This is a genomic window from Ornithinimicrobium cerasi (assembly GCF_003702705.1).
GTDB lineage: Bacteria > Actinomycetota > Actinomycetes > Actinomycetales > Dermatophilaceae > Ornithinicoccus > Ornithinicoccus cerasi.
In genome coordinates this window covers 169045-281749 of record NZ_QZMN01000001.1, presented here as the reverse complement: position 1 = coordinate 281749, position 112705 = coordinate 169045, and the positions used below count along the sequence as shown (strand labels likewise).

General features: G+C 73.3%; 106 protein-coding genes and 2 pseudogenes (2 of these 108 running past the window's edge). 42 read left to right on the top strand and 66 right to left on the bottom strand.

The genetic code is table 11. The annotated features are described in order from the left end of the window. On the bottom strand, positions 1–1693 hold the 5' portion of the coding sequence (locus D4B81_RS01330; RefSeq protein ID WP_122260722.1) for a helix-turn-helix domain-containing protein. The gene continues 206 nt to the left of window position 1, outside the view; only the first 1693 of its 1899 coding nucleotides appear in the window; it begins with the start codon at positions 1691–1693; its stop codon lies off the left edge, out of view. Continuing rightward, positions 1690–2607, bottom strand: coding sequence for a bifunctional Delta(1)-pyrroline-2-carboxylate/Delta(1)-piperideine-2-carboxylate reductase (lhpI, locus tag D4B81_RS01325; RefSeq protein ID WP_161964950.1), 918 nt, complete (start codon positions 2605–2607; stop codon positions 1690–1692). Before lhpI ends, D4B81_RS01330 begins: the two co-directional genes overlap by 4 nt. Positions 2608–2731: 124 nt before the next feature. Between lhpI and D4B81_RS01320 the strand changes: the two genes are divergently transcribed. From D4B81_RS01320 to D4B81_RS01295, 6 genes are all read left to right on the top strand, one after another. After that, a complete protein-coding gene (locus D4B81_RS01320) occupies positions 2732–4462 on the top strand; it encodes a cell wall-binding repeat-containing protein (RefSeq protein ID WP_122260720.1) in 1731 nt (576 codons plus the stop codon). A gap of 216 nt (positions 4463–4678) precedes the next feature. Next, positions 4679–7150 carry a DNA gyrase/topoisomerase IV subunit A gene (locus D4B81_RS01315; protein WP_122260719.1) on the top strand — a complete coding sequence of 824 codons (2472 nt, stop codon included), beginning with the start codon at positions 4679–4681 and terminating at the stop codon, positions 7148–7150. An 84-nt stretch (positions 7151–7234) separates the two neighbouring features. Further along, positions 7235–7690 carry a hypothetical protein gene (locus D4B81_RS01310; RefSeq protein WP_122260718.1) on the top strand — a complete coding sequence of 152 codons (456 nt, stop codon included), beginning with the start codon at positions 7235–7237 and terminating at the stop codon, positions 7688–7690. Positions 7691–7701: 11 nt separating this feature from the next. Then, positions 7702–9468, top strand: coding sequence for a DUF5671 domain-containing protein (locus D4B81_RS01305; RefSeq protein ID WP_161964949.1), 1767 nt, complete (start codon positions 7702–7704; stop codon positions 9466–9468). Positions 9469–9548: 80 nt separating this feature from the next. Further along, the gene (locus D4B81_RS01300) at positions 9549–9809 is read left to right on the top strand and encodes a hypothetical protein (RefSeq protein ID WP_122260716.1); all 261 of its coding nucleotides are present in this window, start codon (positions 9549–9551) and stop codon (positions 9807–9809) included. 5 nt (positions 9810–9814) lie between these two features. Continuing rightward, complete coding sequence (locus D4B81_RS01295) at positions 9815–10696, top strand: FHA domain-containing protein (protein WP_122260715.1); 882 nt, start codon at positions 9815–9817, stop codon at positions 10694–10696. On the opposite strand, the gene D4B81_RS19095 is transcribed toward D4B81_RS01295, so the two are convergent. Further along, a complete protein-coding gene (locus tag D4B81_RS19095) occupies positions 10684–11247 on the bottom strand; it encodes a 2'-5' RNA ligase family protein (RefSeq protein ID WP_122260714.1) in 564 nt (187 codons plus the stop codon). The genes D4B81_RS01295 and D4B81_RS19095 overlap by 13 nt on opposite strands. A 23-nt stretch (positions 11248–11270) precedes the next feature. On the opposite strand from D4B81_RS19095, the gene D4B81_RS01285 reads away from it, so the two are divergent. The 3 genes from D4B81_RS01285 to D4B81_RS01275 all read left to right on the top strand — a co-directional run bounded on the left by D4B81_RS01285 (position 11271) and on the right by D4B81_RS01275 (position 14458). Next, on the top strand, positions 11271–11975 hold the full coding sequence (locus tag D4B81_RS01285; RefSeq protein WP_122260713.1) for an SDR family NAD(P)-dependent oxidoreductase: 705 nt from the start codon (positions 11271–11273) through the stop codon (positions 11973–11975). 130 nt (positions 11976–12105) lie between these two features. Then, a complete protein-coding gene (gene ctlX / locus D4B81_RS01280; RefSeq protein ID WP_122260712.1) occupies positions 12106–13134 on the top strand; it encodes a citrulline utilization hydrolase CtlX in 1029 nt (342 codons plus the stop codon). 82 nt (positions 13135–13216) lie between these two features. Then, positions 13217–14458: a T3SS (YopN, CesT) and YbjN peptide-binding chaperone 1 gene (locus D4B81_RS01275; RefSeq protein ID WP_122260711.1), complete on the top strand. Its 1242-nt coding sequence runs from the start codon at positions 13217–13219 to the stop codon at positions 14456–14458. A gap of 33 nt (positions 14459–14491) precedes the next feature. Here the strand turns inward: D4B81_RS01275 and D4B81_RS01270 are convergent, their stop codons facing one another. From D4B81_RS01270 to D4B81_RS01255, 4 genes are read right to left on the bottom strand one after another with little or no spacing between them, the layout of a single operon-like run. After that, on the bottom strand, positions 14492–14692 hold the full coding sequence (locus D4B81_RS01270) for a hypothetical protein (RefSeq protein WP_122260710.1): 201 nt from the start codon (positions 14690–14692) through the stop codon (positions 14492–14494). A gap of 9 nt (positions 14693–14701) precedes the next feature. Then, complete coding sequence (locus D4B81_RS01265) at positions 14702–15253, bottom strand: metallophosphoesterase family protein (protein WP_237565738.1); 552 nt, start codon at positions 15251–15253, stop codon at positions 14702–14704. Then, entirely contained in the window at positions 15250–15489 is a 240-nt protein-coding gene (locus tag D4B81_RS01260; RefSeq protein ID WP_122260709.1) for a hypothetical protein, read from the bottom strand. The genes D4B81_RS01265 and D4B81_RS01260 overlap by 4 nt, the downstream gene beginning before the upstream one ends. 4 nt (positions 15490–15493) lie before the next feature. Continuing rightward, positions 15494–16270: a hypothetical protein gene (locus D4B81_RS01255; protein ID WP_122260708.1), complete on the bottom strand. Its 777-nt coding sequence runs from the start codon at positions 16268–16270 to the stop codon at positions 15494–15496. A 65-nt stretch (positions 16271–16335) separates the two neighbouring features. On the opposite strand from D4B81_RS01255, the gene D4B81_RS01250 reads away from it, so the two are divergent. Beyond that, positions 16336–17187 carry a DUF72 domain-containing protein gene (locus D4B81_RS01250; protein WP_202613517.1) on the top strand — a complete coding sequence of 284 codons (852 nt, stop codon included), beginning with the start codon at positions 16336–16338 and terminating at the stop codon, positions 17185–17187. Here D4B81_RS01250 and D4B81_RS01245 read toward each other — a convergent pair. Continuing rightward, complete coding sequence (locus tag D4B81_RS01245; protein ID WP_202613516.1) at positions 17139–17723, bottom strand: DUF2231 domain-containing protein; 585 nt, start codon at positions 17721–17723, stop codon at positions 17139–17141. The genes D4B81_RS01250 and D4B81_RS01245 overlap by 49 nt on opposite strands. On the opposite strand from D4B81_RS01245, the pseudogene D4B81_RS19270 reads away from it, so the two are divergent. Both D4B81_RS19270 and D4B81_RS19090 read left to right on the top strand, forming a co-directional pair. Continuing rightward, positions 17623–18030, top strand: a pseudogene (locus D4B81_RS19270) (SDR family NAD(P)-dependent oxidoreductase); the annotation flags it as partial. The gene D4B81_RS01245 and the pseudogene D4B81_RS19270 overlap by 101 nt on opposite strands. Positions 18031–18059: 29 nt before the next feature. After that, positions 18060–18185, top strand: coding sequence for a hypothetical protein (locus D4B81_RS19090; RefSeq protein WP_272914048.1), 126 nt, complete (start codon positions 18060–18062; stop codon positions 18183–18185). Here D4B81_RS19090 and D4B81_RS01235 read toward each other — a convergent pair. The 7 genes from D4B81_RS01235 to D4B81_RS01205 all read right to left on the bottom strand — a co-directional run bounded on the left by D4B81_RS01235 (position 18182) and on the right by D4B81_RS01205 (position 24509). Then, positions 18182–18622, bottom strand: a complete 441-nt coding sequence (locus D4B81_RS01235; protein WP_122260706.1) for an SRPBCC family protein — start codon at positions 18620–18622, stop codon at positions 18182–18184. The two genes, D4B81_RS19090 and D4B81_RS01235, sit on opposite strands and share 4 nt — an antisense overlap. Before the next feature lie 45 nt (positions 18623–18667). Then, complete coding sequence (locus D4B81_RS01230; RefSeq protein ID WP_122260705.1) at positions 18668–20116, bottom strand: phytoene desaturase family protein; 1449 nt, start codon at positions 20114–20116, stop codon at positions 18668–18670. Between the two features lie 88 nt (positions 20117–20204). Next, complete coding sequence (locus D4B81_RS01225) at positions 20205–20486, bottom strand: muconolactone Delta-isomerase family protein (protein ID WP_237565751.1); 282 nt, start codon at positions 20484–20486, stop codon at positions 20205–20207. Between the two features lie 37 nt (positions 20487–20523). Beyond that, positions 20524–21396: a catechol 1,2-dioxygenase gene (gene catA / locus D4B81_RS01220; RefSeq protein WP_122260703.1), complete on the bottom strand. Its 873-nt coding sequence runs from the start codon at positions 21394–21396 to the stop codon at positions 20524–20526. Positions 21397–21481: 85 nt separating this feature from the next. Further along, a complete protein-coding gene (locus D4B81_RS01215; protein ID WP_337189853.1) occupies positions 21482–22594 on the bottom strand; it encodes a mandelate racemase/muconate lactonizing enzyme family protein in 1113 nt (370 codons plus the stop codon). Then, positions 22591–23529 (bottom strand): LysR family transcriptional regulator, encoded by a 939-nt coding sequence (locus tag D4B81_RS01210; protein ID WP_122260702.1) that lies wholly within the window; start codon positions 23527–23529, stop codon positions 22591–22593. The genes D4B81_RS01215 and D4B81_RS01210 overlap by 4 nt, the downstream gene beginning before the upstream one ends. A gap of 140 nt (positions 23530–23669) precedes the next feature. Further along, positions 23670–24509: an alpha/beta fold hydrolase gene (locus D4B81_RS01205; RefSeq protein WP_122260701.1), complete on the bottom strand. Its 840-nt coding sequence runs from the start codon at positions 24507–24509 to the stop codon at positions 23670–23672. 69 nt (positions 24510–24578) lie between these two features. Here D4B81_RS01205 and D4B81_RS01200 point away from each other — a divergent pair, with 69 nt between their 5' ends. From D4B81_RS01200 to D4B81_RS01190, 3 genes are read left to right on the top strand one after another with little or no spacing between them, the layout of a single operon-like run. Beyond that, positions 24579–25523, top strand: coding sequence for an aldo/keto reductase (locus D4B81_RS01200; RefSeq protein ID WP_122260700.1), 945 nt, complete (start codon positions 24579–24581; stop codon positions 25521–25523). A 25-nt stretch (positions 25524–25548) separates the two neighbouring features. Continuing rightward, positions 25549–26874, top strand: coding sequence for a glycoside hydrolase family 32 protein (locus tag D4B81_RS01195; RefSeq protein WP_122260699.1), 1326 nt, complete (start codon positions 25549–25551; stop codon positions 26872–26874). After that, complete coding sequence (locus tag D4B81_RS01190; RefSeq protein WP_161964948.1) at positions 26871–27560, top strand: enoyl-CoA hydratase/isomerase family protein; 690 nt, start codon at positions 26871–26873, stop codon at positions 27558–27560. The genes D4B81_RS01195 and D4B81_RS01190 overlap by 4 nt, the downstream gene beginning before the upstream one ends. A gap of 40 nt (positions 27561–27600) precedes the next feature. Here the strand turns inward: D4B81_RS01190 and D4B81_RS01185 are convergent, their stop codons facing one another. Beyond that, the gene (locus D4B81_RS01185) at positions 27601–28572 is read right to left on the bottom strand and encodes a quinone oxidoreductase family protein (RefSeq protein WP_122260697.1); all 972 of its coding nucleotides are present in this window, start codon (positions 28570–28572) and stop codon (positions 27601–27603) included. A gap of 104 nt (positions 28573–28676) precedes the next feature. On the opposite strand from D4B81_RS01185, the gene D4B81_RS01180 reads away from it, so the two are divergent. The 4 genes from D4B81_RS01180 (at position 28677) to D4B81_RS01165 (ending at position 31874) form a co-directional block, all read left to right on the top strand. Then, positions 28677–28970, top strand: a complete 294-nt coding sequence (locus tag D4B81_RS01180) for a WhiB family transcriptional regulator (RefSeq protein ID WP_202613514.1) — start codon at positions 28677–28679, stop codon at positions 28968–28970. A gap of 78 nt (positions 28971–29048) precedes the next feature. Beyond that, complete coding sequence (locus D4B81_RS01175; protein ID WP_122260695.1) at positions 29049–29360, top strand: hypothetical protein; 312 nt, start codon at positions 29049–29051, stop codon at positions 29358–29360. Positions 29361–29367: 7 nt separating this feature from the next. Continuing rightward, positions 29368–31341 (top strand): hypothetical protein, encoded by a 1974-nt coding sequence (locus D4B81_RS01170; protein WP_122260694.1) that lies wholly within the window; start codon positions 29368–29370, stop codon positions 31339–31341. 8 nt (positions 31342–31349) lie between these two features. Further along, positions 31350–31874, top strand: a complete 525-nt coding sequence (locus D4B81_RS01165; protein WP_122260693.1) for a hypothetical protein — start codon at positions 31350–31352, stop codon at positions 31872–31874. Positions 31875–31886: 12 nt separating this feature from the next. Here the strand turns inward: D4B81_RS01165 and D4B81_RS01160 are convergent, their stop codons facing one another. Continuing rightward, positions 31887–32792, bottom strand: coding sequence for a DUF429 domain-containing protein (locus tag D4B81_RS01160; RefSeq protein ID WP_161964947.1), 906 nt, complete (start codon positions 32790–32792; stop codon positions 31887–31889). Positions 32793–33028: 236 nt separating this feature from the next. On the opposite strand from D4B81_RS01160, the gene D4B81_RS01155 reads away from it, so the two are divergent. After that, positions 33029–34537, top strand: a complete 1509-nt coding sequence (locus D4B81_RS01155; RefSeq protein ID WP_272914047.1) for a DHA2 family efflux MFS transporter permease subunit — start codon at positions 33029–33031, stop codon at positions 34535–34537. A 107-nt stretch (positions 34538–34644) separates the two neighbouring features. Here D4B81_RS01155 and D4B81_RS01150 read toward each other — a convergent pair. The 5 genes and pseudogenes from D4B81_RS01150 to D4B81_RS01130 all read right to left on the bottom strand — a co-directional run. Then, positions 34645–34950: pseudogene (locus D4B81_RS01150) on the bottom strand (VOC family protein); the annotation flags it as partial. Positions 34951–34987: 37 nt separating this feature from the next. Next, positions 34988–36364, bottom strand: a complete 1377-nt coding sequence (locus D4B81_RS01145; RefSeq protein WP_122260691.1) for an FAD-dependent oxidoreductase — start codon at positions 36362–36364, stop codon at positions 34988–34990. A gap of 118 nt (positions 36365–36482) precedes the next feature. After that, positions 36483–38033: an L-piperidine-6-carboxylate dehydrogenase gene (amaB, locus tag D4B81_RS01140; RefSeq protein WP_122260690.1), complete on the bottom strand. Its 1551-nt coding sequence runs from the start codon at positions 38031–38033 to the stop codon at positions 36483–36485. A gap of 24 nt (positions 38034–38057) precedes the next feature. Next, the gene (locus tag D4B81_RS01135; RefSeq protein WP_237565737.1) at positions 38058–39236 is read right to left on the bottom strand and encodes an NAD(P)/FAD-dependent oxidoreductase; all 1179 of its coding nucleotides are present in this window, start codon (positions 39234–39236) and stop codon (positions 38058–38060) included. A 392-nt stretch (positions 39237–39628) separates the two neighbouring features. Continuing rightward, complete coding sequence (locus tag D4B81_RS01130) at positions 39629–40432, bottom strand: SDR family NAD(P)-dependent oxidoreductase (protein ID WP_122260689.1); 804 nt, start codon at positions 40430–40432, stop codon at positions 39629–39631. Positions 40433–40532: 100 nt separating this feature from the next. Here D4B81_RS01130 and D4B81_RS01125 point away from each other — a divergent pair, with 100 nt between their 5' ends. Further along, a complete protein-coding gene (locus tag D4B81_RS01125) occupies positions 40533–41570 on the top strand; it encodes an NYN domain-containing protein (protein ID WP_337189852.1) in 1038 nt (345 codons plus the stop codon). A gap of 60 nt (positions 41571–41630) precedes the next feature. On the opposite strand, the gene D4B81_RS01120 is transcribed toward D4B81_RS01125, so the two are convergent. Then, on the bottom strand, positions 41631–42317 hold the full coding sequence (locus D4B81_RS01120) for a YwaF family protein (protein ID WP_161964946.1): 687 nt from the start codon (positions 42315–42317) through the stop codon (positions 41631–41633). A 49-nt stretch (positions 42318–42366) separates the two neighbouring features. After that, positions 42367–43209: a L,D-transpeptidase family protein gene (locus tag D4B81_RS01115; RefSeq protein ID WP_237565736.1), complete on the bottom strand. Its 843-nt coding sequence runs from the start codon at positions 43207–43209 to the stop codon at positions 42367–42369. 160 nt (positions 43210–43369) lie between these two features. Between D4B81_RS01115 and lgt the strand changes: the two genes are divergently transcribed. Then, positions 43370–44233, top strand: coding sequence for a prolipoprotein diacylglyceryl transferase (gene lgt / locus D4B81_RS01110; protein WP_237565735.1), 864 nt, complete (start codon positions 43370–43372; stop codon positions 44231–44233). On the opposite strand, the gene D4B81_RS01105 is transcribed toward lgt, so the two are convergent. Continuing rightward, positions 44140–44928 (bottom strand): tetratricopeptide repeat protein, encoded by a 789-nt coding sequence (locus D4B81_RS01105; protein WP_122260686.1) that lies wholly within the window; start codon positions 44926–44928, stop codon positions 44140–44142. The genes lgt and D4B81_RS01105 overlap by 94 nt on opposite strands. A 101-nt stretch (positions 44929–45029) precedes the next feature. Between D4B81_RS01105 and D4B81_RS01100 the strand changes: the two genes are divergently transcribed. Then, positions 45030–45593, top strand: coding sequence for an HNH endonuclease signature motif containing protein (locus D4B81_RS01100; RefSeq protein ID WP_122260685.1), 564 nt, complete (start codon positions 45030–45032; stop codon positions 45591–45593). 123 nt (positions 45594–45716) lie between these two features. On the opposite strand, the gene D4B81_RS01095 is transcribed toward D4B81_RS01100, so the two are convergent. Both D4B81_RS01095 and D4B81_RS01090 read right to left on the bottom strand, forming a co-directional pair. Then, entirely contained in the window at positions 45717–46376 is a 660-nt protein-coding gene (locus tag D4B81_RS01095) for a VOC family protein (RefSeq protein WP_122260684.1), read from the bottom strand. Between the two features lie 90 nt (positions 46377–46466). Continuing rightward, positions 46467–49778 carry a DEAD/DEAH box helicase gene (locus D4B81_RS01090; protein ID WP_237565734.1) on the bottom strand — a complete coding sequence of 1104 codons (3312 nt, stop codon included), beginning with the start codon at positions 49776–49778 and terminating at the stop codon, positions 46467–46469. A gap of 101 nt (positions 49779–49879) precedes the next feature. On the opposite strand from D4B81_RS01090, the gene D4B81_RS01085 reads away from it, so the two are divergent. Then, positions 49880–50644 carry a helix-turn-helix transcriptional regulator gene (locus D4B81_RS01085; RefSeq protein WP_122260683.1) on the top strand — a complete coding sequence of 255 codons (765 nt, stop codon included), beginning with the start codon at positions 49880–49882 and terminating at the stop codon, positions 50642–50644. A gap of 70 nt (positions 50645–50714) precedes the next feature. Here the strand turns inward: D4B81_RS01085 and icmF are convergent, their stop codons facing one another. Both icmF and D4B81_RS01075 read right to left on the bottom strand, forming a co-directional pair. Beyond that, positions 50715–54044, bottom strand: a complete 3330-nt coding sequence (icmF, locus tag D4B81_RS01080) for a fused isobutyryl-CoA mutase/GTPase IcmF (protein WP_202613513.1) — start codon at positions 54042–54044, stop codon at positions 50715–50717. Between the two features lie 89 nt (positions 54045–54133). Further along, positions 54134–54889 carry an SDR family NAD(P)-dependent oxidoreductase gene (locus D4B81_RS01075; protein ID WP_122260682.1) on the bottom strand — a complete coding sequence of 252 codons (756 nt, stop codon included), beginning with the start codon at positions 54887–54889 and terminating at the stop codon, positions 54134–54136. Positions 54890–55005: 116 nt separating this feature from the next. On the opposite strand from D4B81_RS01075, the gene D4B81_RS01070 reads away from it, so the two are divergent. The 3 genes from D4B81_RS01070 to D4B81_RS01060 are packed head-to-tail and all read left to right on the top strand — an operon-like array spanning position 55006 to position 57622. Further along, complete coding sequence (locus D4B81_RS01070; protein WP_161964944.1) at positions 55006–56421, top strand: UTP--glucose-1-phosphate uridylyltransferase; 1416 nt, start codon at positions 55006–55008, stop codon at positions 56419–56421. Then, positions 56418–57200: a helical backbone metal receptor gene (locus tag D4B81_RS01065; RefSeq protein WP_122260680.1), complete on the top strand. Its 783-nt coding sequence runs from the start codon at positions 56418–56420 to the stop codon at positions 57198–57200. Before D4B81_RS01070 ends, D4B81_RS01065 begins: the two co-directional genes overlap by 4 nt. A 20-nt stretch (positions 57201–57220) precedes the next feature. Further along, entirely contained in the window at positions 57221–57622 is a 402-nt protein-coding gene (locus D4B81_RS01060) for a hypothetical protein (protein ID WP_122260679.1), read from the top strand. Positions 57623–57685: 63 nt separating this feature from the next. On the opposite strand, the gene D4B81_RS01055 is transcribed toward D4B81_RS01060, so the two are convergent. Further along, a complete protein-coding gene (locus D4B81_RS01055; protein WP_122260678.1) occupies positions 57686–58555 on the bottom strand; it encodes a DUF429 domain-containing protein in 870 nt (289 codons plus the stop codon). Between the two features lie 86 nt (positions 58556–58641). Between D4B81_RS01055 and aroQ the strand changes: the two genes are divergently transcribed. The 3 genes from aroQ (at position 58642) to D4B81_RS01040 (ending at position 60891) form a co-directional block, all read left to right on the top strand. Next, positions 58642–59085: a type II 3-dehydroquinate dehydratase gene (gene aroQ / locus D4B81_RS01050; RefSeq protein WP_122260677.1), complete on the top strand. Its 444-nt coding sequence runs from the start codon at positions 58642–58644 to the stop codon at positions 59083–59085. 73 nt (positions 59086–59158) lie between these two features. Continuing rightward, a complete protein-coding gene (locus tag D4B81_RS01045) occupies positions 59159–60712 on the top strand; it encodes a sodium-dependent transporter (protein ID WP_122260676.1) in 1554 nt (517 codons plus the stop codon). After that, on the top strand, positions 60709–60891 hold the full coding sequence (locus tag D4B81_RS01040) for a methionine/alanine import family NSS transporter small subunit (protein ID WP_097186460.1): 183 nt from the start codon (positions 60709–60711) through the stop codon (positions 60889–60891). The genes D4B81_RS01045 and D4B81_RS01040 overlap by 4 nt, the downstream gene beginning before the upstream one ends. A 111-nt stretch (positions 60892–61002) precedes the next feature. Here D4B81_RS01040 and D4B81_RS01035 read toward each other — a convergent pair whose 3' ends face one another. From D4B81_RS01035 to D4B81_RS01020, 4 genes are all read right to left on the bottom strand, one after another. Then, the gene (locus D4B81_RS01035) at positions 61003–62556 is read right to left on the bottom strand and encodes a phytoene desaturase family protein (RefSeq protein WP_122260675.1); all 1554 of its coding nucleotides are present in this window, start codon (positions 62554–62556) and stop codon (positions 61003–61005) included. A gap of 23 nt (positions 62557–62579) precedes the next feature. Continuing rightward, on the bottom strand, positions 62580–63956 hold the full coding sequence (gene gdhA, locus D4B81_RS01030; protein ID WP_097186995.1) for an NADP-specific glutamate dehydrogenase: 1377 nt from the start codon (positions 63954–63956) through the stop codon (positions 62580–62582). Positions 63957–64038: 82 nt separating this feature from the next. After that, complete coding sequence (locus tag D4B81_RS19085) at positions 64039–66441, bottom strand: DEAD/DEAH box helicase (protein ID WP_122260674.1); 2403 nt, start codon at positions 66439–66441, stop codon at positions 64039–64041. 213 nt (positions 66442–66654) lie between these two features. Then, positions 66655–68754 carry a DNA gyrase/topoisomerase IV subunit B gene (locus D4B81_RS01020; protein WP_122260673.1) on the bottom strand — a complete coding sequence of 700 codons (2100 nt, stop codon included), beginning with the start codon at positions 68752–68754 and terminating at the stop codon, positions 66655–66657. Positions 68755–69030: 276 nt separating this feature from the next. Here D4B81_RS01020 and D4B81_RS01015 point away from each other — a divergent pair, with 276 nt between their 5' ends. Next, the gene (locus D4B81_RS01015; RefSeq protein WP_097186464.1) at positions 69031–69246 is read left to right on the top strand and encodes a DUF7455 domain-containing protein; all 216 of its coding nucleotides are present in this window, start codon (positions 69031–69033) and stop codon (positions 69244–69246) included. A gap of 94 nt (positions 69247–69340) precedes the next feature. Next, on the top strand, positions 69341–69829 hold the full coding sequence (locus D4B81_RS01010) for a DUF456 domain-containing protein (RefSeq protein ID WP_122260672.1): 489 nt from the start codon (positions 69341–69343) through the stop codon (positions 69827–69829). Positions 69830–70225: 396 nt separating this feature from the next. Here the strand turns inward: D4B81_RS01010 and D4B81_RS01005 are convergent, their stop codons facing one another. From D4B81_RS01005 to D4B81_RS00975, 7 genes are all read right to left on the bottom strand, one after another. After that, positions 70226–70975 carry an anti-sigma factor gene (locus D4B81_RS01005; protein ID WP_122260671.1) on the bottom strand — a complete coding sequence of 250 codons (750 nt, stop codon included), beginning with the start codon at positions 70973–70975 and terminating at the stop codon, positions 70226–70228. After that, positions 70972–71571, bottom strand: a complete 600-nt coding sequence (gene sigK / locus D4B81_RS01000) for an ECF RNA polymerase sigma factor SigK (protein ID WP_122260670.1) — start codon at positions 71569–71571, stop codon at positions 70972–70974. Before sigK ends, D4B81_RS01005 begins: the two co-directional genes overlap by 4 nt. Next, positions 71538–71999, bottom strand: a complete 462-nt coding sequence (locus tag D4B81_RS00995) for a DUF3040 domain-containing protein (RefSeq protein WP_122260669.1) — start codon at positions 71997–71999, stop codon at positions 71538–71540. The genes sigK and D4B81_RS00995 overlap by 34 nt, the downstream gene beginning before the upstream one ends. A 154-nt stretch (positions 72000–72153) precedes the next feature. Beyond that, positions 72154–73443, bottom strand: a complete 1290-nt coding sequence (gene dinB, locus D4B81_RS00990) for a DNA polymerase IV (protein WP_237565733.1) — start codon at positions 73441–73443, stop codon at positions 72154–72156. Further along, positions 73410–77366 (bottom strand): DNA polymerase III subunit alpha, encoded by a 3957-nt coding sequence (locus D4B81_RS00985; protein ID WP_272914046.1) that lies wholly within the window; start codon positions 77364–77366, stop codon positions 73410–73412. Before D4B81_RS00985 ends, dinB begins: the two co-directional genes overlap by 34 nt. A 1-nt stretch (position 77367) precedes the next feature. Beyond that, the gene (locus D4B81_RS00980) at positions 77368–77820 is read right to left on the bottom strand and encodes an SAV_6107 family HEPN domain-containing protein (protein ID WP_122260668.1); all 453 of its coding nucleotides are present in this window, start codon (positions 77818–77820) and stop codon (positions 77368–77370) included. Positions 77821–77896: 76 nt separating this feature from the next. Beyond that, positions 77897–78235, bottom strand: coding sequence for a DUF6504 family protein (locus tag D4B81_RS00975; RefSeq protein ID WP_122260667.1), 339 nt, complete (start codon positions 78233–78235; stop codon positions 77897–77899). Positions 78236–78536: 301 nt separating this feature from the next. On the opposite strand from D4B81_RS00975, the gene D4B81_RS00970 reads away from it, so the two are divergent. After that, positions 78537–79628, top strand: coding sequence for a polyprenyl synthetase family protein (locus D4B81_RS00970; protein WP_122260666.1), 1092 nt, complete (start codon positions 78537–78539; stop codon positions 79626–79628). Between the two features lie 34 nt (positions 79629–79662). Here the strand turns inward: D4B81_RS00970 and D4B81_RS00965 are convergent, their stop codons facing one another. Further along, positions 79663–80025 (bottom strand): Rv2175c family DNA-binding protein, encoded by a 363-nt coding sequence (locus D4B81_RS00965; protein WP_202613512.1) that lies wholly within the window; start codon positions 80023–80025, stop codon positions 79663–79665. A gap of 188 nt (positions 80026–80213) precedes the next feature. Here D4B81_RS00965 and D4B81_RS00960 point away from each other — a divergent pair, with 188 nt between their 5' ends. Further along, positions 80214–81485 carry a lytic transglycosylase domain-containing protein gene (locus D4B81_RS00960; RefSeq protein ID WP_122260665.1) on the top strand — a complete coding sequence of 424 codons (1272 nt, stop codon included), beginning with the start codon at positions 80214–80216 and terminating at the stop codon, positions 81483–81485. Between the two features lie 71 nt (positions 81486–81556). Continuing rightward, positions 81557–83578: a Stk1 family PASTA domain-containing Ser/Thr kinase gene (gene pknB / locus D4B81_RS00955; protein ID WP_122260664.1), complete on the top strand. Its 2022-nt coding sequence runs from the start codon at positions 81557–81559 to the stop codon at positions 83576–83578. On the opposite strand, the gene D4B81_RS00950 is transcribed toward pknB, so the two are convergent. The 4 genes from D4B81_RS00950 to D4B81_RS00935 are packed head-to-tail and all read right to left on the bottom strand — an operon-like array spanning position 83579 to position 87404. Beyond that, positions 83579–84169, bottom strand: coding sequence for a molybdopterin-dependent oxidoreductase (locus tag D4B81_RS00950; protein ID WP_122260663.1), 591 nt, complete (start codon positions 84167–84169; stop codon positions 83579–83581). 14 nt (positions 84170–84183) lie between these two features. Beyond that, positions 84184–85230, bottom strand: coding sequence for a threonine aldolase family protein (locus D4B81_RS00945; RefSeq protein ID WP_122260662.1), 1047 nt, complete (start codon positions 85228–85230; stop codon positions 84184–84186). Further along, on the bottom strand, positions 85231–86601 hold the full coding sequence (locus D4B81_RS00940; protein ID WP_122260661.1) for a class II 3-deoxy-7-phosphoheptulonate synthase: 1371 nt from the start codon (positions 86599–86601) through the stop codon (positions 85231–85233). It lies immediately after the preceding gene. Between the two features lie 5 nt (positions 86602–86606). Next, entirely contained in the window at positions 86607–87404 is a 798-nt protein-coding gene (locus D4B81_RS00935; RefSeq protein WP_122260660.1) for a lysophospholipid acyltransferase family protein, read from the bottom strand. 97 nt (positions 87405–87501) lie between these two features. Here D4B81_RS00935 and D4B81_RS00930 point away from each other — a divergent pair, with 97 nt between their 5' ends. Continuing rightward, positions 87502–87993 carry a hypothetical protein gene (locus D4B81_RS00930; protein ID WP_122260659.1) on the top strand — a complete coding sequence of 164 codons (492 nt, stop codon included), beginning with the start codon at positions 87502–87504 and terminating at the stop codon, positions 87991–87993. A 44-nt stretch (positions 87994–88037) separates the two neighbouring features. Here the strand turns inward: D4B81_RS00930 and D4B81_RS00925 are convergent, their stop codons facing one another. The 3 genes from D4B81_RS00925 to D4B81_RS00915 are packed head-to-tail and all read right to left on the bottom strand — an operon-like array spanning position 88038 to position 90738. Then, complete coding sequence (locus D4B81_RS00925; RefSeq protein ID WP_161964943.1) at positions 88038–88745, bottom strand: endonuclease/exonuclease/phosphatase family protein; 708 nt, start codon at positions 88743–88745, stop codon at positions 88038–88040. 11 nt (positions 88746–88756) lie between these two features. Then, positions 88757–89758 carry an ROK family glucokinase gene (locus D4B81_RS00920; RefSeq protein WP_122260657.1) on the bottom strand — a complete coding sequence of 334 codons (1002 nt, stop codon included), beginning with the start codon at positions 89756–89758 and terminating at the stop codon, positions 88757–88759. Continuing rightward, the gene (locus tag D4B81_RS00915) at positions 89755–90738 is read right to left on the bottom strand and encodes an ROK family glucokinase (protein ID WP_122260656.1); all 984 of its coding nucleotides are present in this window, start codon (positions 90736–90738) and stop codon (positions 89755–89757) included. The genes D4B81_RS00920 and D4B81_RS00915 overlap by 4 nt, the downstream gene beginning before the upstream one ends. Positions 90739–90890: 152 nt before the next feature. Here D4B81_RS00915 and D4B81_RS00910 point away from each other — a divergent pair, with 152 nt between their 5' ends. Further along, positions 90891–92729, top strand: a complete 1839-nt coding sequence (locus tag D4B81_RS00910; RefSeq protein ID WP_237565732.1) for an AMP-dependent synthetase/ligase — start codon at positions 90891–90893, stop codon at positions 92727–92729. Positions 92730–92789: 60 nt separating this feature from the next. Here the strand turns inward: D4B81_RS00910 and D4B81_RS00905 are convergent, their stop codons facing one another. Continuing rightward, on the bottom strand, positions 92790–93098 hold the full coding sequence (locus D4B81_RS00905; protein ID WP_122260655.1) for a hypothetical protein: 309 nt from the start codon (positions 93096–93098) through the stop codon (positions 92790–92792). A gap of 114 nt (positions 93099–93212) precedes the next feature. On the opposite strand from D4B81_RS00905, the gene D4B81_RS00900 reads away from it, so the two are divergent. Continuing rightward, positions 93213–94985, top strand: coding sequence for a DEDD exonuclease domain-containing protein (locus D4B81_RS00900; RefSeq protein ID WP_122260654.1), 1773 nt, complete (start codon positions 93213–93215; stop codon positions 94983–94985). Between the two features lie 3 nt (positions 94986–94988). Here D4B81_RS00900 and D4B81_RS00895 read toward each other — a convergent pair whose 3' ends face one another. The 6 genes from D4B81_RS00895 to ctaE form a co-directional block, all read right to left on the bottom strand. After that, positions 94989–95270: an Lrp/AsnC family transcriptional regulator gene (locus D4B81_RS00895; protein WP_097186481.1), complete on the bottom strand. Its 282-nt coding sequence runs from the start codon at positions 95268–95270 to the stop codon at positions 94989–94991. A gap of 18 nt (positions 95271–95288) precedes the next feature. Continuing rightward, entirely contained in the window at positions 95289–95636 is a 348-nt protein-coding gene (locus D4B81_RS00890) for a metallopeptidase family protein (protein ID WP_237565749.1), read from the bottom strand. A gap of 67 nt (positions 95637–95703) precedes the next feature. Further along, positions 95704–97533, bottom strand: a complete 1830-nt coding sequence (qcrB, locus tag D4B81_RS00885) for a cytochrome bc1 complex cytochrome b subunit (protein ID WP_122260652.1) — start codon at positions 97531–97533, stop codon at positions 95704–95706. Then, a complete protein-coding gene (gene qcrA, locus D4B81_RS00880; RefSeq protein WP_122260651.1) occupies positions 97530–98603 on the bottom strand; it encodes a cytochrome bc1 complex Rieske iron-sulfur subunit in 1074 nt (357 codons plus the stop codon). The genes qcrB and qcrA overlap by 4 nt, the downstream gene beginning before the upstream one ends. Position 98604: 1 nt before the next feature. Beyond that, positions 98605–99462 carry a cytochrome bc1 complex diheme cytochrome c subunit gene (gene qcrC, locus D4B81_RS00875; protein WP_337189850.1) on the bottom strand — a complete coding sequence of 286 codons (858 nt, stop codon included), beginning with the start codon at positions 99460–99462 and terminating at the stop codon, positions 98605–98607. A gap of 5 nt (positions 99463–99467) precedes the next feature. Then, entirely contained in the window at positions 99468–100121 is a 654-nt protein-coding gene (gene ctaE / locus D4B81_RS00870) for an aa3-type cytochrome oxidase subunit III (protein ID WP_237565731.1), read from the bottom strand. Between the two features lie 139 nt (positions 100122–100260). Between ctaE and D4B81_RS00865 the strand changes: the two genes are divergently transcribed. Together D4B81_RS00865 and trpD are read left to right on the top strand one after the other, a co-directional pair. Further along, positions 100261–100707 (top strand): DNA-binding transcriptional response regulator, encoded by a 447-nt coding sequence (locus tag D4B81_RS00865; RefSeq protein WP_237565730.1) that lies wholly within the window; start codon positions 100261–100263, stop codon positions 100705–100707. Continuing rightward, positions 100704–101798 (top strand): anthranilate phosphoribosyltransferase, encoded by a 1095-nt coding sequence (gene trpD / locus D4B81_RS00860; protein ID WP_122260649.1) that lies wholly within the window; start codon positions 100704–100706, stop codon positions 101796–101798. Before D4B81_RS00865 ends, trpD begins: the two co-directional genes overlap by 4 nt. 120 nt (positions 101799–101918) lie before the next feature. Here the strand turns inward: trpD and D4B81_RS00855 are convergent, their stop codons facing one another. The 7 genes from D4B81_RS00855 to trpS all read right to left on the bottom strand — a co-directional run bounded on the left by D4B81_RS00855 (position 101919) and on the right by trpS (position 108503). After that, positions 101919–102320: a cytochrome c oxidase subunit 4 gene (locus D4B81_RS00855; protein ID WP_097186487.1), complete on the bottom strand. Its 402-nt coding sequence runs from the start codon at positions 102318–102320 to the stop codon at positions 101919–101921. A gap of 3 nt (positions 102321–102323) precedes the next feature. After that, the gene (gene ctaD / locus D4B81_RS00850; RefSeq protein ID WP_122260648.1) at positions 102324–104093 is read right to left on the bottom strand and encodes an aa3-type cytochrome oxidase subunit I; all 1770 of its coding nucleotides are present in this window, start codon (positions 104091–104093) and stop codon (positions 102324–102326) included. A gap of 17 nt (positions 104094–104110) precedes the next feature. After that, entirely contained in the window at positions 104111–105004 is an 894-nt protein-coding gene (gene ctaC, locus D4B81_RS00845; RefSeq protein WP_237565729.1) for an aa3-type cytochrome oxidase subunit II, read from the bottom strand. 53 nt (positions 105005–105057) lie between these two features. Next, positions 105058–105807, bottom strand: coding sequence for a leucyl/phenylalanyl-tRNA--protein transferase (gene aat / locus D4B81_RS00840; protein WP_122260647.1), 750 nt, complete (start codon positions 105805–105807; stop codon positions 105058–105060). A 16-nt stretch (positions 105808–105823) separates the two neighbouring features. After that, positions 105824–106177: a HesB/IscA family protein gene (locus tag D4B81_RS00835; protein WP_097186489.1), complete on the bottom strand. Its 354-nt coding sequence runs from the start codon at positions 106175–106177 to the stop codon at positions 105824–105826. An 81-nt stretch (positions 106178–106258) separates the two neighbouring features. Beyond that, the gene (locus tag D4B81_RS00830) at positions 106259–107356 is read right to left on the bottom strand and encodes a glycerate kinase (protein WP_122260646.1); all 1098 of its coding nucleotides are present in this window, start codon (positions 107354–107356) and stop codon (positions 106259–106261) included. A gap of 16 nt (positions 107357–107372) precedes the next feature. Continuing rightward, positions 107373–108503, bottom strand: a complete 1131-nt coding sequence (gene trpS / locus D4B81_RS00825) for a tryptophan--tRNA ligase (protein ID WP_237565728.1) — start codon at positions 108501–108503, stop codon at positions 107373–107375. Between the two features lie 217 nt (positions 108504–108720). On the opposite strand from trpS, the gene D4B81_RS00820 reads away from it, so the two are divergent. Next, positions 108721–109281: a hypothetical protein gene (locus D4B81_RS00820; protein WP_122260645.1), complete on the top strand. Its 561-nt coding sequence runs from the start codon at positions 108721–108723 to the stop codon at positions 109279–109281. Between the two features lie 68 nt (positions 109282–109349). Here D4B81_RS00820 and D4B81_RS00815 read toward each other — a convergent pair whose 3' ends face one another. Together D4B81_RS00815 and D4B81_RS00810 are read right to left on the bottom strand one after the other, a co-directional pair. Then, complete coding sequence (locus D4B81_RS00815) at positions 109350–110303, bottom strand: glutathione S-transferase family protein (protein ID WP_122260644.1); 954 nt, start codon at positions 110301–110303, stop codon at positions 109350–109352. Next, positions 110296–111693, bottom strand: a complete 1398-nt coding sequence (locus tag D4B81_RS00810) for a dipeptidase (protein ID WP_419866223.1) — start codon at positions 111691–111693, stop codon at positions 110296–110298. Before D4B81_RS00810 ends, D4B81_RS00815 begins: the two co-directional genes overlap by 8 nt. Positions 111694–111947: 254 nt before the next feature. On the opposite strand from D4B81_RS00810, the gene D4B81_RS00805 reads away from it, so the two are divergent. Beyond that, positions 111948–112547 carry a DUF3043 domain-containing protein gene (locus D4B81_RS00805; RefSeq protein ID WP_122260643.1) on the top strand — a complete coding sequence of 200 codons (600 nt, stop codon included), beginning with the start codon at positions 111948–111950 and terminating at the stop codon, positions 112545–112547. Positions 112548–112611: 64 nt separating this feature from the next. Here the strand turns inward: D4B81_RS00805 and D4B81_RS18385 are convergent, their stop codons facing one another. Then, positions 112612–112705, bottom strand: partial view of a hypothetical protein gene (locus D4B81_RS18385; protein WP_122260642.1) — the end only. Its footprint extends 122 nt past the window's final position; 94 of the gene's 216 nt are visible here — the last part of the coding sequence; its start codon lies beyond the right edge, outside the window — the gene reads right to left on this strand; it ends in the stop codon at positions 112612–112614.

Genomic DNA, 112705 nt, shown 5'->3' with positions numbered 1-112705 from the left:
GCTCGGTGTCGTAGTCGATCACCGGGCCGAGGCGGGCCCGGACGTGCTCGGCGGGGTCGCCGCGGCCCAGCAGCAGCCCGACGAAACCCAGGGTCGCGGCATCGGCGACGTCCCCGCGCCGGCCGAGGGCGAGCAGGGCCTCCAGGCATCTCGTCGCCTCGACGTAGGCGGACCGCACGCCGTCCGCCCCGCTCGCCGGCCCGGCGACGCCGACCGTCGGCAGGTCGCGTCCCACGGTGCGTCGTGGGGGGGCGCCCGACCCGCGGGCCCGCTCCACGACATGCCTGCCGGTGCCGAGAGGGTCGCGGTCCGGCAGGACGAGCACGAGGCGGTCGTCGACCTCGGCGCACAGTCCCCCGGCACCCGCCGCCTGGTCGGTCGCCCACTGCACGGCGACGGGGTCGGCCCCGGCGGCGACGAGCACAGCGTGGGGGCGGGAGAGGTCGGCGCCGAGCAGGCTGGCCCGGGCCGTGAGGGCACCGGCCCCGGTCCGCCCCAGCAGCAGGTCCACGAGCAGGTCGCCGCGGCGGCGCGACGCGGTCTCCGCGACGCTGCGCTGGACCACCATGATGAGGGCCGCCGTGCCCGCGGCCCGCTCGAGGATGCGGCGGTTGAGGTCGTCCACCTCGCCGCGGACGAGGACGGCCGCCAGGGGCGCGCCGCCCGCCCACACGGTCGCCACGCTCAGGCCGCCCTCCACGTGGGTGCGGTTGTCCTCCAGCGAGCGCCGCACGAGCTCCATGACGTCCTCGTCCGGGGCCCACCCCGGGTCGCTGGTGGCCAGGGTGGTGCCCTGGGCGTCCACCACGTGCACGGGCTCGCCGAGCACCTGCTGCAGCTCCCCGGCGACATCACCGAGGTCGCCCCCCTGCAGGACCACGTTGGCGAGGCGGTCGTGGGCGTCCGCGGCGCGCTGGGAGCCCTCCGCGGCCTGCCTCAGCAGCTCACCCGTGCGGCGCAGGTCGGCGAACGCGGCGGCGTTCTCCTCGGTGCGGCGCGCGTTGTCGAGGGCGACCGCCGCGTGCCCGGCGAAGCTGGTCAGCAGGTCCACGTCCTCCCGGCTGAAGGGCCGCGGGTCGTGGTTGGCGGCGTAGAGCACCCCGATGACCGTGCGGCCCAGCAGGAGCGGCACGCCCAGGATCGCCGTGAGCTCCTCGCTGCCGACGGCGCTGTCGATCGTCCGGGTGTGCTCGAACCGTTCGTCGGAGAAGTAGTCGGCGGTCGCGTAGGGCCTCGCGGTCTGGGCGACGAGGCCACCGAGGCCCTCGCCGAACCCCAGACGGACCCGGCGGAACTCCTCGGAGTGGATGCCCTGGGTGATCCGCATGTAGGTCTCCCCCGCCTCGTCGTCGTTGAGGGACAGGTAGGAGACGTCGCAGGCCAGGAGCGTGCGGGCGCGCCGGACGATAGCCTCCAGCACGTCGTCGAGATCCTTGAGCGCGGCGAGGTCGGCCACCGTGTCGAAGAGGGCCGCGAGCTCGGACTCGCGACGTCGACCCACCTCGCGCAGGCCCCGGGCCCGCAGCGCGAGCTGGTGCAGCCGCCCCACGATCTCGGCGTCGGCGCCCGCCGCCCGGGCCTCCTGGAGGAGGACGGCGTAGTCCTCCGCGGGGCGGTCGTCGGCGAGCAGAGCGAGGTAGCGCTCCCCCGCCGCGAGCCCGTCGACGGCCCGGTCCGCGGCCCGCTCGCTCACCCCCGGCCCCCGTCGCCGGCCCTCGTGCGGGCCTCCCAGACGACGGTCGCGGCGACGAGGTCCTCGAGGGCGGTGCCCACGGACTTGAAGACCGTCACCTCCTCCGGACCGGCACGCCCGGTATGCCGCCCCGCGGCCAGGTCCGCCAGGTCCCCCAGGACGTCCTCGGGTCGCAGGGTGCCCCGCCCGAGGGGTCCGACGAGGTCGCCCGGCTCGTGCAGAGCCGCCCCGACGTCGACGAACAGGCTGGCGGAGGTGACCAGCTGCTCGTCTCCCTCGACCATCTGCGGCGTGAAGGCGCCGACGAGGTCGACGTGGGTGCCCGGCCCGACGTCGGCGCCGTGGACCAAGGGCTCGGTCGCGGAGGTCGCGCAGGTGATGACGTCCGCGCGCCGGACCCCCGCGCGCAGCCGGTCGACGAGGGAGGCCGCCCGCGCGGGCGAGCGGGCCCAGACCCGGGTCAGGTGCACGTCGCGGACGGCGGCGTAGCAGTGCGGCACCGCGGCGGCCACGTTTCCGGCGCCGACCAGCAGGTGCTCGCGGACGACCTCCGGGGCGAGGTGGTCCGCGGCGAGGGCGCTGGCCGCGGCGGTGCGCCACCGGGTGAGCTCGGTGCCGTCGAGCACGGCGAGCGGCTCCCCGGTCGCGGCGTCGCCGAGGACGTACGTCCCGTGGATGGCCGGACGGCCGTGCTCGCCGTTGCGGGGGTGGTGGGTGACGATCTTGACGCCGAGCAACCGGCCCGTCCGCCAGGCGGGCATGAGCAGCAGGGTCGCGTCGCGCTCGTCGTCGAGGCGGTGGTGGCTCCGCTCGGGGACGGTCACGTCCGGGGCGGCGAACGCGACCCGCAGCGCCTCGACCAGGTCCCGCGGTGCCAGCAGGGCGCGCACCCGGGCCGCGTCGAGCATCTGCATGAGCGACACCCAACCACACGCCCGCCACCAGGACCGGCCGGCATGAACCATCCGGGCCCGCTCTGCGACATACAGGGTGACGGGGCCCGTCCGAGGGCGCCGCGTGCGAGCAAGGGAGCACGCCATGAGGATCCGACACCTGATCATCGCCGCCAGCTGCGCGCTGGCGACGGTCCTGGCCCCCTCGCTGGGGGCGAGCGGGGCACCCGTCCCGGCCGGGGTGGGAGGTTCCGTCGTCACGGCGCCGACGCTGCAGGACGGCGACCTGGACTTCTCGGTCGTGCGGCTCTCCGGTGCGGACCGCTACGGCACCGCGGCCAGCATCACCGGGCGGTTCTTCGCCCCGGGGGTCCCGGTCGTCTACGTCGCGAGCGGTGCCGCCTTCCCCGACGCGCTGAGCGCGGGCCCGGCCGCCGGTCGGGCCTCCAGCCCGGTGCTCTTCGTGCGTCCGGACGGCATCCCGACGGCGACGAGGATGGAGCTGACCAGGCTGCGGCCCGCCCGGATCGTCGTGGTCGGCGGCGCGGGAGCGGTCGGCGGGACCGTGCTCGAGGCCCTGCGTGCGTACACCTCCGGCACCGTGACCCGGGTGGCCGGGAACACCCGGTTCGACACCTCGGCCGCGGTGAGCCGCAACGCCTTCCCCAGCGCGGACATCGTCTACGTCTCCACGGGGCGCAACTGGCCGGACGCCCTGTCCGCCGGCGCCGCCGCGGTGGTCCAGGGAGCGCCGGTGCTGCTCAGCGACACGACCTCCGTGCCCGCCGTCGTGCTCGCCGAGATCGACCGGCTCAACCCCTCGCGCATCGTCCTGGTGGGCGGGGCGTCCGCGGTGTCGGACACGGCGGCCGCCCAGCTAGGCACCATCGCCACCACCGAGCGGGTGTCCGGCACGGACCGCTACCGGACGGCCCTGGCCGTCTCGACCCGGGTCTTCGGCCCCGACCGGCCGGGCGTGGCCATCGCCACCGGCCTCTCCTTCCCCGACGCGCTCGCGGGGGTGCCCGCGACCAGGCACACCCGTGGCCCGATCCTGCTGGCGCGGCCCACCGGCATCCCCGGGAGCGGCGAGCTGGACCGCCTGACCCCCACCACGGCATACCTGCTGGGTGGCAAGCTCTCCCTGCCCGTCGACGTGGCGCGCGCCGCGCAGCGTGAGCGGGGCGTCTGCTGGGCCGGCCCCACCCTGCTCGGCGGGTCGCAGCAGGTGCTCACCACGGTGCCCGGCACCGACAGCAGGAAGCTGGCGTTCACGCTCGACATGGGTGGCAACCTCACCGGTGCCACCGGCATCGTGGACTTCCTGGTGGCGAACCAGGTGTGCACGACGTTCTTCCCGACGAGCATCATGGCCGACACCGCCGAGGGGCGGCGGGTGATGGCGAAGATCGCCGCGCACCCCGAGCTGTTCGAGGTCGGCAACCACACCGTCCACCACTGCGACCTCGTCAACGGCGGTGGCGGCTCACCCTCCTCCGCGCCCTGCGCGCGGGCGATGACGCAGACCTTCGTGCGCTCCGAGCTGACCCTGGCCGAGCCGGTGCTGGAGCGCCTGTCCGGGACGGAGAGCCGGCCGCTGTGGCGCCCGCCCTACGGTGCCCAGAACGCGTGGGTGCGACCAGGCGGCGGCCGTCGGCTACCCGGTGACGGTCATGTGGGCCCGCGACACCATCGACTGGGACCCGGCGACGACGACCGCGCAGATCGTCTCGCGCACGACCAGCCCGCTGCCCCCGTCCGGGGCGATCGTGCTGGCGCACCTGGGCGGGTTCAGGACCGCCGACGCCCTGCCGCAGATCGTGAACGTCCTGCGGGCCAACGGTTACACGATGACGACGGTGTCCGACCTGCGTGACGGCTGAGCGTCACGGGGTGCGGGAGGGGACGAGCGACGCACCCGTCCCTGCCGCCCTGTCTCTCGCGGCGGAGGTCGGACCGGCACCGGCGGGGGCACCGGCGCCGGCACCGGCACCGGCACAACGGTTCGTCCGTGCCTCCGCCGGAGCCGCGCGGGCACGGCATACCCTGAAGCGCCACACCGGACCACCGACCGCAGGAGCGCCCGTCCCCCATGCCCCGCCGCAAGCCGACGCAGAGCGAGGACCTGTTCGACGTCGAGGAGAAGATCGTCGAGATCGACGTCCAGGAGGAGATGGAGGGCGCCTTCCTCGAGTACGCGTATTCGGTCATCTACTCCCGGGCGCTGCCCGACGCGCGCGACGGCCTCAAGCCGGTGCAGCGTCGCATCCTCTACGCGATGCACGAGCTCGGCCTGCGTCCGGACCGCGGGCACGTCAAGTGCTCGCGGGTGGTGGGCGAGGTGATGGGCAAGTACCACCCCCACGGGGACACCGCGATCTACGACGCGATGGTGAGGATGGCCCAGCCGTTCACCATGCGCCTGCCGCTCGTCGACGGGCACGGCAACTTCGGCTCGCTCGACGACGGCCCGGCGGCCAGCCGCTACACCGAGGCGCGGATGGCGTCGGCGGCGCTGCTGATGACCGCCAGCCTCGACGAGGACACCGTCGACTTCGTCCCCAACTACGACGAGCAGCTGACCCAGCCCGAGGTGCTGCCGGCCGCCTTCCCCAACCTGCTCGTCAACGGCGCCTCGGGCATCGCCGTCGGGATGGCCACCAACATGGCCCCCCACAACCTCGTCGAGGTGATCGGCGCGGCCCGGCACCTCATCGCCAACCCCGAGGCCGACCTGGAGGCCTTGATGCGCTTCGTGCCGGGGCCCGACCTGCCGCTGGGCGGGCGGATCGTCGGGCTGGACGGCATCCGGGAGGCCTACGAGTCCGGCCGCGGGTCGTTCCGCACCCGCGCCACCGCGCGCATCGAGAACGTCACGCCGCGCCGCAAGGGCATCGTCGTCACCGACCTGCCCTACCTCGTGGGCCCGGAGAAGGTGATCGATAAGGTCAAGCAGCTGGTGCAGTCCAAGAAGCTGCAGGGGATCTCGGACATCATCGACCTCACCGACCGCACCAAGGGACTGCACCTCGTCATCGAGATCAAGACCGGGTTCAACCCCGAGGCGGTCCTGGAGCAGCTCTACAAGCTCACGCCGATGGAGGAGTCCTTCGGGATCAACAACGTCGCGCTCGTCGAGGGGCAGCCCCGCACGCTGGGGCTGCGCCAGCTGCTCCAGGTCTACGTCGACTTCCGCACCGACGTGGTGCGGCGGCGCACGGCACACCGGCTGGGGCGCAAGAAGGACCGGCTGCACCTGGTCGAGGGCCTGCTGATCGCCGTCCTCGACATCGACGAGGTGATCCAGCTCATCCGCGCGGCCGACGACGTCGCCACCGCCCGCACCCGGCTCATGCAGGTCTTCGACCTCTCCGAGATCCAGGCCAACCACATCCTCGACCTCCAGCTGCGCCGGTTGACGAAGTTCTCCCGCCTGGAGCTGGAGGCCGAGCGCGACGACCTGCGGCGCGAGATCGAGCGGCTCCAGATCCTCCTCGACGACCCGCAGCAGCTGCTCGCGCTGGTCAGCGAGGAGCTCGCCGAGGTGGCCCTGCGGCACGGCACCCCGCGCCGCACCGTGCTCCTGGAGAGCGACGGAGCCTCCGGTATGACGAGTGCCGCCGGCGCCCCGGCCGTCCGGGGCGGCGCCGCCCCCCTCGAGGTCGCCGACGACCCCTGCTGGGTGCTGCTGTCCTCGACCGGCCTGCTCGCCCGGGCCGCTGCCGACGGCGAGCTGGGCACGGGGGGCCGGCGCAGCAAGCACGACGTCCTGACCTCGCGGGTGCCCGCCACCGCCCGTGGCCACGTCGGCCTCCTCACCTCGGCAGGGCGGCTGGTGCGGCTCTCGGTCGTCGAGCTGCCCAGCCTGCCTCCGACCGCCGGTGCGCCATCGTTGTCGGGCGGGGCGCCGCTGTCGGCGTTCGTCGACCTGCCGCCCGGTGAGCAGGCCCTGGCGCTGTGCACCCTCGACCCCGAGGGGCCGGGCCTGGCGCTGGGCACCCGGCAGGGGGTCGTCAAGCGGGTCCACCCGGACTACCCCGGCAACAAGGAGTCGTTCGAGGTCATCGCGCTGAAGGAGGGTGACGGCGTGGTCGGTGCCGTGCAGCTGTCCACCGGCGAGGAGACGTTGGTCTTCGTCACCAGTGACGCCCAGCTCCTCCACTTCCCGGCGTCCGCGGTGCGGGCGCAGGGCCGTGCCGGGGGCGGCATGGCCGGGGTCAAGCTGTCCACGGGCGCGACGGTCGTCGGCTTCTGCGCCGTGGACCCCAGCGCGGAGAACGTCGTCGTCACCGTGTCCGGCCCCCCCGGGGCGGCGCGGGGCACCGACGCCGGCTCGGTCAAGGTGACCGACATGTGGGCCTACCCGGCCAAGGGCCGCGCCACCGGCGGGGTGCGCTGTCACCGGTTCCTGCGCGGCGAGGCCGTGCTCACCCTCGGCTGGGCCGGCGCCGCACCTCCCCTGGCGGCCTCGGCCAACGGCGTGCCGGTGGACCTCCCGGAGACCAACGACAAGCGGGACGGCTCCGGGGTGCCCGCGCAGGGCCCGATCGCCGCGGTCGGCTGACCGAGGGGACCGGCCCGCGCCAGGGTGCCCCAGATCACATCCGCGGCGCTGTACCGCAGGTCAGGGCGGTGGGACGCTGGGCCCATGAACAGCCCACCGGGCAGGGTGCTCGCCGTCGTCGTCGGGATCCTCGTGCTGCTGGCGGTGGTCGCGGGCGTCCTGTCCGCCACGCGCGGCGAGGGTGACCTGCCGGCCGGTTCCCCCGAGGCTGCCGTGCAGGACTACGTGTCCCGGGTCTACGACCGCGACCTCGAGGGGGCCGCGGCGGTCCTCGACCCCGAGGGTGGGTGCACGGTGGAGGACCTGGAGCGCAACGTCCACGAGCCCGACGCGCGGGTGGTGCTGCGCTCCTCCGAGGTGGACGGGGACACGGCCCGTGTCCGGGTCGAGCTGGTCTACGGGGAGGAGGGTCCCCTGGGGTCGGGCGAGTGGGCCCAGGAAGAGTCCTTCAGCCTGGTGCGTGCTCAGGAGCGCTGGGTGATCACCGGGGAGCCGTGGCCGATGTTCACCTGCGTCGCACCGACGGGTGGGAAGCCGTGATCCTCCCGCTGGTGAGCAGCCTGCTCACGCTCGCCGTCATCGTCGGTCTGGTCGTCCTCGTCGTCGTCGCGGTCCGGCGCCGCGGCAGCGGGGCGGGCCCGACGTCTGCGCCCGTCGGCGGCGGGCAGTCGGTGCGCCGTTTCTTCCAGTACCTCCTCCTCGTCGGGCTGCTCCTGGCGGCCGCCTCCGGCGTGACCGGGCTGCTGGCCCGCCTCCTCGACACCGGTCGCACCCTCGTCTCCGACGACGCCACGCTCGCCCTGCAGCTGGCGCTCGCCCTCGTCGCGCTGCCGCTGTGGGGGCTGCTCGCGTGGTGGACCGCGAGGCGAGCGGCTGCGGACCCGCGCGAGCTCCGCTCCGGGGGCTGGACGGCATACCTCACCATCGTCGGTCTCGTCTCGCTCCTCACCGCCATGGTCGGCTGGTACCAGACCCTGACCATGCTCGTGGGCGCGCGGACCTTCCGCTCCAGCGGCGTGGCGCTGGCCGTGGTGTGGACCCTCGTCTGGGCCGGGCAACGCTGGTGGGCCGGGCGGGGGACCCCGGCGGAGCAGCTGCGCCCGCTCGTGCTCCTGGGTGCGCTGGTGGGCCTGGTCACCGCGGCGCTGGGGCTGGCCGACCTCGTGGCCGCGACGACGGAGGAGCTCACCGGCCTGGCGGGCGACCCGATCGTGGGCGGCGGTGCCGACCCCCTGCTACGCGCAGCTGCCCTGGCCGCGGTCGGCGCAGCGGTGTGGGCGGTCTACTGGCTGTACGACGCCTCGCGCGGACCGCGTGGCACGGGCTGGCTCACCCTCGTGCTGCTCGTGGGGGTCGGTGGGGGGCTCCTCGCCGCGATCAGCGCGCTGAGCGTCCTCGGGTATGACGTGCTCGTCTGGTTGGTCGGGGAGCCCCGGGCGGCGACCGCCGCGGAGCACTTCGCCGACGCGCCCGGCGAGCTCGGCATCGTCGTCGTCGGGCTGCTGGTGTGGTGGTACCACCAGGCCGTGCTCGACGCCGGGCGACGGGTACCGGGTGGCCGCACCGAGGTCCGGCGGGTCTACGAGTACGTCATGGCCGCCGTGGGACTGCTCGCAGCCTCCTCCGGGCTGGTCATGATCCTCGTCACCCTCGTCGAGGCCATCGCCGCCCGGGGTGACCTCGTCGTCGGCGCCAGCGCCCTCAACGCCCTGCTCGCGGCCCTGGTGCTCCTGGCGGTGGGGATCCCGGTGTGGCTGTGGCACTGGCGGCTCGCCCAGGGGGCCCGCCGCTCCGACCCCGCCCCCGAGCTGCGCTCGGTGACGAGGCGGACCTACCTGCTGGTCCTCTTCGGGGTGGCCTTCTTGGCCGCCGTCGTCGCGCTCATCACCCTGGCCTACCTCGTGCTCGAGGACGCGCTGGCCGGCAGCCTGGACACCGAGACGATGCGCAGGATCCGCTTCGCCCTCGGCATCCTCGTCACCACCTCGCTGCTGTCGGCCTACCACTGGACGGTCTTCCGGTCCGACCGGCAGGACCTGGCGGCGGTCGAGCCCGGGACGGGGACGGGGGCCGCGCCGCAGCCGGTGCGACGCACCGTGGTGGTCGTCGGTGAGCTCGACGCCGCCGGTCGCGCCGAGCTGGCCGCCCGGGCGGGGGCGTTCGTGCAGGTGTGGCGGTCCGACGCCGGCCCCGCCGGTGCGGCCACCGTCGACCAGCTCGCCGCCGCGGTGGAAGGGGCGCCCGAGGGTGACGTCCTGGTCCTCGCGGTGGACGGGCAGCCGCGCGCCCTGGCCGTCCACCCACCGGATCGTCGCTAGGGGTTGCCGTCCGGCCGCCGGGGTGCAACACTGGACAAACGTTGAACAAACGTTCTTCAGCACTCCTGGAAGGCACGACCATGACGATCAACCCCAGCCCCAGCACCGACGGCACCGTCACCGGCTCCTCCGGGGAGGCGGTCTCCTGGACCGACCTCGGCAAGGAGATGTGGAACTACCTCACCGGCCAGGGCGCAGCGATCAACTACACGTTCGTGGACATGAAGGTCGAGGTCCCCCGCGACACCGGCGCCGACGCCCCCCGCGCGACCTGGAAGCTCGACGGCACGCTGCGCATCACCACCGAGGACGACACCCACTCCCCCGGCGCCGGCGGCTGAGCACCGTGGCCCGCGCGCTCCGTCTCGAGGCCGACCTGACCCTCAGCGTGGACACCGGCCAGGCGGACGACGACCTCGGTCGTCGTCTCTCCGGCCGCCTCACCGGCAGCGGCCGCACCCTGACCCTGTCGTTGACCGGGCTGGGGGACGTGCCGCTCGGCGCTCCCGCGCGGGCGGTCGCCGACCCCGTCCGCGACCTCGCGCGGCTGCTCGCCGACGACGACGTCACGCTGGTCGTGGCCGCCGACGACCGGCCGGTGGTCTCGTTGGGCCGGGTCAAGCAGTCCTTCGGGGAGCGCGCGGTGCTCCGGTCGCCCCACATCCACGTCCACGACCGCCGTGCTGCGCTGCGGATGCTGCGCTCCCGCGGGGACTCCGGCGGCCCGGCCCTGACCCGCCTGGTGCCCCCCCTCACCCCCCTGCCCGTCGCCCCGACGCTCACGCCACCGCGCCGGCGCCGTGTCACCACCACCCACGACCCGCTGGGCGGGGGGACGCCGCGCCTCGTCTATTACCTGGTCCCCCCAGAGGAGGGTGGCGAGCGGCAGGTCCTGCCCCTGCGCCGCGGCACCACCCGCATCGGGTCCTCCGCCGAGGACGACCTGCGCCTGTCGGACCTCTCCCCCGGCCACGTCGAGATCCGCCGCAACCCCGCGACGGACGAGTACGAGGCCGTGCCTGTGGCCGGCGTCGTCACCACCGTCGGCGGCGCGGAGGTGAGCGCACCGGTGCTGCTCCGGACGGGCGCCGTGGTGCGAGCAGGTGGGCGGGCCTTCACCTACGTCCGGGACGAGTACGCCGACCACGGCCGGCCCTACGGCGGTCGTGAGGGCGGCGAGTTCGCCCGCCAGCGCCCTCAGCCGCCGCGGCCGCGCTACGACGGCTGAGGGGACAGCTCGTGCACGACACCCTCGTCCGGGTCCCACCACCGCAGACCGCTCGCGACCCGCACGGGTATGCCGTCGCGCGCCGGAGGGCGGGCCGCCCCGTCCTGCAGCGCGGCGAGCGCGGAGGTCAGCTCCTCCGGGCGGAGCCGCGGGGCGAGGGTGAGGTGCGGGACCCACGGGCGGGCGTCCGCGCCCGACCAGAGCATCTGCACCTGTCCGCGGGCCGCGACGGTGGCCGGGTCGGCGACGAGGAGCTCGGCCAGCGCCGGTCTCGTCCCGCCCAGCAGGACCAGTCCCGCTGCCGAGAGCTGCGTCGGGAGCAGGTCGTGCCACAGCTCGGCCGCGAGCTCGACCACCACTTCGCTCGGGCGCGGGCCCGACAGGACGGTCACGTGCGGCCGGTGGGTGGGGCCGCGGTGGCGGGCCGAGGAGCGGACCCCCGCCCGTTCCAGGACGTCCCACAGCGTCCGCACCGCGGTGTCGTCCGCGGGCGCCAGGACGAGCTCCAGGGCGTGCTGGCGGGCACCGGGTCCCTGCGGCGTCTCGTTCATCCCCCCACCGTAGGAGCCTGCCCATGACCGGACGTCCGGAGCGCGACCTGGCCGGCGCCCACGTCGCCGTTCTCGGGGCGACGGGTGCCCTGGGGTCACGGGTGGTCAGGGAGCTGTCCGGGGCCGGTGCCGTCGTGACGGTGGTCGGCCGCGACCGGGACCGGCTCACCGCGCTGGGGGCCGGTGGCTCGGTCCTCACCGGTGACGTCTCCGACGCCAGGCTCGGCGACGAGCTGGTGGCCGTCGTCGACCGGGATCACGACGGACGCCTGGACGGCCTGGTCAACGCCGCCGGCGTCGTCGCCTTCGGGTCGCTGGTCGACACCGACGACACGGTGCTCGAGCAGCTGTTCCTCACCAACGTCGTGGGGCCGCTGTTCCTCCTCCGACGCGTCATCCCGGCGCTCGGGCGGTCCCACGGCTTCATCGCCCAGATCTCCGGTCTGGTGGCGGAGCGGCCCACCGCGGGCATGGCGTCCTACTCCGCCAGCAAGGCCGCGCTGGCCGCCCTCGACACCGCCCTCGCCGTGGAGCTGCGCCGGTCGGGGGTGGACGTCATCGACGTGCGGCCCCCGCACACCGAGACGGGGCTGGCCTCGCGCCCGCTCTCGGGGACGGCGCCGCGGCTGCCGCAGGGCCTCGACCCCGACGAGGTCGCGCGCCGCGTGGTCGCGGCGGTCAGGGCGCGCGAGCGCGTCGTGCCCGCGGAGGCGTTCTCGCTGCGCTAGCCCACCTGCCCGACACCTCCGGCTACGCCACGGGCACCAGACGGGCGGGGCACCGCACACCCGGTGCCCCGCCCCTGGGTCGTCGCCCGAGGATGCGGTGAAGTCTCCGGGCATGCTCTAGATTCCGTCCGTGAGTGCACAGGCCCCGTCCGCGGTCATCCTCGTCCGCGCCGAGAAGTTCGTCCCCAACCCTGCGACCGCCGCCGACAACGCGTTCCAGCGGGACCTCCCCGACGGCCAGTCCGACGAGGCCACGTCGGCCCAGGCCCTGGCAGAGATGGACGCCGTCGCGGACGCGCTGCTCGCGGCCGGCGTCACCGTCCACGTCTTCCCCGACGAGGACCACACCCGCCCGGACAGCGTGTTCCCCAACAACTGGCTGTCCACGCACGCGGGCGGCTACGTGGCCGTCTACCCGATGTATGCCTCGAACCGCCGCCACGAGCGCCGCGCCGACGTGCTGGAGATGCTCAAGTCCAGCTACCGCGTGCAGACGATCATCGACTACTCCGGCCTGGAGCCGGACGGGATCTTCCTGGAGGGCACCGGGGCGATGGTGCTGGACCACGTGTCCCGGGTCGCCTACGCCGCGGTCAGCCACCGGGCCGACACCCACGTGCTGGAGCGCTTCTGCGCCGACTTCAGCTACGAGCCGATGGCGTTCGAGGCCGTCGACTCCGACGGGGTGCCCGTCTACCACACCAACGTCATCGCCTGCATCGGCACCGACGTCGCTCTCGTCGCGCTGGGGATGATCCGCGACGCGGACCGTCGGGAGCAGGTGCGCGAACGCCTGTCGGTCAACGGCCGCGAGGTCGTCGACCTCACCGAGGAGCAGGTCCGGGAGTTCGCGGGCAACGCCGTCGAGCTGTGCGGTCGCACGGCGCAGGGGCGCAAGCGCTACGTCATGGCCATGTCCGGACGCGCCCGCCGCAGCCTGCGCCCGGAGCAGGTGGAGGCGATCGAGCGCTCCTGCGAGATCGTCGCGGTGGACATCCCCACCATCGAGCTGGCCGGCGGCTCCGTGCGGTGCATGATCGCCGGGATCCACCTCGACCCGCGCCCGGTCGTCGACCCCGAGCCCACCGCCACCGCCGAGGCCATCGACGACGACCCGCACACCGCGGACGGCCAGGACGTCGCGCAGGGGCTCGGGTAACCGCTCAGCGACCGACGACGCGGCACGACGCGCGCCCCGTCACCGGGGGGAGGAGCCGGGGCCGGGGGCTAGAGTCGATGCCGTGGACGAGTTCGACCTGGACCGCGCGACGGAGGTCGGCTGGGCCGGCTTCCTGACGCGGCTGGCCGGCCACCTCGGCGAGTCCGCCGAGCCGTTGCGGATCACCGCCTACGGCGCCGACCCCGGGTCGTTCCCGGTCCTGGAGGTCGAGCCCTCGGACGACGTCCTGCGCGGCGAGCTGCGCGCGCCGCAGGGCCAGGCCTGGCAGCACGACGACCGTCAGAGGCACCTGCTGGACATGGGGTGGCAGGAGGACCCGGACGGGACGGCATACCGGATCGAGCTGCCGCGCAGCCATGCCCACCTGCTGGCCTCGATCCTCACCGACACGCTGCGCGAGGTGGTCGGCGCCCCGCACCCCGCCTTCCTCGACGCGGGCACGCTGACGATCTCCGCACCCCAGGGTCCGGACCAGGTGGACGCCGAGCCGCCCGTCGTCGACCTGGACCGCGCCATCAGGGTCGTGACGCCGGCCGAGCTCCGCGCAGCCGTCGAGCAGACCCTGCACGCCGCGATGGGGCACCCACCGCGCAAGGACGCGGACGGTGACATCCCGATCATCTACGGCACGACGCTCGTCTACGTGCGCACCGCGGACTCGCAACCGGTCGTCAGCGTCTTCGCGATCGTCGTGCAGGACGTGGCCGACCTCGACGCCGCCCAGCGCGAGGTGGGCATCCTCAACCGTCAGTCGGTGTTCGCGAAGTTCCACCTCGTCGGACGGCAGGTGGTGGCCAGCGTCGCGATCCCCTCGCTGCCGTTCGTCCCCCGCCACCTGGTCGGGATCGTCGAGCTCATGGGCAAGGAGATCGACGAGCTCGACGACGCCCTGGCCCTGCGGGTCAAGGGGCGCCGGTGGATCGACATGATCACCAGCACCGACGACCCGGTCGAGGTCGCGGACGCTCCTGCGCAGGACGAGGAGTACGGCGACGAGGACGAGGACGACCTGCCCGAGGAGCTCCTGACGCTCCTGCAGCTCGACGCCGAGGGCACCGGACCGCTGGAGCCCGCGCTCGTCGCCGACGTGTGCCACCGTGACCGGGCGCTGATCCTGCGGCTCATCCGCATCGCCGAGGAGCAGACGATCAGCTGGCGCGAGTCGGTCGACGAGGCCCGGGCTGCCGGTGACGTCGAGGAGGCGCGGGTGGCCACCGGTGAGCTGCGCGGCTGGCAGTCGACGGTCAAGGACCTGCGGGCGGCGCTGCGCCACGTGGTGACGTTCCGGGGCGAGGACGGGTGACCGGCCCGCCGGGCCGGCTGCCTCCCCGGCGGGTCAGCGGGGTCCGTCCCCCTGACCCTGCTCCGAGGTGTCGACCCCGTCACCCTCACCGGTGTCGTTGATGTCCGGCGTGTCCGGCACGGCGTCGGCGCCGCCGAGGGCCGTGTCGGCGTTGAGGGCGCCCGACCCGCCCTCGGACACGGTGGTGCCGTCCCCCTCGTGCTCGTGCTGCTGCCCGTCGTCGTGGTGGTTCATAGGCCCAACCTAGGGCCGGGGGACCCTCGGGGCGCGTCGAGCGGGTGCGCCGGTCCGTGGCGGGAGCCGGTGCAGCCGCACGTCGTCCAGGACCCCGTCGAGGACGCTGAGGGTGAGGTAGGTGCAGCGCGGCTGGCGTCGCCGGTCGGTCGGCCAGCCGGGGTTGAGCAGGCGCAGCCCGTCGTGCTCGGTGTCCCAGGGGATGTGGCTGTGCCCGAACACGAGCACGTCCAGGTCGGGGTAGGCGGCACGCGCCCGTTCCTCGCGACCCGCCTTGCCGCCGGTCTCGTGCACCACCCCCCACCGCAGGCCGCCGAGGTCGACCCGGGCCACCTCGGGCAGCCGCCGCCGCAGCTCCGCGCCGTCGTTGTTGCCGTGCACCCCGACCAACTCGCGCGCCCTCGCCGCGAGCCGGTCCAGCAGGTCGGTCTCGACCCAGTCGCCGGCGTGCACGACGACGTCCGCGACCTCGACCGCCGCCCACAGCTCTGCCGGCAGGTCCCTGGCCCGCACCGGGACGTGGGTGTCTGCCAGGAGCAGGACGCGCACCGCACGGGTCACCCGACGTCGGGGTTCCCGGTCCGGCCGTCGTCGTGGATCTCCTCGGCCATCCGGTCCAGCTCGGCGTCGCCGACCTCGACCTGGGCCTGCGCCATACCCTCCTCGAGGTCCTTGCGGATGGTCCCCGGCTCCGCCCCCTCGTCCCAGCTCTCGACCCGCTCGACGACGTGCTCCGCCGCCTCCTGACGGGCGTCGGCGACCTCTGCGGCGTCCTGGGTGCTGTCCATCTCGCTCATGACCTCACCGTAACGACGACGCCCCGACCCCGCCCGTCGAGCGGTCCACGCCGGCGGGTTCCTCGGTCCGCGCCCGCACCTGCTGGGACGCCTCGTAGGAGGGGTCGCGGAGCCGGGCCCACAGCGGGTGGGTCCACGCACCGACGGGTGGGGCGCCGACGGGGTCGTGCCGCCGCGGGCAGTCCTCCCCCGACCAGGTCACCGTGAGCCGTCCCCGCTCGTGCCAGGGCCGCCCGGGGGCGGCGACGAGCATCCGGTATGCCGTGGGCGGGCTCTCCCCGCCGCCGTCCGGGTCCAGCCGCACGAGCAGGGAGCCCCGCCGGGTCTGCAGGGGCAGGAGGGTGGTCAGCGTGCCGTGCCGGCCGGTCCGCCGGACGGTGAGGAGGTGCCGACCCAGCACCCCGGTGCCCGTGGAGGCCAGGAGCAGGTCGCCCGCCGCCGCGCCGTCGAGCCGGACCGCGAGGCCCTCCACGTCCCGGCCCCGCCGCCGGCCGGTCGCCCGCGACCAGCGGACCGCGCACGGGTGCGGCCCGGCGTCGTCGAGCACCCGGACGCCGCTCCTCGGCCCCGGTCGAACGCTCAGCACCCCCCTCCCGCAGACCCCCACGGCGTGCAGCGCCCGGGTGTGGCGCAGGCGGGCCGTCAGCCCGAACGCGGCGGCGAGAAGTGCGCCGACCCCCCGCGCGAGAGCCTCGACGCCGGGACGGTCCCCGACCGGCGAGGCCTCGGGGTGCGCGGCGGACCCGTCGGGACGCGCGACGTCCGTGCTCGTGGTGCCCATGCGGCCCACGGTAGGGCGGGTCGCTCCCGCGGGCGAGGGGGACGGCCGCGGCATACCGTCCAGTCGTGAGCACCCACCCCGTGCGGATCGGCATCTCCGGCTGGCGCTACCGGCCCTGGCGCGGGGTCTTCTACCCGCCCGGCCTGGTGCAGCGGCGCGAGCTCGAGTATGCCGCGAGCCGTCTGCGCACCGTCGAGGTCAACGGGTCGTTCTACAGCCTGCAGCGCCCCGCGAGCTACGAGCGGTGGGCCGCCGCGACACCCGAGGACTTCGTGTTCTCGGTCAAGGGCCCGCGGTTCATCACGCACATGCTGCGGCTGCGCCGCGCCCGGGTGCCGCTCGCCAACTTCTTCGCCTCCGGGGTGCTCGCGCTCGGGGACCGGCTGGGCCCGGTCCTGTGGCAGCTGCCCCGGCGCCACGGCTACGACGCCGCGCAGCTGGCGGAGTTCTTCGCGCTCCTGCCCCGCTCCACCGGCGCGGCGCTGGAGCTGGCCCGCGAGCACGACGACAAGGTCGAGGGGCGCACCTGGCTCGAGCCGGTCCAGGACCGACCCCTCGAGCACGTCCTCGAGGTCCGTGGCGAGGGTTTCGAGGGCAACCCCGAGTACGAGGACCTGCTGCGCGACAACGGGATCGGCAACGTGGTGGCGGACACCGCCGGCCTGTGGCCCTCTCTCGACGTGGTCACCTCCGGCGTCGTCTACGTGCGCCTGCACGGGGACACCGAGCTCTACGTCAGCGGCTACTCCGACGAGGCGCTCGAGGTCTGGGCCGAGCGTGTCCGGACCTGGAGCAGGGTGGCCGACGTCTACGTCTACTTCGACAACGACGTCAAGGTGCACGCGCCCTTCGACGCGATGCGGCTGGCTCAGATGCTCGGCGTGGGCTCCTCGACCGAGCCGTGCGCATCCGGGTGAACGCTGCCCACCTTCATCGCGATCGACAGGTGCCCGCCGAGGAAGGCTCCGAGACCACCGGTCGCGAGCGCGGCCCCGGTGAGGACACGGCCCGTCGCGTGGTGGCCGCCGCGCCGGGCGATCCAGGACCAGGTGCTCAGGCCGAGGGCGAGCGCGTTCGCGGCCGCGTGCGCGCTCCCGACCCGTCGGGCCTGCTGGTCCAGGCCGGAGTACTCCGCGAGCCCGGTCAGCGCCGTCGGCAGGGACGCGAGGTTGCCCACCAGCACCAGCCGTCGGCTGGCGTCGGCCATCCGGTCGCCCGAGAGGTCGAGGATCATCGCGCTCATCCAGGTGCCGATCGGCACGTCGGTGAGGACGGGGTGCAGGGCGTGGCCCAGCGGGGCGGCGCGCAGCAGGTCCCGGCGCCACGGCCTGGACACGAGGGCGTCGGCGATCGTGCGCAGCCGGTCGGCCGGGGCGTCGAGGCCGCTGGCCGACTCCACCATCCGGCCCAGCAGCGCGCCGGGCGAGGTCGTCGAGGACTGGGGCTGCGTCATACCTCCCGAGCGTAGGACGCGCAGCGCCCGGCCGCCCCCTGGAGCCGCCGCGCACCGCGCCCGCGGTGACCTGGTGGTGGTGGCCGACCTGCACCCGACCGGCCCTGACCAGGTGCGTCTGGACGTGCGCGACCGCGAGGCCTTCGACCGGGTCGCGGACGAGGTGGTCGCCCGCCACGGCCGCATCGACGTCTTCCACGCCAACGCCGGCATCGACGTGGACCTGCGACGGGTGGTCCACGGCGGCGAGGCGGTCTACCCGCACCTGCGCCGTCAGGGCGAGGGGCACATCGTCGTCATGGGCTCGCTCGCCGCCAGGTGGTGCAAGGCCCGCCGATGGACCCCGACCGGCTCCCGGAGCGGGTGGTGCGCACCCGGCACCGCAACCCGGAGACGATCCTGGCGCCGCGACCGCTCGCGCACCTCGCGGTGCTGGGCGAGCGCCTGGCGCCGGCCCCCTAGCTCGCGCGCCCCTCGGCGAGGAAGGCCAGGCGGCGCAGCGTCTCGTTGTTGCGCACCGTGATGGGGATCTCCGCGAGCGGGTCGGGGACCCAGGCCATCGGTCCGCTGGACGGTTCCTCGGTGATCGTCACCTCGCACCCGCCGCTGCCGTGCGGTGCCACGTCCAGCTGGACCGTGGCCTCGCCGATCGGCCACAGCCGCGCCCGCATCACCGCGCGTCGCGGGGGGTCCCACTCGAGCAAGGAGGTGGAGTCGTCGATGAGGGCGGGCCAGGCGCCGACGGAGTGGTGCATGCGGGCACCGACGGCGGGCCAGTGGGCGTCGACCCCGCGCATGCGCGAGGCCCCCACCACCCAGCTGGGGAAGAGCCAGCCGTTGGCGAGGACGTCGAAGACGGCCTCGGGGGGTGCGGCGATGACGCGGCGGTTGACGGACATGGCGCTCCTTGGTCGTGCGGCAGGGCTGCGGACGGGGACCCCTGGTCAGGGGGACAGGTCGGGGGGTGCGGTGATGCCGTACTCGTGGCGCAGCACCGACAGCGCGGCGCGCCAGCCGCAGATGCCGTGGACGCCCGGCCCCGGTGGCGTGGCGGAGGAGCACAGGTAGAGCCCGTCCACGGGCGTGCGCCACGGGTCGAGGGACAGGACCGGACGGGCCAGGATCTGCCGTGCCTGGACGTTCCCGACCGCGATGTCGCCGCCGACGTAGTTGGGGTTGTAGCGCTCGAGGTCGCTGGCGGACCGGGCGGTGGAGGAGAGCACGACGTCCCGGAACCCCGGCGCGAACTCCTCGATCCGCCGGGTCACCGCCTCGGTGGGGTCGACGGTGGAGCCGGCCGGGACGTGGGTGTAGGCCCACAGCACGTGCCGTCCGGCGGGCGCCCGGGAGGGGTCGAAGGTGGTGGGCTGGGAGGCGATGACGTAGGGCTTGCCGGGGTGCCGCCCGCGCGCGATCGCAGCCTCCGCGGCCGCCATCTGCGACCGGGGACCTCCCAGGTGGACGGTGCCGGCCAGGGCCAGGTCGGGGTCCGCCCAGGGCACCCGACCGGACAGGGCGTAGTCGACCTTGGCCGCCCCGTCGCCGTAGCGGTAGCGCCGCAGGAGGCGCGCGTAGCGGTCCGGCACCCGGTCGCCGGCGATCGCCAGCAGGGCGCGGGGGCTGGTGTCCAGCACGACGGCCCGGGCGTCGGAGAGCTCGTCGAGGCTGCGCACGTCGTGGCCGGTGACGATCTCGGCGCCGTGGGCGCGGGCGTCCGCGGCGAGCGCCTCGACGATCGCCTGGCTGCCGCCGACCGGGATCGGCCAGCCGTCGACGTGCGCCATCGCCGCCAGCACGAGACCCGCGGCCGCGGTGCCCAGGCCGGGCATCGGCTGGATGGGGTGGGCGAGCACCCCTGTCAGCAGGGCCGGCGCCTCCTCGGTCTGCCAGCGCCGGTTCCACAGCTGGGTGCCCTGGTCCAGGACCCGCAGCCCGACACGCCCCAGGCCGAGCGGGCGCAGCGGCGGGCGCAGCGGGGAGTCCGAGAGCAGGCCCCGGGTCAGTGCGGGGCTGTCGACGAAGGGGGCGAAGAGCGTGCGCCACGCCGGCCCGTCCGGTCCCAGCCCGTCGGCGGTGCGGGCGACGTCGCGCCAGGCGAGCACCACCCGGTCGGCGTCGAGGCCGTGGGCGTAGGCCACGTCGGGGTCGACGAAGGGGATCCGCTGCCGCAGCCCGAAGCGGGTGAAGAACTCCGAGGCGTAGGCGCTGGGGTGGACGGCGGAGCAGACGTCGTGCAGGTAGCCGGGAAGGGTGTCCTGGGCCGTGCGGGCACCGCCCCCGATGGTGGCGGCCCGTTCCAGGACGCGCACCGGGACCCCGGCCCGGGCCAGCGTGACCGCGGCGGCCAGGCCGTTGGGCCCGGCCCCCACGACGACGACGCCTGCGCTGCTCACCTGCCGAGTATGGCAACCGCCGCAGAGGGGTTCCCGGCGAAGCGGCCCGCCCCCGCCCGGGGGCACCGGCGGCGGGCCGCCCACGGCGTCACGACCCCGTCGTCCCCAGGGCGTTGGGGTGGCGGCTGAGCGCCTCCACGGTGGTGCTGATGTAGGGGAACATCGGCAGCCCCGACACGCACTCGTGCAGCTCCTCGTTGTCCGCGACGTCGAAGAGGCAGTAGTTGGCGAACTGCCCCGACACGCGCCAGATCGCCGCGATCCGTCCCGAGCGCTGCAGGCCCTGGGAGTAGTCCCGCTCCGCGGCGACCAGCCGCTCGCGCACGGTCGGCTCGAGGTCGGGCGGCAGGTTGACCTCCATGCGCACCATGTAGAGCACGTCGTCCTCCTTCCGCTCCCCCGCCGGCTCAGCGGGTCGTCGGGGAGTCGGCCGTGGCGGGGTCGAGCACGAAGCCGTAGTCGACGCTCACCGTGCCGTCGCCGGCGTCCTGAGGGTCGAGGACCAGCTCGGGCTTGACCGCGGAGGCGATGTCGTCCTCGTTGTGCGGGTCGCCCGGGAAGTACAGCTGCGCCGTGAGCAGCTCGTGACCGGGCGCCGACACCTTCACGTGCAGGTGGGCCGGCCGCCAGGCGTGCCAGTCGGCCGCCGCGATCAGCCTGCCGCAGGCCCCGTCGGTCGGGATCTGGTAGGGCGCCGGCTGGACGGTCCGGATGGTGAACCGGCCCTGCTCGTCGGCGAGGAAGGTGCCGCGCAGGTTCCACTCGGGGAGCCCGGGCGCGTACTGGCTGTAGAAGCCGTTGGCGTCCGCGTGCCACAGCTCGACCGTGGCCCCGCCGAGGGGGGCGCCCTCGGTGGAGGTGACCTGACCGGTCCACGTCAGCGGGGTGCCCGGCTCGTCCTCCCGCATCGGGATCACGCCGTCCTCCGGCTGCGGCGCGTCCGGCACGTAGTACGGGCCCTCGATCGAGCCCTTGGAGCCGGACCGGTGCGAGGTGTTGACGTCCTCGACCACGTGCTCGACCCAGACGTCCAGGAAGAGCGGCCACTCGCCGTCCTCCCCCACCCGGATGAGCCACGTCTTCAGCGCGTCGTACTCCTCGTAGGTCATCTGGTGCTTGCGGATGACGTCGTGGATCGCCTCGAGGGCGTCCCTGGCCATCGCGCTGACGCGCTCGGCGGGCACGGCCGCGCCGCCCCTCTGCTTCTTGCGGAACGCCTCGGTGGCGCCGGCGCCGGACTCGGCGGCCCTGGCCTCGAACTCGGTGCGGGTCTCGGTCATGATCTGCTCCTTCGCAGGTGATGGTGCGGTGGTGGTGGGTGGTGGGGTGCCGGGGGTCCGGACGGGTATGGAGCGCAGGTCCGCCTCAGCGGTCCTGGCGGTAGCGGGTGAGCTTGTCCTCGTCGAGGACGACGCCCGTGCCCGGGACGGACCGGGGGGCCAGCCGCCCGTCGGTGATCTGCAGTGGCTCGGCGAGGAGGTCGTCGCTCATGTCGAGGAAGTTGGACAGCTCGCCGGCCCGCCGCGTGGTCGTGGCGTGCGCGGCCCCGAAGGTGACGCTGCACAGGGTGCCGACCTGACCGTCGATCTGGTTGCCGAGGACCACCTCGACGCCCAGCCCCTCCGCGAGGTGCAGGACGCGCTGGGACTCCGAGAAGCCGGTGCGCGCGGTCTTGAGCGACACGGCCGTGGCCGAGCCGCCGAGGATCTCCCGGGTGACCTCGGCCGGGTTCGTGGCGCTCTCGTCCGCGACGAAGGGCACCGGGCAGCGCTCGACGAGCCACCGGCGCCCAAGGACGTCGTCGGCCGGGTTCAGCTCCTCGGCGAGGGTGAGGCCGAGGTCGGCCATCTCGGCCAGGGCCCGGGCCGACTCGGAGGCGGTCCAGCCCCGGTTGCCGTCGACGTAGAGCTCGATGTCCTCGCCGAAGGCCTCTCGCAGGGCCCGGACCACGGCGACGTCGAGCTGGTAGGGCCGTCGGCCGACCTTGACCTTGAAGGTGGAGATGCCGTGACGCTCGCCGACCCGCGAGGCCTCCTCGACCATCACCTCAGGGTCGTCGAAGCCGAGCATGTGCGCGACGCGCATGGAGTCGGCATACCCGCCGAGGAGCCGGTGGACCGGCTGCCCGAGCGCCTGACCGGCCACGTCCCACGCCGCCATGTCCAGCGCGGCCTTGGCGGTGGGGTTGCCGACGGTGCGCCCGAGGCGGGCCCGGTGCTCCTCACGGTCCAGGACCGAGGTGCCGACCATCGCGGGGGCGAAGAGCTGCTCGACGACGGTCACGATCGAGGCCTGGGTCTCGCCGTAGGTGTAGGGCCGCGGCGGCGCCTCGGCCTGGCCGAGCAGACCCCCCGCGGTGTGCACGCGGACGAGGACGTGCTCGGCGGTCCGCACCTCTCCCGAGGCGAACCGCAGGGGCTTGCGGTAGGGGATCGCGAACGGGATCGCCTCGATCCGCTCGATGGTCAGGTCGCTCACGGCACGGCCTCGCTGGGGTCGGTGTGGGACGTCGGGTCGAGGGTGGGTGCCAGGCCCTCGTCGCGCAGGGCGGCCAGGAGCCGCGCGACGACGGGGCGCACCCGGGCGGCCGGCCACGCCAGCGCGAGGTCGACGGTGCGGTCCGTGTCGAGCCGGCGGAACACCGCACCCGGCAGGGTGAGCGAGCGGGCCGACTCCGGTAGCAGGGCCACCCCCAGGCCGGCGGCCACCAGCGCCACGCCGGTCGAGGTCTCCCCCACCTGGTGCGGCCGACGGGGCACGAAACCCGCGTCGGCGCAGGCGGCGAGGACAGCCCGCAGGACCACCGAGCCGGTCTCGTCCCCGTAGGTCACGAAGCTCTCCCCCGACAGGTCGGCCACGGCCACGGTGTCGGACTCGGCCACCGGGTGCCCAGCGGGCAGCACGGCCACGAGCGGCTCCCTGCGGACGACGACGTGGTCGAGCTCGGCGGAGCCGAGCGGCGCGCGGAGCACCCCCAGGTCCAGACGGTCCTCGAGGAGCGCGCGTTCCTGGTGGGGGGTCAGCATCTCGGTGCGCACGCGCAGCCGCACGTCGGGCATGGCGCCGGCCGCGACCCGGGCCAGCTGGGGCAGGTAGCCGTAGGTCGCCGACCCGGTCACCCCGAGGCGCAGGGTGCCACTGCGACCGTCGGCGGTGTCCCGCGCCGCCCGCCCGGCCTGCTCGAGGAGGTCCCTCATCGTCTCGGCGCGCTCGGCGTAGACCTGGCCCGCCGCTGTGAGCGAGACCGAGCGCGTGGTCCGGCGCAGCAGCTCGACCCCCAGCTCGCGCTCGAGCTGGCGCACCGCCTTGGAGACCGCCGGCTGGGCCAGGTGCAGCCGCTCGGCGGCGGTGCCGAAGTGCAGGGTCTCGGCGACCGCGAGGAAGCACCGCAGGTGCCTGGTCTCGATCGCCATGGGTATGCCGTTCCGCTCGACGTGGTCAGTATCCCGACGGTAGGCCCTCCACCCAGGTGCTGACAAGAACGAATCACTCCTGATCCAGCACGGAGAGGAATGAATGCAGCAGCCGCCTGCCGCCCTCAGGTGAGGGCCGGTCAGGCCTGGTCGCCCCGGACGCGCTCGAGCACCTCACGGGCGACCAGGTCCGGCTCACGCTCGGGGAGCCAGTGCCCGGCCGCGACCTCGACGAAGCGGTAGTCGCCGGCCACGTGCCGCGCGGTCCGCTCCGCGGCCTCCCGACCCAGGAACGGGTCGCGGCTCCCCCAGACGTAGGTCGTCGGCACGCCCACCGTCGACGACGCCCGGTCGTCGCCGGTGCGCCGACCCGGCCGCAGCGCCGCCCGGTACCAGTTGACCGGGCCCCGCAGGTCGCGCGCGCGGCCCAGCCGGTCGGCATACCGGTGCCCGTGCTGAACCGGCAGGCCCGAGCGCCGCAGCCCGCCCCGGCGCAGCATCCTGGCCAGCGACCGCTCCGGGAGGACCGGGAGCTGGAAGGCCAGCACGTACCAGCTCCGCCGCGCCTGGCCGCCGTGGCGCAGCGCCCACCGCAGGGCCGAGGGGTGCGGGGTGGACAGCACGACGAGGCTGGCCACCCGGTCGGGGTACGACCGGGCCAGGGCCCAGGCCACGACCCCGCCCCAGTCGTGACCGACGACGTGCGCGCGCCGCACCCCGGCCGCGTCGAGCAGCGCCAGCACGTCGTCCACCAGGTGCTCCACCCGGTAGGCCGACACCCGTCGGGGGCTGGCACCTGCGCAGTAGCCGCGCTGGTGCGGGGCGAGGGTCCGCAAGCCGGCCGCCTGCAGACGCGTCGCCACCTCCTCCCAGGCGCTCGCGTCCTGGGGGAAGCCGTGCAGGAGCACGACCACCTCACCGTCCGCGGGCCCCCCGTCCAGCACGTCGAGGACGAGTCCGGCGGAGGCGAAGGAGTCCATGGGCAGACGGTAGCCTCGTGGCCGGTCCCCCCGCCCGTCCCCGCCCCCCAGCCCTCCCCAGGAGTCCGCGTGCACCTGCCCACCCTCCCCGGCAGCGACGTCCCCCTCTACCCGCTCAACCTCGGCGGCAACCCGTTCGGCTGGACCGCCGACGAGGAGGAGTCGTTCGCCGTCCTCGACGCCTTCCTCGCGGCCGGCGGCACCTTCGTGGACACGGCCGACGCGTACGTGTCCTGGGTCGACGGCGCCTCCGGCGGTGAGTCCGAGGCGATCATCGGGCGGTGGATGGCGGACCGCCGCGTGCGGGACCAGGTCGTCGTGGCCACCAAGGTCGGCGCCAAGCCGGACCGCAAGGGCCTGCGCCCCGACACCGTCATGCGCGCCCTGGAGGAGACCCTGGAGCGCCTGGGCACCGACCACGTGGACCTCTACTACCTGCACTACGACGACGAGGAGGTGCCGGTCGCCGACCAGGCGGCCACCCTCCACGCGCTCGTGCGGGCGGGTCGGGTCCGCTCGGTGGGCCTGTCCAACTACACCCCGCAGCGGATGCGGGAGTGGTTCGAGACCGCCGAGCGGGAGGGCCTGACGGTGCCGGCCGCCATCCAGCCGCGCTACTCGCTGCTCTCGCGCGGCGACTACGAGCGCGACTACGAGCCGATCGTCGCGGAGTTCGGCCCGCTGGTCTTCAGCTACCCGGCGCTCGCGTCCGGCTTCCTCACCGGCAAGTACCGCACCGAGGCTGATCTCGACGGCGCCCCGCGCGGCGGTGCTGCGCGCCGCTACCTCGAGGCGGGCGGCCTGCGCGTGGTCGACGAGCTGGTACGCGTGGCGGAGGGGTATGCCGTCGCCCCCGCCACCGTGGCGCTCGCCTGGCTGCTCGCCAAGGGGGTCACCGCGCCGATCGCCTCCGCCTCGCGCCCCGAGCAGCTCGACGCCCTCATGGCCGCCCCGAGGCTGGAGCTGACGTCGCAGGACGTGGCCGCGCTCGACGCGGTGTCCGAGGGCTTCTGAGACGACGCCCGGCCCACCCCGTCCCATGAGCACGCCGCACCTGCGCCCGCGCATCCACCTCGCACCCGCCGCGACCTGGCTCAACGACCCCAACGGGCTGGTCCTCCTCGACGGGGTCTACCACGCGTTCTTCCAGACCAACCCCGAGGGGGACGGCTGGGGCAACATGTCCTGGGGCCACGCCACGTCGACCGACCTGCTGACCTGGCAGGAGCAGCCGGTGGCGCTGCGCCACACCGAGCACGAGGTGATCTACTCCGGCAGCGTCGTCGTCGACCACGCGAACACGTCGGGCTTCGGGGACAGCGGCGCGGCCGGCCCGCCCCTGGTGGCGGTCTACACCAGCGCCTACACGGACGTCTCGCCGCGCGCGCGGACGCAGGCCCAGTCGCTGGCCCATAGCACCGACGGCGGCGCGTCGTGGACCCTGCACCCCGGCAACCCGGTCCTGGACCGTGCCTCGTCGGACTTCCGCGACCCGAAGGTGTTCCGGCACCGGCAGAGCGAGAGCTGGGTGATGGTGGCGGTCGAGGCCGTGCACCGCCAGGTCGTCCTCTACCGCTCCGCGGACCTGCTGTCCTGGGAGCACCTGTCCACCTTCGGGCCGGCGGGGAGCACCGAGGGCGTGTGGGAGTGCCCCGACCTGGTGGAGCTGCCCGTGGCGGGCACCGGGCGGTCCGCCTGGGTGCTGGTCGTCAGCCTGGGCGCCGGGGGTCCGGCGGGCGGGTCGGGGACGCAGTACTTCGTGGGGGACTTCGACGGGGGCACCTTCACGGCGGACGCGGCGGGGGCCCGGTGGCTCGACCACGGCCCGGACCACTACGCCGCGGTCTCCTTCGACAACACCCCGGGCCGGCGGCTGATGATGGGCTGGGCCTCCAACTGGGCCTACGCGGCGGACGTGCCCACCTCGCCGTGGCGCGGCTGCCTCTCGCTCGCCCGCGAGGTCGACCTCGTGCTCGACGAGGCGGCGCTCCCGGTGCTGCGGCAGCGGCCGGTGCTGCCTGCGGCTGCGGTGGAGGGGGTGGTGGTCGAGCGGCTGGCGGTGGGCGCCGGGGCGACCGGCCGGCTCAGGGTGAGCACCGCGGACGGCGAGGACCGGGTCGAGGTGACCGTCGACCGGGCCGCAGGGCTGCTGCTGCTGGACCGGTCGGCGTGCGGGGACGTGACCTTCTCCCCCGCCCTGCCCACCGTGGTGACCGCTCCCCTGCCGGCCGCGGACGGCGAGGTGGACCTGCTCGTCGTCGTCGACGGCTGCGTCGTCGAGGTGTATGCCGTGGACGGCCGGGTCTGCCTCACCGCCATCGTCCTGCCCTCCGCACGGCTCACGGTCGCCGAGGTCCTGGGGTGAGCGGTGTCCGGCTCACCAGGACCGACCTCGGGCTCACCGTGGTCCTGGACCGGCCCGGGAGGCGCAACGCCCTGACCCTGCCGATGTGGGTCGAGCTCGGGCGTGCCGCCCGCGGCGGTGGTCAGGAGCCGCTCTACCTCGTCGGGGCCGGCGGCTACTTCTGCTCGGGCGCCGACCTCGGGACGCTGGCCTGGGCGAGGGAGTCGCCCGTGCACGCGGACGCCTTCGTCGACGCGGTGGTGCGCTGCCTGCTCTCCCTCAACGCGTCGGGGCGCGAGGTGGTGGCGGTGGTCGAGGGCGGCGCCGCCGGGGGCGGGGTGGAGATCATGGCCGCCTGCGACCGGAGGGTCGTGGTCGGTGACGCGGAGCTGGTGTTCCCGTTCGGGCACCACGGGATGACGCTGGACGACCTCACCCGGTGGCGACTGCACCAGCTCGTGGGGCCGGAGACGGCCGAGCGACTGGTGGACGGGCGCCACGTCCTCGGCGTCGCGGAGGCCGAGGCGCTGGGGCTGGTGGACGAGCGGCATACCTCGTGGGCGGCGTTCGTCGAGGCCGAGCGCGCGGGCGACCGCAGCGCCCCGACTCCGGTGGAGCGCTACCTCGACCCCTCCGACGACCTCGACGCGGCCGTGGCGCGGGCGGCGGCCCCCATGCGGCGCGCCTTCCCGCCCCACCCCTCCTGACCTGGCGGGCGTGCCGCGACCGGGAGAGAGGTTCTTCCGCTCAGGGAACGACGAGCAGCTTGCCGGTCGTCCCGCCGCCCTCGAGGTCCTCGTGCGCGCGACGGGCCTCCGCCAGGGGGTAGCGCCCACCGATCCGGACGTGCAACCTGCCGCCGGCGACGGCGCCCAGCACGTCCTGCGCGCGCCAGAGCAGCTCCTCGCGGTCCTGGACGTAGTGCGCCAGGCTGGGCCGGGTGAGGAAGAGGGACCCCGCGGCGTTCAGCCGCTGCGGGTCGAACGGCGGGACCGCTCCGCTGGCGGCGCCGAAGAGGACCATCGTGCCGCGCGGCCGCAGTACGGCCAGGCCCGCGTCGAAGGTGTCCTTGCCGACGCCGTCGTAGACGACGTGGACCCCGTGGCCGTCGGTGAGCCGGCTCACCTCCGAGGCCAGGTCCACCTCCCGGTAGAGCACCACGTCGGTGGCCCCGTTCTCCCGGGCGAGCTCGGCCTTCGCGGCGCTGCCGACCGTCCCGATGACGCGGACGCCCTTGTCCCGCAGCATCTGGCAGAGCAGGAGCCCGACACCGCCCGCCGCGGCGGTCACGACCGCCGTCTGCCCCTCCCCGGCCTCGAACGTCGAGCTGACGAGGTAGTGCGCGGTCATGCCCTGGAGCATCACCGCGGCGGCCACGTCGAGCTCGACGCCGTCGGGCACCGGGACGAGGCGGTCGGCCGGCACGACGGCCTGCTCGGCGTACCCGGTGCCGGGCACCATGGCCCACGCCACCCGGTCCCCGACGTGCAGCCCGTCGACCGAGGGACCCACCTCGGCGACCGTGCCCGCGCCCTCGCTGCCGGCCACGAACGGGCGCTGCACCGGGTAGCGGCCCTCACGCTGGTAGACGTCGATGAAGTTCACCCCGCCGGCCGCCAGCTCTACCCGCACCTGGCCCTCGCCGGGCTCGGGGAGCTCGCGCTCGACGAGGGTGAGGACCTCCGGTCCCCCGGTCTCTTCCACGATGACGGCACGCATGGTCCGACTGTAATGACACCGGGGGAACTCCCACCCCCAGGGGTGTTGCGCGGGGCGGCCGGGCGGCGGGAGGGTGGCGGTACACCATGTCCAGGAGGACCACCATGACCGCTGAACCCGTCCCCGTCGCCGAGCTCTGGGAGTGGCAGCACGAGGGTCTGTGCCGGGTCTCCAACCCGGAGACGTTCTTCCACCCCGACGGTGAGCGGGGCCCGTCCCGCCGGTGGCGGGACCGCCGCGCCGTCGCCGTGTGCGAGCAGTGCCCGGTCATCGCGCAGTGCCGCGAGCACGCCCTGCGCGTCCGCGAGCCCTACGGGGTGTGGGGAGGGCTCACCGAGCACGAGCGCGAGGAGATCCTCGCGAACCTCGACCGGGGGGACGTCACCCGCAGCGCCTGAGGCCCCCCGCCGCTAGGGTGGGCGCGGACGACCGCGTGCGGGAGGAGCAGCGGTCCGGACTCGGGAGGGGCGCCGGCGATGAGCGACGACGCGGTCACGATGGTGACCAACACCTACAAGAACGCCCTGCGCAGCGCCCGCTCCGCCTGCGCGGGTCCGGCGGCGGACCTGGAGCGTGCCCTGTCCGCGGCGCGGGTCGCGATGGACGGCGGTGCCTGGCAGGGCCCGATGGGGCAGGACTTCTCGGGCGAGCTCGACCACCACCGCGCCGTCCTCAACGATGCGGGCCCCGCCGCGATGGCCTCTCTCGACGCGGCGATCGCGGCCCAGCCGGAGACGGTGCCCAGCACCGCCTGGCAGGTGCGCTGGCAACGGTCGGGGCCGAGGTAGCGCACCGGTGGCACTCGTCAGCATCGACATCGGCGCGATGGACGCGCTGGTCAGCGACCTGTCCAGCGCACGACGCACCTGCCCGCAGGACGCGTCGACCATCCGCTCCCGGCTCGACCACGTCCTGCTCGGGGAGGGCCCCGTGGCCCGGCTGAGCTGGTCCTCGCCGATCTGGACCTGGATGGACGACCGGGTCCGCGACCTCAACCGGCGCCTCGCCCTGGCCCGCATCATCGCGGCCAGCACCCCCGGCTTCCCCGCGACGGGGATCGTCCAGATCGACGAGGACTACGTCTCCGACCTCTCGCCGGCGCAGGTGGAGGCGCTGGCCGACGAGGTCCAGCAGCTGATGACCCCGGGCGACGAGTACGACTTCACCCAGGAGATCGACCCCCGCCTCCTCGACATCCTGCGCGAGCACGCCCACGACCCCTATCTCGCGCGGGCGATCGCACAGCAGGTCCCGCCCGCTGAGCTGTCCGCCTTCCTCCAGCGGGTCAACTCGGGGCGGATGGTCGAGCCCGGGGAGGACGCGGTCATCGCCTTCGACCGTCGCTACGACGAGCTCCTCAACGGTCTCGGTATGGCGTACGGGCTCGCCTCCCAGGGCACCGGTGACCTCGAGGTGCCGGGGATGGCGCAGGCGTGGAGCGACACCATCCAGGACGCACCGTCGTGGTCCGGCACCGCCCACCGGCTGACGCTGGTCATCAGCCGGGGGACCTTCTCCACCGACCTGCTGCTCTCGGTGCACGACACGCTCACCGCGATGGAGGGGGACGACGGCGCGTCGTTCTGGGGCGTGGCGGGGATGGACCTGGTCATCGACCCGGACCTCGCCCGGACCCCCGGCGCGAACATCCTCTCCGACCCGATGGGGGCGCTCTTCCAGGGGCTGGGCAACAATCCCGAGGCCCTGCGGCGACTCTTCACCACCGGCCCGACGGTGGCGGTGGAGACCGACGACGGCCCCGCGCACGTCGACGCCTACCTGTGGTCCGTGCTGCGCGAGCGCGGGATGGACGAGTATGCCGTCGGCCAGCTCGCCCGGGGGCTGCAGGGAGGCCTCACCCTTCCGCCCGTCGAGGGCCACCCGGCCTGGCAGCCCGGACTCGCCGAGGACCTGGGCGCCATCGGGGCGGCCCTGGACCGCGAGGCCAGGATCGCCGAGGAGAACTCCCCGCCGTGGTGGTCCAGCCTCGGGCACTCCATCCTGGACCTCGGAGGTATGGTCCCGCTCCTCGGCGAGGCCGCCGACGGGCTGAACGGCCTCTGGTACCTCGCGGAGGGCAACCCGGTCGACGCCGGGCTCTCGTTCGCCGGCATGGTGCCCTTCGTCGGGTGGTTCAGCGTGGGCGGCAAGTGGGTCCGGCGGACCCTGAACGCCGACGAGCTGGCCGCGCTGGCCCGCGCCGGCGACAGCGGTGCGGACCTCGGACGGCTGCTGCCCGGCGGCCGGTTCGCCGACGACGCCACCGCGCTCACCGACCCGGCCAGCTTCGCCCCGTCGCAGTTCCTCTCGCCCTCGGAGCTGCAGCGATTCGCCGACCGGTCCTGGCTGCAGAACCTCGTGGCCGGCAACCGTTTCGACGACTACATGGCCCCGCACTACCGGCACAACGAGATCTACCTCGTCGCGCCGGACGGACGGTACGTCCGCCTGGACAGCTACGTCCCGGGCGAGCAGATCGTCTCGCGCAAGCTCACCCAGCTCGGCGACGTGCAGACCGGCACGGCGTTCGGCTACATCGACGAGGTGGTGACCAAGTACCCTCCCGGCACCACGATCGCCGACGTCCCGTCCACGCGGGGCGCGGGCATCGCCGGACAGAACCTCGACGGCACGCTGGTCCTGCAGGTGCCGCCGCAGTGGGACCGTACGATCCCCGACGAGGTCGCCGAATACGCGTACGAGAACGGCGTGCGCATCATCGACGTCAACGGCTTCGACTACACCGCCCACCTGTTCGACGCACCCTGAGGACGAGGATGACCTACCGCTACGGCCGGGACTGGCACGGCAAGCTGCGCAAGCCGATGCAGGAGATCACCGAGGCCCAGGCCAGGAAGCGCTTCACGGACGGCCCGCACCTCTCGGTGAGCCGGGTGGACGCGGCGGGCGAGGTGCCCGACTACACACTGGTCCTCCAGCCGGGTGCCGCCTACGTGCGCAGCAGCCGCTACGACGGGCACGGCCGGGAGGTCAGCGTCTACCACTTCCGCGAGCAGGACGACCACCCGGGCGAGCTCTTCCTCGAGGAGGTCACCGTGCGCGTCTACCCCGACGGCGAGGAGCGCTGGCTGGACGTGGCCGGGAGCAAGGCGCACACGACCGTCACCTTCCGGCCCAACGGGTGGGCCCGGGCCCGGTTCGCCGTCCCCGGCCTCGACCAGGCCCGGGTGGAGGAGTTCACCGGCGTCGACGTGAGCGGGCACTGGGTCCAGCGACCCGAGTTCGGCGACTGGGACGGGCTCGGCGAGGCGCGGGAGCCGGCCCTGCCGACCGGCGGCTGACCTTCGGCCGGGTCAGGACCAGATCGCCGCGTCGATCCCGTCGCTGAAGCGCTCGGGCTCCTCGGGCAGCCGGTAAGCCTCACCCCGCGCCACCCGGGCCCCGGTCCAGGCCGCCGCGGCCGCGTCCAGCACGTCGTCCACCCCCCGTGCGTCGGCGTCCACCCCGTCCGGCAGGACGAGGCCGTGCGAGGTGAGCACCCCGATGCGCTCGAGCGCCCCGGACCGGTCCTTCTTGCGGCTGTCCAGCGGACCGCCGGCCATGACCGCGAAGGACAGCTCCGGGTGCACCTCCACCACCCGGACGCCGGGGTCGGGACGGACGAACCCGTCCACGTCGAGGATCGCGCGCCGCAGGGCGTAGCCCTGGGCGGCGAGACTGCGTCCCCCGGTCCTGACGACGCTGACCTGCCGTGCCTGCGCGTAGGTCGGTGCCGCGAGGGCGTCCCGCACCGGCGTCGGGAACACCGAGCTCCCCCGCTTCCCGAGCCGGCGCCGCGCCAGCACGTCCGCCTGGCGGGTCCCGGTGTCCGGCAACCCGATCGGTATGTCGACCGCGACCACCGCGAGCGGCGCGAGGGCGAGTGCCTCCCCCACGAGGGTGCGGATGACCGGGGCCCTCAGCAGCCGCACCGGACCGGTGCCGCGCACCGTGAGCAGCGCCCCGACCCACCCTCCGGCCGCGCCGTCGACGCCGAGGACGTGCGGAGCCGAGTCCGGCGCGGGCCCGGGCACCGGGCGGCCCGCCCGCATGCTCTCCTGCTGGTCGAGGAGCCGCATGGCCAGTGACACGGCATACACCGGGCCGTCGGCCCGCACCGGGGCCACGACCCCCGCACCGCCCGGCACGTCGTCCAGACGGGGGCCGCCCACGAGGACCACCGGCACCCCGGTGCGGGCCGCGAGCACGACCTCGCTCACCGTCCCCCAGCTCGTGCCCACGGCGACGACGACCTCGCACGCAGCCGGCCCACCTCGACGGCCTGGGCCACCTGCCGGGCTGTCGCCTCGGCCGGGCCGACCACCCCGACGTACCGGCGCGGGGTCACGGCACCGGCGCTCGGGGAGCCGGCCGCCGCGCGTGCGTCGAGGGGGAGGCGTCCACGCGACCAGGGTAGGCCCCGGTCCGGGCGCCGTGCGGCATACAGTGTCCGGTCGTGACCGCCCCCGCCGCCGGGCACCCGCGCCCGACCAACCCCTGGCCCGCCCTGTGGGCGCTCGTCATCGGGTTCTTCATGATCCTCGTGGACTCGACGATCGTCTCGGTGGCGACCCCGGCCCTGCTGGGTGCGTTCGACGCCTCGGTCAACGAGGTGATGTGGGTGACCTCTGCCTACCTGCTCGCCTACGCCGTCCCCCTCCTGATCACCGGGCGGCTCGGTGACCGGGTCGGGCCCCGGAGGGTCTACCTCACCGGCCTGACGGTGTTCACGCTGGCCTCGCTGTGGTGCGGCCTGACCGGGGAGCTGGGGATGGGGATCGGGGCGCTCGTGGCGGCCCGGGTCGTGCAGGGCCTGGGTGCCTCGATGATGACCCCGCAGACGATGGCCGTCATCACCCGGACCTTCCCGGCCGAGCGGCGCGGCAGCGCGATGGCGCTGTGGGGGGCGACCGCCGGGGTCGCCACCCTCGCCGGACCCCTGCTCGGCGGCCTGCTCGTGGACTCCCTGGGCTGGGAGTGGATCTTCTTCGTCAACGTGCCCGTCGGGATCGTGGGGCTGGTGCTGGCGGCGCGGCTCGTCCCCCGGCTGGAGACGCACCCGCACCGGTTCGACCTCCTGGGGGTGGTGCTGAGCGCCGTGGGACTCTTCTGCGCGGTCTTCGGGATCCAGGAGGGGCAGACCTACGGGTGGGGCCGGATCACCGGGTTCGTCTCGGTACCGCTCCTGATCGGCACGGGTCTGGTCCTGCTCGTGATCTTCACCCTCTGGCAGGCCCGCAACCCCGGCGAGCCTCTCGTGCCGCTGGGTCTGTTCCGCGACCGCAACTTCTCCCTGGCCACCACGGCGATCACCACCATGGGCTTCACGGCCACGTCTCACATCTTCCCGCTCATGCTCTGGCTGCAGGGCGCCCGCGGCCTGTCCCCCACCATGGCTGCGCTGATCCTGGCGCCCTCGTCGGTGCTCGCCCTCGTCCTCGCCCCGGTGGCGGGCCGGCTGACCGACCGCGTGCACCCCCGGCTGCTGGTGGGGGCCGGGACTCTCCTGCTCGCGGCCGGCCTGCTGCTCCTGAGCCTGGCCATGACCCCGGACGCCCCGCTGTGGCGCGCCGTCGCCGGGGTCGTCGTGCTCGGTCTGGCCAACCCGCTGATCTGGGGACCGCTGTCGACGACGGCCACCCGCAACCTGCCCATGCACCGGGCGGGGGCGGGGGCGGGCGTCTACAACACGACCCGGCAGGTCGGCGCGGTGCTGGGCAGCGCCGCGATCGCCGTCCTCATGGAGGCGCGGCTGGGGGTCCACCTCGGCACCGCCGGAGGTGGACCGCCGGCAGCGGGGATGGCGGCAGAAGGGATGGCGGCCGGCGTCACCCCGGTCTCTCCGGAGGTCGCGGCCGCCTTCTCGCGCGCGCTGGCCGAGTCGATGCTGCTGCCCGCCGCCGTGATCCTGGTCGGCTTCCTGGCCGCGATGTTCTTCGAGCGGCCCGAGCACCTGGTGCGGTGACGCCCGGGCTCACCGAGCGCCGCCTCACGCCACGCAGAACTCGTTGCCCTCGGGTCCTGCATGACGACGTGGCCGAGGGACTCGCCGTACCGCTCCTCGCGGACCACCGAGGCACCCAGGCCGACGAGCTCGGGCACCTTCTGGCGGATCAGGCGCTCCCGGGCGGCGAGGTCCCACGGTCCCTCGCCCGCCACCCGGATGTCGATGTGCACCCTGTTCTTGGCCACCTTGCCCTCGGGCACCCTCAGCCAGCCGACGGCCGGGCCGGATCCCTCGGGGTCCACGATGGAGGCGCCGTCCGGGTCGTCGTAGCCCGGTTCGAGGACGTAACCGAGGGCAGCCGCCCAGAACCGGGCGAGGAGGTGCGGGTCGGCGGCGTCGCAGCCCAGGGTCCACGAGATGGTGGCGGTCATGGCCCCAGACTAGGTCCAGCTACGTCCGGGGAAGGGGTCAGCTGCCGGCTACGGCCGCGGGGCCGAGGACCGGTGGACGGGGGTTCGGCGGCCCGGCGCCCAGGACGCGGGCGCGCACGACCGCGAGCGCCAGGACCGGGTCCAGGAGGACCCGCGGTGACGCCATGAGGTGGTAGACCCTGGTCATCGCCCACTGTGCGCGCACGTCGCCGTGCGCCGAGAGCCGGGCGAGCTCCTGGCTCCACCACCCGGCCAGCGCCTGGGCGGGGCTCGGCGAGCCGTCGCTGGTCGGGAGGCGCAGGTCCTCGCTGGTCGCGATCCCCCACGGCAGTGACGTCAGGCGCGCGAAGCTGCGCAGCAGCCGCCGCTCGGTGCCGGGGTGCAGCCCGCGGGCGAGCGCGCGGTGCAGCAGCAGCGCCTCGCGGGCGGCCACGGTGATGCCCTGGCCGTAGACCGGGTTGAAGGCGCAGAACGCGTCCCCCACCGGCAGGAGTCCTGGTGGCCACCGGCGGACCCGTTCGTAGTGGTGACGCCGGCTGGCGGTCTGCCGGTGGACCGCGACGTCGGTCAGCGGGCGGGCACGGCTCACCACGTCGGCCACCGCCTGATCGCGGAGCCCGCGCAGGAAGGACTCGAAACCCTGCTCGTCACGAGGTGGCCGGTGCTCGCCCGAGCCGACCGCGAGGACGAGCCAGCGGTCCCCCTCCACCGGCAGGGCCACCCCGCCGGCCGGCAGCCCGGGTGTCTGCAGCACGACCACGCCGGCGGGGGTGGGACCTCTGGTCGGGGCGGCATACTCCCGGGTGGCGTAACCGGTCCGCGCATCGACCTCCGAGACCGGTGCCGGCCCGACCCCCAGGGCGGCCAGCCACACCGGCAGGCGGGACCCCCTCCCGGAGGCGTCGACGACCAGGTCGGCCCCGTGGGACGCACCGTCCGCCGTGAGGACCTCCCACCCGCTGCCCCGCCCCCGCCGCAGCGACGTCACCCGGCAGCCGTCACGGACGTCGACCCCCGGCAGGAGCCGCACCCGCTCCCGGACGAGGTGCTCCAGCAGGGGCCGGGTCAGCGACAGGATGCGGAACTGCGGCGAGCCGTAGGGGCTCCAGCCGGCCTCGCCGAGCCACGCCAGGTCGCCGGTGTCCAGCTCCACGGCCCCGGCCCGGCGCAGCTCGTCCCCGAGGCCCGGCAGCAGCTCCTCGAGCGCGAGCAGACCCCGCTGCAGCAGCACATGCGGCTGCCGTCCCTGCGGCACGCCGGGTCGTGCCCGTGGGGCCGGCGGCAGGGCGTCCCGCTCCAGCACGGTGACGGTGAGCCCGGCCCGGGCGCAGGCGGCGGCGGCGAACATCCCCGCGAGGCTCGACCCGACGACCACGACGCGTTCCGTGCGTCGCCCCCGGTCCCTTCCAGCCATCCCGACCTCCGCCCCGACAGACCCTGCGCCCATGCTGGCACCTGTGACCGCCGCGGTCCAGGGGTCGGCTGCCGCGTGCGGCGTGCGGCCTGCGGCGGCACGGCCGGTGTGCGGGGGGTCAGACCTCGAAGGTCACGCCCTGCGCCAGCGGCAGCTCCCCGGAGTAGTTCACCGTGGTCGTGGCGCGACGCATGTAGGCGCGCCAGGCGTCCGACCCGGACTCGCGCCCCCCGCCGGTCTCCTTCTCGCCGCCGAACGCCCCGCCGATCTCCGCACCGGAGGTGCCGATGTTGACGTTGACGATGCCGCAGTCCGAGCCGACCACCGAGCAGAACAGCTCGGCCTCGGCCTGGTCCCGCGTGAAGATGCTCGACGAGAGGCCCTGGGGCACCGCGTTGTTGAGGGCGACCGCCTCCTCGAGGGTCTCGTAGGAGAGCACGTAGAGGATCGGGGCGAAGGTCTCGGTGTGCACCACCTCGGCCTGTGCGGGCATCCGCACCACCGCGGGCCGCACGTAGTAGGCGTCCGGCGCCGCCTCGGGAAGCTCCCGTCCCCCGCCGACGACGACCTCGCCACCCGCCTCGACCGCAGCCCCGAGCGCGGCGGTGAACGCGTCGAAGGAGCGCCGGTCCAGCAACGGGCCCACCAGCGTCCCGTCTGCGGACGGGTCGCCCACCGGCAGGTTCCGGTAGGCCGCCGCGACCCTCTCGACCATCTCGTCCACCACCGAGGAGTGGACGATCGCGCGCCGCATCGTCGTGCACCGCTGCCCGGCGGTCCCGGCGGCGGAGAACACGATGCCCCGGGTCGCGAGGCCCAGGTCGGCCGAGGGTGCGACGACAGCCGCGTTGTTGCCGCCCAGCTCCAGCAGGCTGCGGCCGAAGCGCGCCGCGACGACGGGGCCGACGGCCCGGCCCATCCGGGTCGACCCGGTGGCGCTGACCAGCGCGACCCCCGGGTGGGCGACGAGCGCCTCCCCCACCTCGGGACCCCCGAGGAGGACCTGCGCGACGGACGCGTCATACCCGCCCTCCTCCAGGGCGCGCTGCAGCAGGGCGTGCGCGGCGAGCGCGCACAGCGGCGTGCGCTCGGAGGGCTTCCACACCACGGGGTCGCCGCACACCAGGGCGAGCGCGGTGTTCCAGGACCACACCGCGACGGGGAAGTTGAAGGCCGAGATGACGCCGACCACGCCGAGCGGGTGCCACGTCTCCATGAGCCGGTGGCCGGGGCGCTCCGAGGCGATGGTGCGGCCGAAGAGCTGCCGGGACAGCCCGACGGCCAGGTCGCAGATGTCGATCATCTCCTGGACCTCCCCCCGCGCCTCGGAGGTGACCTTGCCCGCCTCGAGGGTGACCAGGGTGGCGAGGTCCGCATGGTGCTCGACGAGCAGCTGGGCCCACCGCTTGACCACTGCGCCCCGCGCCGGCGCGGGCACGGTGCGCCACCCGAGGTATGCCGCGCGGGCGGACTCCACCGCGGCGTCGACCTCCTCAGGGCTGGTCCAGGCGAGCCGCGAGATCACCGCCCCGTTCACCGGGGAGCGTCCCTCCCGGTCCCCCTGGCGGGCCGTCAGGTCCGCCCCGCAGGCCTGGGCGGCGGAGCGCGCGAGGTCGGCGACCTCCTCGGGGCCGGGCAGCGCGCGGGACGTGGGTGCGGTCGTGGTCACGTGGGTCCTCCTCAGGACGGTGGGTCAGACGATGTGCTTCTCGGGGACGGGAGCGCCGGTGCGGAACCGGTCCACGTCGAGGGCGGAGACGTCGATGCCGGGCCGCTCCCCCGCGACCAGCGAGGCGACGACCTCCCCCACCGCGGGCCCCATGAGGAAACCGTGCCCGGAGAAGCCGGTGGCGTAGACGAGACCGGGAAGGTCCCTCGCCGACCCGACGAGGCCGTTGTGGTCGGGGGTCATCTCGTAGAGGCCGGCCCACGTCCTGCGGACCTGGGCGCCGGCCAGCGCCGGGGCCCGGCGGCCGATGGCGGCGTCGAGCCCCGTGAGCCACCCGTCGTCGGGGCTGTGCTTGAAGCCGACGGTCTCGGCGGGGTCGGACATCCCGACCAGCAGGCCGGGACCCTCGTCGTGGAAGTAGAAGGAGGAGCTGAAGTCGATGGTCATCGGCGTGGCCTCCCCGCGGCCCGCCACCGGGCCGGTGCAGACGATCTGCCGGCGCAGGGGCTCCACGGGCAGGTCGACCCCGAAGAACCCGGCGACCACACCGGACCACGCACCCGCGGCGACCACGACCCGCTCGGTCTCGACGCGACCCGCGTCCGTGAGGACGGCCCGGACGCGCCTGGGGGTGCCTCCGCCGCCGTCCTCCACCTCGGCTCCGGTGACCCGGCACCTGCTCACCAGGGTCGCCCCGGCCGCGCGCGCGGCCCGCACGTAGCCGGCGACCACGCTGTCCGGCGCGCAGTGCCCGTCCCCGGCGTGCCAGCTCGCCGCGAGCAGACCCTCGGTGCTGATGAGGGGCGAGAGGAGCTGCGCCTCCCCGGGGTCGATCATCCGCGTCGGCACCCCGAGCGAGTTCTGCAGCGTCGTGGCCCGCTCGAAGTGCGCGACGTCGTCGGGGTCGTCGAGGAGGAAGAGGTAGCCGACCCGGTGCAGGTCGATGGGCTGACCGAGGGCCTGCTCGAAGCGCTCGAACACCTCCAGCGACCTCCGGGCGAGCCGCACGTTGACCTCGTCGCTGAACTGGGCGCGCACGCCGCCGGCCGCCCTGCCGGTCGACCCGGACCCGAACGTGTCCTGCTCGAGGAGGAGCACGGACCCGGCTCCTCCCCGCGCCAGGTGGTAGGCCGCCGCCAGGCCGATCACGCCGCCCCCGACCACGACGACGTCCGCGGACCGGGGCAGCTCCGCAGCGCTCACGTCGCGTCCTCCCTGACCTCGCCGCCCCGGGCACCGTCCCCGAGGATGGCCCCCACGATGTCATCCTCCGGCGGCCGGAGGTCGGCCGACCCCGCGCAGTCCACCCCTCGCGCCGGCGAGGCAAACCCGCAGCTGCTGGCTGCGGGGCAAGGGCTGGGGGGTGGAGAGCCACCGAGTGGATCGTGACATCGAGGTGGAGCACGGTCCGGCCGACCTCAGCGTGGCCGTTGCGCCGGACGGGCACATTGCCGGATCTCGTCGCGTCGGCCCAGGAACTGGGGCGATGTGCCCGTTCTGCGTTCCGCAACCCGGGTCCCGGGACCGCTCGCGCAGCTCCGGTCCGTCGGCCACCTCGATCCCGTCGACCGCCGCGCGGCCCGAGGACGTGCTCCTCAGCGCAGGTGGCTGGCGCCGTTGAAGTCCAGGACCGCGCCCGAGGCCCACTCGGCCCCGGGCTCGGCGAGGCAGAGCACCGCCGCGGCGACCTCCTCCGGCGTGGCGACGCGCCCCAACGGGCTCTGCGCGCGGATGCCGTCGCCGGCCGGGCCCTCGAGGAGCCCGGCGGCCATGTCCGTGGCGATGAACCCGGGCGCCACCGAGGTGACCGCGATGCCGTGCGGGGCGAGCGCCACCGCCATCGACTGGCCGAAGGCGTGCAGCCCCGCCTTGCTGGCGCCGTAGGCCGGGACGTCCGGCTCCCCGCGGTAGGCGCCCCGGGACCCGACGTTGACGACCCGGCCCGTCGGCCTACCCTCCGCGGGGGCCACCTCGAGCATGTGACGCGCCACGCAGAAGGTGAGGTTGGCCGGACCCATGAGGTTGGTGGCCAGCGTCGTGCTCCAGGCACGCACCCAGGAGTCGTAGTCGGTGTCGGTGAGCCGGTGGTCGCCGCGCCGGCTGCCGCCCGCCGCCGGGTCGAGGAAGAGCGCGGCGTTGTTGACGAGGACGTCGACCCGGCCGAGCACGGCCACGGCGTCCTCCGCGAGCCGGCGGGTCTCCTCGGGGTCGGCCAGGTCGGCCTGCGCGAGCGCGTGACCCTCGCCGGGCAGGGTGCCGAGCACCTGGCGGGCGCGGTCGCGCGCCCCGCGGTAGTGCACCAGGACCCGGTCACCCCGTTCCGCGAACGCCCGCGCGGTCGCCGCCCCCACCCCGCGCGAGGCACCCGTCACCAGCACGCCACGCCCGGAGCCCGTCATGGTCGCCACCCTACGAGAGCCGAGGACATGGATGGGCGCCCCGGGTGTGGGGCACGGCGGGTGGGCGACCCACGGGGCCCCGGTGGATAGGGTGAGCGGCGTGGACACCGACGCCAGCAGCTCGACCCGGATCGCCGTGCTCATCGACTGCGACAACGTCTCCGCCAAGCACGTCGGGGCGGTGCTGGAGGAGCTCGCGAGCTACGGCGTGCCGACGATCAAGCGCGGCTACGGCGACTGGACGACGTCCCAGCTGACCGGCTGGAAGACGGAGCTGCTCCGCAACGCCATCCAGCCCGTCCAGCAGTTCGCCAACACGGTCGGCAAGAACTCGACCGACTCGGCGCTGATCATCGACGCGATGGACCTGCTGTGGCAGGGCAACGTCGAGGCGTTCGCGCTCGTCTCCTCCGACTCCGACTTCACCCGGCTGGCGACCCGGCTGCGCGAGTCCGGCAAGCGGGTCTTCGGGCTGGGCCGGCGCAAGACCCCTGAGTCGCTGCGCCGCGCGGTGGACCAGTTCATCTTCCTCGAGGTGCTCCAGGAGCAGGACCGCCGGGACGAGGCCGACGCGGGGGCCGCACGTCGGGAGGCCGGCGTCCCGGACCCCGGTCCGAGCTCGGTCGACCCGACGGACGACGGACCCGGCTCGCCGGCCATCAACCTGCAGAGCGCCCTGACCAAGGCGGTCAACGCCACCTCCGGGGACGACGGGTGGAGCACCCTGAGCCAGGTGGGGCAGCACCTCAGCCGCGCGCACGCCGACTTCGACCCGCGCGAGTTCGGGCACCAGAAGCTCGGGTCCCTCGTGGACGAGCAGCCCTACCTCGAGACCCGCACCGAGGGCAACCGCAAGCAGGTCAGGATCCGGCAGAAGCGCGCGGCCACCCGGGCACGGGCGACGGCGAAGAGGACGACCGCGGCGGGCACCGCGAAGGCCCCGGAGAGGACGACCGGGGCGGAGAAGACGTCCGCGTCCAAGGCGCCCACCACGCAGAAGGCGCCCGCCACGGAGAAGGCACCCGCCGCGAGGACGACCGCCGCGGAGGCGCCTGCCGCGGCGACCGAGACGGCCCCGACCGTGCCGGCCCGCGCCACCCGCTCCCGCCGCGCCTCGAGCGAGGTCACCGCCCGCTGACCCGCACCCCGCGCGGGTCAGGGCCGGAAGCTGCGCGGGGGCGGTGCCGGCCGGCAGACGTCAGCCGGGACGGCGGACGACCAGGCGGGAGGCGGCATACCCGAGACCGAAGACGACCAGGGTGACGGCCGCCGCCACCCTGCCGCTGCGCCGCTCGGGCACGCCGACGAGCAGCGGTCGCTCGCGCAGGTAGAAGTAGTTGCCGCCGGTCACGCGGTTGACCCGCTCCGCCACCGCGAGGTAGACGAGGAAGGCCGCGTAGGCGCGGGCCAGTCCTGCGAGCGTCGGCACCCACCCGTGGGTCGTCGCCGCGAGGACCGGCAGCAGCAGGGTCAGCACGTGGTTGACCGCGAAGCTCCAGCCCATGGCGTGGTCCGTCCGCGCGATCCCCCACGGGTAGACGAGGCTGACGTAGGCGTAGAGACCGAAGTAGAAGACGACGTCCATCGCCCACGGGTGGTCGGTGAGCAGCCAGACGAGACCGGCGAGCGTGGCCACCCGGCAGATGTGAAGGGGCAGGCTCTCTGCCGGGCCCTCCCGGTGGTGCGCGTGGTAGCCGTACATCGCGACCTGCTGGCCGACGGTGACCGCGACCACGAGCCGGCGCACGAGTTCCTGGCGGCGACGCACGAGCTCGCGACGGGTGAGGAGGAGCACCAGCAGGGTGAGGTAGAGGGCGACGTAGGCGCGGTGGTCGGGCCCGCCCACCTCGAGGGGCTCCGGCGCCGGTCGCCAGCAGGGGTGCACGACCCGAGGGTATGACGTCGCCCCGCTCGCGCGGACCGGTGCCCCTCGGTCAGACGACGAGGACGCGGCCACCCATGCTCAGCAGCCCCTGGGCCCAGATCATGTCCATCGCCGCGGTCGACACCCGTGCACAGCCGTGCGACGCGGGCCAGGCGGGGATGGAGTCCGAGCCGTGGACGGCGTAGTTGCCGTCGTAGAACATCGGGCGGTAGAGGCGGCCGAGCTCGCCGTCCCGCCAGCCGGAGCCGTCGGTGTACCAGACGGCGAAGTCTCCCGTGGGCGTGCGTGCGATGTAGTCGTGGCCCCCGAAGGTGTACGGCTCGCCGTTGCCGGTCGAGGTGTTGAGCACCATGGTGGTGGCGCCGCCACGGACCAGGAGGATGAGCTGGGAGGCGAGGTGCACCTCGAGGTGGTCGCCGCCGGAGGCGGGGGCCGGGCGGCGACCGGTCTCCAGGGCCGCGAGGGTGATCGGCCCGGCCACGGCGTCGCGCGTCAGGCCGTGGGCCTTCTGCACCGCCCAGACGGCCTGCTCGGTGAGGTGGCCGAAGCCGCCGTCGGGCGCCCCGCACCAGTAGCCGGCGGCGTTGAGCCGCTCCTGCAGGGTCAGGACCAGCGCGCCCTGGTCGCCGCGACGGAACTCGGTGGGCGCGGGTGGCGGGACGGGCTCCGGCTCGGGCTCCGGCTCCGGCTCTGGTGTCGGTGCGGGCTCCGGCGCGGGCCGCGGGGCTGCCACGGGCGGGTCGGGCTCGGTGACGCTGACGCTGTCGAGGTCGTCGTCCAGGCCGCCCACGACGGCACCCATCACCAGGCCGAGCCCGCCCCGCAGCACCGTGCGCCGGTGCAGTCCGAGCCTGCTCGCCGGCGCGGGAACGTCATACCTGCGCAGTCTCATCCGTCGGTCCCCTCCGGGTCGGGTCAGTGCCCACCAGTAGACGCACACCTTCCGTGCTCACGAGGTGCCCGGCACGCCGACGTTGCTGATTCGTGACCTTGGCCGTCCGGCTCCCGGCGCCGGACGGGGTCACCCAGGTCGGGTCGGTAGGGTGCCGGTCGTGAGAGCGGAGATCCCCTACCCGGACATCGTGCCGTCCTTCGACGTCGGGCCGCTGACCATCCACTGGTACGGGGTCATGTACGCGCTCGGCTTCGTGCTCGCCTGGTGGCTGGGCACCCTGCGCGCACGCCGGGCGGGGTCGGGGTGGGACGGTGACGAGGTCAGCGACCTCATCCTCTACTGCGCGCTCGGCGTGGTGCTGGGCGGGCGCGTGGGCTACGTCCTCTTCTACGGGCTGGACAACCTCCTCGAGGACCCGCTCTACCTCGTCCGCCTGAACGAGGGAGGTATGTCGTTCCACGGGGGCCTCCTCGGCGTCCTCGGGGCGATGTGGCTCTACGCGCGCAAGACCGGGCGGCGCTTCTTCGAGGTGGGCGACTTCGTGGCGCCGCTCGTGCCGCTGGGGCTCTTCTTCGGTCGGATCGGCAACTTCATCAACGGCGAGCTCTGGGGCAAGACCACCGACGTCCCGTGGGGCATGGTCTTCCCCGGTGCGGGCGACCTGCCCAGGCACCCGACGATGCTCTACGAGGCGCTGCTCGAGGGGCTGGTCCTCTTCGCGGTGCTGTGGCTCTACGCGCTGCGCCGGCCGCCGCTGCGGGCGGTGTCCGGCGCGTTCCTGCTCCTCTACGGCGTGTTCCGCAGCGCCGTGGAGTTCCTGCGCATCCCGGACGAGCACATCGGCTACCTGGCGCTGGACTGGCTGACGATGGGTCAGATCCTGTCGCTGCCGATGATCCTGGCCGGCGCCTACCTGCTGTGGTCCGCCTACCGCCACCCGGTCTCCCCGGCCTCCGAGCCGCCGGCGGAGCGGTCCCCGTCCTCGGGCGACCCCAGCAGCGCGAGCTCCTCCTCGACGTAGGCGTCGGAGCCTCCGACGGCCCGCAGCTCCTCGCGGAGCGCGAGCTGGAGGCGGCGGGCCTCCTCGGTCCTCCCGAGGTTGCGCAGCGCCCAGGCGACCATCCAGCGGGCCACGCGTGTGGTCGCGGGGTCGCCGATGCGCTCGCGGGCACGCAGCGCCTCCTGGAACGTCTCCAGCGCCCTCGCGAAGTCGCCGGCGTCGGCGTAGGTCATGCCGAGGTTGTTCAGGAGCGAGGCGTCCCAGTCCCGGGCGCGGGGGTCACGGGCGTGGCGGGCGACGTCCAGGGCCCTGAGTGCGCACGACTCCTGCTCGTCGGGAAGTGCCGCGAGCGCGAGCATGTGGAGCGCGTCGACCTGGAGCTCCTCCAGGCCCGCCGAGCCGGCGCGCTCGGCGGCCGAGGTGAGGTGCGCGCGGGCCGCAGACGGGTCACCGGAGGAGCGCAGGAGCCGGCCGCGCTCCAGCGCGCCCCGCACCGCGACCTCGGCATCGGCGTGGTCGTGGTCCAGCGCGTCCAGCACGGCGTGCCCCTCGTCGAAGCGACCGAGCAGTCCCAGGGCCCGGGCGACCTGGGTGAGCGCGAGCTGCCGGTCCTTCCCGGTCGTGCGTCGCACCACGTCGCGGAAGCGTTCCTCGCTGCCGCCCGGGTCGTCGAAGTCCCACAGCGCACGCAGGTCGGTCGGTGGCTCGCGGACCATGCCTCCAGGGTGGCAGACCGGGCGCCCCCCGGGCCAGGTCCGTGGTGCCGCTGGGGTCGGTGCTGGTCAGAGCCTCGGGGAGGGTCTGTCAGCCGTCGGTGATGGGGTGGGGGTATGTCGATCACGCGTGCCCCGGTGAGGACGGTCTGCCCGACCCCCGACCGGCAGGGGCGCGTCGCTACGACGCGCTCATGGTGGTCGTGGGCCGTGGCCTGGGCCACCCCGGTGCGCCACCCTCCGCCGCGCGGGCCTCGGTGATCATCACAGTCAGGGCGGACCCGGCCACCGGGCGGCCGCAGGGCGCGGCGTGCACGCAGACCGGGCAGGTCCTCACCGCCTCCCAGGCGGGGCGGTTCGCGTGCACCGGAGACCTGACCCCGGTGGTCCTGGGCGAGCACGACGAACCCCTCCGACTGGGCCGCACCCAGCGACTCGCGAGCGCGGGGCAGTTCAAGGCCCTCGTCGTCCGGGATGAGGGGTGCGTCTACCCCGGGTGCACCGTGCCGGCCACGTGGTGCGAGGCGCACCACATCGTCTGGTGGTGCAGGGGTGGGCCGACCGACATCGACACGCTCGCCCTGCTCTGTCCGCGCCACCACACCCACGTCCACGACAGGAACCTGGGGATCACCGTCGCCGGCGGCTACGCCACCGTCAAGGTCTAGCCATCACGCCCCGCACCCGGCCCACCCGGTCGGGTTATCGGCATGCCGCGCATGCGATGAGCCGGGCGAGCGGCTTACCCCGCTGTCCCGGCTCTGCAGACCGGGTCGGCAGGATCGACGTCATCACCGCAGGACGATCCGGCCCCTGGGCGTCCTGAGGACGAACGTCAGTCGCGCCTCATCGCCCGGTCCGACGTGGTGGTCGACACCGAGGATGTCGAGCACCCGACGAGCGCGCGCGGGATCCGGGTGCCTTAGCACCAGGTCCTCCAGCTCCAGGACAGGTCCGGCGGTGTCGCTCGGGTGCCCGACCGGTCCCCAGTCGATCAGCGACGGCTGCACACCGCCGAGACCGAGGGGGCGGGGCACCGCGAGGCGCCAGCTCAGCACCGTGCCGTCGGGCCTGGCCCGTGCTGCCTCCACGACCTCGCCCACCTCGACGCCCGCATCTGTCGCGGCCGCCAGCGTGGTGTCGAGGTCGTCGGGTCGAACCACCCACGTGTGGGGTCGCACCGTCTCGCCCAGGCCCTCCGTCAGCCGGGCCCCGAGATCCAGCATCGTCCGGTCGCCCGGTACCTCGCCCTGCGACGGGTCCGGAGCGAGCAGCTCGAGGTAGCAGCGACGCTGACCACCCCAGGACAGACCGAGCAGGGCGTTGCGGGTCCCCAGTCCCGGGTGGCTGCCGCCCAGCACCGGCTCGACGCCGGTGCGCCGGGCCAGCTCGAGCATCCCGGCCTCGAGGTCGCTGGTGACGAGTACGAGGTGGTCGAGGGTGGTGGCCATGCCCCATCCTCACCCGACGGGCCAGCCCGGCTGGAGGCCGGACGAGTCCTCCCCCGACGGGCGGGCCCGGCTGGAGGCCGGAACGCGTCCTCACCCGTCCAGCAGGTCCCGGATGTCCTCGGCAGAGATGCCGCCGGCCCGGAACTCCCCGGCGTCGACGACGGTCGCGAACAGGTCACGCTTGCGCTGCTGCAGGGCGACCACCTTCTCCTCGATCGTCCCGGTCGAGACCATCCGGTAGACGTTCACCGGCCGCGTCTGCCCGATGCGGTGCGTCCGGTCGACCGCCTGCGCCTCGGCAGCCGGGTTCCACCAGGGGTCGAGGACGAACACGTAGTCGGCCTCCGTCAGCGTGAGCCCGAAACCGCCCGCCTTGAGACTGATCAGGAAGACCGGGTCGTCGCCCTCCCTGAAGCCGCTGATGCGGCTCGCCCGCACGTCGCCGCGGGTGCTGCCGTCGAGATAGCTGTGCCCGATGCCCGCCTCCCCCAGAGCCAGGCGCACCTTGGCCAGGAACCCGGTGAAGCTGGAGAAGACGAGCGCCCGGTGCCCCTCCGCCGCGAGCTCGGTCAGCTGCTCGACCAACGAGCTGATCTTCGCCGAGGTGGCCAGCCCGGTGTGCTCCTCGGACACCAGTGACGGGTCGAGGGCGAGCTGGCGCAGCACCGTGAGCGCCCGGAAGATCGCGACCCGGTTGCGGTCGAGGTCCTCCAGGAGGCCGAGGACCCGCTGCCGCTCACGCTGGAGGTGCCGGTCGTAGACCTTCTGGTGCGCCGGGTGCAGGGCGACGTGCAGGGTCTGCTCGATCTTGGGGGGCAGCTCGGTCGCCACCTGAGACTTGGTGCGCCGCAGCATGAACGGTCGCAGCCGACGACGCAGCCGGTCGAGCACCTCCGGCGAGTCGCCGGCCTCGATCGGCCGGCGGTAGCGGTGCGTGAACACCTCCGGGCGGGGGAAGAGCCCGGGGGCGGCGAGCGAGGTCATGGACCACAGGTCCATGAGGTTGTTCTCCAGCGGGGTGCCGGTGATGACGAACGTCCGAGGACCGCAGACCCGCCGTACCGCCTGGTAGGTCGCCGACCGGTAGTTCTTCACGAACTGCGCCTCGTCGAGCACCACCCCGCTCCAGGGCAGCGCCTCGTACCCCTCGCTCTCCAGCCGGAGCAGCGTGTAGGACGTGACGACGACGTCGGCGGCACCGACGGCCGTCGCGAGGTCGCTCCCCCGCCGACGAGCGGTCGCCGTGACCGTCGCGACCCGCAGGTGGGGTGCGAAGCGCGCGGTCTCCTCGGCCCACGTGGACACGACGCTGGTGGGTGCCACGACGAGCACCGGTCCCTCGGCCAGGTCGCCCCGGTCCTCAGCCCGTGTGATCATGGCCAGCGCCTGCAACGTCTTGCCCAGCCCCATGTCGTCGGCCAGCACTCCTCCCAGCCGGGCGTCCCAGAGCGTGCTCAGCCAGCGGTGACCCTCGAGCTGGTACGGCCGGAGCTGCGCACGCAGCCCCGCGGGCTGCTGCACGAGTCCGAGGTCCGCCCCGCCGAGCTGGAGCAGCCCGTCCACCGACCGCCGCCAGGCGTCGTCCTGCTCCTCGACGATCCCCAGCCGGAGGAACTCCTCCCACAGCCCCGCCTGGTATGCCGTGACGCTCACCCTCCCCGGGCGCGGCGGGCCGTCCTCGAGGTCGCGAGCCTCGTCGATGAGGGTGCGCAGGCTCTGCAGCTCCGGCCGGTCGAGCGTGAACCAGGTCCCGCTCTCGAGCAGCATGACCTCGTCCCCCCTGGCCAGCGCCGCGAACAGCTCCTCGAACGGCACCTGCTGGTCCCCGACGGTGACCTGGACGTGGAGGTCAAACCAGTCCTCGACCTCACCCTGGGTGGTGCTGAGCCGCACGACCGGAGCCTCCTCGGCCTCGCCGTAGTCGGGCAGCTCGCCCTCGACGAGGACCTCGACGTCGCTCAGCTCGCGGAGCCGGGGCAGCAGCTCCTCGACGAACCGCGCCGTCCGCCCGCCCGTGATCGTCACCGTCGGGTAGGGCCGGGGTCGCGGCCGGGCGGACCGGTCCACGAGACCCGGCAGCTGCTCGAGCACGGGCAGGACCGTGTCCGTCACCGCTGCCTCCCCCTCGGTGTCGCGGGGCTGGCCGTGGTCGTCGAGGGCCACCGTGGTGACGGAGGGGTCCGGCGTCCCGGGGACGGCATACCGGAAGGCCCACTCGAGCAGCAGCTGGTGGGAGGGCCGGGGCGTGAGGCGCAGGAGCAGCGTCGGTCGGGTCGGTTCCAGCGGCGGCACACTGCCGTCGGCGGAGCTGAGCGTGACCACCCGGGACAGCACCGGGCGGTAGAGGGCGAGGAACCTGGGCACCTCCTCGACCGGCACCTCCAGCGGGTCGGCCCGCTCGAGGAGCGGCACGGCCGAGGGAGGCGGCGGTTCGCGCAGCGGCCACAGGCTCAGCAGCCCGTCGTCGGCGAGATGGCCGACCCCGTGCGGCGGATTGCCGAGCAGGAACTGCCGGCCGCCGACCTGAGGTGGTGGGTCGGCGGAGAGCCCCGGACGCAGCACCAGCGCGCCGGACCCGTGCCGGGACAGGTCCAGCGTGACGGTCACGGGGTCGGTCCGCACCGCCACGGCCGTGAGGGCGGTGCCGGGGACCAGCTCGACACCGGCCGCCACGCACTGCTGCAGCAGCGGCCACGCGACCGGTCCGAGGTCGTCGAGGCCCAGCTGGTCCGCGCCCCACGCCGTGTGGCCGCCGCTGCCCCGGGCCACCGTCATGAGCTGGCCGACCACGGAGCGGTGGTGGGGCAGGACCTCCGGCGAGGCCCAGGCGCTGGACAGGTGGCGCCAGCTCACGCCCGTCCGCACCCAGCGACCGCCCCGCCCCTCGCGCACGGGCCGTAAGAGCACCCGCGCCGACTCCCCGCCCACGGCCAGACCCGGTCCTACTGACACCTCCAGGGCCAGCGCGACAGTATCCCGCCCGGCCGCGTCCGAGGCACCCTCGCCCCCCGACGCGGCGGCACCCCCGGGGATGGCCCGGACCAGGGGCGCGAGGGCGGTCTCCCACCCGCTGCGGGCACCGGCGCCCGAGAGCCGTCGCTGCGTCTCGACCACGACCGCGACCGCGTGCTTGCAGTCGTAACCGACGGGGCAGCTGCACTGGCCGACCCAGCCGGGACCGTCGGCACCGATCCGCCGGACGATGGTCTGGTAGACCGTGCGCCGGCTCCCCAGGACCGTGCCGAGCAGCGTTCCCCCGTCGAGCGCGGTGACGAGCGTGCGCACCCGGCCGTCCGCGGCATACCCCTCCCCGCGGGTCAGGGTCGCGATGCCGACCGCGTCGGCGAGGTCGGACCGGCTGACGCGGAGCACCCACGAGGCGGCGGCGAGGTCGGGTGGCACAGGACGAGGGTAGGCGGGGCGTCCGACAGGTGTCGCGCGTCGTCCACACCCTTCTCCCCGGGGTGATTTACAGGAGAGCCGGGACAGGCCAGAGTGGGCCCATGAGCACCGAGGTCCCCATCGACGCCTACCGGGTGGCCGTCGAGGTGCTGCAGCGGGTCGCGGCCAGCGAGGGGACCGCGGTGGAGCGCCTCACCCACGCTGTGGACGCCGTCGTCCACGCGGTCCGGGCGGAGCTCGGGCTCGTGGTGCACGCCCGGGACGACGGGTGGGAGGTGCGGCGCATCGGGCCTGCCCCGGCGACCGCGACGCCCGCGCGCGTGGAACCGCTCCTGCGGGTGGTCCCACGGTCGGACCCGCTGCTCGCCCCCGTCCGGGACGGTCACGACGCGGTGACGACCATGTCGCGCGCCGTCGGGTCTGCCTGGACAGGGTCGCCGCGGCGGGAGGAGATCCGCCGGGTCTGGGGTGTGGACCAGCTGGTCACCGTGCCGGTCCGCACGGGACCGGCCTTCGTGTGCGTCATGCTCGGCCGTCTCGGCGAGGACTTCACCGACGCCGACCTGGCGGTCCTGTCGATGGTGCAGCCGGTGCTGGTGGCCCTCAACCGGATCCTCGACCCCGACGCAATGCCGGAGCCGGAGGCACGGATCGTGCACCTCACCACCCGTGAGCAGGTGGTCCTCGAGCTGCTGGCGCGGGGACACACCGCCGCGCGCATCGCCCACCAGGCCGAGATCTCTCCCCGGACCGTGCACCACCACCTCGCCAACATCTACGGCAAGCTCGGCGTCGGGGACCGCCTCTCGGCGGTCAACCGCGCCCGGTCGATGGGTCTCATCGAGGCGGAGAGCCTGCACGTCTGAGGCGCCCGCGGTCCGTCAGGAGCCGGTCGCGGTCGCTCCTCCCGGAGGACGGCCGCCCAGATAGGAGCCGTCAGACGTTGCGGCGGTACTGTCCGCCGACCTCGAAGAACGCCGCGGTGATCTGCCCGAGCGAGCACACCCGCGCCGCGTCCATGAGCACCGCGAAGACGTTGTCGCCGCTCAGCGCCGCCTCCCGGAGCCGGTCCAGCGCCTCGGTCGCCTCGTCGGCGTGCTGCTCCTGGAACTCGGCGACCCGCCGCAGCTGCGACTCCTTCTCGGTCTCGGTCGCCCGGGCCAGCTCGACCTGGACGACCTCCCGCTCGGACTCGGGGCGGCGGAAGGTGTTGACGCCGACGATCGGCAGCGTGCCGTCGTGCTTGCGGTGCTCGTAGAGCATCGACTCGTCCTGGATCTTGCCGCGCTGGTAGCCAGTCTCCATCGCGCCGAGGACGCCACCCCGCTCGGAGATGCGGTCGAACTCCAGCAGCACCGCCTCCTCCACGAGGTCGGTCAGCTGCTCGAGGATGAACGAGCCCTGGTTCGGGTTCTCGTTCATCGCCAGGCCCCACTCCTTGTTGATGATGAGCTGGATGGCGAGCGCGCGACGCACCGACTCCTCCGAGGGCGTGGTGATCGCCTCGTCGTAGGCGTTGGTGTGCAGGCTGTTGGCGTTGTCGTAGATGGCGATCAGCGCCTGCAGCGTGGTGCGGATGTCGTTGAAGTCCATCTCCTGGGCGTGCAGCGACCGGCCGGACGTCTGGACGTGGTACTTCAGCTTCTGGCTGCGCTCGTTCGCGACGTACTTCTCGCGCATCGCGACCGCCCAGATCCGGCGGGCCACCCGTCCGATGACGCTGTACTCCGGGTCCATCCCGTTGGAGAAGAAGAAGCTGAGGTTCGGGGCGAAGTCGTTGACGTCCATCCCGCGCGCGAGGTAGGACTCGACATAGGTGAAGCCGTTGGCGAGTGTGAACGCCAGCTGGCTGATGGGGTTGGCCCCGGCCTCGGCGATGTGGTAGCCGGAGATGCTGACCGAGTAGAAGTTGCGCACGCCCTGGTCGATGAACCACTGCTGGATGTCACCCATCATCCGCAGCGAGAACTCCGTGGTGAACAGGCAGGTGTTCTGCCCCTGGTCCTCCTTGAGGATGTCGGCCTGCACGGTGCCGCGGACGTTCTGCAGCGCGTAGGCGCGCAGCTCCTCCGCCTCCGCCCCGGAGGGCTCGCGCCCCTCGCGCTCCCGGAAGGCGTCGAGCTGCTGGTCGATGGCCGTGTTGAGGAAGAACGCCAGGACCGTCGGCGCCGGGCCGTTGATGGTCATCGACACCGAGGTCGTGGGGCTGACCAGGTCGAACCCGTCGTAGAGCGCCTTCATGTCGTCCAGCGTGGCGACGGACACCCCTGAGGTGCCGACCTTGCCGTAGATGTCGGGACGCTCCGCGGGGTCCTGGCCGTAGAGCGTCACCGAGTCGAACGCGGTGGAGAGCCTCGTGGCCGGCTGCCCCTCCGAGAGCAGCTTGAAGCGGCGGTTGGTCCGGAACGGGTCGCCCTCCCCCGCGAACATGCGCGCGGGGTCCTCACCCTCCCGCTTGAAGGGGAACACCCCGGCGGTGAAGGGGAAGAAGCCGGGCAGGTTCTCCCGCCTCCAGTAGCGGACGAGAGCACCCGCCTCGTCGTAGGGGGGCAGCGCGACGCGGGGTATGCGGTTCCCGCTCAGCGACTCCTTGACCAGCCGGGTGCGCAGCTCGCGCTCCCGCACCCGCACGACCTGCTCCTCGCCGGAGTAGGACTCGACGACCGTGGGCCAGCGCTCCTGCATCTCCTGGATCTCGGCGGGGACCTCCTGGCGCGCCGACTCGAGGAGCTCGTCGACACCGTGGCCGGTGCGCCCGGTGGACGCGAGCTCGTCGTCGACCGCGGCCAGGCGCTCGACCCGTCGGGCCGCCCGGGCGAAGCGTTCGGTGTCCTCGTGGTAGGTGCGGACGGTGTCGGCGATCTCGGCGAGGTAGCGCACCCGACGCGGCGGGACGACCTGACGGATCGTGGACGAGTGGCGCACGTCCACCTGGGGCAGCGACCCGGGACCGACCGGCAGACCCTTGCCGGCCAGCAGCTCTCGCAGCTCCTGGTAGAGGGCTGTCACGCCGTCGTCGTTGAAGGTGGCGGCGGAGGTGCCGAAGACCGGCATGTCCTCGGGCCGCTTGCCGAAGGCCTCCCGGTTGCGCACCAGCTGGCGCCCCACGTCGCGCAGCGCGTCCAGGGCGCCACGGCGCTCGAACTTGTTGATGGCCACCACGTCGGCGAAGTCGAGCATGTCGATCTTCTCCAGCTGCGACGCGGCGCCGAACTCCGGCGTCATGACGTACAGCGACGCGTCGACGTAGGGGACGATGCCCGCGTCCCCCTGGCCGATGCCCGGGGTCTCCACGATCACGAGGTCGAAGCCGGCCGCCTTGAGGATGTCGACGGCCAGCGGCAGCGCCTCGGGGATCTCCCGGTCCCCCCGGGTCGCCATCGACCGGAAGTAGATGGCGGGCGTCTGCCTCTCGCCGGACGCGGTCGGGGGGGTTCCCGGGGGGGCGAAGCCCCCCCGGGTGATGGAGTTCATCCGGATCCGGTCGCCCAGCAGGGCGCCACCACCCCGTCGCCGCGTCGGGTCGACGGCGATCACCGCGACCCGGAAGCGGTCACCCTGGTCCATCCGCAGCCGGCGGACGAGCTCGTCGGTGAGCGAGGACTTCCCGGACCCCCCGGTCCCGGTGATCCCCAGGACGGGGACGGTCCTCCCGGCGGACCCGGCCTCGTCCCGGTAGCGGGCACGGTCCGCCTCGGGCAGGTGACCGACCTCGGCCCCCGTGATGGCCCGGGCGACGGCGGTGCGATCCCCCGCGAGCACCGCGTCCACGTCGGCGGGGCCGACCTGCCAGAGGTCGCAGTCGCAGTCCTCGATGACGGTGTTGATCATGCCCGGCAGTCCCAGGCGCTGCCCGTCCTCGGGGCTGAAGATCGTGACGCCCGACTCCCGCAGGCGGGAGATCTCCTCCGGCACGATGACGCCGCCCCCACCCCCGACGACCCGCACGTGTCCCGCGCCCGCCTCGGCCAGCCGCTGCACGAGGTACTCGAAGTACTCGACGTGCCCGCCCTGGTAGGAGGAGACCGCGACGCCGTTCGCGTCCTCGTCGAGGACCGCGTCGACGACCTCCTCCACCGATCGGTTGTGCCCCAGGTGGACCACCTCGGCGCCCTGGCCCTGCAGGATGCGGCGCATGATGTTGATGGAAGCGTCGTGCCCGTCGAAGAGGCTGGCCGCGGTGACGATCCGGACCGGGTGCTCCGGTGTGTGCAGGGGCGGGCGCTCGGCGCTGGTGGCGGTGGCTGCCGACTGGTCGTTCTTCACCTGAGGTCTCCTCGTCGAGTCGGGTCACTCCGATGGTAGACGAGGCGCACCGGCGGGTTGACGTGAAGGTCAACCCACCGGCCGCGCGGTCAGCGCGCCGTGAAGCCGCCGTCGATGTAGAGCTCGCTCCCGGTGACGAACCTCGCGTCGTCGCTGGCCAGGTAGGCGACGCCGGCCGCGATGTCGGCCGGGTCGCCCAGCCGCGCCATCGGCGTCAGCTGGATCATCGTGTCCCAGTACTCGGTGCCCCTGGTGGGCTCCAGGATCGGGGTGAGGATGAAGCCGGGGTGGATCGAGTTGACCCGGATCCCCTCGGTCGCCCAGTGCACGGCGGCGTTCTTGGTCAGCGTCCGCACCGCGCCCTTGGCCGCATGGTAGGCCGGCGAGGTGCCGAAGCCGCCGCTGGTGCCGAAGATCGAGCTGATGTTGACGATCGAGGCGCCCTCGGACCGGCGCAGCGCCGGGGCGGCGATCTTCATCCCCAGGAAGACACCCGTCTGGTCGATCTCGACGGTGCGGTGCCACTCCTCCAGGGTGGTGTCCTCGATGGTCTTCAGGTCACCCATCCCGGCGTTGTTCACGAGGATGTCGAGGCCGCCGAGCTCGGCGACGGCGGTGTCCACGGCGGCCTGCCAGTCCCCCTCGCTCGTGACGTCGTGCCGCAGGAACATCACGCGGCCGCCGTCGGCGCCCAGCTCCTCGACCGTACGGGCACCGAGCTCGTCCTGGATGTCGGTCACCAGGACCGCCGCACCTTCCTCGAGCAGCCGTTGCGCCGTGGCCCTCCCGATCCCGCTGGCGGCTCCCGTCACCAGTGCCACCCGTCCCTCGAGCCGTCCGTCCATGATCCTTCTCCTCCTCGTTGGGTGACCCGACTCTACTAGCCACGGTAGTTGTCCGGAGGGGCTGCTGGCGCACGGTGGCGGGGTCGCTGTCGGTCCTGCTGGGTAGGTTGGAGACCATGAGCGCAGACGGACGCACGCTGGCCCTGGATCGGATGCGGGAGGCCGGTGTCAGCCAGCCGGCCATGGACACCTTCGCGGCCCACTACGACAAGCTCGCCGCCGGGGCGACCGGCCTGATCGCGGAGTCCGACGTGGAGCCCGCACTGCCGGACGTCCAGCACGCCGACCTCACCGTCGACGAGGACGCTGCCCGGTCCGCCCTCGACGCGACGGTGGTGATCACCCTCAACGGCGGGCTCGGCACCTCCATGGGTCTGGCCGGCCCCAAGTCCCTCCTCCCCGTGCACGAGGGGCTCACCTTCCTCGACATCACGGTGCGCCAGGTCCTCGCGCTGCGCGAGAGGTATGGCGTGCGCCTGCCCCTCGTGCTGATGGACAGCTTCTCCACCCGCGACGCCACGGTAGAGGTGCTGGACCGCTACCCCGAGCTCGCCGTCGGCGACCTGCCCCTGGACTTCCTGCAGAGCCAGGAGCCCAAGCTGCGCGAGGACGACCTGACACCCGTGGAGTGGCCCGCCGATCCGCGCCTGGAGTGGTGCCCGCCCGGCCACGGGGACCTCTACCCCTCCCTGCTCGCCAGCGGGCTGCTCGACCGGTTGCTCGACGCCGGCTACCGCTTCGCCTTCGTCTCCAACGTCGACAACCTCGGAGCCGTCCCCGACGCCGCGCTCGCCGCCTGGTTCGCGGGCAGCGGGGCCGGCTACGCCGCGGAGGTGTGCCCCCGGACCGAGATGGACAAGAAGGGCGGCCACCTCGTCCGGCGTCGTGGCGACGGGAGGCTGGTGCTGCGCGACACGGCGCAGACGGCGCCGGAGGAGATGGTCCACTTCATGGATGCGGACACCCATCCTTACGTCAACACCAACAACCTGTGGTTCGACCTCGAGCGCCTGCGGGGGATGCTCGACGAGCGGGGCGGGGTCCTCGAACTGCCGCTGATCCGCAACGCCAAGACGGTCGACCCCACCGACAAGACCTCCACCCCGGTGATCCAGATCGAGAGCGCGATGGGGGGCGCCGTCGAGCTGTTCGAGGACGCGGTCTCCGTGGGGGTGACCCGGGAGCGCTTCGCCCCGGTGAAGACGACCAACGAGCTCCTCCTCCTGCGCTCGGACGTCTACCGGCTGGACCCGCGGACGTGGCGGCTCACGAGCACCGTCGAGCCCGCACCGGTCGTCGACCTGGTCAAGGACCACTACGGGATGATCGGTGCCTTCGACGCACGCTTCCCCGCCGGCCCGCCCTCCCTCGTGGAGGCCAGCCGCCTCCAGGTCGAGGGGGACTGGACCTTCGGGGCCGACGTGCGCGTCGTCGGCGCGGTCACGCTGGGCGAGGAGGGGGGCCGAATCGTGGACGGCACGACGCTCGCCCCTGGCGGGACCGAGGCCGGTCACCCCGACCCGCCGGCGTGAGCCGGACCGTCCGGGACGACGTGGGCGGAGAGGTCCGGCTGCCCGACGGCCCGGTGCGCCGGGTGGTCTCGCTCGTCCCCTCGCTGACCGAGGCCATGGCGGCCACCCGGCCGGAGGCTCTCGTCGGCGCGACCGACTGGTGCACCCGGCCGAGCGGGCTCGACATACCCCGCGTCCGCGGGACGAAGAACCCGGACCGGGCCGCGGTCGCCGACCTCGCCCCCGAGCTCGTGGTCTGCGTGCGGGAGGAGAACCGCGAGCTCGACGTGCGGCGCCTGCGTGAGCGGGGTCAGCAGGTCTGGGTCGGGGACGTGGAGTCGGTCGCCGACGCCCTGCGGGTGCTGCGGACGCTCCTGGTCGACGTCCTCCGGTGGGGGTGTCCGGGCTGGCTCGAGGAGATCGGGCGGCTGTGGGGCGCGGGTCGGCCCCCCGCCGCCCGGTCGCGGGTGGTGGTGCCGATCTGGCGGGACCCGTGGATGGTCGTCGGTTCCCGCACCTTCACGACCGACCTGCTCGCGCACGCCGGGCTGGAGAACGTGTTCGGCGACCATGCCGAGCGCTACCCGGGCCTGGCGCTGGAGGAGCTGGACGGGGCAGGGGCGGACGTGGTGCTGCTGCCGGACGAGCCCTACGTGTTCACGGCGGACGACGGTCCGGAGGCGTTCGTGCGGACCCCCACGCGGCTGGTGAGCGGGCGCCTGCTGACCTGGTACGGGCCCGCGATGCTCGAGGCGTGGCCGGTCCTCCGGGACCTCGGTCCGTCGCCCGGCGCCGCCTGACGGTCTGCCAGACTGGGACCATGAAGAACACCTCCCTGACGCTGACCGTCCTGCGCCTCACTGCCGTCCTCACCGCCCTGCTGGCGATCTGGCAGACGGTGGTGGGTTTCGGCTGGGTCGACGGCGGGGGCCAGCACGGCAACGTCGGCAACGTCACCTTCGTCGTCGCCCTCGTCGCGGCCGTCGCCGCGTTCCTGTGGTCCCGCGCCAGCGGCAACAAGGGACTGCTCATGCACGCGGCGGGCATGGCGGTGCTGGCGCTGGTCCAGATCGGCCTGGGCGAGATGTCGCTGGCCGGTGTGCACATGGCGGTGGGCGTGCTCTTCCTCGTCGGCGCGGTCGCCCTGGCCACGCTGGCGATCCGCAAGCCGGGCGTCGCCCTGGACGAGCAGCGGGTCGACCCCGCGCGGCTGCGGGGCTGACGCGGCGCTGCCCGCGTGACCGGTCGCTGCCCGGCTGACCGGGCGCTGCGCGGCTGACCGGGATCAGACGCGGATCGCCGCGGTGATCCCGTCCGAGTAGGTCTCCGGCTCGTCGGGGATGCTCCTGGCCTGGCCGTTCTTGACCCGGTGGGCCGTCAGCGCCGCAGCGCAGGCGTCGAGCATCGAGTCGGTGGCGACCCCCACCGGTGCCTGGGTCGGGGCGTACAGGCCGGCCGTGGCCAGCGCCTCGCGCCGCTGGCGCGATCCTTCCGCCGACCCCCGGCGCGACGTCAGCGGGGTGCCCGACAGGTCGGTGTAGACGAGCTCCGGCACCACCTCGACCAGGCGGAACGGCAGGTCCTGGCGCACGTACGCGTCCACCTCCATGATCCGGCGGCGCAGCCCGTAGGCCTGCTGGCTCAGGCCGGAGCCGACCTTCTCGCGGCTGATCGCGTTGGCCTCGCCGAAGGTGGCGGCGTAGACGGCCTCGCGGACCGGGGTGGTCAGGACGGCGGAGGCCTGTCCCCCGAGCTCCTTGCGGGCCGCGACGTCGGCCGCCCGGCGCCCCTCGTCCGGCAGCCCGACGGGGACGTCCAGCGCGACCACGGTGACCGTCCCGGCGGCCGCGACCACCTCCTCGAGCGTGACGCCGTCGACGAGGTGCGGGGTCCCGTGGCCCGACGGGTCGAGCACGGCGCCCACCCATCCGCTGCGGGTCACGGCGAGCCCCAGGACGGGCAGCGCGGGGTCGATGCTCGCCAGCCGGCCCGGGCGTCCCTTCGGCTGGCCGGGCCGGGGAGCCCCGGCGGGGCGCGCCGCCCTGGCCCCCTTGCCGGGGGACCCGGCCGAGCTGGCGCGGGAGGAGGTGCCCCCGCGCCCCTCCCCGGGCTCGAAGACACTGAGCAGACGTCGCCACCACGGTGTGCCGTTCATGCGCCCACCCTAACGGGGCGGCGACCGTCGGCGGCGGGGTGGCGTCCGCCCCCGGGCGGTGCACGGGATGTGCCACCCTGGGCCCCATGACGCGCCGGATCGTGGTCCTCAACGGGCCCAACCTCAACCTGCTCGGCACGCGGGAGCCGCACATCTACGGCTCCTCCACCCTCGCGGACGTGGAGGCTCTGTGCGCCCGCACGGCCGGCGAGCACGGCCTGCAGGTGACCTGCCGGCAGAGCAACCACGAGGGGGTCCTCGTCGACGCCCTGCACGAGGCCGCCGCCGACGAGGAGGTGGTCGGCGTGGTGCTCAACGCAGGCGCCTACACGCACACCTCGGTGGCCCTGCTGGACGCTGTCCGAGCCACCGACCTCGCGGTCGTCGAGGTCCACCTGTCCAACCCGCACGCGCGCGAGAGCTTCCGGCACACGTCATACCTCTCGCCCGTCGCGGTGGCGGTGATCGCGGGGGCGGGCGTGCACGGCTACCGGTACGCGATCGACCTGCTCGCGACGCGCCGCGCGTAGCCTCCCGGGCGCGGCGATCTGGCGCTAGGCTCAGCCGACCGTTCCGTCCTACCAGTGTCAAGGAGGTCCTGCCGTGACGACATCGAACGCCCCGGTCGCGGCCGAGCAGCGCGAGACGTGGACGTCCTCCACGGGCTTCATCCTCGCTGCCATCGGATCCGCCGTCGGGCTGGGCAACATCTGGCGGTTCCCGGGCGTCGCCTACGAGAGCGGTGGAGGAGCCTTCCTCATCCCCTACCTCGTGGCGCTCCTCACCGCCGGAATCCCGATCCTGTTCCTCGACTACTCCATCGGGCACCGCTACCGCGCCGCGGCCCCGCTGGCCTACCGGCGGATGGCGAAGCCGACGGAGACCCTCGGCTGGTTCCAGATCATGCTGTCCTTCGTCATCGCGGTCTACTACGCCGCGGTCATCGCCTGGGCCGCCAGCTACTTCATCTTCGCCTTCAACCTGCGCTGGGGCCAGGACACCCTGGGCTTCTTCGTCGGCGAGTACCTCAAGGTGGGTGACCCGGAGATCTCGACCACCGTCGTCCCGGCCGTCGCCGTGCCGCTGGTGCTCGTCTGGGTCGCCGTCCTCGTCGTCATCGCGCTGGGCGTGACCGCCGGGGTGCAGAAGGTCAACGTCATCTTCATCCCGCTGCTGGGGGTCGCCTTCCTCGGCCTGGTGATCCGCGCCCTGACCCTGCCCGGGGCGATGGACGGGCTGAACGCCTTCTTCACGCCCGACTGGGGCGCCCTCGCCGACCTGAACGTCTGGATCGCGGCCTACAGCCAGATCTTCTTCTCGTTGTCGATCGCCTTCGGCATCATGGTGACCTACGCGTCCTACCAGCGGCGCAAGGCCAACATGACCAGCTCCGGCCTGGTCGTCGCGTTCGCCAACTCCTCCTTCGAGATCCTCGCCGGCATCGGGGTCTTCGCGACGCTGGGCTTCATGGCCAACCAGCAGTCGGTGCAGGTCTCCGAGCTCGAGGGGCTGACCGGGCCGATCCTGTCCTTCGTCACCTTCCCGGCCGTCATCAACGAGATGCCCGGTGGCGCCATCTTCGGGGTCGTCTTCTTCGGCTCGCTGATCCTGGCGGGCTTCACCTCGATCATCTCGATCCTGCTCGGGGTCGCGGCGTCCGTGCAGGAGAAGTTCGGCCTGTCGCGGCGCGGAAGCGCCATCCTCGTGTCCGGGGTCTGCGCCGTGCTCTCGGTGCTGCTGTTCTCGACCACGTCCGGGCTGCTCGCCCTCGACACCGTCGACCAGTGGGCCAACAACGTCGGCATCGTGCTGTCCGCGATCGTCATGACGGTCCTGGTGGTCTGGGTCTTCCGCAAGTCGGAGACCCTGCGCCGACACCTGAACGCGGTCTCGACCTTCCAGGTCGGCCGGATCTGGATCGCCCTGATCGGCGTCGTCGCGCCCGCGTTCCTGGTGATCATGCTCGGGCAGAAGCTCGTGTCGCTGGTCAACGACGGTTACGAGGGCCTGCCGCAGTGGTACCTGAACCTCTTCGGCTGGGGCACGATCGTGTTCGTGGTGGTCGCGGCGGTGGTGCTCTCCGCCATACCCTGGAAGGGTCGCGACGACGAGAAGTTCGTGCCGTGGCCCGACGTCGACAAGGAGGTGACCCGATGACCACTCCGGCCGTCATCATGATGATCGTCGCGATCGTCGTCGTGTGGGGAGGCCTGGCCGCGAGCATCCTCTACCTGCGGAACAAGCCTGAGCTAACCGAGGGTGAGATCGAGGACCCGGACATGGTCCGGCAGGACACGGAGCGGCTCCACGAGCCGCATCCCTTCCGCGACACCTGACCCTCCCTCCCCCACCGGGTGCCCCGACGGACCGTGGTGGGTCGGTGTCGCCATGGCAGCGCCGACCCACCACGGACGTGCCCGTCCTGGGCGGCCGGGCGAGCCCGTTTGCTAGGACTCCAGGACGGCGCGGGCGGCGTGGTAGCCGCCGAGGGCGCTCACGCCCCCGCCCCGGCGCGAGCCGGCGCCGGCCAGCAGCACGCCCGGGTATGCCGTGTCCACGCCCCACCTCTGCGCGGGCGTGTCGAGCGGGGCGTCGTCGTCGGCCCACGGCCAGGTGAGGGGCGCGTGGAAGATGTTGCCTCCGGGCATCGCCAACGACTCCTGCAGGTCGCGGGTCGTCCTGGTCTCGACGCAGGGCGTGCCGTCCGGGCGGCTCATCACGACGTCGTCGACCGGCTCGGCGAGCACCGAGCCGAGCGAGTCGAGCACCGCCCGCTCCAGCCCGGCCCGTGCCCCGTCCAGGGACTCGACGTCGTCGAGGAGCCGGTCGGGCGTCTGCAGGGTGAAGACGGTGAGCGTCTGGGCGCCCGACTCCCGCAGCTGCGGCGACAGGATGCTCGGGTCCGTGATCGAGTGGCAGTAGATCTCGGCCGGCATCGGCTCCGGGACCCGCCCCTGCGACGCCGCCGCGAACGCGGACTGGAGCTGGGTGTAGGTCTCGTTGATGTGGAAGGTCCCCCCGAACGCCGCCTCCGGCGCGACCCCCTCCTCCCGCAGCCGCGGCAGCCGCGAGAGCAGGAGGTTGACCTTCACCTGAGCGCCCTCCACCCGCTCTCCCTCGGTCCCCGTCAGGTCGTCCAGCACCGCCGGTGCCGCCGCCCACAGCACGTCGCGCGCGGTGGCGCGGTGCGTCATACCCCGCTCGTCCACCCAGGTGACCGCGCCCTCCTCCACGCCCACCACCGTCGCCCCGGTACGCAGCTGCGCCCCCGCGCGGCGGGCGACCTCGGCGAGCTGCCCGGACACCTGACCCATCCCCCCGACCGGCACGTCCCAGTCGCCGGTACCGCCGCCGATGACGTGGTAGAGGAAGCAGATGTTCTGTCGTAGGTCGGCGCCGTGGGCGCTGGCGTAGGTGGAGATCAGGCCGTCCGTGAGGGCCACGCCACGCACCAGGTCGGAGCTGAACGTCCGCTCCAGGACCTCGCCCAGGGGCCGCTCGAGGAAGTCCCGGACCAGCGTGGGGTCACCGACCCGGTCGACCATCTCGGCCCGCCGCAGCAGCGGCTCGGTCACGGTGGGCCACATCCGGGAGGCCAGCTCGCCCGTGCGCCCGTAGAACTCCTGCCACCGCTCGAGGTCCGCCGCGGCGCCGACCGCCGCGAAGGACCGCGCCGTCGCGGCCGCGTCCTCGTTGTCGACCAGCAGCCCGCCCTCGCCCCCGGGCACGGGGGTGTATGAGGAGTAGCGGCGCCGCGCGAGACGCAGGCTCAGCCCGAGGTCGGCCATGATCTGGCGGGGCATCAGGCTGACGAGGTAGCTGTAGCGCGAGAGACGGGCGCCCATGCCGTCGAAGGCGTCGGCGCTCACGGTGGCGCCGCCGAGCTCGGGCGAGCGTTCGAGCAGGAGGACCGAGCGGCCGGCGCGGGCGAGGTAGGCGGCGGCGGTGAGGCCGTTGTGGCCACCACCGACCACCACCACGTCTGAGGAGGTCGTCGTCATGCCCCGGAGCGTATCGAGGTCGCTCAGATGACACCCATCGCGAGCATCGCGTCCGCGACGGAGGTGAAGCCCGCGGCGTTGGCGCCGAAGACGTAGTCGCCCGGCCGGTCGTAGTCCTCGGCCGTGGTCACCACCCGCTGGTGGATGTTGCGCATGATCTCCCCGAGGCGGGCGTCGGTGTGCTCGAAGGTCCAGCTGTCGCGCGAGGCGTTCTGCTGCATCTCCAGCGCCGAGGTGGCCACCCCTCCGGCGTTCGCGGCCTTGCCCGGGCCGAAGAGGACCCCGGCCTCCTGGAAGACGCGGACCGCGGCAGGGGTGGAGGGCATGTTGGCACCCTCCGCGACCAGCCAGGTGCCGTTGCGCACGAGGGTGCGGGCGGCCTCGTCGTCCAGCTCGTTCTGGGTCGCGCACGGCAGCGCCACCTCGCACGGGACGTCCCAGACGCTGCCGTCCTGGACGAGACGGGCGCGCCCACCCCGCTCCTCGGCATACGCACCGACCCGCTCGCGCCGGACCTCCTTGAGGTCCTTGAGGAGGTCGAGGTCGATCCCGTCCTCGTCGACGACGTAGCCCGAGGAGTCCGAGCACGCCACGACGGTGCCGCCGAGCTCGGTGACCTTCTCGACGGCGTAGATGGCGACGTTGCCCGAGCCCGAGACCACCACCCGCTTGCCCTCGAGGGAGCGACCGGCGTGCCGGGCCATCTCGTCGGCGAAGTACACCGTGCCGTAGCCCGTCGCCTCGGTGCGGGCGCGCGAGCCTCCCCAGGCCAGGCCCTTGCCGGTGAGCACGCCGGCCTCGTAACGGTTGGTGATCCGCTTGTACTGCCCGAACAGGTAGCCGATCTCGCGGCCACCGACCCCGATGTCACCGGCCGGGACGTCGGTGTACTCGCCGAGGTGACGGTAGAGCTCGGTCATGAACGACTGGCAGAAGCGCATCACCTCGGTGTCCGAACGGCCCTTGGGGTCGAAGTCGGACCCGCCCTTGCCGCCGCCGATCGGCATCCCCGTCAGCGCGTTCTTGAAGATCTGCTCGAACCCGAGGAACTTCACCGTCCCCAGCAGCACGCTCGGGTGGAAGCGCAGGCCCCCCTTGTAGGGACCCAGCACCGAGGAGTACTCGACGCGGAAGCCGCGGTTGATCTGGACCTGACCGGCGTCGTCGGTCCACGGCACCCGGAAGATGATCTGCCGCTCGGGCTCGCAGAGCCGCTCGATGACCCGCTCGTCGAGGTAGTGCGGGTGCCGTTTGACCACCGGCCCGAGGCTGCCCAGCACCTCCTCCACCGCCTGGTGGAACTCGTGCTCACCGGCGTTGCGGCGCAGCACCTCCCGGTAGACGTGACGCAGAGAGGGGTCGATCGTGCTCTCGGCGGGCGCGTGGGTGAGCGTCGTCATGCTGCCTCCGGGGTGGTGCTGGACGGTGCGGTGCCGCCTCGCCTCGACGGCGGCACCGCTGGCCATCCTAGGTCGGCGTCGGTCAGCCCTTCGGGCGCCAGTCGGGACGGCTGTCCCGCGACGGTGCGTCGGGGTCGCGGCGCGGGCGTCCGGAAGGTCCGCCGCGGCGGCCGTCACGGTCGTCCCGGGGACGCTGCCCACCCCGGCCACCGGCATAGCCGCGCGAGTCACGACGCCCGGAACGGTCGCCATACCCTGCGCGTCCGCCCCGGCCCTGCGGACGGCGCGGACGCAGGATGGCGTCGAGCTGCTCCTGCAGGATCGGGTCGCCGGTGGGGACCGACCCGCCCGCGGTCTCGATAACGGCCACGTCCTCCGGGCCGACGAGACGCGGCTCGGTCTGGACGCCGGCCGCGTCGAGCAGCCGGGAGACCTGGCGCTTCTGGTGGGGCAGCGCCAGCGTGACGACGACACCCTCGTCACCGGCACGGGCGGTGCGCCCGGAGCGGTGCAGGTAGTCCTTGTGGTCTGCCGGGGGGTCGACCTGCAGCACCAGGGAGACGTCGTCGACGTGGATGCCCCGGGCCGCGACGTCGGTGGCGACGAGCACCGGCAGGTTGCCGTTCTTGAACGCGTCGAGCACCCGCGTGCGCTGCGCCTGGTTCAGGCCGCCGTGCAGCGCAGCCGCGAAGACTCCGGACTCCCGCAGCTGTGTGGCGATGCGGTCGGCGCCCAGCTTGGTGCGGCAGAAGACCACGGTGCGGCCGGGACGGTTGGCGATCGCGGCGGTGATCGGCTTCTTGTCGTGCGGGTGCACGAGGAAGAGGTGGTGCTCCATGGTCGCGACGCTCGCGGTCACGTCGTTGGTGGAGTGGGTGACGGGGTCCTTGAGGTAGCTCTTGGCGACCTGGTCCACGCCGTGGTCGAGGGTCGCCGAGAAGAGCAGCTTCTGCCCGTCCTTGGGGGTGAGGTCGAGGATCTGGCGGATCGCCTCGACGAACCCCATCTCGGCCATGTGGTCGGCCTCGTCCAGCACCACGACCTCGGCCTCGGAGAGGTCGGCCGCCGACCGCTCGATCAGGTCGATGAGGCGGCCGGGCGTGGCCACGAGGACGTCGACGCCCCGGTCCAGGGCGGACAGCTGCGGCGTGTAGGACATCCCGCCCGCGACGAGGAGGAAACGACGGTCGACGGCGCGCATGAGCGGCGCGAGGGCGTCGACGATCTGCATCGCGAGCTCCCGGGTCGGGGTCACGATGAGAGCGCGCGGTCGGTGGGGCACGGCGCGCGGGGCCCGGGCCAGCCGGTGCAGCATCGGCAGGCCGAAGGCCATCGTCTTGCCGGACCCGGTCTGGCCCCGGCCCAGCAGGTCCTTGCCGGCGAGGGCGTCCGGGATGGTCGCCGACTGGATCGGGAACGGCTGCGTGATGCCGATGCGCGCCAGGGTGGCGACGAGCTTCTCGTCGATCCCGAGCGTGGCGAAGCCGTTGTCCTCCTCGACGGTGGCGCTCACGTTCTCGGCCGGCCCGGAGGCGGTGCGCTCCTGGTATGCCGCGTCCGCCGCCTCGCGCTCGGCCTCGGCCTCCTCGACCGGGGCGTGGTCGGGGCGCACGTCGCGGTCCCGGCGGTCGTCCCAGCGACGGTCGTTGTGCCGTCGGCTCTCGTCCCAGCTACGGCCCTCGTGACGACCACGCTCGGCCTGACGGCCCTCGCGGTCCTCCCGGTGGGCGCGCCAGGTGTGCTCGCGGCGGGGTGCGCCGCGGTCGTCGTCACGGCGCTGGTAACCGCCGCGGTCGTCGCGGCGCTGGTAACCCCCGCCGGATCCGCCCTCGCGACGCTGGTCCCCGCCGCGGTCGTCGCGGCGCTGGTATCCCCCGCGGTCGTCGTCACGGCGCGGGTAGCTGCCACCCCGGTCGTCGCGGGACTGGTAGCCGCCACCGGAGCCGCCCTCGCGACGCTGGTAGCCGCCGCGGTCGTCGTCACGGCGCTGGTAGCCGCCACCGGAGCCGCCCTCGCGACGCTGGTAGCCGCCGCGGTCGTCGTCACGGCGCTGGTACCCGCCGCCGGAACCGCCCTCACGACGCTGGAAACCGCCGCGGTCGTCGTCACGGCGCTGGTACCCGCCGCCGGAGCCGCCCTCGCGGCGCTGGTAACCGCCACCGGAGCCGCCCTCACGGCGCTGGTAGCCCCCGCGGTCGTCGTCACGGCGCTGGTATCCGCTACGGTCGTCGTCCCGACGCGGGTAACCGCCGCCCGTCCCGCCATCACGGCGCTGGGCACCCCCGCGGTCGTCGTCACGGCGGGGGTAGCCGCCACGCTCGGAGCCCCGGTCCTCGGGCCCGTCGGTGCGGGGACGCTGGCGTCGACCCTTCAGCTGGGCGCGGGCCTGCTCATCACGAGCCTCACGGGCCGCCTTCTTCTGGGCGACCGTGTGCCGCGGCTTCTTGCCCGGGGCACCGGCAGAACTGTTGACAGATTTGGCCATGACGGCTCAACTCGCTTCACGTTGTCGAGGTGGTTCTCGCCTCGACGCTGCTCGCGTGACCGGACCGACCTCCAGGCGCGCATCGTGGGCGCCCGTGGACCCCAGGATCGGATCGTCCTGAGGTGTGGTTCACCCCGCCGCACGGCGCAGGTGTCTTTCAAGGTTACCGCATCGGGCGGCTCCGGCCCGACCGGGAGCGTTGTCGACCGCCCCTCAGGCGTCGATGCGGTCGCGGTCCAGCTCGTGCGCCGAGTCGACGATGAAGTCCTTGCGCGGCGCGACGTTGGTGCCCATCAGCAGCTCGAACACACCGTCGGCCCGGGCGGCGTCGGCCAGCGTGATGCGACGCAGCGTGCGGTGGCGTGGGTCCATCGTGGTCTCGGCGAGCTGGTCGGCATCCATCTCCCCCAGGCCCTTGTATCGCTGCAGGGGCTGCTTGATCCCCCTGCCCTTCTTCTGCAGGGCGGCCACCGTCCGGCGCATCTCGGCCTCGGTGTAGGTGTAGACGTATTCCTTCCCGCCCCGCCCACCGGCGACCTCGATGCGGTGCAGCGGTGGCATCGCTGCGTAGACGCGGCCCGCGTCGACCAGAGGTCGCATGTAGCGGAAGAACAGGGTGAGCAGGAGGGTGCGGATGTGTGCGCCGTCGACGTCCGCGTCGGTCATGATGATGACCTTGCCGTAGCGGGCCACGTCCAGGTCGAAGCTGCGGCCCGAGCCCGCCCCGATGACCTGGATGATCGCGGCGCACTCGGCGTTGGAGAGCATGTCGGAGACCGACGCCTTCTGGACGTTGAGGATCTTGCCCCGGATCGGCAGGAGCGCCTGGTAGTCGCTGGAGCGCGCGAGCTTGGCGGTGCCGAGGGCGCTGTCCCCCTCGACGATGAACAGCTCGCTGCGCAGCGTGTCGCTGGTCCGGCAGTCGGCGAGCTTGGCCGGCAGGGAGGAGGACTCCAGCGCGTTCTTGCGGCGCTGGGTCTCCTTGTGCAGCCGCGCCGAGATGCGCGACTTCATCTCGGCGACGACCTTCTCGAGCAGCAGCGCGGCCTGGGCCTTGTCACCGCGGTGGGTGGAGGTCAACCGGTCGGTGAGCTCCTTCTCCACCACCCTGGAGACGATGGCCCGGACCGCGTTGGTGCCGAGCACCTCCTTCGTCTGGCCCTCGAACTGCGGCTCCGCCAGACGGACCGTGACCACCGCCGTGAGGCCGGCGGTGATGTCGTCCTTGTCCACCTTGTCGTTGCCGACCTTGAGCTTGCGGGCGTTCACCTCGAGCTGACGACGGAAGACCTTCATCAGCGCCTGCTCGAAGCCGGCCACGTGGGTGCCGCCCTTAGGGGTGGAGATGATGTTGACGAAGCTGCGCTGGACGGTGTCGTACCCGGTCCCCCAGCGCACCGCGACGTCGACCTCGCACTCGCGCTCGACCTCCCGGCTGACCATGTGGCCCCGTTCGTCGAGGACCGGCACGGTCTCCGTGAAGCTGCCGGCGCCCCGCAGGCGCCAGACGTCGGTGAGGGCGGTGTCGGAGGCGAGGTACTCGGCATACTCGGTGATGCCGCCGGAGTAGGCGAACACCTCCTCGTGGGGGCCGTCGGCGCCCGGGGTCTCGGGGAGGCGCCGTTGGTCCCGCACCACCACGGTCAGTCCGGGCACGAGGAAGGCGGTCTGGCGGGCGCGGGCGACCAGCTCGTCGTACTCGAAGCGGGCGTTCCGGATGAAGATCTGCGGGTCGGCCCAGTAGCGGACCCGGGTGCCGCTCACCCCGCGCCGGGTCTTGCCCACGACCGCCAGCTCGCTGCTGCGCTCGAAGGGCGTGAACGCTGCGTCAGGGGTGGGCGGGCGCGTCCCGTCCGCGAAGGTGCCCGGCTCACCACGCCGGAAGCTCATGCCGTAGGTCCTGCCGCCCCGGTCCACCTCGACGTCGAGGCGTGCCGACAGGGCGTTGACGACGGAGGCGCCGACCCCGTGGAGACCGCCGGAGGCCGCATAGCTGCCCCCACCGAACTTCCCGCCCGCGTGCAGCTTGGTGAAGACGACTTCGACGCCGCTGAGCCCGGTACGCGGTTCGATGTCGACCGGGATGCCGCGAGCTGTGTCGCGCACCTCCACCGAGCGGTCCTCGTGCAGGATCACCTCGATCCGGTCGCCGTGCCCGCCGAGGGCCTCGTCCACCGAGTTGTCGATGATCTCCCAGAGGCAGTGCATGAGACCTCGGGAGTCGGTCGACCCGATGTACATCCCCGGGCGCTTGCGCACCGCCTCCAGGCCCTCGAGGACCTGGAGGTGCCGGGCCGAGTAGTCCTGCGCCACGGGGTCTCCTTCGTCTGGGTGGACCTCGGCAGCCTAACCGCGGCCACCGACACGGCCCGCCAGGCGCGCCCTCCGCGCACGGGTGGTGGGCGGGCGACCTGCCGTCCCGGGGACGGGTGTCCTGGCCAGCCGAAAAGTTCCCGTCTACGCGCTGAGCGAAACCTTCGACGTTCCGGGCACAAAGACAGGGTGGTAGAGCATTGACATGCTTGACTGTGATGCACCCGGAGGCGCTCATCCGCGACCGTCGACCGGAGCCCGAGAGGAGACCCGCCCGTGAACGCCACTCTCACCCCCGAGCTGACGATTGCCGACCGCTGCGACCGCTGCGGCGCCCAGGCCTACATCCGCGCCCGTCTCGCCGACGGACTGGCGTTGCACTTCTGCGCCCACCACGGGCGTGAGCACCTCGACAAGCTGCGCGGCCTGGACGACATCGAGATCCTCGACGAGACCCACCGGCTCCACGCCGAGGAGACGCCGGCCATCTGAGCCTGCTCCCTCCGCCACCGCCCGCCCCGACCGTGTCGGGGCGGGCGTCGTTGGTTCGGGCCGGTCGGCCGACCGGCTGGCAGACTGACCCACCATGAGCTCGATCGAGGTTGTCGCGGCCCTGCTGATGGTCGTCGGGGTGCTGGGCATCGTCGTACCGATCCTCCCGGGGCTGCTGCTGATCGTCGGAGCGGTGCTGCTGTGGGCCCTCGTGGAGCAGTCGACCCTGGGGTGGGTCCTGCTGTCGGTGACCGTCGTGCTCTACCTGGTCGGCTCCCTCCTGCAGTGGTTCGTCCCGGGGAAGCGGATGCGCGCCGCGGGGGTGCGGACCAGCACGTTGCTGGCAGGGGTCGTCGCGGCGATCGCGCTGGCGTTCGTCATCCCCGTGGTCGGCCTCTTCGTCGGCTTCCCGGTCGGCATCTATCTCGTCTCGCTGGCGCACACCCGGGACCGCGGCGAGGCCTGGTCGGCGACCAAGCACGCGCTGCGCGCCGTCGGCACCAACATCCTCATCGAGCTCGTGACGGCCTTCACCATCATCGCCGCGTGGGCGGTGACGATCCTGTTCCTCGACGTGACGTAGGTCACGTCCTGCCATCCGGTCATCCGATCGTCCCGGGCGGCCGGCCGTCGGTCTTCTCGAGCTCGGCGTCGTCGCCGTCAGCGACGCCGTCGAGGTGGACCGCGAGGACGGCCGGACCGTGATCGACGAGGTCCACCGGGTCGACCGCTGTCCGACTTCCCGACGGTAGACGTCTATGGCCCGACGTCGGTCCGGAGGTGCGGGTCCGTCACCTGCGGCGGCGAGGTGGACGCCGGGAGCGGGCACCACCTCGACAACACGGTCGTCGGACGGCTGGTGGCCGAGGGGACCGAGACTGCTCGCCGGCAGCCGGAAGCCAGGTATGGCCGGCCGTTGCTGCTCCTCGAAGGTGCCCCGCTGATGTATGGAGGCCCCGGATGGCCGCCCCGCCTCAGCTCAGGAGAGCGGTACGACGGCGAACGGCTCGGTGGTCGGCTGCGGGGAACCACCGTCCGGCTCCACGCTCAGACCGACGGCGGCCGCGCCCGCGGGGGTGCCCTCGAGGACGACCTCGCCGGACTCGAGCACCTCCGCCGGCAGCAGGCCCGCCGACCGGGCGGACCCGTCGGTGCCGACGAACCAGGCCTGGTAGACCGAACCCGCGGGCGGCGGCTCGACGTCGTCGGGGAGCCGCAGGACGGCGGCGTCACGGGTGGAGGAGCTGATCACCGTGACGGTTCCCACGGACGTCGTCGCGGAGTACTCACGAGCGTCCGAGGCCGAGACGACCTGCTGCGCCGGGTCGTCCGGCCGGAGCTCCGAGACCCCCCACACCCCGGCGACGACGACGGCGGCCGCGGCGGCGGCGGCAGTCAGCCATCGGCCACCACGGCGGCGCGAGGGGCCCTGCGCGCGGTGGGCCGGACGCAGGGGCACGACGACGTCGTCGACGTGCCCGCCGTCGACGTGAGCTGCCTCGATCCGGACCGCCTCCAGCACGCGAGCCCGCAGGGCCGCCGGGGGCTCCGCCTCCAGACCTGCGGACAGCTCGACAGCCGCTTCCTGCAGCTCCTGCACGAGTGCTGCGCACCCGGGGCAGGAGGTGAGGTGGGTCTCGAAGCGCGCCCGCTCGGCGGGGTCCAGGGCGTCGACGGCGTACGCCGGCGCGAGATCGTGCATATCCTCGGTGCCGTCCTGCTCGGTCATCCCTGCTCACCTCCTGCCATCACCTGGCGCATCTTGCGCAGTCCGTCACGGATCCTCGTCTTCGCGGTCCCCAGGGGGACCTGGGTGCGCTCGGCCACCTCTCGGTGGGTCAGCCCCTCGAAGTACGCGAGGATCAAGGTCGTCCGGTGCGGTTCCCCGACCAGGTCGATGGCGCTGCGCACCCGGGAGGCTTCCGACCGGAGCTCACCCGCCTCGGCCGTGGAGTCGAACGGGACGTTCTCATGGAGTGCTTCGTAGCGGCGTAGCCGTGCGGATTGGGCCTCCTCGGAACGCACGCGGTCGACGGCTCGCCGGTGGGTGATCGTCAGCAGCCAGGCGAGGGCCGAGCCGCGGGCCGGGTCGAATTTGTCAGCCTCACGCCAGACCTGGAGGAGGACCTCCTGGGCGACCTCCTCGGCCATCGTGGGGTTGCGCAGCACCCTCAGGGCGAGGCCGTAGACCCTGGGCGCGGTCGCGTCGTACAACTCTGCGAAGGCGGCCTGGTCTCGCTGGGCAACGCGTTGGAGAAGGATCGAGAGGTCGGCGGTGCCGATCTGAGGGCTCAGGAAGGGCCCTGTTCCTTGCGTCGGTCCCACTGCTGCTCCATGCGCTGCATGAAGCCGCCCGCGCCGCCGCCGGAGGAGGGGCGGCGTGGACGTCGGGGGCCGGTTCCGCCTCCACCGCCGGCGCCGCCCGAGGGGCCGCTCCGCCGGGGCTGACCGTCCGCGCCGACGACCCCGAGCCGGGGCCTGCCGTGCCGACCGGGAGTGGCCGCCCAGGCGCCGCCGAGCACCATGGCGAGGAAGCCGACGGCCCCGATCCAGATCATCTGGGTCATGACACCGACCAGGACGAGTGCGAGCCCTCCGAGGGCGACGAGCACGCCGATGACCAGTCGCCGACGCTCGACCCCGGCACCGCCGGACGCCGTGCTCTTGAGCGTGCTGGCCAGACGAGGATCCTCGGCGTAGAGCGCCTGCTCCATCTGCTCGAGGACACGTTGCTCGTGTTCGGAGAGCGGCACGGTGACCTCCGGGGTTATCACTCGTTGTGCGTCGGCAAGCCAGACGCCGTTCTGTGGGACTTCAGGATATGCCGCTAACGCCTGAAGCACTAGCGGAAGTTCCCGCAGGGTCTCAGACCAACCTGGGCGGGGTGGGAGGGGGGTCCGGACGGGGTCATGCTGACGTGCGGACGGGTCTGAGGAGGCTCGCTGGAAGCACGGCCTGGGAGCCGAACCGGGCGGCCGCGCGGTCCATCGCCCGCTCGGCCTCGCGCCAGCCGTGCTCCGGCTCGTCGAGCCGGCCCTGGACGAGCGTCTGGTCAGCCTCGGTGATCCCCTGCACCCGCACCCCCAGCATGCGGATCCGGGCCCGTTGCAGTCCCAGCGCGTCGTACAGCGCGCTGGCGACGGCGTGGACCTCGCGAGTGACGTCGGTCGGCACCGGGACGGTGCGGGACCGGGTGATCGTGGTGAAGTCGGAGAACCGGACGGTGAGGACGACCGTGCGACCGAGAACCTCTCCGTGGCGCATCCGGCTGCAGGTGCGCTCGGCGAGGTGGAGGAGCTGGCGGCGGATCGCGTCCGGGTCGTCGACGTCGTGGGAGAAGGTCTGCGAGGAGCCCACGCTGCGCTCCACCCTGGCCGGGGTGACCGGGTCGGTGTCCTGCCCCCACGCCAGGGCGTGCAGGTGGGCGGCGGCGTGGTCGCCCATCGCCCTGCGCAGGGTCTCCAGCGGCACGTGCGCCAGCTGGGCCACCGTGTGCAGCCCGAGCCGGCTCAGCTCGGCCTCGGTCGCCTCACCCACCCCCCACAGCGCACCGACCGGCATGGGGTGCAGGAACGGGACGACCTCGCCCCGGGTGACCAGCCGCATCCCGTCGGGCTTGGCTACCCGGGAGGCCATCTTGGCCACGGCCTTGCTCGGTGCTCCTCCCACCGAGCAGGTGATCTGCTGCTCGTCGGCGACCGTGTCCCGGATCCACTGGCCGACCCTGGCGGCGTCGCCCCACTGCCTCCGGACTGACGACACGTCGAGGAACGCCTCCTCCATGGACACGGGCTCGACCACCGGGGTCACCTCGGCGAAGACCGCCATGACGGCCTCGGACACCCTGGCGTAGCGGTCCATGTCAGGGCGCACCACCACCGCCGGCGGGCACAGCCTCCGGGCGGTCGCCATCGGCATCCCCGACCGGACCCCGAAGGCTCTCGCCTCGTAGGTGGCGCAGAGGACGACGCTGCGCCACCCGCCGCCCACGACCACCGGGAGCCCCCGGAGCTCGGGACGGTCGATGAGCGACACCGCGGCGTAGAAGGCGTCCATGTCCACGTGGAGCACGGTGACGTCGTCCTGCCCTGCGGCGGCCGGCCTCCCCTCGACCTGCCCGCCGCCGAACGGGGCGTCGTCGACAGGACGGGGGTCGAGGAGGCTCACCACCCGGAGCTCCCGGGGCTGGAGTGCCACAGCTTGGAGCCGGGGACGCCCTGGCGGGTGTCCCCGCCGGCGGGGCGGATGTCGGCGTAGGGGGACTGGCGGAACCCCGAGGCGTGCACGAGCACGCGCCGTGCGCGGGGCTCCTCGCCCGCCGCCTGCTGGCGCGCCAGCTCCTCGGCCTCCGCCAGCAGGAACCGCGCGCGTTCCTCGCTCTCCGCCATCGCCGCACGCACCTCCGGCACCCCGCCGCGCTCCCACACCGGGAGAAGGGCGCCCAGCTCCCACGCACCGGTGGCGCGCACCGACAGCCCCCGCGGGCCGGTGCGACGCATCACGCCACGCACGAGCAGCAGCCAGGAGTGGAACACGGTGGCGGCGAAGGGGCCCTGCACATCCTCGAAGAAGGTGGCGTCGGCCGGGCCGGTGCCGTCGTCGAGGGTCAGGAAGACCACCCGCCTCCCGGACCGGACCGGGGGCGTCTGCGTCGCGACCTTGGCACCGGCGATGAGCACCTCCGAGCCGTTGCGCCGGGACAGCAGCTCGCGGGACCGGGTGACACCCAGGTCGGCGAGCATCGGGCCGAACCCCTCGACGACGTGCCGGCTGACGTCCATGCCGAGCACCTCCAGCTCGGCCTGCAGCTGCTCGTGCTCGGTCATCTCGGGCAGCCCGCTGCCGGTCACCGGGCTCGGCTCGTCCCCCAGCTGCAGGGTGAGCTGGGTCGCCGTGGCGTCCTGCGGGTGCCAGGCCCGTCGCCCCACCGCCTGCTCACGCGTGCGGGACGCCACCTCCCCCTCCACGGCCGGAGCGAGCGTCGGTGCGGCCAGCCGCCGTCCGGCGCGACGACGACCCGCCCCGCTGGTGGCGTGCCGGGTCCACCGGTCCAGCTCCCGCACGTGCAGCAGCAGGTCCCGACGGGTCAGCCCCCCGCGGCCGCGGCTGCACCGCCCGACCTGGTGAAGGGCGTCGAGCCCGCCGGCGAGGACCAGCCGCTCGGCCGTGGGGCGGCTGGGCCGGGCCCGCTGCCACAGGTCGGCCAGCGAGGCGTAGGGCTGCCCCGCGACGATCCGGGTCACCTCGTCGTCGCTGATCCCCCGGACGTCGGCGAGGGAGAGCCGGATGCCGTACTCCCCCGCCCGGTGCTCCACCGCCGCCATCACCTCGTCGACCCGGTCGACCGGCGGCAGCCCCGGCCGCTCGGCGGGGAGCGCGCCCCGGGGGGCCGGGGCGAGCGGGTCGAGCCCGCCCTCGGCATACCCGGGCCCGACCCGCTCCACCCGGTAGACCTCCGCGGACGCGTTGACGTCGAGACCGAGCACGTGGACCCCCATGGTCCGCGCCTCGTCGAGGATGAGGCGCTTGGGGTACATCCCCGGGTCGTGGGTGAGCACGCCCGAGAGGAAGGCCGCGGTGTGGTGGGTCTTGAGCCACGCCGACTGGTAGGTCGGCAGCGCGAACGCCGCGGCGTGCGCCTTGCAGAACCCGAAGGAGGCGAAGGCCGCCAGCACCTCCCAGATCCGCTCGAGCTCGGGGGGCCGGTAGCCCCGGTCGGCCGCGGACCGGCGCCACCACACCTCGACCTCCTGCTGGCCCTGCGGAGAGCCCATGGCCCGGCGGACCTCGTCCGCCTGGGCCAGGCTGACGCCGGTGGTCTCGGCCACGATCTGGAGCACCTGCTCGTGGAAGACGACGACCCCGCAGGTCTCGGCGAGGTAGGGGCTGAGGCTGGGGTGGATGTGGTCGGGCTCCCCCCAGCCCTGCCGCGCGTGCAGGAAGGGACGGATCATGTCCGACTTCACCGGCCCGGGTCGGAACAGGGAGATGTCGATGATGATGTCGGTGAACGTCTCCGGGGCGAACTTGCCGACGAGCTCGCGCTGCCCGGGAGACTCGATCTGGAAGCAGCCGAGGGTCCGGGTGGACTGGACGAGCGCGAAGGTGTCGGGGTCGTCCAGGGGGACGTCCGCCCGGTCGTCCAGGTCGATGCGCGTCCCGTCGACGCGCGCCACCTCCTCGACGGCGTGCGCCATCGCGGACTGCATCCGGATGCCGAGCACGTCGAGCTTGAGCAGCCCGAGCTCCTCGACGTCGTCCTTGTCGAACTGGCTCATGGGGAAGCCCAGCCAGCTCGCCTCGACCGGGGTCCGGTCCAGCAGCCCGGTGTTGGACAGGATGACCCCGCAGGGGTGCATGGCGATGTGCCGCGGCAGGCCGTCCAGCGACTCGACCAGCTCCATCAGCAGCTGCATGCGGGGCGCGTCGAGCCCCTGGCGCCGCAGCTCGGGGAGGTCGCGGATCGCGGCCCGCGCGTCCCTGGCCCGAATGTGCGGGAACGCCTTGGCGATGGCGTCGATCTCCCCCGGCGGCATCCCCAGCGTGGCCGCGACGTCCCGGATCGCGTGCCGGACCCGGTAGGTCTCGACCATCGACACGCACGTCACCCGCTCCGAGCCGAAACGTTCGAGGATCCGTTCGTACATCTCGGTGCGGCGCGCCGACTCCACGTCGATGTCGATGTCGGGCAGCTGGGCGCGCAGCGGTGAGCAGAACCGCTCCATGAGCAGACCGTGCTCCATCGGGTCGACGCCGCTGATCCCCAGCAGGTAGGTCACCAGGCTCCCCGCGCCCGAGCCGCGGGCGGCGACCCGCACCCCGTTGTCACGGATGAGGTCGCAGACCTGCGCCACGGTGAGGAAGTAGGTGGGGTAGCCGAGCCCGGCGATCACGCCCAGCTCGTCGTCGAGGCGGGTCCGGATCCGCTCCAGGTATGCCGTGCCCGCGCCGGGGTAGCGGGTGGCCACCGCCTGCCCGCAGCGCTCGGTGAGGACGTGGTGCGCCTGACCCACACCGCTGACGCCGAGGATCTCGGGCTCGGGCAGGTGGACGGAGCCGATGCCGAGGTCGGAGCGCGGGTCCTGGTGGCACTCGGCTGCCAGCGAGAGGGTGTCGCGCAGCAGCTCCTCGGCCCGTGCGTCCGCACCCCCGGCCTCCTCCAGCCAGGCGGCGGTGGCGTGCATGGTGGCGGTGCCGGCGAGATGGCCGGCGGTGCTCACCCGGTCCAGGTGCCGCTCGTCGAGCGCGACCATCCGCCGGGCGGCGTCGAGGACGTCGACCACCCGCGCCTGCTCCGGGACGGCGTGCCGGACCGCGGCGGTGAGCACAGCGGGGACCTCGCACTCACGGGCCAGGGCCCACAGCCGCGACGCCTGGCCCAGGCTCGCCGGGCTGTCCCCGGGCCCACCGTGGCAGACGAGCTCGACCCGCAGGGCGTCGGGGGGCAGCACCTCCTGCCAGGCACGCAGCAGGGCGCGCGCCTGGTCGCGCCGTCGCGCCAGGACCGCCCGGCCGACGTCGGAGTCAGGCCCGAGCAGCACGACGACGGGTGCGGTGCCGTCCACCGGGGTCGCGGCCCGGGCGAGCAGGTCCGGGCGGGTCCGAGGAGTGCCCCGCTCCCCCGCCAGGTGGGTCTGGGTCACCAGCCGGCACAACCGGGCCCACCCGGTGCCGGGCGCCAGCCCGGCCTCCTGGCCACGGGCGAGCACGACGACCCGCGGCTGCTGGTCGTCGACCAGGGTGCCGCCCTTGACCGGTTGCGCCCGGGCGGGCCGAGCTCCGATGAACCGTTCGGACCCGCCCGGTGGACCCGGTGCGTCCGGCCAGGGCCCCTCAGGCCTCCCGAGCGCGGCGGCACCGGTCAGCGCCACACGCGCGGACCCGTCCCCGTCACGCGGGCCGGCCAGCGCGAGGTCCACGCCCAGCACCGGCGCCACCCCCGCCTCGGCACAGGCACGCACGAACCGGACCGCGCCGTAGAGCCCGTCACGGTCGGTGAGAGCGAGAGCCGACTGCCCGTGGTCGGCCGCGAGCGCCACCAGCTCGTCGGGGCGTGAGGCGCCGAAGCGCATGGACGCGCTCGAGGCGACGTGGAGGTGCACGAAGTCGTCGACCGCCACGTCAACCCCGACCCACCGGGGTCAGCTCCGCCGGCAGCGGTGAGCCGCAGGGCAGGTGCAACGTCCCCCGGACCAGCTCCAGGAAGCGTTCGCCGGCACGGACGAGGTCGTCAGCATCGCGTGCGGTCACGGCTGTCGACCCGCGCTCCAGCGCGAGCCGACGACGGCCCGACTCGGCGAAGAAGACCGCCCACTCGGTCAGCTCCGGGGCGACCGTGGGCAGGACCTCCCAGACGCTCCGCGGGCGGGCCCGCCGGCTGGGCGCGCTGCGGGCCGCGAGGAGCGCCGCCCCGGCGCGCAGGGCGGCGAGGTGCGCCTGGGTGTAGCGCTCGGACGCGGTGCTGCTGTGGCAGGCCACGAGCAACCCGCCCCGCGAACGTTCGAGCAGGTCCAGGACGGTGCCGACCGGCCCGCCCGGACCCGCGGCGGGTGCCTGGGTGGTGGTGGTGCTCATGGGTGTCCTCCGTCGTCGGTGATGCTGCGCTCGTCCTGCTGGGTGCTCGCCCGGCCCGGTGCTCCTCGGGGTGGGCTCAGTCGCTGACCCGTTCCAGGAGCCACCGCCCTCCGTGGACCAGGTCGTAGACCCCCATCTCGTGGGTCCGGCCGGCGCTGGCCTCGACGCGCCACACCTCCTGCTCCAGGGAGTCCGCGTCGGTGCTGCCGGCGCCCAGGTCCCGCCACCAGGGCAGCCTCTGCGTCCACTGGGCCAGCACGCCTCGCACGACGTGCACCCGCCCCTGCCAGAGGAAGAGGGTGGGCACCTCGGCCATGGTCCGGGTCCCCCGCCGCCACCCAGGCTCCAGACGCACCCGGTGCTCGACCGGGTCCCCGAGCCTGACCTCCACCTGTTCCTGGTACCGCCTGCTCATGCCCGGCCTCCTCGCTCAGCACCGCACACGCGTCCCCGCCCGGCGGAATCGAAAATATGTTCGACTAGAACAACTGTACGATCCAGCACCGACAGGGTTCAACCCCCGCCCTGCCCCTGTGGACGGACGCCCGACCCGATGCACCCGTCGCGCCATGATGGGAGCGGCCCGGGCCAGGGAGGGGATGGCCCGGGCCGGCGCACCTCGTGCGCCCGTCCCGCCGCTCACTCCACCGGGATAGGCTCGACGCAGGCAGCAGGCCCATCTGCGGCCGGCCCCAACCCCTGCCCGAGGAGCACCCGTGCCCCACCCCGACCCGCTGGACGGCGTCGACCTGCGCGCCCGGGTCCAGCGGGCCCTGGACCTGCACCTGGACCACCAGCGAGAGGTGCTCTCCGACCTGGGGCCGCCCATGGGACCCCTCGTCCAGGCGGTCGCCGAGCTGCTCTCGGGGGGCAAGCGGCTGCGCGCCGCTTTCCTCTACTGGGGCTGGCGCGCGTGCGGCGGGGAGGACGACGAGGCAGCCGTCCGGGCCGGGAGCGCGATGGAGATCTTCCAGGCCTCCGCGCTGCTCCACGACGACGTCATGGACAACAGCGACCTGCGCCGTGGTCGGCCGACCGCGCACCGCGCCTTCGCCGCTGAGCACGAACGACGGAGCTGGAACGGCGACCCGGAACGCTTCGGCCACGCCGCGGCCATCCTCGCCGGCGACCTGTGCCTGAGCTGGACCGACGAGGTCTTCAGCACCAGCGGGCTGCCCGTCGAGGCGCTGCGCAGGGCCCGGCCCCAGTTCGACCGGATGCGCACGCAGCTCATGGGTGGCCAGTACCTCGACGTGCTCGAGGGCGCGCAGGGCTGGGCGGACCTGGGGTATGCCGAGCGCGTCGAGCGGTCCCGGGTCGTGATCCGCTACAAGAGCGCGCAGTACTCCGTCGGCCACCCGCTGCTCATCGGCGCCCGGGCCGCCGGCGCGGACGAGGGGACGGTCGCCGCCCTCACCGCCTACGGCCTCGCGCTGGGCGAGGCCTTCCAGCTGCGTGACGACGTGCTGGGGGTCTTCGGGGACCCCGAGCACACCGGTAAGCCGGCGGGCGACGACCTCCGCGAGGGCAAGCTCACGGCACTGATCGCCCACGCCCTGGAGCTGGCCGACCCGGAGGGCTCGGAGCTGGTCTCGGCCAGCCTCGGCGACCCCGACCTCGACGCCACGACGGTGGAGACCTGCCGCCAGGTGCTCGTCGGCTCCGGCGCGCTGGCCGCGACGGAGCAGATGATCCAGGCGGGTGCGACGGCCGCCCGGGAGGCGCTGGCGGGGACCACCGCGCTGACCGGGGCGGGCCGGGAGGCGCTCGACGCGCTGGTCACGATCTGCACCGAGCGCCGGACCTAGGACCTAGGCCCTCGGCGCCCCGCGGACCGTCGCGCTAGAAGGCCTGCTCCTGCGCCCGCCGGCGCACCTCGGACTTGTTGCCCAGGCGCAGCGAGGAGATGGCGCTGCCTCCCTGCAGGGTCTCGTCGGCGGCATGAAGCCACTCGATGATCTCGTCGTCGGTCAGGCCGTTGTCGCTGAGCACCGTGATCGTCCCGCGCAGGGAGGTCAGGGGCCCGTGGTCGTCCAGGAACGTCGCCGGGACCATCACCGCGCGATGGGGGCCACGACGCCGGCCGAGCAGCTCGCGGTCGGCGAGCCACCTGCGGACCTCGGTCAGGCGGGCGCCGGTGCGCTCGACGATGTCGGGGACGGCCAACCACTGGTCGTCGGGAATTACATCGGTGTCACTTACCACATTCTCTAGTCAATCACATATCCGACACGCCGTCACAGTGGCGCGAGTGTCCCCCAGCCGGTAGTGTCCCTCCTGCCTCACAGGTCGCCTGGGACACAACGGTTGCTCCAGCCACACCGGCCGACGGAGGTACCGGGCGGACCAGTCCCCGCCGCCCGGCCGTTCGAGCCACATGTCCCGGAGGTCCTGTGAGCCCCATCTTCGCCGCCCTTCCGCCGGCCGACCTGCCCACCATGGCCTACCACCCGGCGGCGCTGCACGCCGCCCAGCTCCTGGGGGCCCGCGGCGACAGCACGCACACCGTGCGCTCCGGCGACACCGTCTACGACATCGCGGCCCAGCACGGCGTGAGCACCCGGTCGCTCGTCACGGCGAACAACCTCAAGGACTCCGGCCGCTGGATCATCCCCGGTCAGGTGCTGCGCATCCCCCAGGCCACCTCCGCGCAGCCCACGACGCCCACCGCCGTGCGTCCCCCGAGCGCGACCACCTCCCGGCCGGCGCCCCCGGCCCCGGCCGCCGGTGCGGTCACGGTGCGCGCCGGCGACACGCTCTCGGGCATCGCGCTGCGCCACGGGACGACCGTCCGGGCCATCGCCTCCGCCAACGGCATCAAGGACGCCCGGCTGATCTACCCGGGCCAGCGGCTCGTGATCCCCGGGGCCGGCTCCTCGTCGGGCTCGCCCGCACCGTCGGCCCCGTCCGCCGCACCCCGCGCCACCACGCCCACGCCCACGCCCACGGCCGGCGGGACGTACACCGTCCGGGCGGGCGACACCCTGTCCGGGATCGCCGTGCGGCACGGCACGACCGTCGCCGCCATCGCGCGGGCCAGCGGCATCTCGAGCGGGTCCTACATCTACCCGGGCCAGAAGCTGCGGCTCCCCGGCGGCACCGCCCCCGCCGCCCCGTCCGCTCCCGCGCCGCGCACGACGCCCTACGACGAGCACAACATCGGCGACCACAAGGCGGGCGAGAAGGTCCCCGACACCTTCCTGCACTACCGCTACAGCGACGGCGTCGCCCGCTCGGCCGCGGCCAACCGCGAGTACCTCGCCGCCGCCACCGTGCCCGGGCGGGACGAGATCAAGAAGCTCATCGTCTCCACCAGCAAGCGGCACGGGGTCGACCCGACGCTCATGCTGGCCCTGTCCTACCAGGAGTCCGGCTGGAACCAGCGCGCGGTCTCCCCCGCCAACGCGATCGGCGCCATGCAGGTGATCCCGGACTCGGGACGCTGGGCCAGCGGTCTCGTCGGCCGGGAGCTCAACCTGCTCCACCCGGAGGACAACGTCGAGGCGGGCGTGGCCATCATGAAGGCGCTGCTGCGCTCGACGGACAAGTTCGACCACGCGGTCGGCGGCTACTACCAGGGCCTGGCCAGCGTCCGTCAGCACGGTCTGTTCACCGACACCCGCAGCTACGTGGCGAACATCAAGCACCACATGCGCTCGATGTGAGGCAGCGCGCCTGACCCCGACCCGGCCGCGACCTCCCGCGAACCGCCGGCCGCGCTCCGTACAGTGGACGGGTGACCCGCGTCGACGACCCCCTCCTCGGGCGCGTCGTGGACGGCCGGTACCAGGTCGACGGGGAGCTCGCCCGGGGTGGGATGGCCACCGTCTACCGGGCGCGCGACCTGCGGCTGGACCGCCCGGTCGCCCTCAAGGTCATGCGCGGCGACCTCGCCCGCGACGACACCTTCGTCCGGCGCTTCGTCCACGAGGCCCGCGCGGCCGCCCGGCTCCAGCACCCCCACATCGTCAGCGTCTACGACCAGGGTGACGACGCAGGCACCGTCTACCTCGCGATGGAGCTGGTCGAGGGACGCACCCTGCGCGACGTCATCCGCGACGAGGCGCCCCTGTCGACGAGGGCCGCGCTCCGCCTGCTGACCCCCGTCGTGGAGGCGCTGGCCGCGGCGCACGCGGTCGGGATGGTCCACCGCGACGTCAAGCCGGAGAACGTCCTCATCGGTCGGGGGGACGGGAGCCGGAGCACGATCAAGGTCGCCGACTTCGGCCTGGCCCGGATCGAGGGCGTCAGCACGGTGACCACCGAGATGCTGTGGGCCACCGTCGCCTACCTCGCCCCGGAGCAGGTCGAGCACGACACCTCCGACGCGCGCACCGACGTGTATGCCGTCGGCCTGCTCCTCTTCGAGCTGGTCACCGGCCGCAAGGCGTTCCCGGGTGAGGACCCGGTCCGGGTGGCCTACGAGCACGTCCACGGGGGCGTCCCGCACGTGCGCGACCTCGTGCCCGGGGTCCCGGCCGCGGTCGAACGGCTGATCCTGCGCGCCAGTGCCTCCGAGCCCGGTGACCGGCCCCAGGACGGGTCGGCCCTCCTGCGCGACCTCGGGGCGCTGGCCGCGTCGCTGTCCGCGGCGGAGCTCGACGCCGCGCCGGTGCGCGAGGACACCGTCCCGGTCGCGGTCCTCGACGCCGACCGCACGCTGCTGGTGCCCACCGGTTCCGGGCCGGCCCCCACCCGCGCGCTCCCGGTGAGCCAGCGCGGCATACCCGACCCGGACCGGGGGCCGGCGACTCCCGCGCGGCCGGTCGGGTCCACCGACGGCCGCTACGCGCGCACCACCGGCAACCAGGCCCCGAGATCCCGGGGCGCCGGGCCGGCCCGTCCGCCACGGGAGCGCCGGGCTGGTGGCGGTGCCGCCGGCTGGGTCCTGGGGCTGCTGCTCCTGCTCCTTCTCGCCGCGGGCGGCTTCGGCTACTGGTACCTCACCGCCGGGCCGGCGGTCCACTCGCCCATGCCGGTCGTCGTGGCCCTCTCCGAGGAGCAGGCGCGGGCGGCGCTGGACGCGCAGCAGCTGGACCCGGTCGTCGAGCCGGCGTACTCCGAGGACGTGCCCGCCGGCACGGTGCTCGAGGCCGACCAGGCACCCGGCACGGTGCTGCGGCACGGCACCGACGTCACGCTCGTCGTCTCCCAGGGCCCCGAGAGGTATGCCGTCCCGCGCCTGGACGGGTTGCCCGCCGGGGACGCGCGGGCCCAGCTGGAGGCCGAGCGGCTGTTGGCCGGGGAGGAGATCCCGGAGTTCAGCGACACCGTGCCGCGCGGCGTGGTGGTGCGCACGGACCCGGCCGCCGGCACCCCCCTGCCGCCCGGGACGCCTGTGACCCTGGTCGTCAGTGACGGCCCGGCACCGGTGGACGTCCCCGACGTCACCGGCCGGTCCGAGGCCGAGGCGACCGCACTCCTCACCGGGGCGGGGCTCGACGTCGAGGTCGACCCGACCCGCGTGAACGACGACGCGGTGCCGGAGGGGTCGGTGGTGAGCCAGGCACCGGGCCCGGGGCAGGTCGAGCGCGGGTCCACGGTGCGCCTGGTCGTCTCCGACGGGCCGGAGCTGGTCGAGGTCCCGGACGTGGTCGGCCGCCAGTACACCCGGGCGGAGGAGGAGCTCACCGACCTCGGCCTGGTCGTGGTGCGTGAGGACGTGCGCGGAGGGTTCTTCGGGACGGTGCGCGAGCAGTCGATCGAGCCCGGCGAGCAGGTCCCGCGCGGCACCGAGATCGTGCTGGCGGTCGTGTAGTCAGGCCTGGTAGGCCCAGCGCTCCTCGAGCGCGACCCGACCCCGCGGGTGGTAGCCGTGCGACTCCCAGTAGCCCTGCGGGCGCTCGTGGGAGTAGACGACCTCGACGACCCACTTCGGCCCCTTGAAGCCGTAGAGGTGCGGCAGCACCACCCGGACCGGCCACCCGTGCTCAGGGGTCAGCGGCTCGCCGTCGACGTGCGTCGCGAGGAGCGCGTCGGGGTGGAGCAGGTCCTCGACGAGCACGGCCGCGGCATAACCCCGCGCCGCCACGAGGAGGACGTGCTCGACGCCCTCCTGGGGCGGCGCGATCGCAACGACGTCGCGGAGGCGCCAGCCGGACCAGCGCAGCCCGGTCACCGAGTGCCGGTCCACGCAGTGCAGCCCGGCACCGACCTCGACGGTGCCGAGCGGGTCCAGGTCGTCGCGGTCCAGCACGTGGACGCCCCCGCCCCGCGTCGCCCCGGTCACGGTGAGGGTCCACGCCTCGGGGTCGAGCCGCGGCACCCGTCCGTAGGTGGACGGTCGCCACCGGGGCGCGCGACGCTGCCCGGGCGGCAGCGGCGGCCCCTCCGTCTCCCCCTCCGTCACGGTGTCCGGCTTCCTCAGGCCCGCGACCCGAGGAGCTCCCCCAGGACCGCGACGGCGTGGTCGGTCATCGGGTCGTCGACGTCGAGGTGCCACACGTAGCGAGCGTGCCGTGGGTCGGTGGGGTAGCCCATAACCCCCGCCTCACCGGCCCGCGCCACCAGCTCGCCGGCGGACCAGCCGGCGGCGGACACGTCGAGGACGAGGATGTTGGTGTGCACGTCCGTCGGGTCGACGACCCCCGGGGCCACGGCCGCCAGCGACTCCGCCGCCCGACGGGCCCGGGCGTGGTCGTGCGCCAGCCGGTCCACGTGGTGGTCGAGCGCGTGCAGCCCGGCCGCCGCCAGGAGGCCGACCTGCCGCATGCCGCCCCCGAGACGCTTGCGCCATACCCGGGCCTGCTGGATCCGCGCGGCGTCCGCGGCCAGGACCGAGCCGACGGGCGCACCCAGCCCCTTGCTCAGGCACACCGAGACGGTGTCCGCGCAGGACCCGTAGTCCGAGAGGGCGACACCGGTGGCGACGGAGGCGTTCCACAGCCGCGCGCCGTCGAGGTGGACGCGCACGCCCACCTCGGCCGTGGCCTCCCGCAGCCTGCGCAGGTCGGCCAGCGGCTGCACGGTGCCGCCGCCGAAGTTGTGGGTGTTCTCGACGACGACGCAGGCGGTGCTCACCTGGTAGAGACCGCCGTCGGGCACCATCATCGCCAGGGCCGCGTCCACGTCCAGCCGGCCACGCCCGGCCACCCAGCTGCGCGTGGTGATACCGGAGTATGCCGCCGCGGCGCCGAGCTCCGCGCGCAGGACGTGGGCCAGCGAGTCGGTGATGACCTCCTGACCGGGACCGGCGTGCAGGCGCAGGCCGACCTGGTTGGCCATCGACCCGGTGGGCATGAACAGGGCGGCCTCGTGGCCGAGCAGGTCCGCGACCCGCCGCTCCAGGGCGACGACCGTGGGGTCCTCGCCGTAGACGTCGTCCCCGACCTCGGCGTCCACCATCGCGGCGCGCATGGCCGCCGTGGGACGGGTGAGGGTGTCGGAGCGCAGGTCGGCGACGACCGCCATCTAGCGCCCGTTCCGCTCGAGCATCTCGGCCACGACGAAGGCGAGCTCCAGGCTCTGCTGGTGGTTGAGCCGCGGGTCGCACAGCGTCTCGTAGCGCAGCCCCAGGTCGTCGAGGTCGATGGTCGAGGAGGTGCCGCCGACGCACTCGGTCACGTCGTTGCCGGTGAGCTCGACGTGGATGCCGCCGGGGTGGGTGCCGACCTCCTCGTGCGCGGTGAAGAAGCCGCGCACCTCCTCGACCACGTCCTCGAAGCGCCGCGTCTTGTGCCCGCTGGGCGAGGTGAAGGTGTTGCCGTGCATGGGGTCGCAGACCCAGCTGACGCGGTGCGCCTCGTCGCCGAGGGAGGACAGGAGCGCCGGCAGCACCTCGCGGATCGTCGAGGCACCCATCCGGGTGATGAACGTCAGCCGGCCCGGCTCGCGCTCGGGGTCCACCTTGTCCATCAGCCGCAGGACCGTGTCGCGGTCGGCGCCCGGGCCCAGCTTGACCCCGACCGGGTTGCGGACGCGGGAGACGAAGTCGATGTGCGCGCCGTCCAGCTCCCGGGTGCGCTCACCGACCCAGACGAAGTGGCTGGAGGTGTCGTAGAGCAGTCCGGTGCGGTGGTCGCGCCGCACCATCGGGCGCTCGTAGTCGAGGACGAGCGCCTCGTGGGCGGAGAAGAACTCCACCCGACGCATCTCCTCGGCGTCCGCGACGCCGGAGGCCTCGAGGAAGCGCACGGCGCGGTCGATCTGGTAGGCCATCTGCTCGTAGCGTGCCTGCGCGGGGCCCTGGATGAACCCCTTGTTCCAGGCGTGCACGCTGCGCAGGTCGGCGAAGCCGCCGCTCGTGAAGCCGCGGACGAGGTTGAGGGTCGCCGAGCTGGCGTGGTAGGCCTGCAGGAGCCGACCCGGGTCGTGCCGGCGCGCCTCGGGGGTGAACTCGAAGCCGTTGACCATGTCCCCCCGGTAGGCCGGGAGCGTCACCCCGCCGCGGGTCTCGGCGTCGGCGCTTCGCGGCTTGGCGAACTGGCCGGCCATCCGGCCGACCTTGACGATCGGCATCCCGGCGCCGTAGGTGAGGACGACGGCCATCTGCAGGATGGTCTTGATCCGGTCGCGGATGTTGGGGCCGGTGACGTCCGCGAGGGTCTCGGCGCAGTCACCGCCCTGCAGCGTGAACGCCCGGCCCTCGCTGACGGCCGCCATCCGGCTGCGCAGCAGGTCGCACTCGCCGGCGAAGACGAGGGGCGGATAGGTCGAGAGCACCGACAGGACCTGGGCGAGCTCGGCGGGGTCGAGCCAGGTGGGCTGCTGACGGGCGGGCAGGTCTGGCCAGTCGATGTCGGGCCCGGCGGCTGCGGACAGGCCGGTGGTGTCGGTGCTCACCCGTCCTATCGTAGTTCCCGGTCAGAGCCCTTCTGACGCGGCGTCAGCCGGTCGCGCGCGTTGTCGATCCCCTCCCGCGCGTGGTGCAGTCCCTCCTTGGCGTGCTCCAGCCCGGAGCGTGCCCGGGATGCCAGCCGCTCCTTGACCGTTGCGGCGTACTCGTCGACGTACTCCTGGCCCGAGAGCCGCTGCAGCTCGCGCATGACGTCGTCGGTGATCTGGCGCAGCACCTCGTGGCGGTCGGTCTGGCCGGCGTGCTCGGGGTAGGCCAGCGGCGGGCCGATCCGGACCCCCACCCGGACGATGTTCGGGATCTTCTGCCCGGTCGGCTGGGCCTTGTCGGTGTCGATCATCGCGCAGGGGATGATCGGGACGTCCGCCTCGAGGGCGAGCCGCGCCATACCCGTCTTGCCGCGGTAGAGGCGCCCGTCCGGGGAACGGGTCCCCTCCGGGTAGATCCCGAACAGCTCCCCCTCCCGGAGCACCTCCAGCCCCTTCTCCAGCGCCGCCATCGACGCGGACCCCCCGGCCCGGTCGATGGGGATCTGCCCGGTGAGGGAGAAGAACTGCTTGGTCATCCAGCCCTTGACCCCGGGTCCGGTGAAGTACTCGGCCTTCGCCGGGAAGGTGATCCGACGGCTCACCACGAGGGGCAGGAAGATCGAGTCGGAGAAGCTGAGGTGGTTGCTCGCCAGGATCGCCGGGCCCTCGGCAGGGATGTGGTGCAGACCCTCGACCCTGGGCCGGAAGACGAGCCGCACCGGCGGACCGACGACGAGATGCTTGAGGATCCAGTAGAGCACGGGCCTCAGTCCTCCTGCGTCCGCCGGAGGCGGAGCGCGTCCACGGTCGGAACGGTCGCCCCGAACTCTACTCCCGCGACGTGCGAGGATGACTCTCGTGAGCCAGCCGCCTCAGGACCGGCACGACCCCGAGGAGATCGACCGGCGCTTCCGCGAGATCGTCGAGGGGCTGCGGGGGCCCGAGCGCCCCGTGCCGGGCGAGGGCGGGCGCCAGGCCGACCCGGGCGAGGCGGCACCGGCCGAGCCCACGTCGGCCGCACCGGGCCGCCCCGTCGCCCGTGCCGAGGGCCTCCGCACGCCGGAGGGGATGGCGACCGACCACCGTTCCTACTCGCCGCCGGAGAGCGAGGACGACGACCACTTCGTCCCGCCTCCCCCGCCACCGCTGCCGGCCGGGGACCTCCACTTCTGGGCGATCGTCGCCGGGCTGGTCCTCGGCCCCCTGCTCGTCGTGCTCTCCGCCGTGCTCCCGGTGCTCGACGACGGCTGGACGACGGTCGGCGCGGTCCTGACCCTCGTCGGCTTCCTGCTGCTCGTGCTCCGCCTGCCCCGGCACCGCGGCGAGGGCGACTGGGGCGCGAGGGTCTGAGACCCCCGCACGGGCCGAACCGGTCCGGCCCCCCGGGCGGCCCGTCAGAAGCTGAGGTCCACCCAGACCGGGACGTGGTCGCTCGCGGCCGCGAGGTCGAGGCCCTCGAGAAGGGTGGGGTCACCGGGCACGACGCCGGCGTGACCGCGGCTGAACAGGGCGTCGATCCGCCGGTGCGGGCGGGCGGCAGGGAACGTGGGCCGGTCGTCACTGACCTCGACCAGCTGGTCGGCGACCAGGCGCCAGGCCGGGCCGTCCGCGCTCTCGTTGAGGTCGCCGCCCAGGACGAGCGGTCCGCTCCGCGGGACCTGAGGGTCCTCCTGGACCTCGCCGAGCACCGTGCGAACGTGCTCGACCCGTTGGTCACCGTCGAGCGAGAGGTGCACCGACACGACCGTGACCCAGGGTCCGCCGGTCCGGCGCACCGAGGCCAGGGTGTAGCTCCGTGGGTTCTCCCGCAGACCGACCCGCAGCCGGCGGTCCTGGGAGTCGGAGGACTCGACCCGCAGGTTCGTCATCAGGCTGGTCCCGCTCACCAGCCGCGTGCGACCCGACCAGAGCAGCCCGCAGTCGCGGGCGAGGGCCGCGATGGCGTAGCTGGACCCCGGGTAGCGCGGGACCTCCTGGAGCAGGAGGACGTCGGGATCGACCGCCCGCACCACGGCGGCGGCGCTGCGCGGGTCGTCCTTGAGCCCTCGAAGGTTGTAGCTGGCGACGCGCAGGGGTGACGACGGGGTGGGGCTGGGGGACATGGCGCCCATCCTTACCCACCCGCCTCCCGCGCGAGGTCGGCGGCCCCGACCAGCCCTGCGGTGTTGCCGAGGAGAGCGGGCCGCACCGGGGGGACAGGACGGTGACCGGTGCCGGGCAGCCGCTCGGCGAGCGCGCGCCGGGCCGGTCCGAGCAGGAGGTCGCCCGCCGCGACGACGCCACCGCCCACCACGACGACGCCGGGGTCGAGGGCCGAGGTGAGGTTGGCCAGCCCGTGACCGAGCCACCGGCCGACCTCCGCGAGCAGGTCCGCCGCCAGCGGGTCGCCGGCCAGCCCGGCGCGGGTCACGTGCTCCCCCCGCAGCCGCGCCGCGTCACCCCCGCACAGCTCGCGCAACATCGTCGTCCCCGGCCGGCCCTGCCGCACCAGGTCCTCCGCGGCTCGACCCAGCACCGAGCCGGACGCGTACTGCTCCCAGCACCCGCGCCGGCCGCACGGGCACGCCCGGCCGTCGGGGACGACCGTCATGTGGCCGTACTCCCCCGCCAGCCCGTGCCGGCCCCGCTGCACCCGACCGTCGACGAGGTGGGCGCCCCCGATGCCGGTGCCCAGGGTGACCAGCAGCAGGTCCGGCTCGCCCCGCCCGGCACCGAAGCGGTGCTCCGCCCGCGCCGCGGCGTTGGCGTCGTTGTCGACGACGACCGGAAGTCGCAGACGTCCCTCGAGCCGGTCGCGCAGGGGCTCGTCGCGCCACGGCAGGTGCGGAGCCAGGACGACGACACCCCGCGCGTGGTCGACCAGCCCCGCCGCACCGACGCCGACTGCGACGACCTGGCGGCCCCGCGCCGCCGTGAGCAGCCCGTCCACGACCCCCACGACGACGTCGACGAGCCCCTCGGAGGAGCGGGACGTGTCGGTGCGGGTCAGCCCGAGGACGTCCCCCGTCGCGGTGACCAGGCCCGCCTTGACGTGGGTGCCGCCGACGTCCACCCCCACCACGAGCGAGGGGTCGTCCCCCTTCTCCGCCCTGGGCGCGGTCGGAGCCGGGCTCACCGCCCCGACGGTCCCGCGCCGACGGCGCGGGCGGCGAGGTCGGCGGCGCCGACCATGCCGGCGTCGTTGCCGAGCTCGGCCACGACCACCGGCGGGGTCGGCCGGTGACCACGGCCGGTGAGGTGCCGCGCGAACGCCTCGCGGGCAGGTCGGAGCACGAGGTCCCCGGCCTGGCTCACCCCTCCCCCGACGACGACGCACCCGGGGTCGAGGACGGCCGCCAGGCTCGCGAGCCCCTCGCCGGTCCAGCGGCCCACCGTCTCGAGGACCTCGACCGCGGCGGGGTCCCCCGCCCGTGCCGCCTCGGTCACCATGACGCCGTCCAGCTCCTCGGGGTCCTCACCGCACAGCCCCGCCAGGTATGCGGCGTGCGCGCCACCACCGGCGACCACCGCCCTGGCCTCGCGCACCAGGGCGCTGCCGGAGGCATACATCTCCCAGCACCCGGTGTTCCCGCAGCCGCACCTCAGCCCGTCCGGGACGACCCGCAGGTGCCCGACCTCGGCGCCGAAGCCGTGCGCCCCTCGCACCAGGTGGCCGTCCGTGACGATGCCCCCGCCGACGCCGGTGCCGAGCGTGACGAGGAGCAGGTCGTGGACCCCTCGCCCGGCGCCGAACCGGTACTCGCCCCACGCCGCGGCGTTGGCGTCGTTCTCCACGGTGACCGGCAACCCGGTGAGCGCCTCCAGGTGCGCCTTGACCGGCTCGTCCCGCCAGGCCAGGTTGGGGGCGAAGACGACGCTCTCGCCGTGCCGGTCGATGAACCCCGCGCACGCCACCCCGACGGCCACGACCTGCTCCCCCGACCCGGAGACCTGGGCCGTCAGCTCCTCCACCAGGTCCGCGACCGTGCGCTCGATCCGGTCCGCGTCCTGGGCCGGGCTCTCCCGTCGCGCCCTGGCCAGGATGGTCCCGTCGGGCGCGACGGCGCTCGCCGCGATCTTCGTCCCGCCGATGTCGACGCCGAGGCACAGGCTCATGGGGCAGCTCCTCCCTGGTGGGTGCCGATGACCGGCACCGCGGTCGGCGGTGACCGGACGTCACCCGTCCCCTGCAGTATGCCGTCCACGCGCCGGCGGCGCTCCCGCCCCGGCGCGCCCGGCCACGGGGCACCGGACTGCCCGACGGTATCGTGAGGTCGCTCGCGACCCTCCCCGACCGTCCCCTGGAGCCCGCCGTGCCCGAGATCTCCGTCCCGCCCCTCGTCCCGCCCTCCCCCGACGGCAACATCGCCGACTACGTCGTGGGGTGGGCCGAGCGCGAGCCCGGCCGCGTGATGATGAGCGTGCAGGAGGACGGGCAGTGGCGAGACCTGAGCGCGGCCGACCTCGACGCGCAGGTCCGGTCCCTGGCCAGGGGGTTCCTCGCAGCCGGCATCGAGGTCGGCGACCGGGTGGCCATCATCAGCCGCACCCGGCTCGAGTGGGTCCTCGCGGACTTCGCGCTGTGGACGGTGGGCGCGGTCCCGGTCCCGGTGTACGAGACGAGCTCCCGCTCCCAGGTGGAGATGATCCTGCGCGACTCGGGGGCGGTCGCGGCCATCGTCGAGGACCAGGCGCTCACCGCCCTCGTCTCCTCCCTCCGGGAAGGTCTGAGCGGGCTGCGAGACGTCTGGCAGATCGAGGCGGGGGCCCTCGATGAGCTGGTGGCAGCTGGTGCCGAGGTGGACGCCGAGGAGGTCGACCGGCGTCGACGGGGGGTGAGCCGGACCGACCTGGCGACGCTCATCTACACCTCGGGCACGACGGGCGAGCCGAAGGGCTGCGAGCTCACGCACGGCAACTTCATGGCCCTTTCCGAGAACGCGGCGGAACGGCTGGCCGAGGTCGTCCGACAGCCCGGCAGCTCCACGCTGATGTTCCTGCCCCTGGCCCACGTCTTCGCCCGGCTGGTGCAGGTGCTCGCCGTGCAGGCGGGCGTGCGGGTGGGCCACACCTCCGACCCGAGCACTGTGCTGGCAGACCTGGCGACCTTCCGGCCGACCTTCCTGCTGTCGGTGCCGCGGGTCTTCGAGAAGATCTACAACGCCTCCGAGCAGAAGGCGGAGGCCGCCGGGCGGGGCAGGGCCTTCCGCTGGGCCGCCCGGGTCGCCGGTGACTACAGCCGCGCCCTGGACAGGGGTGGACCCGGCCTGGCCCTGCGGGCCCGGCACGCCGTGGCGGACCGCCTCGTCTACTCGCGGCTTCGGGCCGCCATGGGAGGGCGGGTCCGCTACGCCATCTCCGGCGGCGCCGCTCTCGGAGAGCGGCTCGGGCACTTCTACCGCGGGGTAGGACTTGTCGTGCTCGAGGGGTACGGCCTGACCGAGACGACCGCCCCCGCCACCGTCAACACGCCGGACATGATCCGGATCGGCACAGTCGGCCGCCCGCTCCCGGGGGTCGGGGTGCGGGTCGAGGACGACGGGGAGGTGCTCGTCCGGGGGGTGAACGTCTTCGCGGGCTACTTCGGCAACCCCGAGGCCACCGACGCCGCGCTCAAGGACGGGTGGTTCCGCACCGGGGACCTCGGCCAGCTCGACGACGACGGGTTCCTGCGCATCACCGGACGGACCAAGGAGGTCCTCGTCACCGCCGGCGGCAAGAACGTCTCCCCCGGGCCGCTGGAGGACCGTCTGCGGGCCCACCCCCTGATCTCCCAGTGCATGGTGGTGGGTGAGGGACGACCGTTCGTGGCCGCGCTCGTCACCCTGGACACCGACATGCTCACGACCTGGGCCGCCAGCAGGGGGCTGTCGGACCTCACCCCGGCTGCCGCCAGCACCCACGACGCTGTCCGTGAGGAGATCCAGGCCGCTGTCGACGAGGCCAACTCCTCGGTGAGCCGCGCGGAGTCGATCCGTTCCTTCGACATCCTCGAGGAGGACTTCACCACGGAGAACGGTCTGCTGACCCCGTCGATGAAGCTCAAGCGCAGCCGGATCACCGAGGTCCTGCACGACCGGATCGAGGCCGTGTACGACCGTCGCTGACGGTCCACCGCGACGGCCGGCCGAACCCGCCGGTCCGCCTCCGGGCTCACCCTCGCGGGGTCAGCCGGCGGCGTAGCCGCTCGACGGGGTCAGCTCCGCCCGCGCCCGGGCCGCCTCCTCGGGGTCGACGAGCCCGGCCCGGACGAAGGCGCTGACGGCGACCAGCTCGTCCGAGTCCAGCGCCGCCGTGCTCCCGTGCGGACCGTGGTCGTGCTGGTCCGACGTCGGGTCGAGGTCGTCCGGGCGGTTCCCGAGCTGCCCGGGGGTGCCCAGCCACAGGCGGCCGAGCACCGGGACGAAGCAGTCCCCGCAGTGGCGCCCCCGGACCGGGCAGCTCTCGCAGTCGATGGTGGTCGTGGTCGTGGTCATTGGTCGCCACCTCCTTGACCACGACGCTAGAGGGACCCACCGACAGACCCGGACCTGCGGCGTCGTCGGCCTGTCGGGACAGGTCTGTCGGTGCCCCCGCCTACGTTCGAGGACATGCAGATGGTGCAGGAGACGTTCGAGGACCTCGGCGTGGCCCTGGCCGACGTCACCTTCGTCGTCGTCGACCTGGAGACCACGGGCGGCTCACCCGCCGGGTCCCAGATCACCGAGTTCGGCGCGGTCAAGGTGCGCGGTGGCGCGGTGCTGGGCGAGTTCCAGACCCTGGTCCGACCCAGCACCCCCATCCCGCCCTTCATCACCGTCCTCACCGGCATCACCAACGCGATGGTGGCGCAGGCACCCGGCATCCGCACCGTGATGCCCCAGTTCCTGGAGTTCGCCGCCGGCTCCGTGCTGGTCGCCCACAACGCCGGCTTCGACGTGTCCTTCCTCAGGGCCGCTGCCGCCGAGACCGGGCAGCCCTGGCCCGGGTTCGCGGTGATCGACACCGTGCGCCTGGCCCGTCAGCTGGTGCACCGGGACGAGGCGCCCAACCACAAGCTGTCCAGCCTGGCCCAGCTCTTCGGCGCGACCACGACACCCGACCACCGGGCGCTGCACGACGCACGCGCGACCGTCGACGTCCTGCACGGGCTGATCGAGCGCGTCGGCAACCTCGGGGTCCACACCCTCGAGGAGCTCCAGTCCTACAGCTCCCGGGTCAGCACCGCGCAGCGTCGCAAGCGGTTCCTCGCCGACGCGATGCCCTCCGCCCCCGGGGTCTACGTCTTCCGCGACCGGGCCGGCGAGCCGCTCTACGTCGGCACCGCGACCGACCTGCGGCGCCGCACCCGGACCTACTTCACCGCCTCCGAGACCCGGCGGCGGATGACCGAGATGGTCGGGATCGCGGAGTCGATCACCCCCATCGTGTGCGCCACCCCCCTGGAGGCATCGGTGCGCGAGCTGCGTCTGATCGCGGCCCACAAGCCCCGCTACAACCGCCGTTCGCGCTCGCCCGAGAAGGCGGTCTGGGTGAAGCTCACCGACGAGCCCTTCCCGCGGCTCTCGATCGTGCGTGTGGTCAAGGACGACGGGGCCGCCTATGCCGGCCCGTTCACCGCGCGCCGGACCGCGGAGGCCGCGGTGACCGCCCTCCACGAGGTGGTCCCCCTGCGGCAGTGCACACCGCGGCTGTCGCTGCGCGGCACCCGGGGCTCGGCCTGCGTCCTCCTGGAGATGCAGCGTTGCGGGGGACCCTGCGTGGGCGCCCAGACCGTGGAGGACTACTCCCACGTCGCGGAGCAGGCGGCCGAGGTGCTCAGCGGCAGCTGCCGGACGGTGGTCGCGGCCCTGCGCGCCCGTCTGGACACCCTGGCGGGCCAGGAGCGGTTCGAGGAGGCAGCCACTCTGCGCGACCGGATGCTCGCCCTCGTGCGGGCGGCAGCGCGAGCCCAACGGCTGCGCCCCCTGCGCGAGACCCCCGAGCTGGTCGCCGCCCGTCGCCGGGACGGCGGCGGCTGGGAGCTCGTCGTCGTGCGCCACGGCCGGCTGGCGGGGACGACGCTCTCGCCCCCGGGAGCGGACCCTCTCCCCTACGTCGCCGCGCTGCAGGAGACCGCCGAGGTCGTCCAGCCACCCGGCGCGGGCCCGGAGGCCGTGGTGCTGACCGAGGAGACCGAGCTGGTGCTGCGGTGGCTGGAGAGCCCGGGCGTGCGCCTGGTCCACCTGACCGGCACGTGGACCTGCCCGGTCGACGGGGCGGGAGCGGCGCGGGCCGTCCTGGAGCCGCAGGCGAGCCACTGGAGCGAGGTCGACGTGCGGGACCCCTCCCCCGCGACGCCCCTGGAGCGGCCGGTGGGCGCCCTGCCCCTCGGTGCCGCCTGAGGGTCAGTCGTCCAGACCGAGCGCGAAGCCGGCGTCGAGATCCTCGTCGCTGTAGGTGCGGAAGGCGATGTGCGTGCTGGTCTCCAGCACGCCGGGCACCTTGTTCAGGCGGTCCGCGATGAGGTCGTGGAAGTCCTCGTGCCGCGCCACCCGGGCGACGGCGATGAGGTCGGTGTCACCGGTGACCGAGTAGACCTCGCTGATGCCCTTGATCTGGGCGATCTCGCGGGCCGCTTCGGGGATCCGGCTCACTTCTGCCTTGATGAGGACGATGGCGGATATCACGCGGCCACTCTAGCGACGTCAGCCCCAGCCGAGCTTGTGCAGGGTGTCGTCGTCGATCCCGAAGTGGTGGGCGATCTCGTGCACGACGGTGACGGCGATCTCCTCCAGCAGCTCCTCGCGGTCCTCGCACATCCGCTGCAGGGGGCCGGAGAAGATGATGATCCGGTCGGGCAGGTGCCCTCCCCAGCCGTGGTCCCGCTCCGTCAGCGGGACGCCGTCGTAGACCCCGAGCAGCTCGGGGTCCTCCGGCGGCGGTTCCTGCTCGACGAAGAACGCGACGTTGTCGAGCTGGTCCATGAGCTCGACCGGGACGAGGTCGAGGGCGTCGCCGACCGCCTCCTCGAACTCCTCGTGGGTGAGGTGCAGGGCGTCGCCCGACGACGGCGCCCCGCCCTCCGGGGGAGGGACGGGGCGCTCGTCGGGGGACGACGACTCAGCTATGACGTCCAGCCTTGATGCCGTCGCGGTAGTAGTCGTCGCCGGGCGCCTCGGACACGGGAGCACCGTGCTGCTCGATGGCTGCGGCGACCTCGGGACCGTCCAGCGCCTCGTGCTCGCCGTGCTGGTGCGCGGCGGCGAGCTCGGCCGGGGTGACCGCCGAGATGCTGTCCTTGTAGTAGAAGGAGGACAGCGCCCGGCGCAGCCCCGCCGCCGCCGCCAGGGGGCGACGGACGCCGTGCTGGTCGCTGGCCGGACCGACGGTCTCGCCGATCGGACGGGGCGTGTCGTAGTAGACCAGCGGCCAGCGCTCGTAGGCGTCCAGCGGCTCGTGCACCTCGAAGAACCGTCCCTCGGGCGTCCGCACGACCCGGCCGGTCTCCGACCCGTGCAGCACCTTCTCGCGGTCGTGCCGCTGCAGCGAGAGGCAGAGCCGCTTGACCACGAAGTACACGATCACCGGCAGCACGAAGAAGGAGATGCGGAACAGGACCGTCAGGTCGTTGATCGACAGTCCCAGCTTGATCGCCAGGATGTCGTTGATGCAGGCGAGGGCCAGCACGAGGTACATCGAGATGGCGGCCATGCCGATCGCGGTGCGCACCGGAGCGTTGCGGGGGCGCTGCAGCACGTGGTGGTCGCGGCGGTCGCCGGTGATCCAGGCCTCGAGGAAGGGGTAGATCCCCAGGATCAGCCAGACGAGCGGCAGCAGCAGCAGCGACCCGAGGAAGATGTTCATGCTCCACACCGTCCCGAACAGCGAGAACTCCAGCCAGCCCGGGAGCAGCCGCAGCGCGCCGTCGGAGAACCACATGTAGAAGTCCGGCTGCGACCCCGCCGTCACCTGCGTGGGGTCGTAGGGCCCGAAGACCCAGACCGGGTTGATCTGGACGAGGGCCGAGACCAGGGCCGTGATGCCGAAGACGACGAAGAAGAAGCCGCCCGCCTTCGCGGCATACACCGGCATGACCGGGAAGCCGACGACGTTGTCGTCGGTCCGCCCCGGGCCGGGGTAGTGGGTGTGCTTGGGCAGGACGATGAGGATGAGGTGGGCGACGAAGAGCCCGACCAGGATGGCGGGGATGAGCAGCACGTGCGCGATGTAGAGCCGCGGGATGATCATCTCCCCGGGGAACTCGCCGCCGAACACGAAGAAGGTGAGCCAGGTGCCGATGATCGGCGCCGACATCATGAAGCCGTTCATCGCCCGGATGCCGGTGCCCGAGAGCAGGTCGTCCGGGAGCGAGTAGCCGGCGAAGCCCTCGATCGCCGCGAGCAGCGACAGCACGACGCCGATGACCCAGTTGATCTCACGGGGCTTGCGGAACGCGCCGGTGAAGAAGACGCGCGCGGCGTGCAGCGCGATCCCGACGACGAAGAACAGCGCGGCCCAGTGGTGCAGCTGACGCATCAGCAGACCACCCTTGACCTCGAAGCTGATGTCCAGCGTGGAGGCGTAGGCCTCGGACATGCCGACGCCCTTGAGCGGGACGTAGGACCCGTCGTAGGTGACGTGGCCCATGCTCGGGACGAACCAGAGGGTCAGGAAGGTGCCCGTGATGAGGCAGATCACCATGGAGTACATGGCGATCTCGCCCAGCAGGAAGCTCCAGTGGTCGGGGAAGACCTTGCCGAGCCCGAAGCGCATCGCTGCGGCCAGGCCGGTCCGTTCGTCCACCGGTCCGATGACCTTGGGGAACTTCGCGTCCTTGTCGCCCTGGTCGCTGGAGTATGGCGGGACCGTCACCGTGGTGGTCGCCTCCCCGCCCGAGTCGTCGCCGCGGAGGTGGTGCGCGCCCTGGGGCACGTGGGACGTGGTGCTCATGACTCGTCCTCCATCAACAGGCCGGGACGCTCACGCTCGAAGAAGCTGGGGCCGATCGGCTCGCGGAAGCCGTCGACGGCGACGAGGTAGCCCTCGTCGTCGACGGAGATGGGAAGTTGCGGCAGCGGCCGCTTGGCCGGGCCGAAGATGACCTTGCAGTCTTCCGTCATGTCGAAGGTCGACTGGTGGCACGGACACAGCAGGTGGTGCGTCTGCTGCTCGTACAGCGCGACGGGGCATCCGACGTGGGTGCACACCTTGGAGTAGGCGACGATGCCCTCGTACCCCCAGTCGCGCTGCTTCTGGCTGTTGATGATCGAGGGGTCGAGCTTGACGAGGATGACCTGGTCCTTGGACTTGGACGCCATCGCCTCCTCGGCGCCGTGCACCTCGAAGGCCTCGTCACCCACCCAGCCCTCGGGCATGACGTGGAAGACCGAGCCCTGGGTGACGTCGGCGGCCCGGATGGGGGCCCCGGACGGGTCGATCATGAGCCGCAGGCCGGGCTCCCAGTTGGTGGTGTAGAGCTCGTCCCGGGGGCGGGGACCGAGACCGGCCACGACCGGGACGACCAGCGGCAGGGCGAACAGACCCAGTGCCCCCCCGGCTGAGCCGAGGATCGCGGTACGCCGGTTCAGCTGCGAGCCGCGCCACCCGTGGGAGAGCTGGCGCGCCACCTCCTGGCGGTCCTCGTCGCTGGACCGCAGAGAGTGCCGCTGCTCGACCATCTCCTCGTCCGGCATCAGCGTCTTGGCCCAGTGCACCGCCCCGAGCCCGATCCCCAGGAGCGAGACACCCATGGTCAGTCCGAGCACGACGTGGAAGAGGTTGACCTCGCCGATGCCGATGATGGAGCCGCGCAGCTCGGGGTCGATCACGAAGTAGGCCACGAGGAAGGCGATGGAGGCCAGGGCCGACAGCGTGAACAGCGCGACGACCTGGACGGAGGCGCGGTTGGCGGCCGACTCGTCGACGTCCGCCCGGCGGGGCACGTGGGGCGGGAACCCCGGGTTGGCGAAACGGTCCTGCGCGTCGTCGACGAGGGCCGGGGTGTTGTCGTGGGTGCTCACGTCAGGCTGCCTTCCGTCCGATCCAGACCGCCAGGGCGATCAGCGAGCCGATGCCGATGGTCCATACGAAGAGCGCGTCCCCGGCGGGGCCGTAGCTGCCGATGCCGGCGCCGCCGTAGGAGTTGCCGCCCTCCTCGATGTTCTTGAGGAAGGCGATGATGTTCTCCTTCTCCTGCGGCGGGAGGTTCTGGTCGTTGAAGACCGGCATGGACTGCGGGCCGGTGACCATCGCCTCGTAGATGTGCTGTGCCTCCACGCCCATCAGGGTGGGGGCGTACTTGCCCCGGGTCAGCGCCCCGCCGGTGCCGGAGGAGTTGTGGCACATCGCGCAGTTGGTTCGGTAGGACGCGCCACCGGCGGCGATGTCCGCGTTCTCGAGGTCGAGCCACTCCTCGGCGGGCACGTCGGGTCCCGGGCCGAGCGAGTCGATGTAGCCCGCGAGCTGGGTGATCTGCTCCTCCGAGAACTGGACCTGGGAGGCGTTGCGGTCGGCCTGCACCTGCGGTGCCGGGAGCGGCATACGCCCGGTGGAGACCTGGAAGTCGACGGAGGCGGCCCCCACGCCCACGAGGGAGGGACCGATGGGGTCCACGCCCTGGCCGTTGGTGCCGTGGCAGGTCGCGCAGTTGCCGAGGAAGAGCTGCTTGCCCGCCTCGATGTCCTCGGGCGACACGGTCGAGGAGGAGGTGCCGGGCGGGACCGCCGGCTGCAGGGCGGCGTAGGCGGTGCCGGTGAAGCACAGCCCCAGGAACAGCACCACCAGCAGCGCGAGCGGGCTGCGGCGGAGAGCGGCGGGGGAACTCACTCGTCGGTCCTTCCGGATCGGGTGGTGCGGGGAGTCGGGTGCGACGTCGCTCATCCTCGTCACTGCAGGACGTAGATGACGAAGAAGAGCGCGATCCAGACGACGTCGACGAAGTGCCAGTAGTACGACGTCACGACCGCGCCCGTGGCCTGGGCGTGGGTGTAGCGCTTGGCGGTGAAGCTGCGGCCGATGATGAGGAGGAAGGCGAGCAGGCCGCCGGTGACGTGCAGCCCGTGGAAGCCGGTGGTGATGAAGAACACCGAGCCGTAGGAGTCGGCGGTCGGCGTCACGCCCTCCATGGTCAGCGTGGCGTACTCCCAGACCTGGCCGGCGATGAACGTCGCCCCGAAGAGGTAGGTGAGGACGTACCACTCGCGCATCCCCCAGCCCTCCGCACCCAACGGGTTGCCGATCTTCAGCAGGCTGCCGGTCCGGTGCGGGACGCCCCGCTCGGCCTTCCAGACACCGAACTGGCACCAGACCGAGGAGATGACGAGGATCAGCGTGTTGATGGAGGCGAACGTCAGGTCGAGGTAGGCGGTGCGCTCGGGCCACAGGTCCGGGGAGGCCGCGCGGATGGTGAAGTACATGGCGAAGAGGCCGGCGAAGAACATGATCTCGCTCGACAGCCAGACCATCGTGCCCACCCCGGTCATGTTCGGGCGCGTCGCCGGCCCGTGCGCGGTCGCGTGGAAGCGCTCCGCGTCAGTCATCGTCACTGCTGATGTCGTCGCCACCCGCACATTATGGCTTATCAACATCGTGCGCGGGTGACCCCCGTCCCACCCCGGCGTGGCACCGGGCCGGGACGGGGTCGATGCCACCCGCCAGCTCTGGAATACCATCGTGCGCATGACCGCGACTCACGACACCCACGACGGCTCCTCGACCCTCGGCGCCGGTGCCGGGGAGTCGTCCGCGCGGGGCATCTCCGTGCTCCTCTACAGCAGCGACCGGGCCGTCCGCGACGCCGTCCGGGTCGGTGTCGGCGACAGCCCGGCCGACGACGTCATCATCGAGCGGTGGCACGAGTGCGCCACCCCCGACGCAGTCCTGATGGCGGTCAGGGACGACTCCTTCGACGTCCTCGTCCTCGACGGCGAGGCGCAGCCGTACGGCGGCATGGGCATCAGCCGCCAGCTCAAGAACGAGATCTTCCAGTGCCCGCCGATCGTGGTCCTCACCGGACGGGCGGTGGACGGGTGGCTGGCCACGTGGTCGCTCGCCGACGCGGCCGTGCCCCGTCCGGTTGACCCGCGCAGGCTGGCCACCGCGGTCGCCGACCTCGCCCGCCGGTGACCTCCCCGAGCTCCTCCCCCGCGGACGACGCCGGCCACACCTGGCCCGACCTGCTGACCGCGCTCGTCGGCGGCACCGACCTCACGAGCGCGCAGACCGCCTGGGCGATGGACCGGGTGATGTCCGGGGACGCCGCCCCGACCCAGCTGGCCGCCTTCCTCGTGGCGCTGCGCAGCAAGGGTGAGACGGTCGAGGAGATGTCCGGTCTGGCCGCGATGATGCTCGAGCACGCCCACCGGTTGACCGTCGAGGGTCCGACGATCGACATCGTCGGGACCGGTGGCGACCGTGCCATGACCGTCAACATCTCCTCGATGGCCGCCATCGTCATGGCGGCGGCCGGGGCGGTCGTCGTCAAGCACGGCAACCGGGCGTCCTCCAGCCGCTCCGGCTCGGCCGACATGCTCGAGGCGCTCGGCGTCCGGCTCGACCTCTCCCCCGAGCAGGTGGGCGCGCTGGCCGGCGAGGTGGGCATCACCTTCGCCTTCGCCAACGTCTTTCACCCCTCCATGCGGCACGCCGCCCCCGTTCGGCGCGAGCTGGGGATCGCCACCGCGTTCAACTTCCTGGGCCCGCTGACCAACCCCGCAGGCACGAGGTATGCCGTCGTCGGCTCGGCTGACGCGCGCATGGCACCCCTCATGGCGGGGGTGTTCGCCGCGCGGGGCACGCAGGCGACGGTGTTCCGCGGTGACGACGGGCTGGACGAGGTCTCCCCGGCGACGACGAGCCGGGTGTGGTGGGTCGGCCGGGACGGCATCGTCCACGAGTGGACGCTCGACCCCCGGCGGCTGGGGCTGGACCTGCACCCGGTGGACGCGCTGCGGGGCGGCGACGCGGAGCACAACGCCGAGGTGGCCCGCGGTCTGCTCGGGGGCTCCACGGGCGCCGTCCGTGATGCCGTGCTGCTCAACGCCGGCACCGGGCTCGCGCTCCTGCAGGCCGGTGAGAGTGATGCCCACCCCACCGACGAGGGCGCCCTGCACACCCTGGTGCGGTCCGGGATGGACCGTGCGGCCGCCGCGCTCGACGACGGGTCCGCCGCCAGCCTCGTGGAGCGCTGGGTCGGGGCCAGCCGGGCCCTGGGCTGACCTACTCCCCGTCCGTCCCGTCCCCGCAAGGGGCGGATCCCTCCACCCCCGACCCCGCCGACGACGAACCCCCGGTCCCCGCAGCTGCGGGACCGGGGGTTCGACGTCGTGCTGCGGGTGTCAGATCGCCCTGGCGCCCCGGAAGTACTCGAAGGTCCACCCGACCACGGCGACCGCCACGAACGGCAGGGTCACGACGACCAGCCACCACCCGACGGCCACCCCGAGGACCATGATCGAGGTGGACAGGCCCAGCCACAGCGGCCACCACGAGTAGGGGGCGAAGTGACCGTAGTCACCGGTCTGATCGGCGATCTCGCCCTCGAGGTCGTCCTCGGGACGCGGGTCGACGTTGCGGCCCGAGAGCCAGAAGAACCAGGCGACGAAGGCCGTCATGGCGGCTGTCAGCAGCAGCCCGACGATGCCGACCCACTCTCCGAAGTCGGTCACGACGGCATAGATGATGCCGACGACGACGAAGTAGATGACCAGGTAGCCGAAGAGCTTGGACTCAACCTTCATCGCTCAGCGCCCCTTCCCGGTGTCGCCACCGCTCTCGGTACCGACCCGCCCCTGGGGGTCGGTGTCCGGCCCGCCGAGCAGCTCCTCGGCGATGCCCTTGTCCGGCTCGGGCGACTCCAGGGTGCCGACCTCCGGGTGGTGCAGGTCGAAGGCAGGCCGCTCGGAACGGATCCGCGGGATCGACTCGAAGTTGTGCCGCGGGGGCGGGCAGGACGTGGCCCACTCCAGCGATCCGCCCCAGCCCCACGGGTCGTCGACCAGCACCTTCGGCGTCTGGAAGCTCTTCCACACGGCGAAGAAGAAGGGCAGCATCGAGGCGGCCAGCAGGAACGAGGACACCGTGGACAGCTGGTTCATCCAGGTGAACCCCTCGTCCGGCATGTAGTCGGCGTACCGGCGCGGCATACCGATCACGCCCAGCCAGTGCTGGATGAGGAAGGTGCCGTGGAAGCCGAAGAACAGCATCCAGAAGTGGATCTTGCCGAGCGTCTCGTCGAGCATGTGCCCGGTGAACTTCGGCCACCAGAAGTAGTAGCCGGCGAACATCGCGAAGACGACCGTGCCGAAGACCACGTAGTGGAAGTGCGCCACCACGAAGTAGGAGTCGGTGACGTGGAAGTCCAGCGCGGGGCTGGCCAGGATGATCCCCGTCAGGCCGCCGAAGAGGAAGGTCACGAGGAAGCCGACCGCCCAGAGCATCGGCGTGTCCATCTTGATCGAGCCGCGCCACATCGTGCCGGTCCAGTTGAAGAACTTCACACCCGTCGGGACGGCGATGAGCATCGTCATGATCGTGAAGAACTCGAGCATGATGGCGCCGGTGGCGTACATGTGGTGCGCCCACACCGCGACCGACAGGGCCGCGATCGCCACCGTCGCCATGACCAGCGTCTTGTAGCCGAAGAGCGGCTTGCGGCTGAAGACGGGGATGACCTCGGTGATGATGCCGAAGAACGGCAGCGCGATGATGTAGACCTCGGGGTGGCCGAAGAACCAGAACAGGTGCTGCCACAGCATCGCCCCGCCGCGCGAGGGGTCGAAGATGTGCCACCCGAAGATGCGGTCGGCCGCCATCCCGAAGAGCGCGGCGGCCAGCACCGGGAAGACCATCAGCGCCAGGATCGAGGTCACCAGGATGTTCCAGGTGAAGATCGGCATCCGGAACATCGTCATCCCGGGAGCGCGCATGCACACGATCGTGGTGATGAAGTTGACGGCGCCGAAGATCGTCGCGAAACCGGTGAGCGCCAGACCCAGCACCCACAGGTCACCACCCAGACCCGGGCTGTGCGTCGGGCCGGCGAGCGGCTGGTAGGCGAACCAGCCGAAGCTGGCTGCGCCCTCGGGGGTCAGGAAGCCGCCCACGGCGATGAGGCTGCCGAAGAAGTACATCCAGTAGGCGAGCATGTTCAGCCGGGGGAACGCGACGTCCGGGGAACCGATCTGCAGCGGCACGAGCGCGTTGGCGAATCCCGCGAACAACGGGGTCGCGAACATCAGCAGCATGATCGTGCCGTGCATGGTGAACATCTGGTTGTACTGGTCGGGGTTCATCACGACCTGCAGCCCCGGGGTGAAGAGCTCGGCGCGGATGATCAGCGCCATGATGCCGCCGATGATGAACCACGCCATGGTGGTGGCGAAGTAGAGGTTGCCGATGACCTTGTGGTCGGTCGTCGTGATGATCTTGACGAAGGCGCGCACCCACGAGCTGCGCTCCTCGACCGACCTGGGTGTGCGTGCCTCGTGACGGGGCCTGGTGATGATTGCCATGAGTCTCGTCCCTTTCCTCAGCGACCGTCGTCGTCGGTGAGGTCGCCGTCACGGACGAAGCCCTCGTCCGGGTCGACCAGCCGGTCCTGCTGGTCGAGCTGGAGCTCGTACTGGTCCAGCTCCTGACCGAGCTGGCCGGTCTGGCCGGAGGAGCGGAGGTCCTCGACGAAGGCGTCGTACTCCGCCTGCGGCACGACCTCCACGTTGAACAGCATCTCGGAGTGGTAGGCGCCGCAGAGCTCGGCGCACTTGCCGTCGAAGCGGCCCTCCTCGGTGGTGGTCACCTGGAAGATGTTCACCCGCCCGGGCACCATGTCCAGCTTCTGCAGGAACTGCGGCACCCAGAAGGAGTGGATGACGTCCCGCGAGGTGAGGACGAACTCCACCCTGCTGTCGACCGGCAGCACCATGGTCGGCAGCGTCTCGCGCAGCCCCGGCTCGCCCTCGTTGAGGCCGTTGGCCTGGATCCCGGTGACGTAGACGTCCTCGTTGACGTAGTTGAAGTCCCAGCTCCACTTCTTGCCGACGACGTTGACCACGACGTCCGGGTCCTCCTCGCGGGCCAGCATGTCGTTCTGCACCTCGATGGTCTTGCCGAAGAGCGCGGCGACCATGAAGATCGGGACGACGGTGTAGAGGATCTCCAGCGGCACGTGGTAGCGGAACTGCGTCGGGAGGTCCTTGTCGCTGCGGCGCCGGTAGGCGAAGACGCTCCACAGGATGAGCCCCCACACGAGCACGCCGATCACCAGCGCGGCGATCCACGTGGCGTTCCAGAAGCTGATGACGGTCGGCCCGACCTCGGTCACCGGCTCCGGCATGTACCCCCGGGTGAAGTCCTCCCCGCACCCGCTCAGCAGCAGCGCCGTGCCCACCCCGGTGGCGGCCAGCCCCCACCGCTTTCCGACCACGGTGGGCCGGGAATCCTTACGCCGTTGCACTGGGACACCTCGCACTTCTCGGACTACCGGGCATGACTGGGTGAAACCATACCGTCACCACTCGCGCATTCTCGCACGTGGGCACCCCCGTGGTGGGGCGTGGCACGCCACCGGGACGGGAGCTCCTCAGCGACTGCCGAGGCCACCATCTCCAGGTATGCCGAGCGGCTCACCTCGCGCACGCCGAGGGTCGCGAGATGGTCGGTGCGCCACTGCACGTCGAGGAGCCACGGCCGGCCGTCCTCCTCCAGGGCGCGGACGAGGCCGACCACCGCCGCCTTGGACGCGTCGGTGGCCCGGTGGAACTTCGACTCGGCGGCGAACAGCCGCCCGATCGCCAGCCCGTAGAGGCCGCCGACGAGCTGGTCGTCCTGCCACACCTCGACCGAGTGCGCCCACCCGAGGTGGTGCAGCTGCTGGTAGGCGCGGGCGATGCGCGGCGTGATCCAGGCACCGTCCCGACCGGGTGCGGCGCAGCCGGCGACCACCTCGGCGAACGCGGTGTCGTGGCGGATCTCCAGACCGCGCAGGGAGCGCCGCAGCGAGCGGCTGACGTGCAGGTCACCCGGCAGGAGCACGCCCCGCGGGTCCGGCGACCACCACCCGAGGGGAGGTCCGCCGCGGGGGCCCAGGCCCATCGGGAAGATGCCGTGCCGGTAGGCCGACAGGATCGTGCCCGGCTCGAGGTCGGCCCCCACCCCCACCAGGTCCTCCCCGGGCGTCGCCCGGGACGCGTCGAGCCCCCACCGGGACGGTGGGGGCTCGATCGGCACGGCTGCGGGTCGGGGCTTAGGAGAAGCTGTCGCCGCAGGCGCAGGAGCTGCCCGCGTTGGGGTTGTCGATCGTGAAGCCCTGCTTCTCGATGGTGTCGGCGAAGTCGATCTTCGCGCCGTCGAGGTAGGGGGCGCTCATCCGGTCCACGACGACCTCGACCCCGTCGAAGTCGCGGAACAGGTCCCCGTCGAGGGTCCGCTCGTCGAAGTACAGCTGGTAGATGAGACCGGAGCAGCCGCCGGGCTGCACGCCGATGCGCAGGCGCAGGTCGTCGCGGCCCTCCTGCTCGAGCAGGCTGCGTACCTTGCCGGCGGCGACGTCGGTGAGCTCGACGCCGTGGGTCGTGGTGGTGCTCTGGGTGTCCGTCATCGGGTGTCCTCTCGTGAGGGAAGTCGTCCTGGGTGCCAACTCGCCGGTGGGTGCGGTTGTTCCCGTCCTCGTCCCTCCAGCCTACGCCCTCGGGACGGGTGTCCAGGTCCGGGCCACCCGGGCGGCGAGGTCCCCGAGCGCTTCCCCGGGGCGCCTCTCGTAGGACCCGCTCACCCCCAGCGCCATCCCCTCGCGCCGCCCCACCGCCACGCTGTCCGCCAGGACGACGGTGGGCGTGGCCGTCCCCAGGGCGGCTGCGGCGGTCTCGGCGACGACGCCGTCGTGCACCGTCCGCCCGTCGTAGGCGGCGCTCACCAGCACGAGCAGCCCGCCGGGCAGCCGCCGGCCGATGCCCAGCTCCTCGAGCAGGAGCCGCGCCCCGGTGCCGGTGCGGGCACCGAGGAGCTGCAGCGCGTAGCCCACGCCACCCCCGACCCCCGAGCCGGCCTCGCGCTCGGGTCGGCGGGGCAGCCCGGTGAGCAGGTCGCGCGCCGGGGGCAGGAGCTGGTTGACGCGGTCGCTGAGCTCGCCCAGCGCCGTCTCCAGGCGCTGGCTCACCTCCGGGGCGACGCCGTGGTCCTCGGTGAGGGTGGCCGACGCGCCGTGGAACCCCAGCAGCGGCGACTCCCTGGTCACCGCCAGCACGAGCCGCACGTCGGCCCAGCCGTGGCGCACCTCCGGCAGTCGGGCCAGGTCCTCCCCCGCCCCGAGCTCGGCCAGCAGCCCGGCGCCACCGTCGTGGCAGGCCAACGGACCGACGCCCACGACGATGCGGCTCGCACCCAGCTCGCGCGCGAGGCGCACGAGCCTGCCCACGCCGGCGCTCGACATACCCGACGGGTCCTCCAGTCGCCCCTCGGGGACGAGGTGGCGCCCGCACGCCTGGGCGCTGTCGAGGTATGCCGTCACCTCGCCGCCGCGCTCGACCACGGCGATCTCGGCGGGCACCTCCTCGCCGAGGGGGCCGGGCACGAGGACGGGGTGGCGCGCCGCACCGAGCGCACCGGCGACGACGTCACCGAAGCCGGCCCCGCCGTCGGAGCTGGCGTGAGCCTCGACGTCGGCGTGCGGCGCGGACCGGGCCCATTCAGCGGCGACATCTTCTGCGGCCTGCTGCGGAGGGAGGCCGGCCGCACCGTCGGAGACGACGACGACGCGGGGCCGGGGAGGAGACGTCATACCTGTATATAAGGAGTCAGCCGTAGACCATCTGCATGGCCTCGCGGACCTCGCCGAGGGTGGCCTCGGCGACCTCGTTCGCGCGGTCGTTGCCCTCGGCCAGGACCCGGCGCAGCTCGGCCGGGTCGGACTCGAGCTCGATGCGACGGGCGCGGACAGGGGCGAGGTAGTCGTTGACGGACTCGGTGACGAGCTTCTTCAGGGTGCCGGAGCCGCCGTCGCCGATCTCCTCGGCGATCTGGTGCGGGTCGCGCCCGGTCGTGAGCGAGGCGAGGAGCACGAGGTTGGACACCTCGGGGCGGTTCGAGGGGTCGTAGGTGATGCGCCGGTCGGAGTCGGTGACCGCCTTCTTCAGCACCTTGGCCGTCTCGTCGGCGCTCATCCGCAGCTCGACGGTGTTGCCGCGGGACTTGCTCATCTTGGTCCCGTCGGTGCCGAGCAGGTTCGGGACCTCGGAGAGCAGGGCGTCGGGCTGCGGGAAGACGGGGGCGGCCTGGTCGCCGGCGCGGCCGTAGCGCTCGTCGAAGCGGCGGGCGACGACGCGCGTCTGTTCGAGGTGCGGGAGCTGGTCCTTGCCGACCGGCACCACGTTGGCCTTGCAGAAGAGGATGTCCGCGGCCTGGTGGACCGGGTAGGTGAGCATCAGGCCACTCATCGGCCGGCCGCCCGTGGCGTCCTGCTCGGCCTTGACCGTGGGGTTGCGGCGCAGCTCGGAGTCGGTCACGAGGGACAGGAAGGGCAGCATCAGCTGGTTGAGGGCCGGCACGGCGGAGTGCGCGAAGATCGTCGTCCGAGCCGGGTCGAGGCCGATGGACAGGTAGTCGGTGAGGAGGGAGTAGACGCGCTCCTGGATGCTGTCGACGCCGTCGCGGTCGGTGATGACCTGGTAGTCCGCGATGAGGACGAACGTGTCGACGCCCTTGTCCTGCAGGGCGACGCGGTTGCGCAGGCTGCCGAAGTAGTGACCGAGGTGGAGGTGGCCGGTGGGCCGGTCCCCGGTGAGCATCCGGAAACGGCCGGGGTCGGTCTCCAGCTGCTTCTCGATCTCGAGGCTGCGCGCGAGGCTGCGGGCGAGGGAGGCGTCGGAGGTGGAGTCGGCGAGGGCCTCTCCGCTGTCGTCCTGGACGAGGTCACTGGGCACGGTCACGTTCGGCGATGCTACTTGACGTCGTGGAGTATGCTTCCCGCAGGCGTGTACGTCCTCGACGGGGGTCCCGGGGTGCGCGCCCGTGAGGCGCGTTCCCGTGATGCATCTCTCAGCAGTCTGTGACGCGGGTCATAGTTTTTTCGTTGACTCGCGGTGCAGAGGCGATAGTCTGACAGCGGCGCGTGCGCCCGACCTAATCCGTGATCAAGGGGAACCCATGACTTCTCAGAACACCGGTGGCTTAAGCCCAAGCCGCCGCACCCTCGTCAAGGGCGCCGCCTGGAGCGTCCCCGTCATCGCCATCGCTGCTCCTGCCCAGGCATTGACCTGCTCGCCCTTGTCCTGCCCGCCCACGGTCGACTTCACGGGCGCCGCCTGCAAGTTGCCGGGAGCCTCCCAAGACCTCTTCAAGGGCTACCGGTTCGAGCTCGAGGTGACCAACACCTCGAACACGGACCTCGTCGTCGTAATCACCTCTGTCACTGTGGCCGGGGTGACTGAGCCCTCTTACGCCGTCAACGTAGTTCAAGGTACCGCCTGCGCGTGCGCGACCTGTGCCGTCGGTGGTCAGTGCGTGACCGCGGGCCAGAGCATCACACTTCACGTAGACACGGAGAACCCCTCGGGCAACAGCCAGAACACGGAGTTCACCGTGGTCTATTCGGTCTACGAGTGTGACGCCGAATGTACGTTCGTCCTCAGTGCTTCGGCGTCCAGCGGCAGCCTGAACACCCCACCGATCCAGGGCGCTCAGTGCACGCTGTGCTGCGGTGCATGAGCATCTGAGCTAGGGCGCAGCGCAAGGGCCCGGTCCTCACGGACCGGGCCCTTCGTCATACCCCGGTGTCAACGCGGGCCAACGACCTCCCGCCCGTGCGGCTCCTCCCACCCGGACACGTCCGGCCCCTTGGGCACGATCCCGGTCGGGTTGATGTCGAGGTGGGTGGCGTAATAGTGCGCCTTGACGTGCTCCAGGTCCACCGTCGAGCCGAAGTCCCACGTCTGCCACAGGTCGCGGGCATACGCCCACAGCACCGGCATCTCGGTGAGCTTGCGCAGGTTGCACTTGAAGTGCCCGTGGTACGCCGCGTCGAAGCGCACCAGGGTCGGCCACAACCGCACGTCGGCCAGCGTGAGCTGGTCCCCCACCAAGTAGCGCCGCGACGACAGGTGCTCCTCCAGAGTCGCCAACCGCGAGAACAACCGGTCGAAGGCGTCGTCGTACGCCTCCTGGCTGCCGGCGAACCCGCACCGGTAGACCCCGTTGTTCACCTCCCGGTAGTTCAGGTCCGACATCTTCTCGATCTCCACCCGCAGCGCCTCGGGCCACAGGTCCGGCGCGTCGGCCCCCTGGAAGTCCGTCCACTCCGTCACCAGGTCCTTGACGATCTGGTGGAAGTCGTTGGTCACCACCTGACCAGTCGTCGTGTCGACGATCGCGGGCACCGTCACGCCGGACTCCGTCATCCCACCGGGCCGCGCGTCATACGCGTCCTTGAGCTTGGGGATGCCGAGCACCGGGTCGACACCGCCGGGGTCGAGGTCGAAGGTCCACGAGTCCTCGTCGTGCACCGGGCCGCACACCCCCATCGACAGCACATCGTCGAGCCCGAGCAGCATCCGCGTCAGGATCGCGCGGTGCGCCCACGGGCAGGCGCGCGACACGACGAGCCGGTAGCGCCCCGGCTCCACCGCGAACCCGTCCTCCCCGTCCCTGGTGATCCGCGTCTCGATGTAGCGCGTCTTGCGCTCGTAGCTGCCGTCCTTCGCCACGTAGCTGCCGGTCTTCGTCTCAGCCATGCTGTGCCTCCCTGTCGGTGGACCCGAGCCGGTCGAGCAGCAGCGCCTCGGCGAGGCACACCTTCTCGAACTCGCCCAGGTGCAAGCTCTCGTTCGCCGCGTGGGCGCGGCTGTCGGGGTCCTCGACCCCGGTGACCAGGATCGCGGCGTCAGGGAAGCGCCCCGCGAAGGCCGCGACGAACGGGATCGACCCGCCGACCCCGATGTCGACCGGCTCGACCCCTCCCCAGGCGTCGCGGAAGGCCGAGCGGGCCGCGTCATACACCGGTCCCTGCGCGTCGGCGGCGAACCCGGACCCCTCGTCGTCGAGACGCACGCTCACCTGGCACCCCCAGGGTGCGTTCTTCTCGAGGTGCTCCTTCAGGGCGAGGTATGCCGTCCCCGGCGCCTCCTCGGGGTGGATGCGCATCGACAGCTTGGCCCGTCCGACCGGGGTCAGAAGGTTGGCCGCCTTGTCGACCGAGGGTGCGTCGATCCCGATGACGGTCAACGAGGGACGGGTCCACAGGCGGGACAGGATCGAGCCGGTGCCGATCGGGCGCACCCCCTGGGCGAGGCCGGAGTCGGCGCGCAGGTCGTCCTCGGAGTAGTCGAGGTCGGCGGCCTCGGAGCTGCGCAGCCCGCTGACGGCGACGTCCCCCGCGTCGTCGTGCAGGGTGGCCAGGAGCCGGCAGAGCGCGGTGAGCCCGTCCGGGACGGCCCCTCCGTAGAGGCCGGAGTGGACCCCGTGGTCGAGCGCGCGGACCTCGACGACCACCCGGACCATGCCGCGCAGCGTCGTGGTGAGGGCGGGCACGCCGATCTTCCAGTTGTGCGAGTCGGCGAGCACGATCGCGTCACAGGCCAGCCGGTCGCCGTGCCGCTCGAGGATGGTGGGCAGGGAGTCCGAGCCGACCTCCTCCTCCCCCTCGACGAAGACGGTGACTCCCACCGGCGGGCGACCACCGTGGGCCCGGAGGGCGGCGACGTGGGCCATGACGCCGGCCTTGTCGTCCGCGACCCCCCGGCCGAAGAGCCGGTCCCCGACAAGCGTGGGCCGGAACGGCGGGGTGTCCCAATCGGACTCATCCCCCGGCGGCTGCACGTCGTGGTGCGCGTAGAGCAGGACGGTCGGCGCGCCCTCCGGCGCGGGCAGGTGCCCGATGACCGCGGGACGCCCGCCCTCGCGCACGATCTCCACCTCGAGACCCTCGGCGCGCAGCAGGTCGGCCACCGCGAGCGCGCTGTCCTCGACGTGCCGCTGGTCGAAGGAGTCGAGGGAGACGGAGGGGATGCGCGACAGGGACTCGAGGTCGGAGCGGACCCCGGGCATGAGGTCGCGGACGCGGGCGGCCAGGTCGTGCGACGGGCTGGGGTCGGCGGTCGGGGCGGTCGTCGTGGGGTCGCTCACCCGTCCGACTCTAGCCAGCGACGCACCGGCTCGCCGCCGCAGCGTGACCGGCTCTCCCCGCGAGCACCCCACCGGGGGTGCGGTCACCTTGACGGGACCGTCATCATGCTCCAGCGCGATGGAGGTCCTGCTAGGGCGACCGCACTCCGGCGGGGTGGGGCCGCTAAGGGGTGCAGACTGACGGCCGCACTCCGGGGTGCGGCCGCGACGGACTTGGGGGCGGGCGCGGCATACCCCTGACCTAGACTGGGTCGGTGCTGTTCTCCAAGAGGTCGACCGAGCCCAAGGACCAGGCGGTCGCGGCGCCGACCGCCGCCGCGGACGGGTCCCGTCCGACCGGCAAGGGCCGGCCCACCCCCAAGCGCCGCGAGGCCGAGGCGGCCAACCGTCGTCCGCTCGTGGGCGGCGCCGCGGCCTCCAAGTCCCCTGACGCCAAGGCGCGGGCCCGGGCCGAGCGGGCTCGGGCGCGCGAGGCCATGCTGCGGGGCGACGAGAAGTACCTCACCCCCCGGGACCGGGGACCGGAGCGCCGATTCCTGCGCGACGCCGTGGACTCGCGCCGCACGTTCGGCGAGATCCTGCTGCCGGCGATGCTCGTCATCCTCGCGCTCACGTTCATCCCCCAGGCCTGGGCGGGGCTGGTCTCGATGGTCGGCGCCTACTCGCTGATGATGCTCACGATCCTCGGCGCCTGGCTGCTGTGGCGCCAGACCAAGGCCCGCTTCGTCACCGCCTTCGGCCACGAGCCGTCCAAGGGTTCGGCGATGTATGTCGTGCTGCGCTCGTTCCAGATGCGCGGCAGTCGCATCCCGCGACCGGCCGTCAAGCCCGGGGACCCGCTGGTCCGCCGCTGACCTGAGGTCGGGTCCGCCGCTGCCTGATGTCTCGGACCCCGGGCTGGCGACCTGGCCCGGTTCGCTACTCGGCCGGCGAGAGGCTCATCGGGCCGTAGACGTCGTCCCCGCCGCGTCGCAGCGTGACCGCCTCGACCCCGGCGTCCGCGAGGGTCGGC

What these genes read in the sequence shown, in the direction of transcription:
- lhpI (WP_161964950.1), bottom strand. Translation starts at nt 2,607, where the DNA reads ATGCAGATGCTCGACGCGGCCCGGGTGCGCGCCCTGCTGGCACCGCGG.
- D4B81_RS01320 (WP_122260720.1), top strand. Translation starts at nt 2,732, where the DNA reads ATGAGGATCCGACACCTGATCATCGCCGCCAGCTGCGCGCTGGCGACG.
- D4B81_RS01315 (WP_122260719.1), top strand. Translation starts at nt 4,679, where the DNA reads ATGCCCCGCCGCAAGCCGACGCAGAGCGAGGACCTGTTCGACGTCGAG.
- D4B81_RS01310 (WP_122260718.1), top strand. Translation starts at nt 7,235, where the DNA reads ATGAACAGCCCACCGGGCAGGGTGCTCGCCGTCGTCGTCGGGATCCTC.
- D4B81_RS01300 (WP_122260716.1), top strand. Translation starts at nt 9,549, where the DNA reads ATGACGATCAACCCCAGCCCCAGCACCGACGGCACCGTCACCGGCTCC.
- D4B81_RS19095 (WP_122260714.1), bottom strand. Translation starts at nt 11,247, where the DNA reads ATGAACGAGACGCCGCAGGGACCCGGTGCCCGCCAGCACGCCCTGGAG.
- D4B81_RS01285 (WP_122260713.1), top strand. Translation starts at nt 11,271, where the DNA reads ATGACCGGACGTCCGGAGCGCGACCTGGCCGGCGCCCACGTCGCCGTT.
- D4B81_RS01270 (WP_122260710.1), bottom strand. Translation starts at nt 14,692, where the DNA reads ATGAACCACCACGACGACGGGCAGCAGCACGAGCACGAGGGGGACGGC.
- D4B81_RS01260 (WP_122260709.1), bottom strand. Translation starts at nt 15,489, where the DNA reads ATGAGCGAGATGGACAGCACCCAGGACGCCGCAGAGGTCGCCGACGCC.
- D4B81_RS01255 (WP_122260708.1), bottom strand. Translation starts at nt 16,270, where the DNA reads ATGGGCACCACGAGCACGGACGTCGCGCGTCCCGACGGGTCCGCCGCG.
- D4B81_RS01245 (WP_202613516.1), bottom strand. Translation starts at nt 17,723, where the DNA reads ATGACGCAGCCCCAGTCCTCGACGACCTCGCCCGGCGCGCTGCTGGGC.
- D4B81_RS19090 (WP_272914048.1), top strand. Translation starts at nt 18,060, where the DNA reads ATGGACCCCGACCGGCTCCCGGAGCGGGTGGTGCGCACCCGGCACCGC.
- D4B81_RS01235 (WP_122260706.1), bottom strand. Translation starts at nt 18,622, where the DNA reads ATGTCCGTCAACCGCCGCGTCATCGCCGCACCCCCCGAGGCCGTCTTC.
- D4B81_RS01225 (WP_237565751.1), bottom strand. Translation starts at nt 20,486, where the DNA reads ATGGTGCGCATGGAGGTCAACCTGCCGCCCGACCTCGAGCCGACCGTG.
- catA (WP_122260703.1), bottom strand. Translation starts at nt 21,396, where the DNA reads ATGACCGAGACCCGCACCGAGTTCGAGGCCAGGGCCGCCGAGTCCGGC.
- D4B81_RS01210 (WP_122260702.1), bottom strand. Translation starts at nt 23,529, where the DNA reads ATGGCGATCGAGACCAGGCACCTGCGGTGCTTCCTCGCGGTCGCCGAG.
- D4B81_RS01205 (WP_122260701.1), bottom strand. Translation starts at nt 24,509, where the DNA reads ATGGACTCCTTCGCCTCCGCCGGACTCGTCCTCGACGTGCTGGACGGG.
- D4B81_RS01195 (WP_122260699.1), top strand. Translation starts at nt 25,549, where the DNA reads ATGAGCACGCCGCACCTGCGCCCGCGCATCCACCTCGCACCCGCCGCG.
- D4B81_RS01185 (WP_122260697.1), bottom strand. Translation starts at nt 28,572, where the DNA reads ATGCGTGCCGTCATCGTGGAAGAGACCGGGGGACCGGAGGTCCTCACC.
- D4B81_RS01180 (WP_202613514.1), top strand. Translation starts at nt 28,677, where the DNA reads ATGACCGCTGAACCCGTCCCCGTCGCCGAGCTCTGGGAGTGGCAGCAC.
- D4B81_RS01175 (WP_122260695.1), top strand. Translation starts at nt 29,049, where the DNA reads ATGAGCGACGACGCGGTCACGATGGTGACCAACACCTACAAGAACGCC.
- D4B81_RS01165 (WP_122260693.1), top strand. Translation starts at nt 31,350, where the DNA reads ATGACCTACCGCTACGGCCGGGACTGGCACGGCAAGCTGCGCAAGCCG.
- D4B81_RS01145 (WP_122260691.1), bottom strand. Translation starts at nt 36,364, where the DNA reads ATGGCTGGAAGGGACCGGGGGCGACGCACGGAACGCGTCGTGGTCGTC.
- D4B81_RS01130 (WP_122260689.1), bottom strand. Translation starts at nt 40,432, where the DNA reads ATGACGGGCTCCGGGCGTGGCGTGCTGGTGACGGGTGCCTCGCGCGGG.
- D4B81_RS01115 (WP_237565736.1), bottom strand. Translation starts at nt 43,209, where the DNA reads ATGAGACTGCGCAGGTATGACGTTCCCGCGCCGGCGAGCAGGCTCGGA.
- D4B81_RS01105 (WP_122260686.1), bottom strand. Translation starts at nt 44,928, where the DNA reads ATGGTCCGCGAGCCACCGACCGACCTGCGTGCGCTGTGGGACTTCGAC.
- D4B81_RS01100 (WP_122260685.1), top strand. Translation starts at nt 45,030, where the DNA reads ATGGGGTGGGGGTATGTCGATCACGCGTGCCCCGGTGAGGACGGTCTG.
- D4B81_RS01095 (WP_122260684.1), bottom strand. Translation starts at nt 46,376, where the DNA reads ATGGCCACCACCCTCGACCACCTCGTACTCGTCACCAGCGACCTCGAG.
- D4B81_RS01085 (WP_122260683.1), top strand. Translation starts at nt 49,880, where the DNA reads ATGAGCACCGAGGTCCCCATCGACGCCTACCGGGTGGCCGTCGAGGTG.
- D4B81_RS01075 (WP_122260682.1), bottom strand. Translation starts at nt 54,889, where the DNA reads ATGGACGGACGGCTCGAGGGACGGGTGGCACTGGTGACGGGAGCCGCC.
- D4B81_RS01070 (WP_161964944.1), top strand. Translation starts at nt 55,006, where the DNA reads ATGAGCGCAGACGGACGCACGCTGGCCCTGGATCGGATGCGGGAGGCC.
- D4B81_RS01060 (WP_122260679.1), top strand. Translation starts at nt 57,221, where the DNA reads ATGAAGAACACCTCCCTGACGCTGACCGTCCTGCGCCTCACTGCCGTC.
- D4B81_RS01055 (WP_122260678.1), bottom strand. Translation starts at nt 58,555, where the DNA reads ATGAACGGCACACCGTGGTGGCGACGTCTGCTCAGTGTCTTCGAGCCC.
- aroQ (WP_122260677.1), top strand. Translation starts at nt 58,642, where the DNA reads ATGACGCGCCGGATCGTGGTCCTCAACGGGCCCAACCTCAACCTGCTC.
- D4B81_RS01040 (WP_097186460.1), top strand. Translation starts at nt 60,709, where the DNA reads ATGACCACTCCGGCCGTCATCATGATGATCGTCGCGATCGTCGTCGTG.
- D4B81_RS01035 (WP_122260675.1), bottom strand. Translation starts at nt 62,556, where the DNA reads ATGACGACGACCTCCTCAGACGTGGTGGTGGTCGGTGGTGGCCACAAC.
- gdhA (WP_097186995.1), bottom strand. Translation starts at nt 63,956, where the DNA reads ATGACGACGCTCACCCACGCGCCCGCCGAGAGCACGATCGACCCCTCT.
- D4B81_RS19085 (WP_122260674.1), bottom strand. Translation starts at nt 66,441, where the DNA reads ATGGCCAAATCTGTCAACAGTTCTGCCGGTGCCCCGGGCAAGAAGCCG.
- D4B81_RS01010 (WP_122260672.1), top strand. Translation starts at nt 69,341, where the DNA reads ATGAGCTCGATCGAGGTTGTCGCGGCCCTGCTGATGGTCGTCGGGGTG.
- D4B81_RS01005 (WP_122260671.1), bottom strand. Translation starts at nt 70,975, where the DNA reads ATGACCGAGCAGGACGGCACCGAGGATATGCACGATCTCGCGCCGGCG.
- D4B81_RS00980 (WP_122260668.1), bottom strand. Translation starts at nt 77,820, where the DNA reads ATGAGCACCACCACCACCCAGGCACCCGCCGCGGGTCCGGGCGGGCCG.
- D4B81_RS00975 (WP_122260667.1), bottom strand. Translation starts at nt 78,235, where the DNA reads ATGAGCAGGCGGTACCAGGAACAGGTGGAGGTCAGGCTCGGGGACCCG.
- D4B81_RS00945 (WP_122260662.1), bottom strand. Translation starts at nt 85,230, where the DNA reads ATGGCGGTCGTCGCCGACCTGCGCTCCGACACCCTCACCCGTCCCACG.
- D4B81_RS00925 (WP_161964943.1), bottom strand. Translation starts at nt 88,745, where the DNA reads ATGTCCCCCAGCCCCACCCCGTCGTCACCCCTGCGCGTCGCCAGCTAC.
- D4B81_RS00915 (WP_122260656.1), bottom strand. Translation starts at nt 90,738, where the DNA reads ATGAGCCTGTGCCTCGGCGTCGACATCGGCGGGACGAAGATCGCGGCG.
- D4B81_RS00905 (WP_122260655.1), bottom strand. Translation starts at nt 93,098, where the DNA reads ATGACCACGACCACGACCACCATCGACTGCGAGAGCTGCCCGGTCCGG.
- D4B81_RS00900 (WP_122260654.1), top strand. Translation starts at nt 93,213, where the DNA reads ATGCAGATGGTGCAGGAGACGTTCGAGGACCTCGGCGTGGCCCTGGCC.
- qcrB (WP_122260652.1), bottom strand. Translation starts at nt 97,533, where the DNA reads ATGAGCACCACGTCCCACGTGCCCCAGGGCGCGCACCACCTCCGCGGC.
- qcrC (WP_337189850.1), bottom strand. Translation starts at nt 99,462, where the DNA reads ATGAGCGACGTCGCACCCGACTCCCCGCACCACCCGATCCGGAAGGAC.
- ctaE (WP_237565731.1), bottom strand. Translation starts at nt 100,121, where the DNA reads ATGACTGACGCGGAGCGCTTCCACGCGACCGCGCACGGGCCGGCGACG.
- D4B81_RS00865 (WP_237565730.1), top strand. Translation starts at nt 100,261, where the DNA reads ATGACCGCGACTCACGACACCCACGACGGCTCCTCGACCCTCGGCGCC.
- D4B81_RS00855 (WP_097186487.1), bottom strand. Translation starts at nt 102,320, where the DNA reads ATGAAGGTTGAGTCCAAGCTCTTCGGCTACCTGGTCATCTACTTCGTC.
- ctaD (WP_122260648.1), bottom strand. Translation starts at nt 104,093, where the DNA reads ATGGCAATCATCACCAGGCCCCGTCACGAGGCACGCACACCCAGGTCG.
- D4B81_RS00835 (WP_097186489.1), bottom strand. Translation starts at nt 106,177, where the DNA reads ATGACGGACACCCAGAGCACCACCACGACCCACGGCGTCGAGCTCACC.
- D4B81_RS00830 (WP_122260646.1), bottom strand. Translation starts at nt 107,356, where the DNA reads ATGACGTCTCCTCCCCGGCCCCGCGTCGTCGTCGTCTCCGACGGTGCG.
- D4B81_RS00820 (WP_122260645.1), top strand. Translation starts at nt 108,721, where the DNA reads ATGACTTCTCAGAACACCGGTGGCTTAAGCCCAAGCCGCCGCACCCTC.
- D4B81_RS00815 (WP_122260644.1), bottom strand. Translation starts at nt 110,303, where the DNA reads ATGGCTGAGACGAAGACCGGCAGCTACGTGGCGAAGGACGGCAGCTAC.